Raw genomic sequence first — 114,474 nt, 5'->3', positions numbered from 1 at the left:
AACATCGCCTTCGGCATGGGGCAGCTCGGCCTGCGCCCGGTCCTGGTCGGCGCGGTCGGCGCGGACTTCGCCGACTACCGCTCCTGGCTGGAGCGCCACGGCGTCGACTGCGACTCGGTGCACGTCAGCGAGGTGGCGCACACCGCCCGGTTCGTCTGCACCACCGACACCGACATGTGCCAGATCGCCTCGTTCTACGCCGGGGCGATGAGCGAGGCGCGCAACATCGAGCTGGCGCCGGTGGCCCGCCGCCTGGACGGGCTGGACCTGGTCCTGGTCGGCGCGAACGACCCGGAGGCGATGCTGCGGCACTCCGCCGAGTGCCGGGAGCGCGGCTACCGGTTCGCCGCCGACCCGTCCCAGCAGCTCGCCCGCATGGACGGCGAGGACGTCGTCGGGCTGATCGAGGGCGCCGAGTACCTGATGACCAACGACTACGAGAAGTCGCTGCTGCAGAGCAAGGCCGGGCTGACCGACGCGCAGCTGCTCGACCGGGTCAAGGTGCGGGTCACGACGCTGGGCAAGGACGGGGTGGAGATCGCCGGGCGGGACTTCGACCGGATCCACGTGCCGATCGCGCGGGAGACCCAGGCGGTCGACCCGACCGGCGTCGGCGACGGCTTCCGGGCCGGCTTCTTCACCGCCCTCTCCTGGGGCCTCGGGCTGGAGCGGGCCGCCCAGGTCGGCTCCCTGCTCGCCACGCTGGTGCTGGAGACCGTCGGCACCCAGGAGTACGAGGTCCGCCGCGACCTGTTCGTCAAGCGTCTGGCCGAGTCGTACGGCGACGTCGCCGCCGAGGACGTCCGCCCGCACCTCGTACCGTGAGGTGACACCGGCGCAGGTCGCGTCCGTCGGGCCGCCGGGAGTGGGCAGGAACGCCCCCGGTGGCCCGCCGGCATCGGCGGCGTGGTGCGGGTCGGGCCCCCGCGCCACCCGCGGTCAGTGGCGGCGGCGGACGTCGAAGGCGGGGCCGTCCGGGCCGGTGATCGTGCCGAGGAACTCGTGGCCGCGCATCCGGCACCAGGCCGGGATGTCCACCGCCGCGGCCGGGTCGTCGGCGAGCACCCGCACCACCGTGCCGACGGGCAGCTCGGGCAGCCGCCGGGCCGCCGCGATCACCGGCAGCGGGCAGCGCTGACCGCGGCAGTCGAGGATCTCCGCCGGCGCCGTCACAGCCCCACCACTCCGGCCTCGGCGCGCAGCCCCGCCACGACGCCGGGCAGTTCGGTGAGGAACCTCTCGACGTCGGCCTCCGTCGACTCCCGGTGCAGCGAGACCCGTACGTTGCCGTGCGAGAGCACCCCCATCGCCTCCAGCACGTGCGACGGCCGCAGCGTCGACGACGTGCACGAGGAACCCGAGGAGACGGCGAACCCGCGCCGGTCGAGCGCGTGCAGCAGGGCCTCGCCGTCGACGTAGAGGCATGAGAAGGTCACCAGGTGCGGCAGGCGGTGGTCGGGATCACCCACCACCTCCACGTCGGGCACCTCGGCCGCCACCCGGTCCCGGATCCGGGCCACCAGCGGCGCCAGCCGGGCCGCCTCGGCCGCCGCGTCGGCCGCCGCCGCGCGCAGGCTCGCCGCCGCCGCCACCACCGCCGGCAGGTTGAGCGTGCCCGGCGTACGCCCGGCCTCCCGCTCGTCGGCCGGCCAGGGTGACTCCCAGCGGGTGCCCTTGCGCACGACCAGCAGCCCCACCCCGGGCGGCCCGCCCCACTTGTGCGCGCTGGCGGTCAGCACCGACCAGCCCGCCGGCACCGGGGCCCGGCCCACCACCTGGGCGGCGTCCACGTACAGCGGCACCCCCGCCTCGGCGCACTCCCGCGCGGCCCCGGCCACCGGCTGGAGCGTGCCGACCTCGTGGCTGGCGGCGATCAACGCGGCCAGCGCCACCCCCGGCGCCCGGACCGCCGCCGCCCAGCGGTCCAGGTCGAGCCGGCCGAGCCGGTCCACCGGCACGGACGTGGCAGTGCCGCCCGCCGCGACGTGCTTCTCGGCGGCGTGCAGCACCGCCGAGTGCTCGATCGCGGAGTGCACCAGGCCGGCGCCCACCCGACGCCGGCCGGTCAGGCCCCCCAGCACGGCGGAGTGCGCGGCCGTCGTACCGCTGGGGGTGAAGGACAGCTCGTCGGCGCGGACGCCGAGCGTCTGCGCGCAGGCCTCGCGGGCGGCGTCGAGGAGTTGACGGGCGCGGCGGGCCTGCGTGTAGAGCCGGCCGGGGTCGGCCCAGCCGTCGTCGAGGGCGGCCAGCAGCGCCTGCCGGGCGACCGGATGCAGCGGCGCGGCGGTGGCCGCGTCCAGGTAGACCGGGGATGCGCTCACGCACGCCAACGTATCGCGCCGGTATGCCCAAGATCCCCCCGATGGGGGCCGACAACGACCCCAACACGGTCCAGCCCGTCATGGTCGAGTAATCTGCGACCGTCGGTGACGCCTTTGCCGCTGGTGCTGTCGCTCCGCAGGCGGAGGGCAGGGACAAGACACCGCGGCGCGCTAGGGAGGCAGGACCAGGTGGTCGCAAGGAGTTCGGAGGTACGGCCGTCGGCCGTACGGCACAGCGCTTCCTCAGGAGCCGGTGGGCGCCGGGGACGTGGTGCCGGTCGGATCGCCGGGCTCGGTCTCGGCGGAGCGGCGCTGCTGGTCCTGCTCACGGGCTGCGACGTCGGCGCGGCGTTCGGCGGCTTCGGCTGGCCGCAGGGCGGCATCACGCCCGAGTCGCACCGGATGTACGACCTGTGGATCGCCTCGTGCATCGCGGCGCTCGCGGTCGGCGTCTTCGTGTGGGGCCTGATCTTCTGGTGCGTCGTGCGCTACCGCAAGCGGGGCAACGAGCTGCCGGTGCAGACCCGTTACAACATGCCGATGGAGTTCCTCTACACCATCGCGCCGATCCTGATCGTCTCCGTGCTGTTCTACTACACGGCGGTCGTGCAGACCGACGTCGTGCGGACGACCAAGAACCCCGACGTCACGGTCGAGGTGGTCGCGTTCAAGTGGAACTGGCAGTTCAACTACCGCGACGGTCAGGGCCAGGACGCCAACACGGTCGCCTCCGTGCTCGGCACCAGCGAGGTCATCCCGATCCTGGTGCTGCCGACCGACCGGTCCATCCGGTTCGAGGAGACCAGCCGCGACGTCATCCACTCGTTCTGGGTGCCGGAGCTGCTGTTCAAGCGCGACGTCATGCCGGGCAAGATCCGCAACGTCTTCGAGGTCTCGAAGCTGGAGTCCGAGGGCGCCTACGTCGGCCGCTGCGCGGAGCTCTGCGGCAGCTACCACGCCTTCATGAACTTCGAGCTGCGGGTCGTCTCCCCGGAGAAGTACGAGCAGTTCCTGGCGGCCAAGCGGGACGGCAGGTCCACGCAGGAGGCGCTGACGGCCATCGGCGAGGACCCGTACGCGAAGACCACGAAGCCGTTCGAGACCCGGCGCACCGAGGCCAACTTCAACCCGGACGACGCGCCGGCCGGCGCGGGAAGCTGAGGGATCGGGCATGAAGACCGAGTGGCGCATCTTCCTGGTCATCGCCGGGTTCCTGCTCTTCGCCACCTTCCTCTACGGCGGGTGGACCGCCGCCGACTCCGGCGGCCAGGTCGAGTGGGTCGGCACGGTCGCCCTGCTGCTGAGCTTCCTGCTCTGCACGATGTGCGGCGGCTTCTTCTGGTTCGTCTCCCGCCGGATCGACCTCCGGCCGGAGGACCGGCCGGACGGCGAGATCGCCGACGGCGCGGGCGAGATCGGCTTCTTCAGCCCGGGCAGCTACTGGCCGTTCGGCCTGGCGATCGCCGTCGGGATGGCCGGCTTCGGCCTCGCGTTCTGGCAGTTCTGGCTGCTCGGCCTCGGCATGGTCGCGGTCACGTTCTCCGTCTGCGGCCTGCTGTTCGAGTACTACAGCGGCACCCGGCGCACCGCCGAGCACTGATCGCTCGGTCACCCGCGAACGTTTCGAAGGCCCGCCTCCCCGGGGAGGCGGGCCTTCGGCGTGGAACGGGTGGCGCGGGACGTGTGCGGCGGCGCTGAGCGTCACCGTGCGGGGATCGACGCCCGCTCAGCGGTGCCGGTTTCAGGCGGCGCGGCGGCGGCTCGCCGGGCGGTGCCGGCCGCCCGGACGCGCCAGGCGGAACGTGAAGGTGGTGACGAGCACGGCCGCGCCGCAGCCCGTGCAGACCAGTTCGGGGCAGTCGGCGCCGTGGCCGTCGGCGCACGGCGGCGCCTCGAACGGCTCGACGCCCTCACAGGTGTCGCAGTAGAGCTCGCGCTCCGACACGGGCGTCTCCTCTCGCTCCGGTCCCGCGGGCGTGCGTCGTACGCGCCCGACGGGGATCACCGCGCTCGACGGCGCAGGACGGATGTGGGAACTACTCAGCTGTAGTTTCCCACGGGGGTCCGACAACCTTCGGCGAGGCCCGGGGCTCAGAGGGAGCGCGCGACCTCGATCCAGCGGTCGAGGACGCGGGCGGCGGCCCCGGAGTCGACGGACTCGGCGGCCCGGTCGAGCCCGGTCCGCAGGGCCACGGTGAGGTCGCCGTCGAGCGGGCCCTGCGTGGCCAGCGCCGCCGCCGCGTTGACCAGGACCGCGTCGCGCACCGGGCCGGTCTCGCCGGCCAGCAGCCGACGGACCACGTCCGCGTTGAAGGCGGCGTCACCGCCGCGCAGGTCGGCCAGCGTGGCCCGGGGTACGCCGAGGTCGGCGGCGTCCAGCAGCGACTCCCTGACGACGCCGCCCTGGGCCGCCCAGACGCGGGTCGGCGCGGCGGTGGTGAACTCGTCCAGCCCGTCCTCGCCGCGCATCACCAGCACGGAGTCGCCCCGGGCGGCGAAGACGCCAGCCATCACCGGGGCCATCCGGGCGTCGAAGCAGCCGACCGCTCCGGCGCGGGGCCGCGCCGGGTTGGTCAGCGGGCCGAGGAAGTTGAACACCGTGGGCACGCCCAGCTCCCGGCGTACCGGGCCGGTGTGCCGCATCCCGGGGTGGAACCGGGCCGCGAAGCAGAAGCCCATGCCGGCCTCGGCGACGCACCGGGCCACCCCCTCGGGGCCGAGGTCGAGCGGCACGCCGAGGAACTCCAGCACGTCGGCGGTGCCGCAGGAGGAGGAGGCCGCCCGGTTGCCGTGCTTGACCACCCGGACGCCGGCGCCGGCCACCACCAGCGAGGCCATGGTCGAGATGTTGACGGTGTGCGCGAGGTCACCGCCGGTGCCGACCACGTCGAGGGCGGTGGCGCGCAGCTCGTCGGGCAGCTCGACCGGGACCGCCCGGCCGAGCATCGCCTCCACCAGACCGGCCAGCTCGGCCGAGGTCTCACCCTTGGCGCGCAGCGCGACGACGAAGCCCGCCATCTGCGCCGGGGCGGCCGAGCCGGCCATGATCTCGCCCATCGCCCAGGCGGTGTCGGCGGTGGCGAGTTCCTCGCCGCGCAGCAGCGCGTTGAGCAGGTGCGGCCAGGTCCGATCGCCCAAGGCGGGCCTCCCGAGCGTGCGAGATGCGGGTGGGATGGAACCGGCACCGGTCGGCCCGGCGCGGTGGTGGGCCGGAGCGGGGGACGTCAGGCGGGTGCGTGCGTCCGCAGCAGCTCGGCCACCGTGGTGCCGGTGGTCACCGGGTCGAGCGGGTGCACCAGGGTGGCGTCGACCTCGGCGTACGCCGCGAGCCACCGGTCGGCGGCGCGGGCGATCACCACGCAGGTCGGGGGGGCGTCGGCCCGGTCGTCCTTGATCTGCCGGGCGATGCCGATGCCGCCGCCCGGGCTCGCCTCGCCGTCGAGCACCAGCAGGTCGATCTCGTAGTCGTCGACGAGCCGGACGCACCCGGCGTAGTCGGACGCCTCGACGAACTCGACCCGCAGGCCGGGCGCGGGGCGCGGCCCGACGGCGAGCCGCATCCGGTCGCGGACCTCCGGGTCGTCGCTGTAGAGCAGGACGGTGCAAAGACGATCGCTCATGCCGGCACTCCGCTTCGCTCCGTGCCGTCGTGCGGCACCATCACACTGAGCTTGATGATTCGTTCGCTGCGCGCTCGTCGGTCGGACTGGCTCCCACCTCGTCGCCGCCCGCTGATCGTACCGGTCCGTGTGAGGTGTGCGACGTCCGCCCGGCGGCGGCCCCGGGGCGTACCGGCTGCCCGGCTCAGGCCGTGGACTCCGCGGCGCGCTGACGGGCCTCCTGGCGGTCCAGGTCGCGGTCGACGCGGCGGGCCTCCCGCTCGGCGTGCCGCATCCACTGCACGACCAGCACGGCCAGCATGGTCACGCTGACGAACTCGCCGCCGGCCCAGAGGATGCCGCCGGCGACCACCTGGTCCTGCCACGGGTCCGACCAGGTGAGCCCGAGCGACGGGTACCAGTCGCCCCCGAAGAGCGTGCTGCTCTGCATGATGGTGAGGCCGAGCACGGTGTGGAACGGCACGGAGAGCAGCATCAGCAGCGCCCGCGCCGGGTACGGCCAGCGGCCCCGCAGCGGATCGAGGCCGAGCAGCGGCCAGAAGAACACGCAGCCGGTCATGATGAAGTGCGCGTGCACGACCTCGTGCGCCCACACGTGCTCGAGGGTGTAGCGGTACAGGTCGGTGAAGTAGAGCGCGAACGGGTTCACCACGAAGATGGCGAACGCCACCAGAGGGAAGCTGTAGATCCGGGCGATCCGGCTGTGCACGACCGCCAGCAGGCGCTTGCGCGGTCGCGGCGGCAGGGTGCGCAGGGCCAGCGTCACCGGCGCGCCCAGCGCGAGGAAGATCGGCGAGATCATGGAGAGCACCATGTGCTGGACCATGTGCACCGACAGCAGTGCCGTGTCGTACGCGTGCAGGCCGCTGACGGTGACCGCCGCGATGCCGCCGAGGCCGGGGCCGAGGAAGAAGACCGTCCGGGCGACCGGCCACCGGTCGCCCCGGACCCGCAGCCGGTGCACCCCGTAGAGGTAGACGCCGGCGGCCAGCACCAGGCCGACGGCGAGCCAGCTGTCCAGCTTCGTCTCGGTGAACACCGAGGTCACGGTGAACGGAGGCGGGGTGGCCGCGCTCGCCGCCGGCGCGGCGACGGCGGCTGCGGCGGAGATCGGATCGGCGTGCAGCACGCTTTTCAGCCTAGGTCAGGCGAACCGGACTGCCCCGATCGGGCTGTGGATGCCACGGGTTTGGCCCCCCGCTGATCGGCGGCCCCGGTCAAGGGCAATAATGACCGCGTGACTGCGGCCCCAGCCATTGACAAGAGCCGGATCCACTCCCTGACCCGACCCAACATGGTCAGCGTCGGGACGATCGTGTGGCTCTCCAGCGAACTCATGTTCTTCGCGGCGCTGTTCGCGATGTACTTCTCCATCCGCGCGGCGGCGCCGGAGCAGTGGGCGGAACACACCACGCACCTCAACATCCCCTACGCGACCACCTTCACGGTGATCCTGGTGTTGTCGTCGGTGACCTGCCAGCTCGGTGTCTTCGCCGCGGAGAAGGGTGACGTGCACGCGCTGCGGCGCTGGTTCACGATCACCTTCGTGATGGGCCTGATCTTCGTCCTCGGCCAGCTCAACGAGTACCGCGAGCTGGTGCACGCGGGCATCAAGATCAACGAAGACGGTTACGGGTCGATGTTCTACCTGACCACCGGCTTCCACGGGCTGCACGTGGCCGGCGGTCTGGTCGCCTTCGTCATCTTCATGATCCGCACCACCATGGGCCGGTTCACACCGGCGCAGGCCACGTCGGCGATCGTCGTGTCCTACTACTGGCACTTCGTCGACGTCGTGTGGATCGGGCTCTACGCCATGATCTACTGGCTTCAGTGATCTTGGCGCGTCACGAACCGCGCCGCTGCTCCGTCCCCTGAGACAAGGTCCAACCGGTTAAGGACACAGGTCATGACTTCTGACAACGACCGCCGACGCGGTCTGCTCGCGCGGCTGCGCGAGCGGCCCGCGGCGCGCAGCAGGGGCCGCCGCCGGCTGGGTGCCGCGGTCCGGCTGTTCGCCGCGCTGATGCTGGCCGGCGGCGCCTACACCGTCTTCGCCCCCGGCGTGCAGGCGCAGGACACCCCGCTCACCGGTGCCGCCGCGGAGGGCAAGGCGCTGTTCGACGTGAGCTGTGTGACCTGTCACGGTCGCAACGCGCAGGGCGTCGAGGGGCGCGGGCCGAGCCTGATCGGCGTCGGCGCGGCCTCGGTCGAGTTCCAGGTCGGCTCCGGCCGCATGCCGATGGCCCGGCAGGAGGCCCAGGCCCAGCGCAAGCCTGAGCTCTTCACCGACGAGGAGACCCGCCAGCTCGCCCAGTACGTCCAGGAACTCGGCGGCGGCCCGGTGGTGCCCGACGGTGACGACCTGCACGCCGACGGGAACGTCGCCGCCGGCGGCGAGCTGTTCCGGATCAACTGCGCGCAGTGCCACGCCTTCGGCGGCGGCGGCGGCGCACTGTCCTCCGGCAAGTACGCGCCGAGCCTGCGCCCGGCCACCGACCGGCAGATCTACGCCGCCATGCTGAGCGGCCCGCAGAACATGCCGGTCTTCGGCGACAACCAGATCTCCCCGGACCAGAAGGCGGACCTCATCGCCTACATCCAGGAGACCCTGAAGCACGACCAGGACCCGGGCGGCTTCAACCTCGGTCGGTACGGGCCGTCCACCGAGGGCCTGGCGATCTTCCTGGTGGGCATCGTCGCGCTCGTCTTCGCGAGCCTGTGGATTGCGGGCAAGTCGTGACCGGGCGGCTCATCCGATTCAGTGCCGTGGTGCCGCAGCGCGGCACCGCCCGTAGCGAGGTGACGGCATGACCACGCACACCGAGCACCAGGCCCAGCAGGGCCGGGAGCCGCTCGACGTGAACACCCCCGGGCTCAGCCAGTTCGACATCGTCCGCGAGGGCGCGCGCCGGGACGACATCGAGATCGTCCACTACGAGCCGCAGGTGGCGCCGGGCAGCAAGGCCGAGCGCCGGCTGACCCGCACGGTCGCGTCGTTCTTCCTGCTGACCGGCCTGGCGGCGACCGCGTTCCTGGTGATCTACATCTGGTGGCCGTGGGAGTACTCCCCGGGCAGCGGCGGCGACAAGTGGTACACGCCCCTGCTCGGCGTCACCCTCGGCGTGGCCCTGCTCGGCATCGGCTTCGGCATCCTGACCTGGGGCAAGAAGCTGCTGCCGAAGGAGGTCTCGATCCAGGACCGGCACGAGGGTGCCGTCGCCTCCGACGACCGGATCATCACCGGTCAGACCATGCTCTACATGGCCGACGAACTGGGCGTGAAGCGCCGGCCGCTGCTCGGCATCTCGCTGCTGGCCGGTCTCGCGCCGGTCGGCGCGGTCGCCGCGGCGCCCCTGGTCGGCGGCCTGATCTCCCAGCCGCACAAGAACAACCAGATGTTCACGACCGGGTTCGCCCCGGCCGAGGGCGGTCAGAAGATCCGGCTGGTCCGCGAGGACGGCCGGCCGGTCCGCCCGGCGGACATCAGCACGGGCGGCCAGATCACCGTCTTCCCCGGCATCGACCACGGCGTGAGCAACCTGCACGCGGACTCGCCGACCCTGCTGATCCACCTGCGGGACTCCGACGCGCAGGAGTCGCGCCGGGCCAACGAGCGGGTCGGGCACGGCGACTACATGTGGGGCAACTACGCCGCCTACTCGAAGATCTGCACGCACGCCGGCTGCCCGGCGAGCCTGTACGAGCAGCAGACCAACCGCCTGCTCTGCCCGTGCCACCAGTCGCAGTTCCTGATCACCGACAACGCCCGGCCCATCTTCGGCCCGGCCAGCCGACGGCTGCCGCAGCTGCCGATCGAGGTGGACTCCGAGGGCTACTTCGTGGCCAAGTCCGACTACACCGAGACCGTCGGGCCCGACTTCTGGGAGCGGCCGTGAAGCGGCGCAAGTTTGACAAGGCAGCAGTGCCGGGGAACGTCGCCCGGGGAGTGGACGACCGCTTCCAGGTGGCCACCCCGCTGCGCCGGCTGCTGAACAAGGTCTTCCCGGACCACTGGTCGTTCCTGCTCGGCGAGATCGCGCTGTTCTCGTTCGTCGTCCTGCTGCTGACCGGTGTCTTCCTGACCTTCTTCTACGAGCCGGCGATGACCGAGGTCGTCTACAACGGCAGCTACGCCCCGCTGCGGGGCACGCCGATGTCGGCCGCGTACGCCTCCAGCCTGGACATCTCGTTCGACGTCCGCGGTGGCCTGATCATGCGGCAGATGCACCACTGGTCGGCGCTGCTGTTCATGGCCGCCATCGTGGTGCACATGCTCCGGGTCTTCTTCACCGGCGCGTTCCGCAAGCCGCGCGAGACCAACTGGATCATCGGCTCGCTGCTGTTCTGGGTCGGCTTCCTCGCCGGCTTCACCGGCTACTCGCTGCCGGACGACGGCCTCTCCGGCACCGGCCTGCGGATCGCCTCGGCGATCATGCTCTCCATCCCGGTGATCGGCTCCTGGGTCACCTCGTCTGTCTTCGGCGGGGAGTTCCCGGGCACGATCATCATCAGCCGGTTCTACATCGCCCACGTGCTGCTCGTCCCGGGCCTGCTGCTCGCGCTGATCGGCGCCCACCTGGGCCTGGTCTTCAAGCAGAAGCACACCCAGTGGCCCGGTCCCGGCCGGACCAACGGCAACGTGGTCGGCGAGCGGATGTTCCCCCGCTACGCGATCAAGCAGGGCGGCTTCTTCATGGTCGTCTTCGGCGTGATCGCGCTGATGGGCGGCCTGTTCCAGATCAACCCGATCTGGCTGTTCGGCCCGTACGAGGCGTGGGTGGTCTCGGCCGCCAGCCAGCCCGACTGGTACGTCATGTTCCTCGACGGCTCGACCCGCCTGATGCCCGCCTGGGAGATCAACATCCCGATCGGCGACGGGTACGTGATCCCGCCGCTGTTCTGGCCGACGGTCGTGCTGCCGGGCATCCTGGTCGGCCTGTCGACGCTCTACCCGTTCCTGGAGGCCCGGCGCCTCAAGGACACCAGGAGCCACAACCTGCTCCAGCGTCCCCGGGACGTGCCGGCCCGGACCGGCCTGGGCGCCATGGCGCTGGCGTTCTTCGTGGTGCTGACCCTCTCCGGCGCCAACGACGTCATCGCCGACAAGTTCCAGATCAGCCTGAACGCGATGACCTGGGCCGGCCGCATCGGCCTGCTGGTGCTGCCGCCGCTGGCGTACTACGTCACCTACCGGATCTGCCTGGGCCTCCAGCAGCACGACCGGGAGGTGCTCGCCCACGGTGTCGAGACCGGCATCATCCGGCGCCTGCCGGACGGCCGGTTCGAAGAGGTGCACCAGCCGCTCGCGGCTGCCGACGGGCACGGCGACGGTCACGGCGCGCTGCCGTACGCCGGCTGGGTCGTGCCGAAGAAGATGAACCGGCTCGGCGCCCTCGGCCCGGCCATCCGGGGCTTCTTCTACCCGATCGAGAAGCCGGCCGAGGCGCCGGTCTCGCCGGGGCACCCGCCGGTCGAGCCCCGACCGGAGCGGGAGGAGATCGGCAGCGGCGAGAGCCGCCGCTGACCCCGCGACACCTCGACGTGGCGCCCACCGGAGTCCTCCGGCGGGCGCCACGTCCGTTTCCGTCCCCCGACGGTCCGACACGGGCGTGTCGGTCGGTCGCCTCCCCGACGGGGGATCGCAGGAATAACCCCGGTCAGCCGGGTATCCGTGCGATCCAACGTCTCAAGGGGGGGGAAGCATGTTGGGTATCAAACGCCTCGGCCTGCTGGCCGCGCTGGTGCTGGTGGGGATCGCGCCGGCCGCGGCGGCACAGGCCGCAGTGCAGCCGTCGCAGCAGGACACCCAGTACCTGCAGGCCGTGCACCAGGTGAACCTGTTCGAGATCACCGCAGGTGACCTGGCCCAGCAGAAGGGCCAGAGCCAGGGGGTCAAGGACCTGGGCCAGCGGTTCAAGACCGACCACACCCAGGTCGACCAGTCGGTGCAGGAGGTGGCCAACCAGCTCGGCGTCGAACTGCCGGCTGAGCCCACCGCCGACCAGCAGGCCGTCATCGACCAGCTGAACAACGCCAGCGGCGAGGAGTTCGACCGGCTCTGGGTGACCAGCGAGCTGGCCGGCCACGTCCAGGCCATCCAGGCCACCCAGACGGAGATCTCGCAGGGCTCCGAGCAGTCGGTGGTCCAGCTGGCCCAGACCGCCCTGCCGATCCTGCAGGCGCACTACGACGCCCTGGTGCAGCTGGCCGAACAGCTGGGCATCCCGGTGCCGCAGACCAGCGCCAGCGGCACCCCGAGCCCGGGCGGCACGACGCCGGCTCCGGGTGGCACCACCGAGTCGCCGGCTCCGGGTGGCACCACCACCGAGTCGCCGGCTCCGGGCGGCACCGAGCAGGTGCCGGCTCCCACGCAGAGCTGACGCCCGCGCACCACGGCGGCCGGTCCATCCTCCCGGGTGGGCCGGCCGTCCGGCGTACGCGCCGGGCCGCGTCGCCCGCCCGGCGTCCGGATCAGTCGGCGTTCGCCAGGCCGATCGCGAAGGCCTCCTCCAGATCGTGCTGGGAGTACGCCCGGAAGGCGATGTGCGACTCGGTGTTGAGCACCCCGGGCACCTTGGAGATGCTGCCGGCGATCACCTGGGCGATCTGCTCGAACTCCCGGACCCGGACCATCGCGATCAGGTCGACGTGGCCCGCCACCGAGTAGACCTCGCTGACGCCGGGCAGGTTGGCCAGGTTCTCGGCCACCTCGGGGATCGAGTCGGTGGCGCAGTCGATCAGCACGATCGCGGTGATCACGGGACATTTCTCCGTTCGTCGGCGTCGTCGCCCATGCTAGAGGCTTCCCCGGCCCGGCGACGGCGGTGTGCTGGGGACGGTGAGGGCGGTGCCGGCGCGTACGGCGTCGCGCAGGTGCTCGCCGGGGCCGACGGTGGCGCCGGGCCAGACGACCGCCCGTTCCACGTCGCCGTGCACGACGGCGCCCGCGCCGACCACCGCCGAGCGGCAGCGGCCCGTCACCGTGGCCGTCGGGTCCACCAGGTTGCCGCCGCCGGCCGCGTGCAGGTTGGCCGCCAGGTAGTCGGCCGGGGTACCGGTGTCGTAGAAGGTGCCGGGGTACGGCACGACGGTCAGCGCGCCGGCCGCCTCCGCCGGCCGCCAGAGCGCCCGGACGAGGTCGCCGAACCCGACCGGCAGCTCCCGCACCAGCCGCCACGGCAGCAACGAGAAGCCGGTGAAGACGTGGCCGTCGAAGGTGCCCGGCGCCGCCGGGTCAGGGGCGGGCTGGCCGAGCAGGCGTACGGAGTCGCCGTCCCAGTCGTGCAGCAGCGCGGCGATGTCGGGGCCCGGGGGGCGGGCCGGGTCGGCGAGGTAGGCGTCGGCGTTGCCGACCAGCACCCCGCGCCCGGCGATCCAGTCCCGCAGGTTCGCCACGCCGCCGGCGGTGCCGAGCGGGTCGCCCGGCTCGACCGAGAGGTGGGCGCGGTCCCCGACATGCTCGACGACCTGGTCGCCGAGGTAGCAGGCGTTGACGGCGACCCGGCCGGGCCCGACCAGGCCGAGCCCGGCCAGCCGGTGCAGCGCCCGGTCGAGCAGCGGCACGTTGCCGACCGGGCAGAGGGCCTTGGGCAGCCGCTCGGTCAGCGGCCGCAGCCGGGTGCCCTCGCCAGCGGCGAGCACCACCGCGCAGACCTCGGCCGGGGCTGCGGTCACGGCTTCTTGTCGGGCACCGGGGGCGGGAACTGCCCGGCCAGCGGCCCGATGTCGTAGTACGCGAGCAGCCGGGCCGTCGGCCAGGTCAGCTTGGGCAGGTCGTCCAGCGGGTGCCAGGCGGCCTCGTAGACCTCGGCCCCGTCGACCTTCAACTCGGTGCGCGACGCCGGCACCTCGGCGGTGAACACGACGTCCACCCAGCCCTTGGCGTGCACCACGGCGTTCGGCACGGCGGGGCTCAGTTGCCGGGGCGACAGCCGGATGCCGGACTCCTCGTGCAGCTCCCGGGCGGCGCCCACCACCGGCGCCTCGCCCTTCTGCAACAGGCCGGCCGGCAGGCCCCAGCCCCGGCCGGGCGGCTGACGCAGCAGCAGCAGCCGGCCCGCGCCCTCCGCCTCGCTGTCCCGGACGAGGGTGACCGCGCCGACGATGTACTTCGGCACGGCCAGCCGGACCAGGCGGCGGCGTACCGGCAGTGGCAGCCGGTAGAAGACCTGGTAGGCGACGGCTCGACCGGTGGCGCGCGAGCGGGGGATCATGCGTCCAGGCTAGTGGCCGCGAGGAGCGTTCGGACCACCCGGGCCCGGGGCGGTCACTGCCGGTGGTCCACCAGGTCGATGAGCTGGCGTACGACCGTGTCCGGTTCGATCACCCGGTCGAAGACCGCGACCAGCAGCGTCTCCAGGTCGGGGTAGCCCAACTCCTCCGACAGCCGCAGCAGCGGCAGGTCGCTGGCGAGGCCCCGGTCGTGCTTGCGCAGGGCCAGCCCGATGGTGGCCCGGCCGAGGCGGACCTTGTCGGTGATGGAGATGCCGGGCTCGGTGTGCTCGGCGAACCACCGGCTGATCTGCATCTGCGCCTGCGGCGACTTGACGAAGCCGAGCCACTCCCGGCGGGGGCCACGCGGGGCGACGTCGGCGTCGAAGCCGTTCGCCGCGTCGGTCTCGGTGAAGATCTCCACCACGTCGCCCTCGTCCAGTTCGGAGGAGAGCGGGGCCAGCCGGCCGTTGATCCGCGCCGCGAGGCAGTGGTCGCCCCGCTCGGTGGCCAACTCGTACGCGAGGTCCACCGGGGTCGCCCCGGCGGGCAGCACGACCTGTCGCCCGTCGGCGAAGACCTGGATCTGCGCCTCGGCGAGGTCGCAGCGCAGCGATTCGAGGAACTGGGCCGGGTCGGCCGCGTCCTGCTCCCAGTCGAGCACCCGGCGCAGCCAGTCGAGCTGCTCGGCCCGGGCCGTGCCGCCGCCGGAGCGCGGGAAACGGAAGTCGGCGGCGACCCCGTACTCCGCCGAGCGGTGCATCTCCACGGTGCGGATCAGCACCTCCACAGTGCGGTTCCTGGGCCCGCAGACGGTGGTGTGCAGCGAGCGGTAGAGGTTGTTCTTGGGGGAGGCGATGAAGTCCTTGAACCGGCCGGGGACCGGCCGCCACACCCCGTGGACCGCGCCGAGCGCCGCGTAGCAGTCGGTCGCCGGGCCGTCCACCACGATCACGATGCGGGGCAGGTCGAAGGGGGCGCTGTGGCCGCCGGCCACGGTGTCCTTCCAGATCGAGTAGAGGTGCCGGGAGCGGGGGGTCACCGCCGCGTCCACCCGGCTGCGGCGCAGGGCCGACTTCGCCCGGGTGACCACCTCGTCGAGGTACGCGTCCCAGCCGGGTCGGTCGTGCACGTGCCGGGCGATCCGGGCGTGCTCGTCGGGCTCCAGGTGCAGCAGCACCACGTCGTCGAGCTCGCGCTTGAGCGTCTGGATGCCGAGCCGGTCGCAGAGCGGGACCAGCACCTCCTGCGTCTTGCGGGCGATCCGCTCCCGGGACGCCGCGGACCGGACGCCCAGGGTGCGCATGTTGTGCAGCCGGTCGGCCAACTTGATGATCAGGACCCGGACGTCCTTGCCGGCCGCGATGATCATCTTGCGGATCGTCTCGGCCTCGGCGGCCTTGCCGTAGAAGGCCTTGTCGAACTTGGTCACCCCGTCGACCAGGTGGGCCACCTCCGGCCCGAAGTCCTCGGCGAGCGCCTGGAGGGTGTAGCGGGTGTCCTCCACGGTGTCGTGCAGCAGCGCGGCGACCAGGGTGATGGCGTCCATGCCGATCTCGGCGCAGATCTGGGCCACCGCCAGCGGGTGCGTGATGTAGGGCTCACCGCTCTTGCGGAACTGCCCGCGGTGCATGTTCTCCGCGATGGTGTAGGCCCGGCGCAGCACGGAGGGCTCGGTGCCGGGATGGATCGTCCGGTGGGTCCGGACGAGGTGGCTGACCGGGTCGGTGTCGGCGGTGGGCCAGCTCAGCAGCGACCGGAGCCGGCGGGCCAGTGGCAGCTCGCCCGCCTGGGTCGGAAGGGCGCCCCCCAGGGCGGCGCCGTGTCCGGCGTCGACGTCCACGTGGGACACCTCCTCACCCCGGCTCCACGGCCGCCAGAACCCGGCAACCGGGAGCAGGCCCACGAAACGGGCAGGACTGCACTTCTCTAACAGCCTAAGGGAGTGGAGGTAGTCCGATCGGTCACTTGGTCATGGGCGTTCGGTCGAGCTTTGGTGGGAAGCGGCGTTCTCGGCCTTGCGCAGCAGGTCACGGAAGCGGGCCGCACCGGCCACGGGGGACGCCCAGCCGGACGACATCTCCACCAGCCTGGTCTCCGGTCGCTCCAACCAGGACAGGATGCGTTCGGTCTCCTCGGCCGAGGCGCGCGGGACCGGGCCGTGGCCGGGCGGGACGGTCTCGGCGGTCGCCCGGATCGCGGCGATCGTCGGTCGGGGGTGGACGCCGGGGGGTGAGACCCCCGCCCCCGCCAGCCGGCCGTGCCGCACCAGCGCCAGCTCCCAGCCGCCGCGGGCCGCCGGACGCGCGGCGGCCAGCTCGGCGATCCCGGTCAACGCCGTCAGCCGTTGCATCCGCACGGTCGCCCGCAGCACCGCCGCCAGCCGGGACCGGGCCACCGCCGCCTCCTCGTAGCGCTGGGCGTCCGAGAGCGTGTCGATCCGGGCGAGCAGGGCGTCGACCACCCGCTGCGGGTCGCTGGCGGTGGCGGTGCGGAACGGCGCCACCGCGCGGGCGTCGTACTCCTCGGGGGAGATCCGGTGCTCGCAGGGCGCCGGGCAGCGACCCAGCTCGGCCAGCGCGCAGGCCGGCGTGACCGTACGCAGCGAGAGCCGGTGGGTGCACTGGCGCAGCGGCACGGCGTCGTGGAAGCCGGCGGCGGCCAGCTCCGCCGCCCGACGGGAGCTGAACGGACCGAGGTAGGCGGCGTCGCCCGGGGAGATGGCCCGGACCACCGACAGCCGGGGGTACGGCCCGTCGGTCAGCTTCAGCCAGAGCACCCGCTCCGGGAACTTCGACCGCCGGTTGTACGGCGGGGCGTGCGCCCCGATCAGCCGCAGCTCGCGGACCTCCGCCTCCAGCGAGTGGGCGCACTCCACCGCCTCCACCCGCTCCGCGGCGGCGAGCATCTCGGAGATCCGGGCCCGCTTCTCCGCCGCCGTGAAGTAGCTGCGCACCCGGGTGGCGATGTCGCCGGAGGTGCCGACGTAGAGCGGCCGGTCGTCGGCGGCCCGGAAGATGTAGACCCCCGGCGCCTTGGGCAGGCCCTCGGCCAGGTGCCGCTTGCGCCGCTGGGTGGGGGTGACCGCCCGGGCGAACTCGATGGCGTCGCCGACGGTGTCGACCCGGTGCCCGCCCAGGCGGGCGATCAGCCCGTGCAGCACGTCGACTGTGGCCTTGGCGTCGTCGAGCGCCCGGTGGGTCGGCTGGGTGGCGGTGCGGAAGTAGGCCGCGAGGGTGCCGAGCTTGCGGTTGGGCACCTCGTCGCGGGTGAGCACCCGGCGGGCCAGCGCGGCGGTGTCGAGCACCCGCGGGTTGGGCCAGCGGTAGCCGTGCTTCGCGCACGCGGCCTTGAGGAAGCCCACGTCGTAGGGGGCGTTGTGGGCGACCAGCACGGCGTCGGTGATGAACTCCAGCAAGCTCGGCAGCACCTGCTCGATCGGCGGGGCCGGCACCAGCATGGCCTGGGTGATGCCGGTGAGCACGGTGATGAACGGGGGGATGGGCACGCCGGGGTTGACCAGGGTGGCCAGCACGCCCAGCTCCTCGCCGCCGCGCACCTTGACCGCGCCGATCTCGGTGATCCCGCCGCCGTCCGGCGCGCCGCCGGTGGTCTCCAGGTCGACCACCACGAACGTCGTCGCGTACAGCGGCAGCGCCGGGTCGACCCCGCCCGCGCCGGGGTCGAAACCGGCCAGCGGCTCCTGGACGTACTCGGTCTGTGCCATCGGCGGCACGCTAACGGTCCGGTCCGACACTCCCGTCCCAACGGCATCAGACGTCACCACCGGTCTAGGATGAGAGATCGGCTCACTCACCGGGCGGTGGGCCCGGTCGCGGTGGGAGACTTGCCACATGCCCCTCACCGAGCCGCACGACGACCACCTCCGGCAGGAGGATCCGGTCGACGCTGCGCGCGACCCCGGTGAGGGCGTCCCCGCCGGGACCACCCCGCCCTCCGAGGCGTCTGCTTCGGCATTCGAGGCTGAGGCGTCCGATTTTGCAGCGCCCGAGTCTGCGGCGTCCGAGTCTGCGGCGCTTGCGCCTGAGGCGTCTGCTTCGACCGAGCCTGAGACTTCTGAGCCTGAGGCTGACGAGCTTGAGGCGGCGGCGCCCGAGCCGGAGCCCGTGCTGCCGGAGGCGGTCAGGCAGCGCATCGTGGCGCTCACCGCGACGGTGCTGCCCGGCCTGCCCGCCGACGAGGTGCCGGTCCCGCTGCGCCGGGTCGCCAAGTTCGCCCCCAACCGCCGGGCCCGGCTCGGCGCCCCGGCCATCGCCGCCCAGCTCACCGCGGACCCGCTGTTCCGCCAACGGATCACCGCCCGGGTCCTCGCCGACACCGGCGACCTGGGCGCCGCCGTGCTGGAGGGCACCGCGCCGGCCGCCGCCGACCCGGTCGAGGTGGCCGCGTTGGCCTACCTGGCCCGCCCCCGGGGCTGGCGAAAGCTGATCGAGGCCAGCGGCGCGGCGGTCCGCGCCGAGGCCGACAGCGCGGTGGTCGCCGAGCTGGTCCGCGAGGCCGAGCAGCGGGCCACCCGTGCCGAGCACGACCGGGCGGTGGCCCGGGTCGAGGCGGAGAAGCTCCGCGACGAGCTGGCCCGGGTCCGCGAGGAGCTCGGCCAGCTGCGCGAGGAGAGCCGGCAGCTGACCCGGTCGCTGCGCGAGACGCAGGCCCGCGAGCGCAAGGCCACCGAGCTGCTCGCCACCGAGCGGGGGCGGGCCGCCCGCGCGACGGCGGACGCCGACGCCGAGCTGCGCCGGGTGCGGGCCCGGCTGGCCGAGGCGGAGGCGGCGGCGGGGGTCGCCCGGGCCAGCGCCAAGGAGGCCCGCTCGGTCGACGACGCCCGGCTCTGGCTGCTGCTGGAGACCATCGGGCAGGCCGCCGTCGGGCTGCGCCGCGAGCTGGCACTCGATCCGGTCGACAAGCTGCCCGCGGACTTCGTCGCCGACGCCTTCGCCGACCAGACCGCCGCCCCGGCGGCCGGCGCCGCGACGCGCGCCCGGGACACCGACGACCCCGCCCGCCTCGACCAGCTGCTCGCCCTGCCCCGGGCGCACCTCGTCGTCGACGGCTACAACGTGACCAAGCGCGGCTTCGGCGAGATGTCCCTGGAACAGCAGCGCAAGCGGCTGATCACCGGCCTGGGCGGGATCGCCGCGCAGACCGGCGACGAGGTCACGGTGGTCTTCGACGGCGCCGAACGGATGCACGGGCTGCCGCCGGCGCCGCGCGGCGTACGGGTGCTCTTCTCCCGCAAGGGGGAGACCGCCGACGAGCTGATCCGGCGCCTGGTCCGCGCCGAGCCGCCGGGACGGCCGGTGGTCGTGGTCTCCTCCGACCGGGAGGTCGCCGACGGCGTACGCCGGCACGGGGCGTACCCGCTCGGCGCCGACTCGCTGCTGCGCCGCCTGGCCCGTTCCTGATCGGGGTGCTTGATCGCTTTCGGGCCGTCCGCGACCGGTTGTCCCTTTTCTGTCGTACCCCCTGCCTACCGTCGTGGTGACCGACGGTGCTCGGGTGGCGACGGTGACGCCGCGCCCGGTCACCGCAGCGCATCAGGAGGCGAGATGCTCATCGACTGCGCGGGGTGCGGTATCCGGGGGACCGGCTGCGGCGACTGCCTGGTGACCGCCCTGCTCGACGATTCGTCCCCGACCGCCGGGCTGGACGGCGCGGAGGCCCGGGCGATCGAGGTGTTCGCCCGGGCCGGGTTCGAGGTGGAGGTCCTGCCCGCACCCGGGCCGGCCGGGCGGCGCACCCGACGCCGCCGCGTCGCGTGACGGGCCACGGCCGGCGCCCCGACGACGCCCGTTCCCCGGGCCGGTGGCTCGGGGAACGGGCGTCGGAGGACGACGGTCAGCGGGACGGGTCCCGGTTGAACAGCTTCTTCGACCAGAGATAGCCGACCAGCGCGATGGCGGCGCACCAGGCCGCCGCGAGCGCGGCGTTCGTCCCCACCGGCCCGCCGGTCAACAGGCCGCGCAGGGTCTCGATGATGGGGGTGAAGGGCTGATACTCGGCGAACTGCCGCAGCCCGTCGGGCATCGAGTCGGTGGGCACGAACCCGCTGCCGATGAAGGGCAGGTAGGTCAGCGGCATGGGGAGGTTGCTCGCCGTCTCGACGCTCTTGGAGACCAGCCCCAGCGCGACCGAGAGCCAGACGAAGGCGAAGGCGGTCATGACCAGCACGCCGGCGGCCGCCAGCCAGGCCAGCGGGCCCGTGGTGGGCCGGAATCCGATCAGCAGGGCGACCCCGGTGACCATGGCCAGGCCGAGCATGCTCTGTGCCAGGCTGGCCAGCACGTGGCCGGTCAGCACCGACGCCCGGGCGATCGCCATGGTCCGGAAGCGGGCGATGATGCCCTCGGTCATGTCCATCGCGACCGACACCGCCGTCCCGGTGGCCGCCAGGCCGGCGGTCATCAGCAGGATCCCCGGGGTCACGTAGTTGACGTAGTCGCCCCGGTCGCCCGCACCGCCGCCCAGCCCGGCGCCGAGGGTGCCGCCGAAGACGTAGACGAACAACAGCAGCAGCATGACGGGCATGCCGACGAGCAGCACCGTCATCGACGGGTAGCGCACCCAGCGGCGCAGGTTGCGGCGCAGCATCGTGCCGGAGTCGCGGACGGCGTACGTCATGGTGCTCATCGCGGGGTTCCCACCTTCTCGGGCTGGCCGGTGAGGGCCAGGAAGACGTCGTCGAGATCGGGCGTGTGCACGGACAGCGACTCCACGGCGATCGACTCGCTGTCCAGCAGGTCGAGCAGCTTCCGTAGCGACCGGACACCGCCGTCGCCGGGCACGTGCAGGGTGAGCTCGGCGGCGTCGCGGGACTGCCCGGGCAGCACCCGGACGGCCGTGTCGAACGCGGCCCGATCGGCGAAACGCAGGCTGACGTGCCCGCCGGGGACGAGTCGCTTGAGTTCCGCCGGGCTGCCCTCGGCCACCAGGCGGCCGTGGTCGAGCACGGCGATGCGGTCGGCGAGCTGGTCCGCCTCCTCCAGGTACTGGGTGGTGAGGAGGATGGTGACGCCGTCCGCCACCAGGTCCCGGACGATCTGCCACATGGCCTGCCGGCTGCGCGGGTCGAGCCCCGTGGTGGGCTCGTCGAGGAAGACGACGCGGGGGCGGCCGACCAGACCCATGGCCAGGTCGAGTCGCCGGCGCATCCCGCCGGAGTAGCTGCCGGCGGGCTTGCCGGCCGCCTCGACCAGGTCGAACATCCTGAGCAGGCCCCGCGCGCGCTGCCGTCCCTCGGCCCGGGGCAGGTGGTGCAGGTCGGCCATGAGCCGCAGGTTCTCCTCGCCGGTGAGCAGTCCGTCGACGGCGGAGAACTGGCCGGTCACGCCGATCGCGGCGCGTACCGCGTCGGGCTTCCGGGCGACGTCGTGGCCGGCCACCCACGCCTCGCCGGAGTCGGCGCCGATCAGGGTGGACAGGATCTGCACGGTGGTGGTCTTGCCGGCGCCGTTGGGGCCGAGCAGGGCGAAGATCGTCCCTGCGGCGACGGTGAGGTCGATCCCGTCGAGCACCACGTGATCGCCGAAGGACTTCCGGAGGCCGGTGACCGTGATGGCCGCCGGGGCCGAGCTGGGTGGCATGTCTTCTCCTTCACGCCGGCCGTCGGGCCGGTCGGGGCGGGCCGGCCGTCGGGGCCGGCCGGGCGGGCGGAGCGGTGGTTCAGCAGCGGCGGATCACGATGTCGCCGAAGGAGGTCCGGGCGGTCACCCGCACGGCGCCCTCGGGCTCGCCGGGCGGTTCGTACGCCTCGAGGTGGTTGTCCACGCGGCCGAACTGGGTGTGCAGGTCGAGCAGGGCGGCGGTGCCGGAGCGGACGCCGATGTCGAGCCCGCCGGTGGCGGTGCGGACAGACACCGTGCCCGCCGAGACCTCGCCGATGCGGATGTCGCCGTTGGCGGCCGTGGCGGTGACCGGACCGTGCGCGCGGTCCACGGTGGTCTCGCCGTTGGCGGTCTTTACCCGCACCTCGCCGGTGACCGTGCCGAGCCAGCTGTCGCCGTTGGAGTTCTTGACAACGGCGTCGCCGTCGACCCGCTGCACCTGGATCCGCCCTGATCCGGTGCTGATCCGGGCCGCACCAGCCACCTGCCCGACGCGGACGCCGCCGGCCGAGGTGTCGAGGTCGACGTCGGCGGTCTGCTCCAGCTGGATGTCGCCGGTCGCGATCCGGACCCGGCAGCTGCCGAGCCGGCCGCTGCCGCGGAACGCCGCCACGGAGGCGTCACCGTGCAGGTGCGAGCCGGTGGGCAACCCGATCGTCACGTCGACCGAGCCGGGCTTGCCGAACAACCCGAACCCGCGCTGCCGGGGCGACCTGACGACGAGCCGGCCGTCGGCGTACTCCACCCGGGTCTGTTCGGCGGCCCGTACGTCGGCTTCGCTGGCGGCGTTGCTCGGGCGGACCTCGACGTGGGTGTCGGTGCGGTCGGTAGCGGTGAGCTGGACGTCACCGACGACGAGGTCGACGGTGGCCGAGATGGGGGTCGGGGTGTCGAACGTGGGCACGGGCGTGGTCCCTTCTGGCGGGTGGACGTCCCGGAGCGGGACGGATGGTCGGCGGCGTGCGGCGGACCGGCGGGCGGTTCAGCGGGCCCAGCCGGTGTAGCGCTCCCCGCTGAACGGGGCGCGTCGCTGCGGCTGCCGGCCCGCTCCGCTGGACGCCACGGCGGCCGTGGCCGCCCGGACCAGCCAGGCGTTGACCGAGAGGCCGTCGCGGGCGGCCGCCTCCTCGATGCGGCTCTTCAGGTGTTCGGAGAGGCGGAAGCTGATCCGCGAGGTGGCGCCCTCCTCGGCGTCCGCCGCCGAAGGGACGGCCGGCTCGGGGGCCGCGGTCTCGCCCGGCAACTCCGGGCCGGCCGGTGGTGGCGTCACGACGAAGCTCGGCTCCCGCCCACGCAGGCGCAGCTCGACCGACCCCGGGGCCAGGTCGCGGGTGATCTCGGCCGCCGCCGCGGTCAGCGCGTCCAGGAGCGCCAGCCGGAGCGCCGAGTCGAGCGGCCCCGCCAGTCGCTCGGCGAGTGCGCGGGCCTCGTCGCCGCCGAGTTCGGCGACGCCGGCCAGTTCCTGCCGGAGGTTGTCGACATACGACGTCAAATCCATGACGTCACTATGGCATCAAGATGACGCCATGGCAAGTCATAATGACTTCGGATGGCGTCATGGTGGCAACCGGTGACGCCAGTGGGGGCGTTTCGGCCGCTGGGACCGGGCGTGCCGGGCCGCGCGGGCGGCGGCGCGGCGGGCAATAGGATGGGCGGTCACGGCGGAGGGAGCGGCGGCATGACGCAGGTACGGATGCGCACTGCTCGCGACGACGCGGCGCCAGGACGGCTGCGGTGACCCCGCGCGGCTGGGCGCTGCTCACCCTCGCCGGGCTGACCCTCGCCCTCCTCGTCGCGGCGGCGCTGCTGATCCCGTGGCACCGGCCGCCGGCCCCCCGGGCCGACCAGCTCGCCGCGCTGGGCGACCTCCCCGCCGAGCAGGTGGCCCGCAGCCGGGAGTTCCGCTCGGCGCTGCGCCCCGCCGGCTGGGCCGCCATCGCGATCGGCCTGCTGGTGGCCCTGCTGCTCGGCCTGACCCCGCTGGGCAGCCGGCTCGTCGAGCTGGCCGGGCGCCCGTTCGGCGACCACTGGGCCGCCCAGGCCGTCCTCGGCGGGCTGGCCGTGGTGCTCGTCGCCGACCTGGTGACCCTCCCGTTCGCCGCCTGGCGGCAGGGCGTGCTCACCCGCTACGGACTGAGCACCAACGGCTGGGGCGGCTGGACCGTCGACCTGCTCAAGTCGTACGCGGTCAGCGCCGTCATCGGGGCGGTGGCGCTGCTCGGCTTCTACACCGTCGTCCGGCTGTCGCCGCGCTGGTGGTGGGCGTTCGGCGCGGCCGGCGCGGCGACCCTGGTGGTGCTGCTCTCCTTCGTGCTGCCGGTGCTGGTGGAGCCGGTCTTCAACAGGTTCACCCCGATGGAACAGGGCCCGCTGCGCACCGAGCTGACGCAGCTGGCGGCCCGGGACGGGGTCCCGGTGCGCGACGTGCTGGTCGCCGACGCCTCGCGCCGCACCCGGGCCGTCAACGCGTACGTCTCCGGGCTCGGGCCGACCCGGCGGGTGGTGGTCTACGACACGCTGCTGCGCGAGGCGACGCCAGCCGAGGTGACCGCCGTGGTGGCCCACGAACTGGGGCACGCCAAGGACCGGGACGTCGCGGTCGGCACGCTGACCGGGGCGCTGGGCGCCGCTGCCGCGGTGGTCGCGCTCTACCTGCTCGGCTCCGCCGGCCCGCTGCTGCGGCTGGCGGGCGTCGACTCGGTCGCCCAGCCGCGCGCGTTCCCCCTGCTGGTCGCCCTGGTGACGGTGGCCGGGCTGGTCTCCGCACCGGCGCAGGCGCTGATGTCGCGGCGGGTGGAGGCGCGCGCCGACGCGCACGCGCTCGCGTTGACCGGCGACCCGGCCGCCTTCGAGGCGATGCAGCGGCGGCTCGCCGGCATCAACCTCGCCGACCCCGATCCGCCACGCTGGGAATACCTCTACTCCGCCACGCACCCGTCCACGGTCGAGCGGATGGCCGCCGCCCGCGCCCACGCCAGGGAGGCCGGCCGATGAGCCGTACGCTGCTGATCACCAACGACTTCCCGCCGCGCCCCGGCGGGATCCAGTCCTTCGTGCACAACCTCGCGGTGCGCCAGCCCGCCGGGTCGGTGGTCGTCTACGCCTCGACGTGGCGGGGCGCGGAGAAGTTCGACGCCGACCAGCCGTTCGAGGTGGTCCGGGACCGCACCCGGGTGCTGCTGCCCACGCCGCTCGTGGCCCGCCGGGCGGCCCGCCTGGCGCGCGCGTACGACTGCGACACGGTGTGGTTCGGCGCGGCGGCCCCCCTCGGGCTGCTCGCCGCGGGCCTGCGCCGCCGGACGGGCATCCGTCGGGCGGTGGCGCTGACCCACGGGCACGAGGTCGGCTGGGCCGCGCTGCCGGCCGCCCGGGCCGCGTTGCGGCGGATCGGGCGCGGCGTCGACGTGACGACCTACCTGGGCGAGTACACCCGGGTGCGGCTGGAGCGGGCGCTGCACGGGGTGACCGAGCTGCACCGGCTCGCCCCCGGGGTGGACGTGGACGCCTACCACCCGTCGGTCGACGGCGAACCGGTCCGGCTCCGGCTCGGGCTGGCCGACCGCCCGGTGGTGGTCTGCGTGTCCCGGCTGGTGCCGCGCAAGGGGCAGGACATGCTGATCCGGGCGATGCCCGAGATCCGCCGCCGGGTGCCCGACGCCGCGCTGCTCGTGGTCGGGGGCGGGCCCTACCGGGCCACGCTGGAGAAGCTGGCCCGCCAGACGGGCGTCGACCGGGACGTGGTCTTCACCGGCTCGGTGCCGTCGGCCGAGCTGCCGGCCCACTACGCCGCCGGCGACGTCTACGCCATGCCCTGCCGCACCCGCAACCGGGGCCTGGACGTCGAGGGGCTCGGGATCGTCTACCTGGAGGCCTCCGCGACCGGCCTGCCGGTGGTCGCCGGCGACTCCGGTGGCGCGCCGGACGCGGTCCGCGAGGGCGAGACCGGTTTCGTGGTCCGTGGCCGCGACGTCGCCCAGCTCGCCGACCGGGTGGCCACGCTGCTCGCCGACCGGGACCTGGCCCGCCAGTTCGGCGCGGCCGGTCGCGCGTGGGTGGAGCGGGAGTGGCGCTGGGAGGCGCAGGCGCAGCGGATGGCCGCCCTGCTCGCCGGCTGACGGCGCCGCGGTCTCAGCGGCAGCGTCCCACCTGGCCCGCGCGGCGGACGGGTGACCGTCAGCGCAGGCGGGCCAGGACGCGCTCGGCGGAGCCCGGGCGGCCGAAGTGCCAGCCCTGGCCGGCGTCGCAGTCGATCGCCCGCAGCCGCTCCGCCTGCCCGGCCGTCTCCACGCCCTCGGCGGTGACGGTCAGGTCCAGCGCGTGCGCCAGCGAGACGAGCGAGGCGAGGATCCGCTCGTCGGCCCGGGCCTCCGGCGCCCGCAGCCCGGCCACGAACTCCCCGGCCACCTTCAGCTCGGTCACCGGCAGGTCCCGCAGGTACGCCAGGTTGCAGTAGCCGGTGCCGAAGTCGTCGATGGCGATCCGGACGCCGAGGTCGGCGAGCACCCGCAGGGCCCGGACCGGCTCCTCGGCGGTGCTCATCATGGTGCTCTCGGTGATCTCCAACTGGAGCCGATCCGGCGACAGCCCGGTGTGCCGCAGCAGCGCGCGCACCTCCTGGACCAGGCCGGCGCGGCGCACCTGCCGCACCGCCAGGTTGACGCTGACGAAGGGGGCCGGCCCGGTGCCGACGGCCCAGCTCTCGGCCTGCCGGCACGCCTCGGCCAGCACCCACCCGCCGAGCGGGACGATCAGCCCGGTCTCCTCGGCCAGCCCGATGAAGCTGTCGGGCCGCAGGACGCCCAGCTCGGGGTGCCGCCAGCGCACCAGGGCCTCCATCCCGAGGACCCGGCCGTCGCGCAGCGAGGTCAGCGGCTGGAAGTCGAGGTAGAACTCGCCCCGCTCCAGCGCCGCGGGGATGGCCGCGGAGAGCGCGTACCGGGCCAGGTCCTGACGGTCCCGGTCGGCGTCGTAGAGCGCCCAGCGGGCGCCACCGGCGGCCTTCGCCCAGTGCAGCGTGCTGTCGGCCGCCCGCATCAGGTCACCGGGGGAGGTGCCGGCGACCTCCCGCTCGACGATGCCGATGCTCGCCGAAACGCTCAGCTCGTGCCCGTCCACCAGCACCGGCTCGCGTACCGCCGCGAGGGCGGCCTCGGCGACGGCGACGGCGTCGTCGGTGCCGGTGGTGCCCTCGACCAGGACGACGAACTCGTCCCCGCCGAGCCGCGCGACCAGATGCCCGTCGAGGGCCAGGCGGAGCCGGTCCGCCACGGCCACCAGCAGCCCGTCGCCGACCTGGTGCCCGTGCGAGTCGTTGACCACCTTGAAGCGGTCGAGGTCGAGGAAGCAGACGCCGAGGCGCGCCGAGCCCCCGGCGGGCGAGTCGATGGCCGCGCTGAGGCGCTCCGTCAACAGCGTGCGGTTGGGCAGGTCGGTCAGCGGGTCGTGGGTGGCCTGGTGGCGGAAGCGCGCCTCGCTGCTGCGCAACGCCCGCTCGGCCTCCGCCCGGGCGGTCATCGCGGCCCGGCGGATCGTCTCCTGCTCGTCCAGCGTCCGGTCCCGCATGGCGCGGGCGTAACCGGTGGTCACGGCGGCCAGCAGCCGGGCCAGCCGGTCCTCGACCTCCTCCTCGACCAGGCCGAGGTCGCGGGCCAGCCGGAGCTGGACGACCTCGACCGTACGACCCAGCGCCTCGGCCGAGGCGATGTGGGCGGCCACCAGTTCGGTGCCCACCCGGTGGCCGACCCGCAGGTCGATCGGCTCGGCCAGCAGCGCCGCCGCGAGTTCCTCGGTGAGGCGTTGCAGCAGCGCCTCCAGCTGGGCCTGGGTCATCGGCAGGTAACTGGTGCCGGAGACGGCCTTGGCCCACGCCCGGGCGAAGGTCCCCGGGCGGGACGGGTGCCGCACGGTGGTGCCGGTCGGGGCGACGGTGGTCGCCCCGGGCGGCTCAGCCACCGAGTCGCCCGACGCCGCCGATGAAGGCCGCCCGCTCGGCGTCCTCGGCGCTGTCGGGGGAATCCGGGCGCCACTGCGGCACCCAGACCACGCCGGGGTCGACCAGCTCGAAGCCGTCGAAGAGGGCGGTGAGTTCGCCGCGGCTGCGGATCCACAGCGGATTGTCGGTCCGCCGGTAGACCCGTTCGGCGTCGGCCCGCTCGTCGTCGCCACGGCCGTCGGCGCTGGCCTGCGAGAGCACCAGGTAGCTGCCCGGCGCCAGCGCCTCGCGCAGCGTCCGCAGCAGCTCGGCCGGCCGGTCGTCGTCGGGCACGAAGTGCAGCACCGCCACGATCATCACGGCGATCGGCTGGTCGAAGTCGAGCAGCCGGCGGACGTCGGGGTGGGCGACGATGCGCTCGGGACGGCGCAGGTCCTCCTGCACCACCACGGCACGGTCGTTGCCCTCCAGGATCTCCCGGCTGTGGGCCACCGCCACCGGGTCCACGTCGACGTAGACCACCCGGGCGTCGGGGGCGTCGCGCTGGGCGATCTCGTGCACGTTGCCGACGGTCGGGATGCCCGAGCCGACGTCCAGGAACTGCCGGACGCCGGCGTCGAGGAGGAACTGCACCGCCCGGCGGAGGAACGCCCGGTTCGCCTGCGCCATCAGCGGCGCCTCCGGCACCGCCGCCACCATCGCCTGGGCCGCCACCCGGTCGACCGCGAAGTTGTGCGAGCCGCCGAGGTAGTAGTCGTACATGCGGGCCACGCTGGGGCGTTCGATGTCGATCTCGTCGGGTGCCCAGTCCGGCCGCTGCATGCGTTCACCCCTCCTGTCGGTGTGCGGGACACCGTTGCCCGCGCCGGTATTCTGCCGGCTCACCGCCCGGGAGACCATAGCGCGCCGCGAACCCTTCGGCGCCGCCGCGCGATGCGACGACGACGGGTCCGCGCCGCCCTTCGGCGGTCGCGGACCCGTCGGTGGTACGTCGTCGGGCTCCCGGCGGGAGCGGTCAGAACTTCGGGGCGTCCGGCGCCTCGAGCAGACCGAGCCGCAGCGCGGTCATCAGCGCCTGGGCCCGGTTCGCCGCGCCCAGCTTCTCGTAGAGCTTCGAGATGTGGGTCTTGGCGGTGGACTCGCTGACGAAGAGCTGCTTGGCGATGCCCGCCACGCTCATCCCGTCGGCGAGCAGCCGCAGCACCTGCCCCTCGCGCGGGGAGAGCTGCGGCCCGGACGGGGCCAGCCGGCGCTTCATCGCCTCGGCCAGGTCGGCGGCCGTGAAGGCGCTGGGGGAGGAGGCGGCGTGCCGGGCGGCGGCGACCACCTCGTCCGCCGGCGCGGTCTTGGGCACGAAGGCGCTGGCACCGGCCTCCAGGGCACCGAAGAGCTGGTCGTCGCCGGCGTACATGGTGAGCACGACGATGCCCATCGAGGCGCTCGACTTGCGCAGCGCCCGGGTGGCCTCCAGGCCGCTGCCGTCGGGCAGCCGCAGGTCCATGATCACCACGTCCGGCTGCAGCGCACCCGCCTGGCGCACCCCTTCCGCCGCCGTGGCGGCCTCCCCGACGACCTCGAACTGCCGGTCGCGCTCGAACGCGTGCCGCAGGCCCTTGCGGATCAGGTCGTGATCGTCGACAAGGAGGACCTTGGTACGGGTGGCCGGTGTCGGACTTGTGGTCATCCTCGGGTTACTCCCCTTCTACTGCCGCTGCGCTACCGCGCACGTTATCGCGCCGGGGCGAGGAGCCGAGCACCACCGCCACGGTCGTGCCGCTCGGTTGCCGCGGCCTGATCTCCAACCGGCCCCGGATACGTTCCGCCCTCTCGGCCATGATCGCAAGACCGTAGTGGCCGTCGGACCGCTGGTCAGCGATCCCCTGACCGTCATCCGACACTTCGATCTGCGCGTACGGGGGGTCGACCTCACAGGTGACCCAGAGATTCGAGGCCCCCGCGTGCTTGCGCGCGTTGGTGACCGCCTCCTGGGCGATGCGCAGCAACTCGGCCTCGGTGGCGGCGGGCAGCCGCGCGGTGGACTCGTCCAGGGACAGGTGCACCCGCAGCCCGCCGGAGGCGCCGACCGTGCGGGCGTACTCGGCGATCGCGGCGGCCAGCCCGCCGTGCCGGTCCACCTCGCTGCGCAGCTCGAAGAGGCTCAGCCGCAGCTCGGTGATCACCCGGGTCACCTCGCCGCGCAGCGTGCGCAGCGCCTCGGCGGTCTCCTGCGGGTCCTCGTCGACGTACGCCAGGGCGTTGTCGATGCCGTAGCCGACCATCACCAGTTCCTGCGCCACCCCGTCGTGGATCTCGCGGGCCAGCCGCTGCCGCTCCTCGTTGGTCGCCAGCGAACGGACCTCGTCGAAGAGCAGCGCGGCCTCCAGCCGCAGGGCGGCCGGGCGGGTCAGCCCGGTCACCCGGGACACCACGCCGGGCGGGTACGCCTGCGCCGCGTCCGCCTCCAGCACCACCAGCCCGACGGTGCGCACCCCGGCCACCAGCGGCACGATCAGGGCGGACACGTCGCCGCCGCGGTGCGACCGGGCCTGCGAGCGGGCGGCGGTGTGCGGCTGCTGGCTGGCCCACGCGTCGGCGATGGCCGAGTCCGCATCCAGCGTCGTCTCCCAGTCGACCCGCTCCACGCCCACCTGGGCGAGCACCACCAGCCGGCCGCCGCCGCTGGCCGACAGCACGGCCGCCCGGTCCGCCCGGGCCACGGTGCGCAGCTCCTCCAGCAGGTGCTCGGAGATGCCGCCCGGGTCCAGGGTGGCCCCGGGCAGCTGCCGGGCCACGGTACGCAGCTGGGTGAGCAACCGGGTCGCCTCGGCGTACGGCTGCGGCTTGCCCTCGTTGCGGACCTGCATGACCCGGTGCAGGCCGCTGGCGGCGGCGAGGCCGAGCCCGGCCAGGATCAGCCACTGGGCGCAGATCACCAGGTAGCCGAGTTCGCCGATCTGCCGCTGGCCGTCGGTCTCGGTGAGGGCACCCGCCACCAGCAGGGTGGCCGCCGCGACGGCCAGCAGGGCGACGCCCTCGCGGAACCGGCGGCGCAGCGCGGTGACGGTCACCGGGACCGCCAGGTAGGGCAGCACCGCCGAGGCGCCCAGCCCGCCGACGTCCCCGCCGACGGTGGCCACGGCGGCGACCTGGCTCGCGGCCAGCCCCAGCACCAGCACCTCGGCCACCCGGCTGAGCGGGCCGACGGGCCGGTGTTCGGGCGCCAGCAGGGCGGGCAGGCCGGCGACCGCCAGCAGCGCGATCCACCAGAGCTGGCCGGGGTCGTGCGTGGCGTACAGGGTCAGGACGGCGACGAGCGCCAGCATGACCACGCGCGCGGCGGCGGCGAGGGGATGCGGCTGGGGCCGGGGGGGCGTCGAGGCGGGCACGTGACGGATCGTAGTCAGGCCCGGTAGATGTCGGCGATCTCCGCCGCGTACGACTTGTGCACCACCTGCCGCTTGACCTTCAGCGACGGGGTCAGCTCGCCCGTCGCCTCGGTGAAGTCGCGGGGCAGGATCCGGAACACCTTGATCGCCTCGGCCTTGGAGACCGCCTGGTTCGCGGCGTCGACCGCGCCCTGGATCTCGGCGCGCAGGCCGTCGTGGTCGCGCAGCTTCTCGACGGGGGTGTCCTCGGGCAGGCCGGCCGAGGCGAGCCAGCGCGGCAGCGCCTCCTCGTCGATCGTGACCAGCGCGGCGATGAACGGCGCCCGGTCGCCGACCACCACGCACTGGCTGATCAGGGGGTGGGCCCGGACCTGGTCCTCCAGCACGGCCGGGGCGACGTTCTTGCCGCCGGCCGTCACGATGATCTCCTTCTTCCGACCGGTGATGCTCAGGAAGCCGTCGTCGTCTAGCTGGCCCAGGTCGCCGGTGCGGAACCAGCCGTCCGCGCTGAGCGCCTCGGCGGTGGCCGCCTCGTTGCGCCAGTAGCCCTTGAAGATCAGATCGCCGGCGATCAGGATCTCGCCGTCGTCGTCGATCCGGATGGTGACCCCCGGCAGCGGCCGGCCGACCGAACCGATCCGGGTGGCGTCGGGCAGGTTCGCGGCGGCGGCGGGGGAGGTCTCGGTCAGGCCGTAGCCCTCGCACACGTTCACGCCGATGCCGCGGAAGAAGTGGCCGAGCCGCGCGCCGAGCGGGGCGCCGCCGGAGATGGCGTCGCGGCACCGGCCGCCGAGCGCCGCCCGCAGCTTGCGGTAGACCAGCTTGTCGAAGAGCGCGTGCTGCACGCGCAGCGCCAGGCCGGGGCCGCCGGGCGTCTCCAGCGCCTCGCTGTACGCGATGGCGACCTGCTCCGCGCGGGCGAAGATCCTGCCCTTGCCGTCGGCCTCGGCCTTCTGCTTGGCGCCGTTGTAGACCTTCTCGAACACCCGGGGCACCGAGAGCACGAAGGTGGGGCGGAACTCCTGCAACTCGCCGACCAGGTTCCTGGTGTCCGCACAGTGCCGCATCGTGGCCCGCGCCTGCACCACGCCGATCTGGATGAGCCGGGCGAAGGCGTGCGCCAGCGGGAGGAAGAGCAGGGTCGAGGCGCCCGGCCGGAAGAGGTTGGGCAGCACCGGCACGGCGTTGGCGATGTCGGCGTACATGTTCCGGTGGGTCAGCACGCAGCCCTTGGGGCGGCCGGTGGTGCCGCTGGTGTAGATGATGGTGGCGAGGTCGTCGGCGCGGACGGCGGCCCGCCGCCGGTCGATCTCCGTCGGGTCGACCGCCTCGCCGGCCCGGACCAGTTCGGCCACGGCGTCGAGGTCGATCTGCCAGACGTGACGCAGCTCGGGCAGCCGGTCCTGGACGCCGGCGACCAGGGTGGCGTGCGCGCTGCTCTCCACCACGCAGGCCACCGCGCCGGAGTCGGACAGGATCCAGGCGGTCTGGTCGGGGCTGGAGGTCTCGTAGATCGGCACGGTGACCGCGCCGGCCGCCCAGATGGCGTAGTCCAGCAGGGTCCACTCGTAGCGGGTGCGGCTCATCAGGCCGACCCGGTCGCCGGGCTGGACGCCGGCGGCGACCAGGCCCCGGGCCGCCGCGACGACCTCGTCGCGGAACTGCCGGCAGGTGACGTCGGCCCAGGCGCCCCCCGCGCCGGTGGGGCGGACGAACTGGACCGCGTCCGGGGCGACCTCGGCGTTGTCCCAGACCGGGTCGGTGAGGTTGGCCGCGTCGCCGACGGTGACGATCGGCGGGACGGAGAACTCGCGCACCTGCACTCCCTCGTGCTCACACTGGCCGGGCGGGCCGCCACCACGGGTCGGCTCCGTCGAAACCTACCCGCCCCGGCGGCCGGGGCGAAAAGGCAGGTCGCCCAGGCTGCCCGCCGGTCGCCGCCGGACGCCTCGATCCGGCGTGCCGGGGGCGGCGCGGCGTGGGCGCCGCCGGTGCCGGGTAGCCTCCCTGCATGGCGGACACCTCCACCCAGTCGATCGTCGTCGGCGCGTCACCGGAGCGGGTGGCGGCGGTCATCTGCGACTTCCCGAGCTACCCGGAGTGGACCGAGGCGATGCGGCGGGTCGAGGTGATCGAGGAGTACGAGGACGGCTACGCCAGCCAGGTCCGGTTCACCATCGACGCCGGCGTGATGGCCGACGAGTACGTGCTGGCCTACGAGTACGCCGAGGACCTCTCCCGGATCGAGTGGCACCTGGTGGCGCCCTCGAAGATGCAGAAGTTCCAGCGCGGCTCGTACGACCTGGACGGCAACCCGGACGGCAGCACGACGGTGACCTACACCCTGGAGGTCGAGCTCTCCGTCGGGATGCTCGGCATGTTCCGCCGCAAGGCCGAAAAAATGATCATGGATACCGCGTTGAAGCAGCTCAAGCGCCGGGTAGAAGCATCCGGTGCGGCGCAGTGACGCGTCCGGCGGCAGGGTAGGGGAGCCGACCATGGGTGCAACGGATCCGGGTTCGGCCCGGGAAGAGGCCGAACGTCTGGTCGCCACGGCGCTGGCCGCCGCCCGGCTGGCCGCGGCCGGCGCGAAGGGCGGCCAGTGGGGTCCGCTCGGTGGGATCGTGTCGAGTGTCCTCGGTCACAGCGGCGGCCCGGGTGCGTCGGCGGGGCCGCCCGCGGGTGGTTTCGCCACCGGCGCGGCCGAGTGCTGCGTCTGCCCGGTCTGCCGGGGCATCGCCGCCCTGCGCGATCCGAGTCCCGAGTTCGCCGAGCGCCTCGCCACCGGCGCGGGCGACCTGGCCGCCGGTGTGGCCAGCCTGCTGCGCGCGTTCACCCCGCCCGAGCCCTCCGCCGACGCCCCCGCCGGGCCGGCGGCCACCCCGGGTCCGGCAGGCGGGGACGACCACGTGTGGCGCGAGGCCACCCGTAGCGGGCATGATTCTCAGCCGGCACCGGAACGGGACGTCTGGTCCGCCGCCACGCGGGCGGAGGACGAGGCCGCCCCGGCCGCCGTACCGCCCGTCGACGTCGCCGGGCAGGCCGCCCCGGGGACCGTCCGGACGTCCACCGACGGGCCCGTGGTCCCCACGTCCCGGGCACCGGGGGACGAGGGCGGGCAACCCCCGGGCGACGGGGCCTGACCAACGCACATCCCGACCACGCGCCGGTCGTCCGCCGGCGCCGGTGCGGGCAGCACAGCAGAGGGGAGTGGCGGCGGTGACGCTGACCATCGGAGTCGACGTCGGTGGCACGAAGGTGGCCGGTGGTGTCGTGGACGCCACCGGCACGGTCCTCGTGCAGGCCCGACGGGACACCCCCGCCGACGACGTCGCCAAGACCCGCGACGTCATCATCGAACTGGTCCGCGAGCTGGCCTCCGGGCACGCGATCGAGGCGGTCGGCATCGGCGCGGCCGGCTGGATCGACGCCAGCCGCTCGACCGTGCTGTTCGCCCCGAACCTGGCGTGGCGGGACGAGCCGCTGCGCGACTACGTCAGCGCCGCCACCGGCCTGCCGGTGATCGTGGAGAACGACGGCAACGTGGCGGCCTGGGCGGAGTTCCGCTACGGCGCGGCCCGCGAGGCCGACGACTCGATGGTCATGTTCACCATCGGCACCGGCGTCGGCGGCGGCATCGTGCTCAGCGGGGAACTGCTGCGGGGCGCCAACGGCATCGCCGCCGAGCTGGGCCACATGCTGACGGTGCCGGACGGCCACCAGTGCGGCTGCGGCCGGCTCGGCTGCATCGAGCAGTACGCCAGCGGCAGCGCCCTGGTGCGGTTCGCCCGCGCCGCCGCCCGGCAGGAGCCGCACCGCGCCACCGGCCTGCTGGAACTGGCCGGCGGCGAGGCCGAGGCGGTCACCGGGCCCATGGTCACCGCCGCCGCGCAGGCCGGCGACCCGGTCTCCACCGAGGCGTTCGCGCAGGTCGGCCGGTGGCTCGGCACCAGCCTCGCCGACATGGCGCAGATCCTCGACCCGCAGGTGCTCGTCGTCGGCGGCGGGGTGATCGAGGCCGGGGACCTGCTGCTCGGTCCGACCCGCAGGTCGTTCGCCAACGCGCTCGCCCAGCGCAGCCGCCTCCCCGTCGCCGAGATCCGCCCGGCCGAGCTGGGCAACACCGCCGGCGTCATCGGCGCCGCCGACCTGGCCCGCCGGATCTGAGGCGGTGACCGTGACGCAGAGTCCGGGCGTGCCGCTGCGCGTCGTGTCGTACAACATCCACAGCCAGCGCGACGACACGGCCGCGCTGGCGGCGGTCGTCCGCGACGTCAGGCCGGACGTGGTGATCGTGCAGGAGGGGCCGCGCCGGTTCCGGTGGCGGCAGAAGTCGGCGGCGCTGGCGGAGTCCTTCGGCCTGGTGGTGGCCGCCGGCGGGCTGCCCGCGCTCGGCAACCTGCTGCTGACCAGCCTGCGGGTGCGGGTGGTGGCCGACCGCTGCCAGCGCTTCCCGCTCACCCCCGGCCGGCACCTGCGTGGCGCCGCGTACGCCGAGTGCGTGGTCGCCGGCGCGGCCCGGTTCACCCTGGCCGGGTCGCACCTGTCCACGGACCCGGCCGAGCGGCCCGCGCAGGCCGCGCTGTTCAAGCGCGAGCTGGACGCCGCGACCACCCCGGTGGTCGCCGCGGCCGACCTGAACGAGGGGCCGGACGGGCCGGCCTGGGCCACCGTGGCGCGCGGGCTGACCGACGCCGCCGTGGCGATGGACCGGGCCGACCGGCTCACCTACTCCTGCGCGGATCCCCGGCGGCGCATCGACGCCCTCTTCGTCGATCCGCGGATCACGGTGGTCGACTACGACGTGGTGGACACCCCGCAGACCCGCCGCGCCAGCGACCACTTCCCGGTCCTGGTCGACCTGCTGCTGCCGACCGCCGACTGACCGCCCGTCGCGGCCGGGGCTGGACAACCCGCTCCGTAGTGGAGAGGATGCTGCGCGACCCGGCACTCGTGCCGCACAAAAGGAGATCCCGGTGTCCACCTCCACCGACCACGGCCGGCCCGACCCGGAGGCGAGCACTCTCGCCCTGACCCGCGACGGCCGGCCGGTCTCCGACCGGGGCGACACCGTCTGCGTCGTCGGCGCGGGGGCCAGCGGTCTGACGGCGATCAAGAACCTGAAGGAACACGGCTTCGGCGTCGACTGCTACGAGCGGGAGACCGGCGTCGGCGGCGCCTGGAACTGGCGGCACGACCGCAGCCCGGTGTACGCGAGCACGCACCTGATCTCGTCGCGCCCGTTCACCCAGTTCCCCGACTTCCCGATGCCGGACGACTGGCCGGACTACCCGCACCACAGCCGGCTGCTGTCGTACTTCGAGCGGTACGCCGACCACTTCGACCTGCGCGGGCACATCTGGTTCGGCACCGAGGTCGTCCGGGTGGAGCCCGTGGCCGGTGACCGCTGGGACGTGACCACCCGCAGCACCGGCGGCTACGGCCCGGAACGCACCTCCCGCTACGCGGCCGTGGTGATCGCCAACGGCCACAACTGGTCGCCGAAGCTGCCCCGCTACGAGGGGCTGGAGGAGTTCCGCGGCGAGGTCATGCACGCCTCGTCCTACAAGGACCCGGCGCAACTGCGCGGCAAGCGGGTACTGGTGGTGGGCGCCGGAAACACCGGCTGCGACATCGCCGTCGAGGCCGCCCAGCAGGCGTCGCGCTGCTGGCACTCGACCCGCCGGGGCTACTGGTACGCCCCGAAGTACGTCCTCGGCCGCCCCGCCGACCAGGTCAACGACGCGCTGCTGGCGCTGCGCGTGCCGCTGCGGCTGCGGCAGTGGCTCTATCACTGGACGCTGCGGCTGACCGTCGGCGACCTGACCCGGTTCGGCCTGCCGAAGCCCGACCACCGGGTCTACGAGACGCACCCGATCGCCAACAGCCAGCTCGTCTACTACGTGGGCCACGGCGGGATCGCGCCGGTGCCGGACGTCGTCCGCTTCCACCCGTACGCCGTCGAGCTCTCCGACGGCCGGGAGATCGACCCGGACCTGGTCGTCTTCGCGACCGGGTACCTGCCGCGCTTCGAGTTCCTCGACCCGAAGGTGCTCGGCGACGACGCGGGGGAGGGCCGCCCGAAGCTCTGGCTGAACGCCTTCGTCCCCGGCCGCCCCACGCTGGCCGTGGCCGGGCTGGTGCAGCCGGACTCGGGCATCTTCCCCCTGTCGCACTGGCAGTCGGTGCTCTTCGCCCGGCTGCTGCGGCTGCGCGTGACCCGCCCCGACCGGGCGGCGGCCTTCGCCGCGCGGGTGTCGGCGAAGGCGGGGGAGCGCTACGCCGGGCCGGTCAAGGACAGCAGCCGGCACTGGTTCGAGGTGGGCCACGCCGACTACCTGCGCGCGGTCCAACGCGCGCTGCACGACCTGGAGGAACAGTGAGTCAGGTGCGGATCATGCGCGGGCGGGAGTGGGCCCGCCCGGTCCGCCCGGTCCGGCGTGAGGTGCTCGGCGCGACCCCCGAGGTGGAACAGGGACGTCCGCCGCTGCTCTTCGTACCGGGCTTCGGGCACGGCGCCTGGGCGTTCGCCGAGCACTGGCTCGGCCACGCCGCGTCCCGGGGCTTCCCGGCGTACGCGCTGAGCCTGCGCGGGCACGGCGACAGCGGGCCGGCGCCGGAGGCGACGCTGCGGGCGTACGCCCACGACGTGACCCAGGTGGCGGCGGGCCTGCCGCGCCAGGCGGTGCTGGTGGGGCACGGCGCCGGGGCGCTCGTGGTGGCCCACGCGCTGGCCCGCTACCCGGCCCGGGCGGCGGTGCTGGTCGCGCCGGTGTTCGGCGGCTGGGCGACGTTCGGGGCGGCGCTGCGCCGCAACCCGGTCGGCACGCTGCCGGCGGTGTTCGGCGGGCCGCTGCGGCTGCACCGCCGGCAGCTGTTCAGCCGGGAGCTGCCCGAGGCGGAGGCCCGGGGCTACGCGGGCCGGCTGGGGCGGGCCGGCCGGCGCGCCCAGTGGCAGCTGCTGACCGGGCGGGCCGCCGAGCCGGCGGTGGGGGACCCGCCGGTGCTGGTGCTGGGCAGCCCCGACGACCGGGTCGTGCCGTCGGCGGCGCTGACCCGGGCGGCCCGGCGGTACGGCTCCGCCCCGCTGCTCTTCCCCGGCATGGGGCACGACATGATGCTCGACGCCCGGTGGCGGGAGCCGGTCGACGCGATCCTGGACTGGCTGGAGAAGGACCCCGCGCCGCCCGGCCGACGCTGACGCCGGGCCGGGCCGGCGGCCTCAGCCGGCGGCGCCCAGCCGGGTCAGCAGCGAGCCGCTGTCGTCGAGGGCGGAGAGGTAGGAGCGGGCCCACGCGCGGATGTCGTGCCGGTGCAGGTGCGCCCGCATGGCCCGCATCCGCGCGCCGAGGTCGTCCGGGCCCGCCCGCAGCGCCGCGAGCAGCCCCTGCTTGAGCCCCTCCAGATCGTGCGGGTTGACCAGGTACGCCTGCGGCAGCTCGGCGGCGGCGCCGGCGAACTCGCTGAGCAGCAGCGCGCCCGTGTCGTCGACCCGGGCGGCCACGTACTCCTTGGCGACGAGGTTCATCCCGTCGCGCAGCGGGGTCACCGCCATCACGTCGGCGACGCGGTAGAGCGCGGCCAGTTCGGCGCGGTCGAACGGCTGGGTCAGGTAGTGGATCGCCGGCTCGCCGACCCGGCCGAACTCGCCGTTGATCCGCCCGACCTCGCGTTCCACCCGTTCGCGGAGGATCTGGTACTGCCCGACCCGCTCCCGGCTGGGCACCGCCACCTGCACGAGCACGGTGTCGCGTACCTTGACGTGCCCGTGGGCGATCAGCTCGCTGTACGCCTTGAGCCGCTGCTCGATGCCCTTGGTGTAGTCCATCCGGTCGACGCTGAGGATCACCTGCTCGGGACTGCCGAGGTCATGGCGCAGCCGGGCGGCCCGGTCGGCCACGTCGGGCCGGGCGGCCAGCGCGGCCATCTCGGCGGTGTCGATGGAGACCGGGAAGGCGCCGATCCGGACCACCCGGTCGTCGACGGTGATCCGCCGGTCGGTGGCGGGGACGTCCAGCACCTTCGCGACCAGCTGGGCGAAGTTGTGCGCGGCCTGGGAGCGCTGGAAGCCGATCAGGTCGGCGCCGAGCATCCCGCGCAGCAGCTCGGCCCGGCGGGGGAGCTGCATGAACAGCTCAGGCGGCGGGAACGGCACGTGCAGGAAGAAGCCGATCCGCAGGTCCGGCCGCAGCTCCCGGAGCAGGCCGGGCACCAGTTGCAGGTGGTAGTCCTGCACCCAGACGACCGCGCCGGGCTCGGCCACGTCGGCCGTGGCCTCGGCGAACCGCTGGTTGACCCGCTGGTACGCCTCCCACCAGCTGCGGTGGTACTCCGGTTGCTCGACCGAGTCGTGGTAGAGCGGCCAGAGGGTGGCGTTGGCGAAGCCCTCGTAGTGGTCGCGCAGGTCGTCGGCGGTCAGCGGGACGGTGTGCATGCGGACGCCGTCCACGTCGGGCAGCGCGGGCGCCGGGCCGGTGCCGCCGGCCCACCCCACCCACGTCGCCGGGGTGTGTCGCAGGAGGGGATGGAGGGCGCTGACCAGGCCGCCGGGACTGCGGCGCCATTCGCAGGCACCGTCGGGCGCCACACTGTCGTCGATGGGCAGGCGGTTGGCCACCACCACGAGGGAACTCTGTCGCATCTCGGGCATTCCGATCAGCAGGGAGTGACCGCCGCAGCGGAGGAACAACCGGGCAGTCAGCGAGGGATGTGACGGACAGCGGTATTCCTACTGACAGTAAGTTACACCAGTGTTGCGCGCCGGGCTCGGGGCGTCCGTCGTCCCGGGATGCGGGCAGGGGTGCGGGCGGGCGGGTCGCCGGTCAGACGACCGCGCCGTCGTCCGGGTCGCGCTCGTCGTCGTCGCCACCGGGGCGCAGCCGCCAGATCAGCGAGACGAAGCCGGCGAGGATGCCGGTGAACCCGAACAGGTTGACCACCGACGGGTCGGCCACCGGGAAGAGCGACGGGAACAGGAAGAGCACGAAGCCGACCACGATGGCCAGCACCCCGACCACCGTGTACTTCGAGAAGCGCGGCAGGGGCGGGGGCGGCGGCGGGGTGTAGCGCTCGTCCTCCGACTCGTCGTCGGGCAGGTCCGCGCCGAAGGTGTCCAGCCCGTCGAGCAGCGACGGCTCGTCCTGCCGGCCCCGCGACAGGGAGACGCCCGAGATGTCGGCCGCGTACGGCAACCGTCGCACGTCGGTGGCGGTCGGCCCGGCCGGCTCGTCGGGCGTGCCGAGGGTCACCGGGCCGGCGGCGGTCCCGGGCGGGTCGTCCACGTCCTCGGCGGCGGGCCACGGGTTGTCGCCGCCGCGGGGGGCGGTGGTGTGGAAGCCGGCGACGATACGGGCCCACTCGGCCTCGATGTCCGGCTCGTCGTCGCGGGGCTTCTCGGGGGCAGCCTCGTCCGCGAGTTGGGTCAGGTAGTCCCGCGCGGTCCTCAGGTGCGAGCGGTCGACGTAGAGCCGGTCGACGGGGCGGGCGGGCACGGTGGTGGTGCGGGTGACCGGGTTCAGGTCGGCCGAGGGCTGGAGGTAGGCGGCGATCCCACCGGCGGCCAGGACGTCGAGCAGGTGCTCACCGACGCGCGGATCCACGTCGCCGGCGATGGCGTACTCGCTCGCGTCGAGCCCGTTGTCCCGCCGTCCCCGGCGGGCCCCACCCGCTGACACCGGACATCCTCCTCATCACGCGCCCGCGGCGCGGCCGCCTGAGCCCCGTCGGCGCCGACCCGCACGCCGTGCCTTGAATCGTGACACGTCAGGACCCGGTTCCGGGAGTGCCTTGTGGCGCGGCGTACGAAGTCAGAGGCCCTGTCGCAGGTCGCGACCGGGGATTTATGTCCGTTCTTGCTGAATGTTTTTCAACGGAGCCCGCCTGCGGTGCCGCCCGCCGGGCCGCCAATGCCGGCGAGCGCGCCGACCGCCGGTCAGCCCGGGCCGGGCGGTGCTCCCGGCCGCACCAGACCGCTCTCGTACGCCGCCACGACGAGCTGCGACCGGTCCCGGGCGTGCAGCTTGGCCAGCAGCCGGCTCACGTACGTGCGCGCCGTCGCCGGGCTGATGTGCAGGACCGCGCCGATCTCGTCGTTCGACCGGCCGGCGGCCACCTCGGCCAGGACCTCCCGCTCCCGGGCGGTCAGCGCCGCCAGCCGGGCCGGGTCCGGCTCCCGCCCCCCGGCGCGTACCGCCGTCATGACCCGCCGCGTCACCGCGGGGGAGAGCAGGGCCTCCCCGGCCCGGACGATGCGCACCGCCCCCCGCAGCTCGTCGGGGCCGGTGTCCTTGAGCAGGAAGCCGGACGCGCCGGCCCGGATCGCCTCGAAGACGTACTCGTCGGTGTCGAACGTGGTGAGCACGACGACCCGTACGCCGGTCAGCCGCTCGTCGGCGACGATCCGGCGGGTGGCCTCGAGGCCGTCCGTGCCCGGCATCCGGACGTCCATCAGCAGGACGTCCGGCCGCTCGGTGACCGCCAGCCGGTACGCCGCGTCGCCGTCGCCAGCCTCGCCGACGACCTCGATGTCCGGCGCCCGGTTCAGCAGCGCACGCAGCCCCGCGCGGACCAGGTGCTGGTCGTCGACGAGTCCCACCCGGATCACGTGGTCCCTCCCAGGGGTAGTTCGGCGCGTACCTCGAAGCCGCCGCCGGGTCGGTTGCCGGCGGTGACGGTGCCCCCGAGCAGGGCGGTGCGCTCCCGCATGCCGCCGAGCCCGTACCCGCGCGGGGTGTCCTCGTGCCGCCCACGGCCGTCGTCGCGGACGGCGACGGCGAGGGTGCCGGGGCCGCGGACGACGTCGATCTCGACGGTGCGCGCGCCGGCGTGGCGCAGGGTGTTGGTCAGCGCCTCCTGGATCAGCCGGTGGGCGGTCGAGTCGACCGCGGCGGGCAGCCCGGTCAGCTCGCCCTGCCGGTGGACGGCGATCCGCAGCCCGGTGGCCCGCGCGCCGGCGGCCAGGGCGTCCAGCCCGGCCAGCCCGGCCACCGGTTGCCGGGGCTCGGCCACGGCCGGGTCGCGCAGGAGACCGAGGGTGGTGCGCAGTTCCCGGGCGACCTGGGTGGTGGCCGAGCGGACGTGCCCCAGGGCGGCACGGGCTGCCGCCGGGTCGTCGTCGAGGGCCTCGTCGGCCACGCCGGCGTGCAGCGAGATGACGGAGATGTGGTGGGCGATGACGTCGTGCAGGTCCCGGGCGATCCGGAGCCGTTCCTCCTCGACGCGGCGCGCGGCCTCCCGGGCGTGGTCGCGTTCCAGCTGCCGCAGCCGCCACCGTTGCTCCCGGCGTCGCAGCCGCCGGGACCGGACCCCGTCGCCGAGGGCGACCGCGGCGGCCATGATGGCGACGCTGGAGGCCAGCTCGAAGCCGATGAGGTACGCGACGCTCGCGCCGTCCGCCGTGCGGAACGCGGTGGAGACGACGAGCAGGCCGAGCCCCACGAGCACCGCCCAGCGCAGTTGCCCGGCCTCGGCCGCCGAGTAGAGCGCCGCGGCGAGGGGGAGGGCCAGCCCGACCGGCGGGTAGCCGGCCACGTAGTAGGCGACCAGGCCGGCGGCGCTGACCACCAGCACGGTGGTCGGCGCGCGGCGGCGCAGGAGCACGAGCGCGCCGAGCCCGACGGCGAACAGGTAGGCGGGGACGTCGCGGCCCCGGTCGCCGCCCAGGTTCGCGGTGATCGCCGCCGCCACGACGGCCGCGACGGCGACGCCGATGAGCAGGTCCAGCACGGCGGCCCGGGGCAGCCGGACCAGCCTGCCCGCTCCCCGCCGCGCCCCGGCCACCCGCACACCACGAGCGTAGGTGCCGCCGGCCTTCTCGCGGGGCCGACGGGTGTCCCGACCGACCGTCGCCGCCCGCCGTATCCGCGACGGGCGGCGGTACGTCGACAGGCGACACCGCCCGCACGCCGTCCGGCTGCGGCCGTCCGGGGTGGACGCTGCGCGCCACGCGGGCCGGATCACGTTGTGGCGGCCGGCATCGGGTTCGTAGGCTCATGCCCACGACGACCCGTGGCGACGCGGCGGCCTCGCGACCACCTGTGGAAAGGACGCCGGTGCTGTACTGGCTGATGAAGTACGTGCTCCTCGGCCCGCTGCTGAGGCTGGTCTTCCGCCCGCAGGTCGAGGGGCTGCACCACGTGCCCGACACCGGGCCGGTGATCCTCGCCAGCAACCACCTGTCGTTCTCCGACTCGATCTTCACGCCGCTGGTCGTGAAGCGGCGGGTGACGTTCATCGCCAAGGCCGAGTACTTCACCGGCAAGGGCGTCAAGGGCTGGCTGACGAAGATGTTCTTCGTCGGCTCCGGCACCATCCCGGTCGACCGCTCGGGCGGCCGGGCGGCCAGGGCGGCCCTGGACACCCAGCTGCGGGTGCTGCGCGTCGGTGGCATCGCCGGCATCTATCCCGAGGGCACCCGCTCGCCGGACGGCCGGCTCTACCGGGGCAAGACCGGCGTGGCCCGGCTGGCCCTGGAGAGCGGCGCCCCGGTCATCCCGACGGCGATGCTCAACGCCGACGAGATCCAGCCGCCCGGCAAGCTGATCCCCAAGATCGCCCGGGTGCGGATCCGGTTCGGCCCGCCGCTGGACTTCTCGCGCTACGCGGGGATGGCCGGTGACCGGTACGTCGAGCGCGCGGTGACCGACGAGATCATGTACGAGCTGATGGAGCTCTCCGGCCGCGAGTACGTCGACATGTACGCCCAGAAGGCCAAGAGCCCGCCCGCCGGTCCGGTCTCCCGCGAGCCGGTCCCCGTCTGACGGGCCGCCCGCCCGCGTCGCCCGGTCAGCAGGCCAGGGCGGTGTCGGCGGCGGTCGTCGACGGGCGGGCCAGGTTCAGCAGGAGGGGGGCGTCGTTGCGCAGCGCGAAGGCGCGCAGCTCGGCCAGCTCCGGTCGGCCCGCCGTCGACTCGCCGGCCCGCTCCAGCTCCACCGTCGCGAAGGTCAACGCCAGCATCCGGTCCGTCACGTCCGGGATGCCGGCGTAGATCTCGGCGCCGGCCAGGTGCAGCTCCGCAGCCCGCCGGTGGTCGCCGTCCGCGGCGGCCAGCGCACCGGCCACCGTCCGGCGCGCCGCCTCGGACCAGGGTGTGCGGTGCCCCACCCGGTCCAGCATCGCGCGTACCCGGGCCGCCGCTTCCCGCCCGGCGAGGCTGGCCGCGTACCCGGCCGCCGGGATCCACTCGCCGCTGGCGATGGCGGGCACCGCCGACCAGGAGTCGGCCAGCTCGTCGATCAGCGCCGTCGCCTCCTGCCGGCGTCCCTGCAGGGCCCGGCAGAGCGCGCCCATCCCCAGCATCGTCCAGTGCGGCCGGTGGAATCCGCTGCGCCGGGCGGCGTCGAGCGCAGCCGCCACGTCGTCGCTGAACGTGGCGGCGGCGTCGTCGTCCGAGTGGGAGCGCGCCGGCGGCACCCGCTCGCCGCGCAGCACCAGCAGGCAGGAGCGCAGGCCGCGGACCTGCATGTCCCAGCTGCCGGTCGGGGTGTCCACGAAGGCCTCGGCGGCGGCCAGCAGCCGGTCGAAGTCGCCCTCGAACCAGGCGCGCATCGCCTCGGCCGAGTAACTCGTGGTCAGCGTCTGCCCGCTGGCCTTGCGGGCCGGCGACGACGAGAGCAGGGCGTCGGAGCGCAGCCAGTCGCCCTCCTCGCAGACGGCGTACGCGAGGTTCTGCATGGCCCGGGGCAGGGCGATCAGCTGGTTGGCGCGGCTGAGCTCGACGATCGCGTGCAGGTCGTCCAGGCCGGACCGGTCACCCGCCTGGTAGCGGGCGATGGCCGAGGTGATCCGGGCGTTGGTGCGGGTCTCGGTCAGTCTCAGCCGCTCGCCGATCGCCGCCGCCCGGTCGGCTGCGGCGACCGCCGGATCACGCTCGTAGTTCAGCATGTGCAGCCGGCCCAGCTCGGCGTAGGCGTCCGCCTTCTGCGGGCTGTCCGGCAGCGGGTCGAAGAGCTCGACGGCCCGGTGCAGGCAGGCGAGCGCGGCGGCCCGGTCGGCGCGCAGCCACGCGGCCTGACCGAGCAGCGTCCAGGCGCGTGCCGCGCAGGCGTCGTCGTCGTGCGCCAGCAGCCGGTCGGCGAGCGCCTGCACCTGCTCGGGCCCGCCGCCGGAGAGGAAGACGTTGCCGTCGCGGTAGAAGGAGATCTCGGTGCTGAGCAGCTCCAGCTGGAGCCGGTCGAGCGGGTCGGAGTCGTCGGCCAGCCCGAGCGCCCGGCCCGCGTGGCTCGCCGCGACGTCGAGACTGTGCAGCGCGTACGCCCGGCGGGCCGCCCGGTGCAGCGCGGCCCGGGCGGGGCCGGCGAACCGGGCCATCTCCATGCCCAGCGACCGGGCGATCTCGTGGGCCGCCCACCGGTGGTGGGCCAGCACCTCCGCCAGGTCGGTGTCCCGGCTCTGCGAGAGCATGTCCAGCCACTGCGCCGTCCGCTCGTGCCGCGCCACCCGCTCGGTACGGGGCAGCCGCTGGTAGCAGACGTCGCGCACCAGCACGTGCCGGAACCGGTACTCGGGCTGCCCGGCCATCGTGGAGGCGGCCTGCTCGTGCACGAAGTCCCGCTGCTCCAGCCGGCGCAGCGCGCGCTCCACCGACTCGACGGGCTGCCCGAGCGCGGCGGCCACGGCCCCCGGCCAGAACTGCACGCCGACCACGGCGGCGGCCAGCAGCACCGTGCGCTCCTTGGCGTCCAGCAGGTCGATGCGGTTGGCGATGACGGCGTGCACGCTCTCCGGCATCGGCAGGTCGAGGTGCTTCTCCAGCGACCAGCCCCGCACGGACTGGCGCAGCGCGCCCTGCTCGATCAGCATCCGGACGTACTCGTGGGCGTAGAGCGGGTTGCCGCCGGCCACCTCGATCAGCGGGGTGAGCATGTCGGCGGAGAACGCCGCCCGGCCGAACATGTGGGCGTAGAGCGCGGCGATGCCCGTGTCCCGCAGCGGGGGCAGGGTGATGGTCACCGAGCCGGTGATCGTCCCCGCCCAGCTCGGGTCCCGGTCGACGAGTTCCGGCCGGGCGGTGCAGAGCAGCAGCAGCGGCACGTCCCGGGCGGCGGTGCCGAGCAGCTCCACGAAGCGCAGCATCGCGTCGTCGGCCCAGTGCAGGTCCTCGAAGACCAGCACGGTCGGCCGGCGCGCGGCCAGGGCGAGCAGGAAACGCCGCCACGCCGACCCGGTCTCCTCGGCCGGCAGCGCGGTCCCCGGCAGCCCGACGAGGGGCCGCAGGGCGTCGACGAGGCGCTGCCGCTCGCCCGGGCCGACCAGCTCGCCGACGGCCGAGGCGAGCCGCTGCGCCGCGCTCGACGCCGGGTCGGTGTCCAGGATGCCGGCCTCGGACTTGACGATGTCGGCAAGCGCCGCGAACGTCACGTTCTCGCCGAACGGCGGGCACCGCCCGATCCGCCAGGTCAGCGGCTCGTCGACCAGCCGGTCCACGTGCCGGTACAGCTCCCGGACCAGCCGGCTCTTGCCCAGCCCGGCCCGGCCGAAGACGGTCACCACCTGCGGGCGGCGGTCGCGCAGCGACCGGTGCAGGGCGTTGACCAGCATCCCCAGCTCGTGTTCCCGGTCGATCAGCGGCGTGACGTCGGGCTGCCGGTCCGTCGGCTGCCGGCGGACCGGGGACAGGGCCAGCCACACCTCGGTCGTCGTCGACCGCCCGCGCAGGGTGACCGGCGGCTGCTCCGAGTAGCGGATCGCGTCCCGGGTGAGGGCGTGCGTCACGCCGCAGACCAGCACCCCGCCCGGGGGCGCGACCGACTGCATCCGGGAGGCCGTGTTGACCACGTCGCCGGCCACGATCGCCTGGCCGCCGTCGCGGGCGGCGGCCACGTCGACAAGCGCCTCGCCGGTGGCCACCCCGACCCGGAAGCGCAGCGCGTCGGCGCCGGTGGGAGTGAAGCGGGTCAGCACCCGTTGCAGCTCCAGGCCGGCCCGCACGCAGCGCAGCGCGTCGGTCTCGGTCGCCACGGGCGCGCCGAACAGGGCCATCACCGCGTCGCCGATGTACTTCTCGACCACCCCGCCGTACTGCCCCACGACGCGGCGGGCGGCCGAGAAGAACCCGGTCTGCATGCCGCGGACCAGCTCCGGGTCGGCCCGCTCGACGTACGGGGTGAAGTCGATCAGGTCGACGAAGAGCACGCTGACGCGGCGGCGGTCCTCCTGCGGTGCCGGCTGCCGCTCGCTGCCCGGCCGGGCAGCGCCGCAGGAGGTGCAGAACGCCACGTCCTGGGCGAGCGGGCGCAGGCAGTGCGGACAGACCGCGCCCAGCTCGTTGCCGCAGCCGCCGCAGAAGCGGTCGCCCGCGGCAGCCGTGCGTCCACAGCGGTCACACTGCGTGGCGATGACGCCCTCCACTCGCGATCCCGCCGGCGCCGTGATCGGCGCCGTTCCGGTGTCAGTATCGCCGTCCGCCCAGCTGTCGGGTACCGGGCTGTTGGCTTGTGGACAGTCCACCGGGCGGCCCTACGGTTACAGTCAGGCGGCTGAATGTCGACCATTGACCACAGGGGGATTCCCGATGGTGTACGTGATGTTGCAGAGCGACTGGACCGACGGCAACGGGGTCAGCCACCTCGCGGGCGACTCCGTCGACGTGGACGCCGCCACGCTGGCCGCGCTCCAGGCGCAGGGGATCGTCAGCGAGCAGTCCGGTGGCGGCAAGGACGGCACGGAGTGGGTCGGGCCGGGCAGCACCAACTGGGTCGGGCCGGGCAGCAACACTCCCTGACACCCCGCACGAAAGGGCCGGAGCGGCTGCTCCGGCCCTTTTCCGCGTACGCCTCAGCGCTCGCTCATGCCGGCGCGGCGGCGCAGCGCCGCGACGTCGGTGACCACGATGCGCCGGCCCTCGGTGCGCAGCCAACCCCGGTTGGCGAACGACCCGATCGCCTGGTTGACGCTCTGCCGCGAGCCGCCGGCCATCTCCGCGAGCTGGCTCTGGTTGAGCTCGATGGTGATCATCGGGGCCTGGCTCTCGCCGGCCAGCCGCACCAGGGTCTTGGCCACCCGGCCGGGCAGGTCCAGGAAGACGTGGTCGGCGTTCTGCTCGGTCAGCCGTCGGATCAGCCCGCCGAGCGAGCGCATCACCGCGTCGAGGATGCGCGGGTTGGAGTGCACCAGCTCCATGAACGCGCCCCGGGACAGCGCGAGCGCGGCGCAGTCCTCGATCGCCTCGGCCGAGGCGGACCGGGTGGAGGCGTCGAGCAGGGAGACCTCGCCCAGCACGTCCGGCGGACGGATGACCGACAGCACGGCGCGTTCGCCGGTCGGCGCGGTGCGGAAGACCGCGACCGCGCCCCGACGCAGGACGATGAGGGACTCGCCGGGGTCGTTCTCGACGAAGAGCAGTTGGCCCTTGCGGTATGTGCGGGGGACCGCCGCGGCGATCACCCGCTGCCGGACCTCCGGCTCCAGCCCGGCGAACATCTCCACACCCGTGAGCGCGTCACCAGGCTCCGGCAGGCGCATCTCCACGGTCCAACCCCTCCCCGGTCAAGGACCACAACTCGCTCACCGGGTGAACCTGAAGGCCTCGACGAGGTGAACTGACACCGGTTCGGCGTCCGGTAGCGGTACACATCAGATCATGACGGTCCGGTCGCTTGCTGTACACCCCTCAAATCACTTCCGTGACACTCCCGAGCTGCGACGACCGGCGTGGTGGGGGGCGTTCCGGCCGCCCCGGTCGTCGGGACGCCGAGGGCGTGGGCGAGGATGACGGGCGATGGTCTACCGCTATTTCTACGACTGCGAGTTCATCGAGGACGGCCGGCTCGTCGACCTCGTGTCGATCGGCGTCGTCGACGAGTACGGCCGCGAGTTCTACGCCGTCTCGACCGAGTTCGACGACTCGCGGGCCGTGCCCTGGGTGCGCCGCAACGTGCTCGACAAGCTGCCCTCCCCGGCGAACCGCGCCTGGCGTTCCCGCGAGCGCATCCGCGACGAGCTGTACGACTTCCTCGTCGAGCCGGTCCGCGACCGCCCGGGCGAGCAGTTGGAGCTGTGGGCCTGGTACGCCGCGTACGACCACGTCGCCCTGGCCCAGCTGTGGGGCGCCATGCCGGCGCTGCCCCGGGAGATCCCCCGGTTCACCAAGGACCTGCGCCAACTCTGGGACGACCGGGGCCGTCCGCCGCTGCCGGACGCCGACGCGGCGCGGCACGACGCGCTGGTCGATGCCCGGCACAACCTGGCCCGGTGGCGGGCGATGACCGGTTCGTAGGTTTGGTCGGTTCTGTCCCGGGCACCGGTGCGACGTCGAGCCGATGTGAGGGAGAGTCCCAATGAGCAACGAACCGACCAACGCCGCCGAGGCCCGGCGCCGGGTGACCGAGCTGGTCCGCGAGGCCCGCATCTGCATGTTGACCACGATCGCCGTGGACGGCCGGATGGTGAGCCGCCCGATGGGGTTGCAGGAGGCGGATTTCGACGGCGACCTGTGGTTCTTCGCGTACGCCGACTCCGCCAAGGTCCGGCAGATCCGCGTGAACCCCGAGGTCAACGTCTCCTTTTCCGACTCCCGGCGCAACTCCTGGGTGTCGGTCGCGGGCACGGCCCGGGAGGAGTACGACCGGGCGAAGGCCGAGGAGCTGTGGAACCCGGTGCTCAAGGCATGGTTCCCGGACGGGCTGGAGACCCCCGGACTCACCCTGCTCAAGGTGCACGCCGGATCCGCGGAGTACTGGGACTCTCCGTCGAGCACGGTGGTGAACCTGTTCGGCTACGCGAAGGCGGCGGTGACCGGCAAGCCGCCGGAGGTGGGGGAGAACCACGAGGTCAGCTACTGACCGGTAGGCCGCCCGCCGGTGGGACCGGCCCGGGGCGCGGTGTCGGCGTACGCCCGCGGCGACTACAGTGCGCACTGACGGCCCGCCCCGGGCCGGCAACGGCGCCGATGGTCTTGATTCGACACATATCCTGGGGCAAATCGGGCTTCACCTGATGCTCCCAGGAGGATGAGCGATCATGCGTATCGGCGTGCTCACCGGCGGCGGCGACTGCCCAGGTCTCAACGCGGTCATCCGGGCGGTGGTCCGCAAGGGCGTCGCCAGCTACGGCCACGAGTTCGTGGGTTTCCGGGACGGCTGGAAGGGCCCGTTGGAGGGACTGTCCCGCCCCCTGGGCATCGCGGAGGTCCGCGGCATCCTGCCGCGCGGCGGCACCATCCTCGGTTCGTCCCGGACGAACCCCTTCAAGATCGAGAACGGCGTCGAGCGGATCAAGGAGAACCTCGCCGCACAGGGCGTGGACGCGCTCATCGCGATCGGCGGCGAGGACACCCTCGGCGTGGCGACCAAGCTGCACGAGCTCGGGGTCCACGTCATCGGCGTGCCGAAGACGATCGACAACGACCTCGGCGCCACCGACTACACCTTCGGCTTCGACACCGCCGTCAACATCGCGATGGAGGCGATCGACCGGCTGCACACCACCGCCGAGAGCCACCACCGCACCCTGGTGGTCGAGGTGATGGGCCGGCACGCCGGCTGGATCGCCCTGCACGCCGGCCTGGCCGGTGGCGCCAACGTGATCCTGCTGCCGGAGCGGCAGTTCGACGTCGAGCAGGTCGCCGGCTACGTCGAGAAGCGCTTCCAGCACCAGTACGCCCCGATCGTCGTGGTCGCCGAGGGCGCCCAGCCGCTCGACGGCCAGATGGTCCTGCACAACCAGGAGCTCGACGCGTTCGGCCACGTCCGCCTCGGCGGCATCGGCCAGTGGCTCGCCGAGCAGCTGGAGGCCAAGACCGGCAAGGAGGCCCGCACCGTCGTGCTCGGGCACATCCAGCGCGGCGGCACCCCGAGCGCCTTCGACCGGGTGCTCGCCACCCGGCTCGGCCTGCAGGCGATCGACGCGGTCCACGAGGGCGACTGGGGCAAGATGGTCGCCATGCAGAGCACGGACATCGTCCGCGTTCCGCTGGCCGAGGCCACCCGCGAGCTGAAGACCGTGCCGCTGGAGCGGTACGCCGAGGCCGAGGTCTTCTTCGGCAGCTGATCCATCCCCGGCGTCGCGGCGGGCCGTCCGGCCCGTCGCGACGCCGGTCCACTTCGAGGGGGTACGACGGCGATGGCGGGTTCGGTGCACACGGTCGCGGTCATCGGGGCCGGCAAGATCGGCGAGCTGATGCTCTCCGGGCTGCTGCGGTCGGGCTGGCCGGTCGACCGGCTGCTCGCCACCGCCCGCCGGCCCGCCCGCGCCGAGGAGCTGACCGCCCGCTACGGCGTTCGGGTGGTCGACAACCTGACCGCCGTGGCCGAGGCGGAGGTGCTCGCCGTCTCCGTCAAGCCGCAGGACGCGGCGGCGCTGCTGGACGAGATCGGGCCGAAGGTGCCCGCCGACAAGCTGGTCATCTCCCTCTGCGCCGGCCTGCCGACCGGCTTCTTCAACCGCCGGCTGCCCGAGGGCACGCCCGTGGTGCGGGTGATGACCAACACCCCGGCCCTGGTCGACCAGGCGATGACGGCGATCTCCGCCGGCGCCCACGCCACCGGCACGCACCTGGCGTTGGCCGAGGAGATGTTCAAGCCGCTGGGTTCGACGGTCCGGGTGCCCGAGTCCCAGCAGGACGCGGTGACCGCGCTCTCCGGCTCCGGGCCGGCGTACTTCTACCTGCTGGTCGAGGCGATGATCGACGCCGGCATCCTGCTCGGCCTGCCCCGGCAGGTCGCGCACGAGCTGATCGTGCAGACCGCCATCGGCTCGGCCGTGATGCTGCGCGACTCCGGCGAGCACCCGGTGAAGCTGCGCGAGGCGGTCACCTCGCCGGCCGGCACCACCATCTCCGCCGTGCGCGAGCTGGAGAAGCACGGCGTACGCGCGGCGCTGCTCGCCGCGCTGGAGGCGGCCCGCGACCGCGCCCGCGAACTGGCCGCCCAGGCGGACTGACTCCTTCGCTTCCGGCTCGACGCTCGCACTTCGTCCATTGTCCGGGAGTTTCGTTCCGGTCTCCAGGATGGCTGTGGACCTTGGATCTTGGTGGGAAATGGCCCCTGCCGGGGCCATTTCCCACCAAGATCTCGAGTGCGGTCCGCCGGCCCGGCGCTCCTAGTAGAGCAGGTGGGGCTTGCGGCGGCGGTTGAAGTCCGCCAGCTCGTCGGCCCAGGCGCCGACCACGTCGTCCACGTCGGCGCCCGCGTCGATCATCGTGCGCAGCCGCGGCGACCCGGTGAGCTTGTCGATCCAGTACGGACGCACGGTGTCCCACGAGTCGCGCCGCCACGCGAACGCCTCGTACTTGTGCGCCTCCACCAGCATCGCGACCGCCGTGCGGATCGGGTCGTACTTCGCGCGGTCGACGACCTTGACCTCGACGCCGGCGCAGAGCTTGTTGAGCAGCGCGGGCTTCTGCCCGGCGGACGTCGGCGTGAAGTACGCCTCGCGGAACTCGACGCCGGGCAGCTCGCGGGCGTTGAGCCGGTCGGACCAGTGGTAGTCGAAGTCGTCGGCCAGCCCGCCGATCAGCTCGAACGGCTTGCAGGTGCCCCGGCCCTCGGTGAGCGAGGCGACGCCCTCGAACAGGCCGGTGCCGGGGTAGACCAGCGCGGTGTCCGTGGTGGGCATGTTCGGGCTGGGCAGCACCCAGGGCAGGTCGGTGTCGGCGGCCAGCTTGTCGCGCTTCCAGTGCCGGCACTTCACGACGTGCAGGTCGACCTGGCGGCCGGCCTCGGCGGGGAGGAACTCGGCGTTGAAGAACCGGGCCAGCTCGCCGACGGTCATGCCGTGCTGCTGGACGATCTCCTTCAGGCCCACCCCGGAGGTGAAACCGGCGGTCATCATCGGCCCGTAGGCCCGGCCGCCGACCGGGTTCGGCCGGTCCAGCACCACGTACCGCTTGCCGACGCGGGCCGCGGCCATCATCGAGGTGTACATCGTCCAGATGTACGTGTAGAAGCGGGCGCCGACGTCCTGGATGTCGAAGACGACGGTGTCGACGCCGGCCTGGGTGAACATGGTCTCCCACTTGGCCAGCGAGGCGCCGTACGCGTCGTAGACGGTGATCCCGGTGCGGGCGTCGATGCCGGTGCCCTCGCTGCCGCCGGCCTGCGCCGAGCCGCGGAAGCCGTGCTCGGGGCCGAAGGCGGCGGCCAGCCGCACCGTGCCGGAGGCGTGCATCAGGTCGACCAGGTGCCGGTAGGCCGAGTCCACGCCGGTGGGGTTCGAGATCACCCCGACCCGCTGGCCGGCGAGTTCGGCGAAGTCGGACCGGACGAGCACGTCGAGCCCGGTCTCCACGTGGCGGATGCCGGGCGCGGCGTGACCGGCCGCACCGGGTGCCGTCGCCGCGACCGCGCCCGCGGTCACCGCACCCGCTCCGGCCAGGAACTTCCTTCGCTCCATGTCGACCCTCCCGTCGGTTTGGTCGAAACTTAGCTACACGTTGATGCCCCGTCAAGGAAGGTTAGCTACAAAGCGGGAGTGGACGGGTCCGGCCGACGGCGCTGTCGGACCTGCCAACCCGGCGGCGCGTGGTGCGGGGCCACCGGTCGGGCGGTGCTCCATACTGGCCCGGTGTTCACCCTCGCCCAGGCCCGCCACCTGATCGCCACCCTGCGCCCGCGCGTCGACGAGCTGATCCGGCTGCGGGCCGACCTGGCCGAGCTGCGCGTCGACCTGGCCGACCGGGGCGCCAGCCCGCTCGGCGGGTTGGCCGAGGTCAAGGGGCTGGAGGCGCGGCTGCACGCCCTCGTCGAGGAGTTGCACTCCCACGACATCCAGGTGAAGGGGATCGCGCCGGTCCTGCTGGACTTCCCCGGCGAGCGCGACGGCCGGCCGGTGCTCTGGTGCTGGCTGGAGGGGGACACCGACGTGCGCTGGTACCACCGGGTGGAGTGCGGCTTCGCCGGCCGCCGCCCGCTCTGACCCCGGCCCGGCGGGGGGACCGGTCGGCCCGTCGGCCGCGCCGGTGGTGCATCGGCCCGCAGTTCGGCGGCCTCCTCGACCCCTCCGGCGTGCGTCAGGCCAGGGACGCGAGCATGGCCGGGGAGACGTTCCCGCCGCTGAGGACCAGCACGGTACGGGTGCCCGGTCCGGCGTCGACCAGGCCCGCCCGCAGCGCGGCGAGGGTGACGGCGGCGGACGGTTCGACCAGGAGCTTCGTCGCGTCCAGCAGCTCCCACCAGGCGGCCCGGATGTCCTCCTCGGACACCTCGACCACCTCGTCCACGAGCGCGCGGACGTGCGCCAGGGTGTGCCGCCCCGCGAACGGCGCCGCCAGCCCGTCGGCGATCGACGTCGGCCGTACCGCCAGGGCGTCGCCGCCGGTGCGCAGCGCGTGGCCGACCGCGTTGGCGGTGGCCGGCTCGACCCCGACGACGCGGGCGGTGGGGACGGCCGCCCGGACGGCCGACGCCACCCCGCTGATCAGCCCGCCGCCGCCCATCGGCACGAGGACCAGCTCCGGCGGCGGGCCGTCGGCCAGGATCTCCCTGCCGACGGTGGCCTGGCCGGCGATGACGTCCGGCTCGTCGAACGGGTGCAGGAGGTGGTAGCCGCGTTCCGCCGCGAGTGCCTGGCAGGTGCCCAGCAGGTCGTCGGTGAGGACGACCGCGCCGCCGTACCGCCGGACCGCCTCGATCTTGGTCGGCACCGCCTGCGGTGGCATGCAGACGACGGTCGGCAGGCCGAAGGTACGGCCGGCGAAGGCCACGGCCATCGCGTGGTTGCCGGCGGAGAAGGCGGTCAGCCCGGCGGGTGCCCCCTGCCGTTCGACGCGGGCGAGCAGCGCGTTCAGCGCGCCCCGCACCTTGAAGCTGCCGGTGTGCTGGAGGTTCTCGGCCTTCACCGCGAGGTCGAGCCGGAGCGGGTCGCCGAGGCGGGGGCAGGGCAGCAGCGGCGTGCGGGCGACCCGCCCCGCGATGCGCTTCTCGGCCGTGACGATGTCGTCCACGGTGGTGAGCTGCACCGTCGCAGCCTAGCCCGGCCCGCCCGGTCGCACCGCCCGGCCTGGTCGCACCGCCCACCCGCCCGGCCGCGCCGCCCGCCCGGCCGCACCGACCGGCCGCGCCGTCCGTGGTGCGACCGGCCGTGGTGCCTGCGGCAGGACCGTCGCGCCGCGGTGGGCGGACGGTGCGGCGGTGCCGGCCGGAGGGGCGAACGCTCAGCGGGTGGCCTCGGTCAGGGCGGCCCGCACCCTGGCGGCGTCGGCCGGCGCCTCGCGCTCCCAGTCCGCCGGGTCGGCCGAGTAGATGGTCCCGTAGGCGGGGGTGTCCGGCTGGTAGCGCCAGCTCTCGGCGAGGATGCCGGCGTCCACGGCGTCGTAGCCGATCCGGTCGAGGAAGGCGGTGGCCTCCGCCTTCGCGCCCGCGTCGTCGCCGGCGATGGGCAGCGCGCTGCGGTCGTCGGCGCCGGTCGGCCGGGCCAGCGCCTGCAGGTGCTTGAAGAAGATGTTGTTGAACACCTTGACCACCCGCGACTGCGGCAGGTGCCGCTGGAGCAGTTCGCTGCTGGTCGTGGAGCCCGAGTCGAGCTCGGGGAACCGGCCGTCCCGCTCCGGGTAGTAGTTGTTGGTGTCCAGCACGAGCTTGCCGGCCAGCGGCTCGACCGGCACGTCCCGGTACGCCTTCAGCGGGATGGTGACGACCACCAGGTCGCCGGCCTCCGCGGCCTCGCTGGCCGTGGCCGCCCGGGCGCGCGGGCCCAGCTCCTCGACGAGATCCTTCAAGGTCTCCGGGCCGCGCGAGTTGCTCAGCACCACGTCGTAGCCGGCGGCCACCGCCAGCCGCGCCACCGTGCCGCCGATGTGTCCACTGCCGATCAGTCCCACAGTTGTCATGTCGGTCCCCAACCTCGTTCGCGGCGACGGTATTCCCCACCGGTGTGGTCGACAATTCCGTCTCGTGTCTGGTGTTCGGCGGGCCGGCCGGCGGGGGCGGCCCGCGCGGCGTCGGACCGGGCGCGTCCCCGCCGCGCGCAGTGGCGGTGACGGCCTGCGCCGCCCGCCCAACGTACTGCCGGCCAGGGGGCCGGGGACCGGCTTCGGGACAACGCCCGTCGGGCGGCCCGCAACGCCGTCACGGCGGGAACGATGTCGGCCCCGGCGGCTAGCCTGCCTCCACTTGCGAACACGGAACGGGGAGTGCGATGGGCACGTGGGCGGCGGGACCGTTCGACAACGACGCGGCGGCGGACTGGTGCGCCGACCTCGACGAGGCGACGCCGGAGCGGCGGCCCCGGCTGGTCGAGCTGGCGCTGCGCGAGGCGGTGCGGGAGGGCGACTTCCTGGACTCGTGGCCCGGCGCCAAGGCGGTCGCGGCGTCGGCGGTGGTCGCCGCGCACCTTCCCGGCGGCCCGCCGGTCGACTCGGCGTACGCGCCGGACTTCCTCACCGCCGGCGGGCGTCTGACGCTCACCGCGGAGCTGCCGGCGCTGGCCCTGCGGGCGCTGGACCGGGTGCTCGCCGACGGGTCCGAGCTGGCCGAGCTCTGGGAGGAGGCCGGGGAGCTCGACGAGTTCGCCGCCGCGCTCGCCCCGATCCGGGCCGCGCTGGCCGATCCGACCGGGGCCGCCGTCGTCGGGGGTTGAGGCGCGAGGATCACAGCCTGCGGGGCTCGGGCGGGGTGCGCCCGCTCCGGCCGCCCGGATCGCCGTCGCGCCGGACCGCCACCACCACCCGCTCGACGCGTTCGCCGGTCGTCGGGTCGGTCCAGACGAGCACCACCGGCCCGGCCGCCGCGAAGAGCTCCCGGGCGAAGGGCGGCAGGTCCTCGGGCGACATCCGGATGTAGGACGTCGCGCCCTCGAACCGACCGCGCAGGTGCTCCAGCGTGAAGCGGTGCCGCCCCGGGCCGTCGAGGTGCGCGGGAGCCGGCGGGAGGTGCCGCAGGCGGCCGTGGTCGCGCAGCACGTCGTCGGGCACGGCGGCGTCGAGCACCACCCGACCGGCGTCGAGCGGACGCTGGATGCTGACGTGGTGCTCGGGCGGGACCTGGCCCGGGGTGAGTGCCGGCTGCACCGCGAAGAACATCCCGCCCCCTCCACTCGGACCAGGTGTCGCCGATCGTAGTCCGTTCGGCACACAGCGGCACGGCCGAGGCGGGTGTCGTCAGGGCGCTGGGGGCAGCACCTTCTCGATCGCGGCGCGCAGGTCGGCCGAGCCGGGCTCGACGGTGGGCGCGAACCGGGCCGCCACCGTGCCGTCCGGGGCGACGAGGAACTTCTCGAAGTTCCACCGCACGTCGCCGGCGTGGCCCTCCGCGTCGGCCGTGCCGACCAGCGCCGCGTAGAGCGGGTGGCGGCCGGGGCCGTTCACGTCGACCTTCTCGGTGAGCGGGAAGGTCACCCCGTAGTTGACCTGGCAGAAGTCGCTGATCTCGGCCGGGCTGCCCGGCTCCTGGCCGGCGAACTGGTTGCAGGGCACGCCGAGCACCACGAGGCCGCGGTTGGCGTACTCGTCGTGCAGCGCCTGGAGGCCCGCGTACTGCGGGGTGAGGCCGCAGCGCGAGGCGACGTTGACCACCAGCAGGGCGCGTCCGCGGTGCCGCGCGAGGTCGGCCGGACCTCCGGCCAGGGCGTCGATCCGGGTGTCGAAGACGGTCATGGGTCGAGGCTACGCGGCGTCGCCGGGCCGTCGCCCGGGGGAGCGGCCGGGGGGCTGGTCGCGCTCCCAAGGTAAATCGATACATCGACATCTTGACGAATGGATGACGGCGTGAGTAGCGTCTCACCATCAATCTGGAAAGTTTCCTAACTGTTTAGGGAGACGCCGCATGAAGAGATCGCTCCGCCGGGCCCTCTGGGTCGGCGCCGTGATGGCGGTCACCGCCGCCACGGTCCCGATGGCCAGTGCGTTCGGCGCCGGCAGCGTGACCGCCGGCTTCGCCAAGGCGCAGGACTGGGGGACCGGTCACGAGACGCGGGTGACCGTCACCAACGGGACGAGCGCCCCGGTGAGCACTTGGCGCATCGAGTTCGACCTGCCGTCGGGCACCAGCATCAGCAGTTCCTGGGACGCCGACGTCACGCGCACCGGCGACCACTACGTCGCCGTCAAGAAGAGCTGGGCCGGCCCGATCGCGGCGGGTGCCTCGTTCAGCTGGGGCTACAACGGCACCGGCGCGTACAAGGCGCCGCTGAACTGCACGATCAACGGCGCGCCGTGTGGCGGCGGCACCCCGCCCCCCACCACCGCGCCGCCGACCACCACCCCGCCGACCACGGCGCCGCCCACCACCCCGCCCCCGACCACGCCTCCGCCGACCACCACCCCGCCGGGCCCGGGCGGCAAGAAGGTCGTCGGCTACTTCGCGCAGTGGGGCGTCTACGCCCGCAACTACCACGTGAAGAACATCCACACGAGTGGCTCGGCCGCCAAGCTGACCCACATCCTGTACGCCTTCGGCAACACCACCGGCGGCCGCTGCACCATCGGTGACAGCTACGCCGACTACGAGAAGGCCTACACTGCGGCGGACAGCGTCGACGGCGTCGCCGACACCTGGGACCAGCCGCTGCGCGGCAGCTTCAACCAGCTGCGCAAGCTCAAGAAGATGTACCCGAACCTGAAGGTGATCTGGTCCTTCGGCGGTTGGACCTGGTCGGGCGGCTTCACCCAGGCCGCGCAGAACCCGGCCGCGTTCGCCGAGAGCTGCCACAACCTGGTCGAGGACCCGCGCTGGGCGGACGTCTTCGACGGCATCGACGTCGACTGGGAGTACCCGAACGCCTGCGGGCTCACCTGCGACAGCAGCGGCCCGAACGCCTTCAAGAACGTGGTCAGCGCGCTGCGGTCGAAGTTCGGCTCGTCCGCGCTGGTCACCGCCGCGATCACGGCGGACGGCAGCAACGGCGGCAAGATCGACGCCACCGACTACGCCGGCGCCGCGACGCACCTCAACTGGATCATGCCGATGACGTACGACTACTTCGGCGCCTTCAACGCGCAGGGCCCCACCGCCCCGCACTCCCCGCTCACCTCGTACGCCGGCATCCCGCAGCAGGGCTTCTGGTCGGACGCGGCGATCCAGAAGCTCAAGAGCAAGGGCATCCCGTCGGACAAGCTGCTGCTCGGCATCGGCTTCTACGGCCGGGGCTGGACCGGGGTGACCCAGGCCGCCCCGGGTGGCACCGCCACCGGCCCCGCCCCGGGCACCTACGAGCAGGGCATCGAGGACTACAAGGTCCTCAAGAACACCTGCCCGGCCACGGGCACGGTCGCCGGCACGGCGTACGCCAAGTGCGGCAGCAACTGGTACAGCTACGACACCCCCTCCACGATCAACGGCAAGATGACGTACGCGAAGAACCAGGGCCTCGGTGGCGCCTTCTTCTGGGAGCTCTCCGGTGACACCGGCAACGGCGAGCTGATCGGCGCCATCAAGGGCGGTCTCGGCTAGCCGAGCGCCGACGCACCACCCAAACGGCGGGGAGGGACCGCGCACCGGTCCCTCCCCGCCCGCTGTGCCCGGGTCGACGCGGGGGGAGCGTCCCGCGTCGACCCGGTGGCGTCCGGGCACGGGCGCGACGCGTGCCGGTGGCCGGGCGGTTCGGGCGCGGCGGCGTCGGGGCACGTGCGTCGATGTGACAGACTCGCCGCTCAACGGGCTCGATGTCCACGGCGACGGAGGTGGCGATGCGCGCGACGCGCGGGAGGCTCGCGGCGGGCGCCGTGCTGCTCGGGACCCTTCCCCTCGTCCTGCTCGGCTGCGGTATCGGCGAGGAGGAGGATCCGGCGACCAAGCCCGGGCGGGCCCCGGCCGAGGAGGCCACCACGAAGTCGCGGGAGCGGGTGCAGGCCTACCTCGACGCGATGACCGCCAAGGACGTCGCGGCCGGGCGCAGCCAGCTCTGCGCCGCCCTCCAGGAGAGCTTCGACGCCGCCGCGACCGGCCCCAACGGCGACTTCGCCGACCACTTCACGGTGCCGCAGGCCGAGATCACCGACATCCGCTCCGGTCCCCGGGGCCAGGAGGTGAGCACGTCGATCTCGGTCGCCGCCGGCTCCCGCACGCTCACCCGGCCGCTGCTGTTCACGGTCACCCGCGACGGCGCCGACTGGTGCATCGCCGCCGAGGCGCCTGGTGGCAACACCCCGGCCCCCGCCGCCACCCCCTGACCGGCCTCCCGGGTGAGCCCGCTCTCACCTGCCGGAACCATCCCCCTCGCCGGTCGGTCGCCGGGCCGCTCGCCGTACGCTTTCTCTCATGCGCCATGAGTGGCATCAGCTGAGCCATCCCGCGGTGGGCAGCCCTGGGCTGCAGACCAGCCGTCCGACCGTCGACTCCGCCGAGGACGCGGCCCTCGGCCTCGACCGCTGGCGGGAGCTGCCGCGCACACAGATTCCGCCGTGGCCGGATCCGGCGGAGGTCGCCGAGGTCTGCAAGGTGCTCGACACGGTGCCCTCGGTGGTGGCGCCCTACGAGGTCGACCAGCTCCGCCAGCGACTGGCGCTGGTGTGCGAGGGCAAGGCGTTCCTGCTCCAGGGCGGCGACTGCGCGGAGACCTTCGCCGACAACACCGAGAGCCACCTGCTGGCCAACGCCCGCACCCTGCTCCAGATGGCGATCGTGCTCACCTACGGCGCCTCGCTGCCGGTGGTCAAGGTGGCCCGGGTCGCCGGGCAGTACACCAAGCCCCGGTCGCTGCCGACCGACGCGCGCGGGCTGCCCGCCTACCGCGGCGACATGATCAACTCGCTGGAGGCGACGCCGGAGGCCCGGGCCGCCGACCCGCAGCGCATGATCCGGGCGTACGCGAACTCGGCCGCCGCGATGAACATGCTCCGCGCGTACCTGGCCGGCGGGCTGGCCGACCTGCACGCCGTGCACGACTGGAACAAGGGCTTCGTCAAGAACTCCCCGGCCGGCGAGCGCTACGAGGCGATCGCCCGCGAGATCGACCGGGCGCTGGCCTTCATCCGGGCCTGCGGGATGACCGACGACGAGGCGCTGCGCACCGTCACCCTCTACTGCTCGCACGAGGCCCTCGCCCTGGAGTACGACCGGGCGCTGACCCGGGTCTCCGACCGCCGGGCGTACGGGCTGTCCGGGCACTTCCTGTGGATCGGCGAGCGCACCCGGCAGATCGACGGGGCGCACATCGACTTCATCTCCCGCATCGCCAACCCGATCGGCGTGAAGCTCGGCCCGACGACGACCCCGGACGAGGCGATCGAGCTCTGCGAGAAGCTCAACCCGGAGAACGTCCCCGGCCGGCTCACCCTGATCAGCCGGATGGGCAACCACCGGGTCCGCGACGCCCTGCCGCCGATCGTGGCGAAGGTGACCGCCGCCGGCGCCAAGGTGGTCTGGCAGTGCGACCCGATGCACGGCAACACGCACGAGTCGTCCAACGGCTACAAGACCCGGCACTTCGACCGCATCGTCGACGAGGTGCTCGGCTACTTCGAGGTGCACCGGGGCCTGGAGACCCACCCGGGCGGGCTGCACGTGGAGCTGACCGGTGAGGACGTCACCGAGTGCCTCGGCGGCGCCCAGGGCATCGAGGACCTCGACCTGCCCGGCCGCTACGAGACCGCCTGCGACCCGCGACTGAACACCCAGCAGTCGCTGGAGCTGGCGTTCCTCGTGGCGGAGATGCTCCGTGGCTGACGCGAGGAGTGAGCTGGCATGACAGTGGCTGACGTTTTCGTCGATCTTCGTTCGGACACCGTGACCCGGCCCACGCCGGGGATGCGGGAGGCGATGGCCACCGCCGACGTCGGCGACGACGTCTACGGCGAGGACTCGACCGTCAACGCGCTGGAGGCCGAGGTCGCCGCGCTGTTCGGGCACGAGGCGGCGCTGTTCGCCCCGAGCGGGTCGATGGCCAACCAGATCGCCCTGCAACTGGTGGTGCCGCCGGGCGACGAGCTGCTCTGCGACGCCGACGCGCACGTGGTGACGTACGAGATCGGGGCCGCTGCGGCGCACGGCGGCATCTCCTCGCGGACCTGGTCACCGGTGGGCGCGGACATCGACCCGGACGTCGTCGCCGCGATGGTCCGTCCCGAGGGCTACCACGCGGTCCCCACCCGGGCGATCGCCGTCGAGCAGACCCACAACCGGGGCGGCGGCGGGGTGATCCCGCTGGCCACCCTGCGCGAGCTGCGCCGGATCGCCGACGACGCGGGCGTGGCCCTGCACTGCGACGGGGCCCGGATCTGGCACGCGCACGTCGCCGACGGTGTGCCGCTGGCCGGGTACGGCGCCCTCTTCGACACCCTGTCGGTCTGCCTCTCCAAGGGACTTGGCGCGCCGGTCGGCTCGCTGGTCGTCGGCAGCGCCGACAAGATCGCGCGGGCCCGGGTGATCCGCAAGCGGATGGGTGGCGGGATGCGGCAGGCCGGCATCCTGGCCGCCGCCGGTCGGTACGCGCTGGCCCACCACGTCGACCGGCTCGCCGCCGACCACGCGAAGGCGGCCCGGCTGGCCGAGGCGATCGCCCCGTTCGGGGTGCTGGCCACGACCGTCCGGACCAACCTGGTGCCACTGGACCTGACCAAGGCACCGCTGGACGCACACGCCCTGGCCGCCGCCGCCCGCGCCGAGGGCGTCCTGGTCTCGGTGCTCGGCCCCCGCACCGCCCGCCTGGTCACCCACCTGGACGTCGACGACGCCGGCATCGACCGCGCCGTCGAGGTCCTCACCCGCGTCCTGCGGGGCTGACCGCCCTGCCGGACCCGCGTCAGGGGTGCAGGCGCCTGAGGGTGGCGATGTCGGCGGCGTGGCCGACGTGCTTCTCCGTCGGCGTCTCCACCACGACCGGGACGCCGGCGGTGGCCGGATGCGCCATCAGTTCGGCGAACGCCGGCTCGCCGATGGTGCCCTTGCCGATGTTCTCGTGCCGGTCCCGGGTGGAACCGCAGAGGTCCTTCGAGTCGTTCGCGTGCACCAGCCGTAGCCGGTCGGCCCCGACCGTCGCCACGAGCGTGTCCAGCGTCGCGGTCATGCCGCCCTCGGCGGCCAGGTCGTGCCCCGCCGCCCACGCGTGGCACGTGTCGAAGCAGACCCCGAGCCAGGGGTGCCGTTCCACGGCGTCGAGGTAGGGCCCGAGCTGCTCCACGCGGGAGGCGAGCGAGCGACCGCCGCCCGCGCTCGGCTCGACCAGCAGCCGCGGGCCGTCCGCTGCCGCCGCCTCGTCGAGCAGCGGCAGCAGCGTCTCGCGTACCTGCCGCATGGCGGCCTCGGCGTACCCCTCGTCGACCGCGCTGCCGGCGTGGAAGACCACGCCCTCGGCGCCGATCGCCCGGCCCCGGCGCAGCGCGTGGGCGAGCGTCTCCGCCGAACGCTCGACCGTGTTGGCGGTGGGGGAGCCGAGGTTGACCAGCAGGGACGCGTGGATGAAGACGGGCACGCCCCGCTCGCCGCAGCCGTCGCGGAACAACGCGTCCTGGGCCGGGTCGCCGGGCGGCAGCGCCCAGCCCCGCGAGTTGGACACGTAGACCTGCACGACCCGCGAGCCGGCCGCGTCGGCGTACGGCAGGGCGGCTCTCGCCAGGCCACCGGAGGTGGGCGTGTGCGAGCCGACCAGCCGCTGCGGTGCCGGCATCGCTACATGCATCCGAGGGTGACCGGGGTGGCCGGCGGTACCTGCGTGTTCTCCGGCGGGTTCTGGAACCGGGTGATGCCGTTCGGGTTGAACTGGATCGCCACCGGGAAGCCCTGGCTCTCCAGGAGCTGCTTGGCCTGCTGGCAGGGCAGGTCGATGACCCGGGGCACGGCGACCAGCGGTGGGCCCTTGCTGAGTTCCAGCTTGACCTTCGCTCCCCGCTCCACCCCGGTGCCGTCGGCCGGGCTCTGCCCGAGGATCTCGTCCTTGGGCTTGTCGGAGTCCTTGTAGGTGGGCTCCACCAGCTCCAGGCCCAGCTGGGCGAGGATCGTCCTGGCCTCACCCAGGCTCTTGCCGACCAGGTTGGGCACGGAGATCGGGGCCTTGCCCTTGCTGAGGACGACCGTGACCTTGTCGCCCGGCTTCACCTCGGCGCCGACCTTCGGGTTGGTCTCCAGCACGACGCCCGCGGGCAGGTTGTCGTCGTAGCGGGCGGCGCCCTTCGCCACCACCAGCTTCGCGTCGAGCAGGTCCGCCTCGGCGAGCTCGAACTCCTTGCCCACCACGTCGGGCACCGGGAAACGCTCCGGCCCCAGCGAGAGGGTCAGCGTGATCGTGCCGCCCTTGACGATCCGGGTGGCCGAGGCCGGGTCCTGCGCCAGGACGGCGTCCTTCGGGACCTTCTCGTCGTAGCGCGGTTCGGCGTAGCTGAGGACGACCCCGACGCGGGCGGCCTGCGCCTCCGCCTCGGCCTTGGTCATCGCCACCAGCTGCGGGGCCTCCGTGTAGCGTCCGGCCGCCAGCCACCAGCCACCGCCGGCGACCAGCAGGACCAGCACCACCGCGGCGGCGATGACCGCCCTGCGGCCGCGCGGGTCGCCCATCACCCGGGTGCGCAGCGCGGACAGCCGCGACCACAGGCTCTCGCCCTCGTCGGGCTCGGCCCGGCGACGGCCTGCCCGGGGGGCGGCGCCCTCGGGCAGCCGGGCCCAGGCGGGCCGCTCGGCCGGCTGGACCGCCGCGACCATCATGGTCGGCCCGGCCATCGGCTCGTCGGACACCCGGCGCAACACGGCGGTACGCGTGTTCGCGTCGCCCAGGTCGTCCCGGACCGCCTGCACCTCGGCCAGCAACGCGCCGGCGTCGGTCGGCCGGGCGCCCGGATCACGCCGGGTGGCCCGGGCGACCAGTTCGTCGAGCGCCTTGGGCAGGCCGGGCACCAGGGTCGACGGCGTCGGGACGTCGTTGTCGACGTGCTGCCAGGCGACGTCGACCGGCCGGTCCCCGTCGTAGGGCACCCGACCGGTGAGCATCTCGAACAGCACGATGCCGGCGGAGTAGACATCGGTGCGGGGGTCGGCGTGCCCGTCGGTGACCAGCTCCGGGGCCACGTACGCGACCGTGGCCATCAACTGGTTGCCGTTCTCGTCGTCGGCGCTCGCCTCGACCGCCTGGGCCAGCCCGAAGTCGGCGACCTTGACGACGCTGTCGACCAGGTTGGCCGCGCCGCCGGTGGGGGCCTCGGCGACCAGCACGTTCTCCGGCTTCACATCGCGGTGCACCAGCCCCGCCCGGTGCGCGGCGGCGATCGCGGCGAGCATCTGCTCGGCGATGGCCAGCGCCTCGTCGGGGTTGAGTCGGCGCCGCTCGGCGAGCACGTCGCGCAGGGTACGACCGCGGACGTACTCCATCACGAGGTAGGGCAGGCCCGAGTGTCTGCCCTGGTCGTAGACGGCGACGACGTTGGGGTGGGTCAGCCGGGCGATGGTCTTCGCCTCGTCGGTGAACCGCTCCACGAAGCCCGCCGTCCGCGCCCCTGGTTCCGGGGCCTGGGACGGATGAATGATCTTGAGTGCGACGGTGCGCTCGAGGCGTTCGTCGGTGGCGGTGTACACGGTCGCCATGCCGCCACGGGCCACGCGACCGCGGATGCGGTAGCGCCCGTCGATCAGCGAGCCCAGCAACGTGTCGGCGACCTGTGTGTCCATCGGCAGGGAGTCTATGTGTCCAGGAGGTGAAGGTTGAACAGGATGCTACAGATGGGGTGCGACCAGGACTGCCCCGCCGCGCTCGCTTCCCCCGCCGGCCCTGCTCAGCCGGCTCGTGGGGGTGCCGTTGACCCCGACCGGGCGGGACATGGCAGGGTGGTCCGGTGACCGACTCAGTACCCGCCGACCGGGCCGTGCCCGGCCCCGAATCCGCCGGCCCCGCCGACGCCGCCGACTGGCTGACCCTGCCGGACGTGGCCGAGCGCCTCGACGTGTCGATCAGCAAGGTCCACCAGATGATCCGGGACCGGGAGCTGATCGCGGTACGCCGCGACGGCGTCCGCCGGGTACCGGCCGACCTGGTGGCCAACCAGACGGTGCTGAAGCACCTGCCCGGCGTGCTCAACCTGCTGGCCGACGGGGGCTACGACGACGAGGGCGCGCTGCGCTGGCTCTACGAGCCGGACGACACCCTGCCGGGCGGCACCCCCGCGAAGGCGCTCGCCGGCGACCAGGCCCGCGAGGTGAAGCGCCGGGCCCAGGCCCTGGGCTTCTGACCCCGCCCCCGCCCCTCGCCCCCGCGCGGGGTGGGCCGGGTCAGCGGGTCAGTCGGCGCGGCGGGTGGCGGCGATGGCCAGGTCGACCAGGGCCTGCCGGGCCTCGGTGTCCAGGTCGACGGCGGCCAGCGCCGCCAGCGCGGTGTCGGTCAGCACACCGATCCGCTGCTCCGTACGCGCCAGCGCCCCGCTGCCGTCGATCAGCTCGCGCAGCCGGGTGACCCCGGCCTCGTCCAGCCCGGGATCGCCGAGCCCGCCGAGCAGCAGTTCGCGGCCCGCCTCGTCGGTCGTCTCCAGGGCCGCCGCCACCAGGTAGGTCCGCTTGCCCTCACGTAGGTCGTCGCCGGCCGGCTTGCCGGTCTGGGCCGGATCGCCGAAGACCCCCAGCACGTCGTCGCGGAGCTGGAACGCCTCGCCCAGCGGCAGCCCGTACGCGGAGTACGCCGCCCGGACCTCCGCCGGCGCGTCGGCCAGCGCGGCGCCGAGCAGCAGGGGCCGTTCGACCGTGTACTTCGCCGACTTGTAGCGGGCGACCTTGCCGGCCCGCTCCACCGAGGTGTCCCCGGTGACCTGGGTCAGCACGTCGAGGTACTGGCCGACGGTGACCTCGGTGCGCATGGCGTCGAAGACCGGCCGGGCCCGGGCCACCGTGCGCGGGTCCAGCCCGGCGGAGTGCAGCAGGGCGTCGGACCACACCAGGGACAGGTCGCCCAGCAGGATCGCCGCCGAGTCGCCGAAGCCGTCCGCGTCGCCGCCCCAGCCGGACGCCCGGTGCCGGGCCGCGAACCGCCGGTGCACCGCCGGCTCGCCGCGCCGGGTGTCGGAGCGGTCCATCAGGTCGTCGTGGATGAGCGCGCTGGCCTGCACGAACTCCAACGCCGCCAGGGCGGTGACCACCTGGTCGGTGTCCACCCCGCCGGCTCCCCGGAACCCCCAGTAGGCGAACGCCGGGCGCAGTCGCTTGCCGCCGCCGAGGACGAACGCCTCGATCGCCTCGGCGAGCGGAGCAAGGGCGTCGTCGACCCCGGCCATCCAGGCGCGCTGGCTCGCCAGGAACTCGGTCAGGGCCTTGTCGATCCGTTGGCGCAGCCCGGCGCGGTCGACGGGGGAAACAGGAGCAGCGTGGGTCACGCCACGACGCTAGCCGGTCGGGGTGGACCCCGTCGCGGCACCGGGGGGCCGACGCGCCGCACGCCACGTGCGAGCCCGCCGGCCGACCGGCCCAGGTGGCGGCCCCGGACGGGGCAGGTACGGAGCCGCCGCGGCGGCGAGCGCCCGGTGGCGCCGGACGGCCGGCTCGTCGCCGTGCCCGGCCAGCCGCCGGCGTACCTCGGCCAGTTGGCCCACCGCACGGGGCGACCCGGCGCGGACCGCGTCGAGCAGCGCCTCGCCGGCCACCGCGCAGGCCCGCTCCACCTCGCCGAGTTGCAGGTAGCCCCGGGCCAGCCAGCCGCCGTAGATCGCGGAGGTGCGGGGGCCGCGCCGCCGGACGGCGTGCAGGGGCGCCTCGGCCGGGAGCGGCCGGCCCAGAGCGACCAGCGCGCGGCCGGTCATCGCCGCCAACTCCGGCCCGTCGAGCCAGTAGAGCCACGGCGGCTCCCGGTCCGGCTCCGGCGCGTCGGTCATCCGGCGGGCCGCGTCGAGCGCCTGCCGGGCCGCCCCCGCCCGGCCACCGAGCGCCGCGGCCAGGGCCACCCGGTGCAGCAGCAGGGCACGCAGGCCGGGGCTGGCCGAGCGCCGTGCCCCGGCGTACGCGGTGCGGGCCAGCACCAGCGCGCCCTCCGGGTCGCCGACGCCGGTGAGCAGGTGGCTGGCCGAGCCGAGCACGTGCCCGGCGAGCGACGGGTCGCCGGCCGTCGCGGCGGCGCGCAGTGCCAGCCGGTACGCGTCCAGGGCGCCGGCGGCGTCCCCCGCGTCCGCGGCGAGCCAGCCGGCGAGCTGGGCGGACTCGGCCAGCTCGGGCAGCAGCCGGGGGCGTGCGGAGGGGGCGCACCCGGACAGCGCCCGCACCGCCCGTCTGAGCCGGTACGCCCCGAGCCCGGCCAGGTCGGCCCCGCCGACGAGGTCGTCGAGCCGGCGCAGCTCCGCCAGCCGTACCGGCCCCGTGCCGTCGCCCCCGACGGCGGGCCGGGTGGGAGTGCCGGGCAGCAGCACGGCGCGCGGGTCGGCGAGCCAGCGCTGGGCCAGGGCGAGCAGCGCCGCCCGGGGCCGGGACCCGCCGAAGGCCGGCGGCGGACCGAGGCTGCGGGTGCGGGCCGCGGCGGTGGCCAGCAGGTCGGCCGGCACCGCGAGGACCACGGCGAGCCAGCCCAGCCAGAACTCGCCGGGGACGCGCAGCTGCCGCTCCCACCGGGAGACCTCGTGCCGGCTGAGGGTCGGCGCACCGGACGCGGCGCAGAGCTCGGCCGCGACGCGTAGCTGGCTCCAGCCCCGGGCCAGCCGGAGCTGGGCGAGCAGCGGCCCGAGCAGTTGCGGGCCGGGCGGCGGGGGCGGCGTCATCGGTCCTCCGGGACGGTGTCGGCGTGACGGTAGCGCGTACCCCCGAACGGGACCGTGCGCCACCGGTGGATGCTGACCCCCGCGCGTGCCCCCGGCGGGTCGGCCTTCCGGCCGGGCCCACCCCGCGCAACCCCATGACTACTCCGGGGGTACGACGCTTTCCGGCCCCGGCGGGGCCGGCGGCCGTGCGGTCCTTGTCCACCAGTGTGGGAAGGTCTCGGCCCGGAGGGCCCGGCCCGCTAGAGTCGGGGCGTGGCGCTCGGTCTTCCATCGGTCCTCCCCAATCCGCAGCCGGCGATCGGGGAGCTCATCCGTGACCGCCAGCCGACCTTCTCCTTCGAGTTCTTCCCGCCCAAGACCCCGCAGGGCGAGCGGCTGCTGTGGCAGGCGATCCGCGAGCTGGAGTCGCTGCGCCCGTCGTTCGTCTCGATCACCTACGGCGCGGGCGGGTCGACCCGCGACACCACCGTCGCGGTCACCGAGCGGATCGCCACCGAGACCACCCTGCTGCCGATGGCCCACCTGACCGCGGTCAACCACTCCGTGGCCGAGCTGCGCCACGTCATCGGCCGGCTCGCCGGGGTCGGGGTGCGCAACGTGCTCGCCGTGCGGGGCGACCCGCCGGGCGACCCGGGCGGCGACTGGGTGCGCCACCCCGAGGGCGTGCTCTACGCCGAGGACCTGGTCCGCCTGGTGCGCGACGCCGGCGACTTCAGCGTCGGGGTGGCGGCCTTCCCCTTCAAGCACCCGCGGTCACCCGACGTCGACAGCGACACCGAGCACTTCGTGCGCAAGTGCCGGGCCGGCGCCGACTTCGCGATCACCCAGATGTTCTTCGACGCCGACGACTACCTGCGGCTGCGCGACCGGGTCGCCGCCACCGGCTGCGACACCCCGATCCTGGCCGGCGTGATGCCGGTGACCCAGATCGGCACCATCGAGCGCTCCACGCAGCTCTCGGGGGCGCCCTTCCCGCCGGCCCTGGCCGAGCGGTTCGCGAAGGTCGCCGACGACCCGGAGGCGGTGCGCCGGCTCGGCGTCGAGCAGGCCAGCGAGATGTGCCGGCGGCTGCTCGACGAGGGCGTGCCGGGGATCCACTTCATCACCCTCAACCGTTCCACCGCCACCCGCGAGGTGTGGCAGAACCTCCAGGTCGACGCGCGGGTGTGACCCCGGTGCCGCGACACCTGAGCGGCGGTGCGACGGTTGTTCCGTGGTGGGCACACAGCTGAACTGGGACGAGTACGCCACGGCCTGGGCACGGCTGCACGGGGGCTTCGACCCCCGGGCGGCGGCCCCCGTCGTCCGCGCCTGGCTGCGGTTCGCCTACCACGTCGGGTTCGTGTTGGGCCGGCTGCGGGTCGGCCCGACCCCGGTCACCGTGGTCGGCGTGCTGCTCTGCGCCTGCGTGCCGCTGTTCGCCGTACGGCCGCAGGACGGCCCCTTCCTCGCGGCGCTGTTCGTGCTGCTCGCCGCGGTGGCGGACAGCGTCGACGGCGCGGTGGCGGTGGCCACGAACCGGACCACCCGGCTCGGCTACGTCTACGACTCGCTGGCCGACCGGCTCGGCGAGGTCGCCTGGCTGGCCGCGTTCTGGCTGGTCGGCGCGCCGGGGGCGCTCGTGGTGACCGCCGGCGCGCTCTCCTGGCTGCACGAGTACGTCCGCGCCCGGGCGGTCTCCGCCGGCATGCGGGAACTCGGCGCGGTGACCGTGGGGGAGCGCCCCACCCGGGTCTCGGTGGCCCTGGTGGGGCTGCTGCTGGCCGGGCTGACCGGGCTTGTCGAGCCGGACCTGGCGGCCGGCACGATCACCATGGCGACCGCCGTCTGGGTGCTGTTGGCCGGGTTCGGCCTCGGCCAGCTGCTCTCCGCCGTCCGCCGCGCCCTGATCGACGCCGGCTGACCGCGCGCCGGCCCGTCCGGACTGGCCCCTGACCGGGGGTGCCGTGGCGTGAGTAAGGGGCCGTTAACAAGGTGCCCTTCCTCACACCCGAAGGAGCTACCAGGCGGGGCCGATGTCGTCGGCGACGATCTGGGCGGAGAGGGTCACCATCGGCAGGCCACCGCCGGGGTGGCTGGAGCCGCCGACCAACCACAGCCCGTGCGCCGGGCCCCGGTTGGCCGGGCGCAGCAGGCCACCGGCGGTGCCGTAGATCGATCCGCCGGGCGCGCCGGTCGCGTCGTCCAGGTCGGCCGGGGTGCGGACCTCCCGGAACACCAGCCGGTCCCGCACGTCGACGCCGCGCTCGGCCAGCACGTCGAGGACCCGGTCGGCGTACGCCTCGGCGAGGCCGGGCCGGCGCCAGTCGACGGCACCGGTGGCGGTGCCGTGCCGGGGTGCGTTGACCAGCACGAACCACGCCTCGTGGCCGGCCGGCCGGACCACCGGATCGTCGGCCACCGTCACGAAGACGGTGGGATCCGTCGCCGGTCGGGCCCGTACGCCGCGCCCCGGGTGGCCGAAGACCGCGTCGAACTCGGCGTCGTAGTCGCCGGGGAAGAACACGTTGTGGTGGGCCAGCCCGGAGTCCCCGGTCAGGCCGAGCAGCAGCACGAAACCGGCCAGGCTGCGGTCGGTCAGCCCGGCCAGCCGGCGCGGGCTGGGCAGCAGGTCCCGGTAGAGGGTGAGCGCGTCGACGTTGGCCACCACCACGTCGGCGGGGACCGGGGCGGTGACGCCGCGCAGGCGTACGCCGTGCACCCGCCCGCCCGCGGCGTCGATCCGGGTGACCGTGGCGCCGGTCCGCACGACCACGCCGAGGTCCAGGCAGCGGGTCAGCAGCGCGTCGGCGAGCGTGCCCAGCCCGCCGCGCAGGTACCAGCCGCCGAAGGTCAGCTCGGCGTAGGGCACGGCGACCAGCGCGGCCGGCGCCCGGCGCGGGTCGGCGCCGGTGTAGGTGGCGTACCGGTCCAGCAGCATCCGCAGCCGGGGGTCGGACAGGTGCCGTCGGCCCAGCCCGCGCAGCGTCCGGCCCGGCCCGATGGCGGCCAGGTCGCCCAGCCGCCAGGCCAGCGCGGCCAGGTCCAGCGGGGAGTCGATCGGGCGGCGCAGGATGTCCCGGTGCGAGGCCTGCCACACCCGTGCGGCCCGGCGCCACAGCCGCTGCCAGTCCGCGGCGGCCCGGTCGCCGAAGGCCGCGCCGATCCGGGCGGCGAACTCGGCGGGGTCCGCGCACGAGTCGAGGGCCGGGCCGCCGCCGGGGAAGACGTGCCGCACGATCGGGTCCACCGGCGCCAGGTCCAGGTACTCGTCGAGCTTCGCGCCGGTCGCCTCGAACAGGTCGTGGAAGACGTCGGGCAGGGTGAGCAGGCTCGGCCCGGTGTCGAAGTGGAACGCGCCCGCCGGCGTGTCGCGGACGTACCGGCCGAGCTTGCCACCGACGGTGCCCGCGCGTTCGAGCACGGTGACCTGGTGCCCGGTGGCGGCCAGCCGGGCGGCGGTGGCCAGCCCTCCCACCCCGGCGCCGACGACCACGATCCGCGCCATGCCGCGCCTCCCTAGGTGACGGGGCGGCCGCGCCAGGACAGGCGACGCCGCTTCCGCAGATGGTACGACCGTAGGGTCAGCCAACCGAGGACCACGACCGACACGGGGTGTGCCAGCGCGTCGGGCCACCACCGGCCCCCGGTCGCCCGGGCGCTGACCGCCCGCCCGGTGACCCCGAGCAGGTAGGCGGCGAGCGCGGCGGCGGCCACCGTCGGCGCGCCGGCGGCCAGGGCGACGACCGCCAGCAGCGGGGGAGCGGTGTAGAGCAGGAGCAGCATGGCCACCACGGCGGCCGCCGCGCCCGGGTTGCCGAAGGTCGCCCAGAGCGACTTCGAGTAGCCGTCGCGCAGCTGCGGCCAGTCCTCGTACATCCGGCAGGCGGCCAGCCGCGAGCCGTCGGCGAGGGCGATCCGGCCGCCGGCCCGCTTGACCGCGCGGGCCAGCTCGACGTCCTCCAGGATCTGCCCGGCCACCACGGCGTGCCCGCCGGCGGCCTCGTAGCCGGCCCGGTCCACCACCAGGAACTGCCCGCCGGCGGCGGCCAGCGACGGCCGCCGCGAGCGCTCCATCGCCCGCAGCGGCAGGAAGGTGAGCCACAGCCACTGCAACAGCGGCTGGACCAGCCGGTCGGCCACCGTCGCCACCAGGATCCGGGGGTACGGCGACAGCAGCGTCACCCGCGCGGCGCGCAGCTCGGTGACGGCCGCCGCGACCGCGTCCGGGGCGAGCACCACGTCGGCGTCGACGAAGACCAGCGCGGTCGCCGCGGGGTCGGCCCGGGTGGCCAGCTGCCAGCAGGCGTGCGGCTTGCCCAGCCAGCCCGGCGGTGGGGCGACCCCGTCGAGCAGGGTGACCCGGGGGTCGACGCCCGCCACCGCGCGGACCACGTCCGCGGTGCCGTCGGTCGACCCGTCGTCGAGCACCACCACGCGCAGCCGCGGCACGCCCCGCTGGGCGAGCAGCGCGCGCAGGCACGGGGCGACCCGCGCGGCCTCGTCGCGCAGCGGCAGCAGCACCGCCACCGGCTCGGTGACCGGCGCCGGCCGCTCGGCCGGGCGGCGCAGCCAGCGGCCGGCGTTGAGCAGGGTGTGCGCGGTCAGCGCGGCCACGCCGAGCAGCAGCGCGAGGACGGCGGTCATGCCGTCGCGTCGACGCCGGGGCGCTGCGGCTGGCGGGGCCGGTGCCGGTCGTCGCGGCGGGAGCGGACCAGCGCGACCGCCAGCGGCACGGCGGCCACCGACATGCCGACCGCGCCCCAGAGCGCCGAGGCGGGCAGGTCGAGGAAGACCGCGTGGGCCAGCACGCTGGAGAAGTACGTCCACAGCCAGAGCGCGAACATCGGGCCGTCCCGCCCGTCGGTGGTGGCCACGGCGGGCCCGGCCAGCGGGCGCAGCGCGCTCATCATCAGCACGGCGAAGAGCAGCCAGCCCAGGTAGTTGCTCACCGGGATGCCGGGCAGGCCGGGCAGCGCGGGGGTGGCGTCCCGCCAGACCCAGTAGCCCTCGGCCACCATCTGTGGGTCGAGGAAGAGGTCCCAGGCGGCCAGCCCGACGGCGGCCAGCGCGATCCGCCGGACGGGGAACCGCCCGCCCCGGCGCCCCGGCCCGTCTCCGGCGCTCGGCCCGTCTCCGGCGCTCGGCCTGGCACCGGCGCTCGGCCTGGCACCGGCGTCGCCGCCGGTCAGCCGGGTGGCGGCCAGCCAGGCCGGCCAGGCCATCCAGGTCCAGGCCAACGGGATGATCAGCGGCACCCCGGCCAGCTTCGGCCCCAGCTCGCCGGAGTAGTCGTAGCTGCCGAACGGGAAGCCGGTGGCCACGCCGAGCGCCTCGATGGCGAACCCGCCGACCGTGGCCACCGCGACCAGCGCCGCCGCCGTACGCGGCCCCCGGCTGAGCAGCGCGTGGCCGACCGAGAGCAGGTAGCCGAGCACGACGGTGGCGACGGTCAGCCGGGCCCGGGTCTCCCCGGTGGTCAGCGGGTAGCAGATCTGCGCCAGCACCAGCACGGCCAGCAGCGCCCAGGACAGCCGTCGGGTCATGGCACGGGCCGGCCGGGCGGGGCGGGTGTCGGGGGCTCCAGCGGCAGGTCCCGGCCGAGCACGCCGAACGGGCGCTCGTCGCCGGGGAAGTGGAAGTCGCGCAGGACGTCGGCGAAGCCGAACCGGCGGTACAGCCGCCAGGCCCGAGACCGCTGCTCGTCGGCCTCGGGGGTGGAGAGCAGCGTGGTCGTCCCCTCCGCCAGGCTGAGCAGGGCCCGCAGCTGCCGCGCGCCCAGGCCGTGCCCCTGCGCGGGCGGGCGGACGTGCAGCTCCACCACCTCGAAGCAGTGGGTCAGCCAGCGCTGCCGGGTCGGGGCGTCCAGTGCCCGCCAGACCTGGTCGTGCCACCACTGCCCGGAGCCGCCCAGGTAGCCGTAGCCGAAGCCGGCCAGGTGGCCCTCGCTGGTCAGGCTGGCCACGGCGCGGAAGCCGGGCCGGCGTACGTGGGTGGCGATGTAGCCGCGTCGGGACTCCAGCAGCTCAGGGCGGTAGCCCATCGCCTCGCCGTAGACGGCCACCACGTCGTCCAGCCGTCGGACGAGATCGTCCGGCGTCCACCGCACCAACCTCATGCCCGTACACCCTCCGCCGCTCCCGGGTCGCCGTCCGCGACCCATCCCAGCACCGCCCGGTCACCCACCACGTCGCGCACCTCGAACCGCGCGAAGAGTTCCTCCGCGTACCACCCCTCGGTGGGGGTCCGCATGATCGCCGCCCGGTGCTCCGGGTGACGGTACGCGAACGCCACGAGGTCCGCCGGGTCGCGCCACACGCTCACCGTGCCCTGCCAGCCCAGCGGGGCCTCGCCGACGCCGAAGCGGGCCAGCAGGCCGGGCGCGGCGTGCAGCGCGGCGGCCACCGGTGGGATCGCCCGCCAGAAGGTGGCCGCCCGACGGGGCCGCAGCCGGGCCCGGGTCAGCGCCAGCACCGGGCCGGTGACCCGGCCGCCGGGCGGCTCCCCGAACGGCCGGCGCCCCGACCACTCGCCCCGGCTGCTCAGTGGGCGCAGGTCGACCCGGACGGACGCGCGGGCGATCCGTGCCCAGGCGCGACCCACCGGCGAGCCGTCGAAGCCGGCCGCGGCGGCGGGGGAGTCCCACACGGTCAGCGCCGCCCACCGGGTGAGGTCGGCGTCGCCCGGCCCGAAGCCGGTGCCGGTCCCGGTGCCGAGCAGCTTGCCGAACCGCACGCCGGGCACGGCCCGCAGCCGGCGGGGGTCGAACGCCATCCGGGTCAACGCCCGGGGCAGCGCGGCGCGGGAGGTGCGCCACACGTGCAGGGTGACCAGCTCCGGGACGTCGGCCCCCACGCTCCGCTCGCTCACGCCACCGCCTCGCTCCGCTCCACGGCGGCGCGAGGCGCCACGCTGCTGAGCCCCATGGTTCGCTCGCTCCGCTCGCTCACGCCACCGCCTCGCTCCGCTCCACGGCGGCGCGAGGCGCCACGCTGCTGAGCCCCATGGTTCGCTCGCTCCGCTCGCTCACGCCACCGCCTCGCTCCGCTCCACGGCGGCGCGAGGCGCCACGCTGCTGAGCCCCATGGTTCGCTCGCTCCGCTCGCTCACGCCACCCCGGTCGGGACGCCGCCGGTGACCCGCAGCAGCTCCGGGTACGTGGTGGGGAAGACCGCCTGCGGCACGCCACCGGCCGCCCAGATCTCGTCGTACGACTCCAGGGCGGTGTCCACCAGGGTGCGCAACGGGCGCGGGTGGCCGACCGGGGCGACCCCGCCGATCACCTGCCCGGTGTGCGCACGGACGAACTCCGGGGTGGCCCGGCGCAGCCGGCCGACCCCGATGGACGCGGCCAGGCCGGCGGTGTCCACCCGGTGCGCGCCGGAGGTGAGCACCAGCAGCGGCGCGCCGTCCGCCTCGAAGACGAGCGAGTTGGCGATCTGGCCGACCGCGACGCCGAGCGACTCGGCGGCGGCAGCGGCGGTGTGGACCGCGTCGGGCAGCAGGCGGACGAGGCTCGGCGCGCCGGACCCGTCCCGGGCGCCCGCGGCGTCGAGCACGTCCTGCACCGCCCGCACGTTCGGGTGTGGCTGCATGTCGACCATTCTTCCCGGTACGCCGGTCGGCGGCTCAGCCGGCCGCGCCGGGCTCCGGCCGGGCGGGGCGGGGCGCCGTCCGGCCGGCTCCGGGCGGGACGGTGGCGGCGTCCGGGGCGGGCGGCACGGTGCCCTGGGTGGGCGGCCCTGTGTCCGGGGCGGGCGGCACGGTGTCCGGGGTGGGCGGCCCTGTGTCCGGGGCGGGCGGCGCGGTGGCCCGGGCCGGGGCGACCCGGGCCGTCTCGGCCAGCGCGACGCCCACCAGCACCAGGAGCCCGCCGGTGAGCTGGGCGGTGTTGAGCGCCTCACCGGGGCCGATCACGACCCAGGCGACCGCCGAGGCGAGCACCGGCTCGGCCATGCCGACGATTCCGACGCTGGTCGCGGGGAGGTGCCGCATCGCCCCGGCCACCAGCAGGTACGGCGCGATCGAGCCGAGCACCACCGTGTACGCGCAGAGCAGCGCCACGGGCACGCCCCCCTCGGTGTCGGCGGCCAGCGGCTCCCAGCCGCCGGTGCCCACGGTGACCGCGCGGGTGAGCAGGCCCGCCACGGCGGAGGCGCCGAACGCCCAGGTGCACAGCGACAACGTGTCCCGGCGCGCCGTTCCGTGCGCGCCGAGCACGTAGTAGGCGGCGAGGAAGACCGCGGCCCCGAGACCGGCGAGCACGCCGAGGCCGTCCAGCTTCAGCTCGCCCCACACCTCGGCCACGCAGCCGAGGCCGACCAGGCTCAACGCCAGACCGGCCCAGAGCCGCGGGCGCACCCGGTGGCGCTGACCGAACCGGGCCCAGAGGGCGACCAGCAGCGGGGCGGTGTACTCGAACAGCAGCCCGATCCCGACCGGCAGCCGGGAGATGGCGACGAAGTAGAGCATCGGTACGGCGAAGAACCCGGCCAGCCCGTACCCGATCAGCAGCGGCAGCTGGCCGGGGGTGGCCCGCAGCCGGCGGGCCCCCGGACGCAGCAGCACGCTCAGCACCAGCAGCCCGGTGACGGCGCCGACGGCGCGCAGCAGGGTGAGCTGCGGGGCGTCCAGGCCGGCGCGGAGCACCAGCTTGGAGACGGTGCCGTTGACGGCGAAGAGACCGGCCGAGGCGAGCACCATGGCGACCCCGAGGACGGGGCGGGGGGTGGTCACGGGCGGAGGCTACCGCTGCGGTCCTCTCCGCCGCCGACCGCGGTGGCGTACGCCCGGAGCCGGCACCTGCGTACGTCGTCCGAGGTCCGCGCGTCACACGTTGCATTTTCGTCGGAGGGAGGGTGTACTGTCAGCAGCAGTTAGAACGAGTGTTCGATTGCCTCGAACGCCCGTTCCAACCATCCGGGGCGGTGTTTCGCGGCGCGGCTCCGGGCGGTGCGGCTCCGCGGGCCGCACCTGGGTCCCGGGCAGTCGCGAGTCCGGGCCCGTCAGGCAGGAGCGTCGCCCGCCGCCCACGACCCCCGGGCGGCGGGCGACGAACCCGCCGGTAACGCCGGCCGGGTGTGGTGTGGGGAAGCGTCCACACCCGGCCGGCCACCCCACCGGTGCGTCTTCCTCCGCACCACTCGACCCGGCGTCCCGCCGGCGGCCCAGGGCCGTCTCCGGGGCGTCGCCTCGGCCACGTGGAGGAGACAGTCCCATGCCGACCAACCCGGCTCAGGCACCGACGGTGCCGGCGCACGTGCTGCCGCACCGCACCCCCGCCCAGCTTCTCGCGGTGGCCCGGCGCGGGCTGGCCGAGGCCGCCCAGACCCGTCCCGACGGCCTCCGCTACGCCGCTGCCCACCTGGCCGCGCTCCGCGCGGCCGCGGCCGTGCTCGCCGCCCGGGCGCGTCCCGCCCCCACCCGACGCCACCGGGTGACCAGCGTCTGGATCCTGCTCTCCGGTGTCGCCCCCGAGCTCGACGAGTGGGCCCGGTTCTTCGCCCTCGGCGCCGGCAAGCGGGCCGCCGCCGAGGCCGGCATCCCACGGGTCGTGACCGCCCGGGAGGCCGACGACCTGCTGCGCTCCGCCGAGCAGTTCGTCACGGTCGTGGAGGCCGCGCTCGGCGTTGCCCACCAACCGGCACTCGACGGCCTCGCGGCCTGACCCGGGCACCCGGCCAGCCGGCGACGACCGGGGGCCCGGCGCGGCACGCGCACGTCTGATCCGACAGCACGACGGGGGGTAGGTCCGATGGCGGGCCGGATGGTGGTCGGTTCCGCCGCACTGGCCGGTCTGGTGCGCCCGGCGAGCGCGCCGGACCCGGCGACCGGTCGCCGGCTGTTGCCGGTGGCCCCCGAGCTGACCGGGCTGCTGCCCAACCGGGGATTGCGACGGGGCAGCACGATCGCGGTCGCCACCGGCCAGCCCCGGCGCAGCGGCGGCACCTCGCTGGTCCTGGCGTTGCTCGCCGAGGCGTCCCGGGCCGGCTCGTGGTGCGCCGTGGTCGGGGTCCCGACGTTCGGGGTGGGCGCCGCCGCCGAGCTGGGCATCGCCCTGGACCGGCTCGCCCTGGTGCCCCACCCGGGCCCGGAGTGGGCCACCGTCATCGCCGCGCTGATCGACGGGGTGGACGTCGTGGTCGCCGCCGTGCCGGCGACAGTCTCCGCCTCGGTCGCCAACCGGCTGGCCGCCCGGGCCCGGCAGCGCGGCAGCGTCCTCGTCCCGTACGGGCGGTGGGACGGCGCGGACGTGACGCTCCAGGTGGTCCGGGGCGCCTGGGAAGGGCTCGGGCAGGGACGGGGCCGGCTGCGTCGCCGCGAGGTCACCGTCTCCGCGCGGGGCCGCGGGGCCGCCGCCCGTCCCAAGGAGATCAAGGTCTGGCTGCCCGGGGACGGGCTCACCCGGGTCATTCCCCGCTCCGCTCCCGCCGCCGCCGTCTCCGCCACCGGCCGGTCGACCGCCGGCCGGCTCCACCAGGTCGGCCCGGCCGCCGCCTCCGCGCCCACCGCCCCGTCCCGTCGCGCCGCGCTCACCCTGGTCGGTCCGACGTGACCGCGGTGCTCACCCTGGTCGGTCCGCCGTGACCGCCGTGCCCGCGCGGACCCTGCTGCTCTGGTGCCCGGACTGGCCGGTGCTCGCCGCGGAGATCGTCGACGGGGTGCCGGCCACCGACCCGGTCGCCGTGCTGCACGCCAACCGGGTGGTCGCCTGCTCCGAGCGGGCCCGCGCCGAAGGGGTGCGCCGAGGGCTGCGCAAACGGGAGGCCCAGGGTCGATGCCCCCAGCTCACCGCCGTCGAGTACGACCCCGGACGGGACGCCCGGGCGTTCGAACCGGTGGTCGCCGCCGTCGAGGAACTGGTCGCCGGCGTCGAGGTGGTACGCCCCGGCGCGTGCGCGGTGGTGGCCCGGGGGCCGAGCCGCTACCTCGGGGGTGAGGAGGCGGCCGCCGAGCGGATCGTCGAGCACGTCGCCCAGGCCTGCGCGGTGGAGAGCCAGGTCGGCATCGCCGACGGGGTCTTCGCCGCCGGGCTGGCCGCCCGCGACGGACGGGTCGTTCCGCCCGGCGGGACACCGGGGTTCCTCGCCGACCTGCCGGTCGAGGCGCTCGGCCGCCCGGCCCTGGCCGACCTGCTGCGCCGGCTCGGCGTACGCACCCTGGGCGCCTTCGCCGCGCTGCCCGCCGGCGACGTGCTGGCCCGGTTCGGCTTCGACGGTGCGTTGGCGCACCGGCTGGCGGCCGGGCGGGACCACCGTCCGCTCGCGGTCCGGCAGCCCCCGGTCGACCTCGCGGTCACCGCCGACCACGACGAGCCGCTCGACCGGGTCGACGCGGCCGCCTTCGCCGCCCGGGCACTGGCCGAACGGCTGCACGACCGGCTCGCCGCGCACGGGCTGGCCTGCACCCGTCTCGGCATCGAGGCGGTCACCGCGCACGGCCAGGAACTGCACCGGGTCTGGCGGCACGACGGGCTGCTCACCGCCGCGGCCATCGCCGACCGGGTGCGCTGGCAGCTCGACGGCTGGCTGTCCGGCAGCACCGGCCGGGCCGGCACCCGCCCGACCCGCCCGACGGCGGGCATCATCCGGCTGCGGCTGGTCCCGGACGGGGTGGTCGCGCAGGCCGGCCTGCAACCTGGCCTGTGGGGGGAGACCGGCGAGGAGCGGGAGCGGGCGCACCGGGCGTTGAGCCGGGTGCAGGGCATCCTCGGCCCCGAGGCGGTGGTCACCGCGGTGCTCGGCGGCGGGCGCTCGCCGGCCGACCAGGTGCGCCTGGTGCCGTGGGGCGACGAACGCCTTCCGGCCCGACCCGTCCCGCCGCCGTGGCCGGGCCGCCTGCCGCCACCAGCGCCGGCCGTGGTGCTGCCCGACCCGCTCGCCGCGGTCGTGCACGACGCCGCCGGTGAACCGGTCGAGGTCAGCGCGCGGCTCCAGGTAAGCGCCGAGCCGGCCCGGCTGACCGTGGGCGCCGCCCGGCCGGTCGAGATCGTCGGCTGGGCCGGCCCCTGGCCGGTCGACGAGCGCTGGTGGGCGCCGGCCGAGGCCCGCCGCCGGGCCCGGTTCCAGGTCTGCCTGGCCGACGGTACGGCCCTGCTGCTCGCCGTCGAGGCCGGGCGGTGGCTGGTGGAGGCGATCTATGACTGAGCGCCCGCCCGAGGTCCTCGACCGGCCCCCGCCCCGCCCCCGCCGCCCCGCTCGGCCCGACGCCCTGCCGACGGGTCGGCTCGACGCCCTGCCGACGGGTCGGCTCGGCCGGGATGAAGCCTTGCCTGCGGCCCGGTCTGCGCGGGGTGGAGCCCTGCCCGCGGCTCGGCTCGGCCGGGGTGGAGTCTTGCCGGCGGCTCGGTCCGGGCGGGTTGAACCCCTGCCGGCGGCTCGGTCCGGCCGGTCCGATGCCCTGCCGGCGGGTCGGTTCGGCCGGCGTGAGGCTTCGCCAGTTGCCCCGCCGACGCTGTCGAGTTGCCCCGTTGACGGGACCGCCGGACGCAGGCTCTCGGATCTTGGTGAGTTTCGGCCCCTCCAGGGGCTCAAACTCACCAAGATCTCTCCGGCTGCCCGCCCGGAGGGGCTCTGATGAGCTTCCACAACCCGAAGCTGCCCTGGTCGGAGTTGGAGCGTGTGCTCTCCGGTCGGGAAGCCGGCACCGGCCGATCGGGCACGGGTCGGCCGGGTGCGGGCGCGGGGGCCTCGGGCGAGGAGCGGTCTGGTGTGGGCGCGGGTCGGCCGGGTGCGGGCGGGCCGGGCACGGGTCGGCCGGGTGCGGGCGCGGGGGCCTCGGGCGAGGAGCGGTCTGGTGTGGGCGCGGGTCGGCCGGGTGCGGGCGGGCCGGGCACGGGTCGGCCGGGTGCGGGCGCGGGGGCCTCGGGCGAGGAGCGATCCGGTGTGGGCGCGGCTCGACCGGGTGGGGGCGGGACAGACGTGGGCCGGCCGGGCGTGGGCGCGGAGGCGTCGGGCGAGGAGCGGTCTGGTGTGGGCGCGGGTCGACCGGGTGTGGACGCGGAGGCGACAGGCGAGGATCGGTCGAGTGCGGGTGCGTCGAGTGCGGGCCGGCCGGAGGCGGGCCGGACGGGTGCGGGCCGAGCGGGGGCGGGGCGGCCGGGAGCGGAACGAGCGGGGGCGAAGCGGCCGGGAGCGGAACGAGGGGGTGCGGGTCGGCCGGGGGAGGGGCGGGCCGGGGAGGGCAGCCGGGTGCGCGACGAGCGGCACCTGCACGTGGTCGACCCGTTGGCCGTGGACGCCGACGGCGGCGACTCTCCCGCCTGGAGCCGCAGGCGGGAGCACTACCAGCCGCCCGAGGTGGCCCGCCCCGACGACGCGGTGCCGTACGCCGAGTTGCACGCGCACACCAACTTCAGCTTCCTCGACGGTGCCAGCCACCCGGAGGAACTGGCCGAGGAGGCGGCCCGGCTGGGCCTCACCGCGCTTGCCGTCACCGACCACGACGGCTTCTACGGGGTGGTGCGCTTCGCCGAGGCGGCCCGCGCGCTGCACCTGCCGACGATCTTCGGCGCCGAGCTCTCCCTGGAGCTGCCCGGCCCGCAGAACGGCGAGCCCGACCCGCTCGGGCGGCACCTGCTGCTGCTCGCCCACGGCCACGAGGGGTACGCCCGGCTCGCCTCGACCATCGCCCGCGCCCAGCTGCGCGGCGGGGAGAAGGGCCGCCCGGTCTACGGTGAGCTGGAGGAGATCGCCGAGCAGTTGCGCGACCACGTGCTGGTGCTCACCGGCTGCCGCAAGGGGCACGTGCCGTCGGCGCTGCTCACCGAGGGGGTGGACGCGGCGGCCCGCGAGCTGGACCGGCTGACCGCCCTGTTCGGCGCGGAGACGGTGGCGGTGGAGCTGACCGACCACGGGCACCCGGTCGACACCGACCGCAACGACGCGCTCGCCGAGCTGGCGGCGGCGGCCGGGCTGCCCACGGTGGCCACCAACAACGTGCACTACGCCACCCCGGGCCGGCGGCGACTGGCCACCACCGTCGCGGCCGTCCGGGCCCGGCGCAGCCTGGACGAGATCGACGGCTGGCTACCCGCGGCCGGCACCGCCCACCTGAGGAGCGGCGCCGAGATGGCGGCCCGGTTCGCCGCGTACCCGGGGGCGGTGGCGCGGGCCGCCGAGTTCGGGGCCGAGCTGGCCTTCGACCTCCAGCTCGTCGCGCCGCGGCTGCCGGCGTACCCGGTGCCGCCCGGGCACACCGAGATGAGCTGGCTGCGCCACCTGACCCACGCCGGCGCCCGCGAGCGCTACGGCCCGCCCGAGGCGCACCCGAGGGCGTACGCGCAGCTCGACCACGAGCTGAACATGATCGAGGAGCTGGGCTTCCCCGGCTACTTCCTGGTGGTCTACGACATCGTCACGTTCTGCCGCGAGCAGGACATCTACTGCCAGGGGCGGGGCTCGGCGGCCAACTCGGCGGTCTGCTACGCGCTGCGGATCACCAACGTGGACGCCGTCCGGCACCGGCTGCTCTTCGAGCGCTTCCTCGCCCCGGAGCGCGACGGCCCGCCGGACATCGACGTGGACATCGAGTCCGACCGCCGGGAGGAGGTGATCCAGCACGTCTACGCCCGCTACGGCCGGGAGCACGCCGCCCAGGTCGCCAACGTCATCTCCTACCGGCCCCGCTCGGCGGTGCGGGACGTGGCCAAGGCGTTCGGGTTCTCGCCCGGGCAGCAGGACGCCTGGAGCAAGCAGATCGACCGCTGGGGCTCCGTGGCCCCGGTCGACGTGGCGGACATCCCCGAGCAGGTGGTCGCGTACGCCAACGAGTTGCAGACGTTCCCCCGGCACCTGGGCATCCACTCCGGCGGCATGGTGATCTGCGACCGGCCGGTGATCGAGGTGTGTCCGGTGGAGTGGGGGCGGATGCCGGGCCGCAGCGTGCTCCAGTGGGACAAGGACGACTGCGCCGCCGTCGGCCTGGTCAAGTTCGACCTGCTCGGGCTCGGCATGCTCTCCGCGCTGCACTACGGCTACGACATGATCGGGATGAGCCTGGACCTCGGGGACATGACGCTGGACGATCCCGAGGTCTACGACATGCTCTGCCGGGCCGACTCGGTCGGGGTGTTCCAGGTGGAGAGCCGCGCCCAGATGGCCACCCTGCCCCGGCTGAAGCCCCGCGAGTTCTACGACCTGGTGGTCGAGGTGGCGCTGATCCGGCCGGGCCCGATCCAGGGCGGCTCGGTGCATCCGTACATCCGGCGCAAGAACGGCCAGGAGCCGGTGACCTACCCGCACCCGCTGATGCGCAACGCGCTGGAGAAGACCCTCGGCGTGCCGCTGTTCCAGGAACAGCTCATGCAGCTCGCCATCGACCTGGCGGGCTTCGACGCCGCCGGGGCCGACCAGCTGCGCCGGGCGATGGGCGCCAAGCGTTCCGCGGAGCGGATGGCCCGCATCGCCGACCGGCTCTACGCGGGCATGGCGGAGCGGGGCATCACCGGCGAGCTGGCGGACGACGTCTTCCACAAGCTCTCCGCGTTCGCCAGCTACGGCTTCCCGGAGAGCCACGCGATGAGCTTCGCCTACCTGGTCTATGCCAGCTCCTGGCTCAAGCGCTACCACCCGGGGCCGTTCCTGGCCGCGCTGCTCAACGCCCAGCCGATGGGCTTCTACTCGCCGCAGACGCTTGTCGACGACGCCCGCCGGCACGGGGTGGAGGTGCGCCGGCCGGACATCAACGCCAGCGGCGCGCTGGCGGTGCTGGAGTCCACCCCGCAGACCCGGTGGGGCAGCGCGCCGGGGGAGCCGCCGCACGCCTGGGGGCTGAACGGGCCCGCCGTCCGGCTCGGACTCTCCGGCGTGCGTACCCTCGGCGACGGGGTGGCCGAGCGGATCGAGGCGGAGCGGGCGGCGCGCGGGCCGTACCGCGACATGCCGGATCTGGCCCGGCGCGTGGGTCTCACCGCCGCGCAGCTGGAGGCGCTGGCCACCGCGGACGCCTTCGCCTGTTTCGGGCTGTCCCGGCGGCAGGCCCTCTGGGCCGCGGGCGCGGCGGCCCAGGACCGGCCGGGCCGGCTGCCGGGCACGGTGACCGGCGCGACCGCGCCCACCCTGCCCGGGATGGAGGCGGTGGAGCGGCTGGTCGCCGACGTCTGGGCGACCGGGTTGTCGCCGGAGAGCCACCCGGCGAGCTTCATCCGCCCCCGGCTCGACGCGCTCGGCGCGGTGCCGATCGCCCGGCTCGGCGGGGTGGAGCCGGGGCGGCGCATCCGGGTCGGCGGGATCGTCACCCACCGGCAGCGGCCCGCGACCGCCGGCGGGGTCACCTTCCTCAACCTGGAGGACGAGACGGGGATGCTCAACGTCACCTGCTCCCCGGGCCTGTGGCAGCGCTACCGGCGGGTGGCCCGCACGAGCGCCGCGCTGGTGGTGCGGGGACGGTTGCAGCGGCACGAGGGAGTGATCAACCTCACCGCCGACCGGCTGGACGCCATCGAGCCCCCGGTCAGTCCGCCCTCGCGCGACTTCCGCTGACGGCAGTGATCCACATTACGGTTTTCCGGGCCGGATGGAGGGACACTCCAGCTCGCGCGGGCAGAGTGGCCCGCGCGAGCACGAGGGGGACGAACGATCATGGGAAACAACGACCGTAGCGGTGGGGTGGCGAACTCCCGGCGGACCCGGCTCGGCGCCGGTTGGACCCCGAGCCACCACACGGAGCCGCGCGAGTACGAGATCGTCGAGGGCCCGGTGGCCAACGCCCTGCGGTCGCGGGCCGAGGACGACGCCACGGCCGGCGAGTCCTGACCTCCCACCCGGAGCCGGCCGGGTCGCCACAGGTGCGGCTCGGTGCGGCTGGACCGGGTGACTAGGCTCGACCGGGTGGAGCAGACCCCAGGCCGGCTCGCCGGGCCGCCGCTGACCCCCCGTACCGCCGTGATCTGGTCGGTGCTGCGCGCCGAGCTGGAGCGCCGCGCCGGCACCGCGCTGACCGTGCTCGACGTCGGCGGCGGCACGGGCGGCTTCGCCGTGCCGCTGGCCCAGGCCGGGCACCGGGTCACCGTGGTCGACGCCAGTCCCGACGCGCTCGCCGCGCTGACCCGCCGGGCCGCGGAGGCCGGCGTGGCCGAGCGGGTCCGCGCCGTGCAGGGCGACGGCGACGCGCTCGCCGGCCTGGTCGAGCCGGGCAGCGCCGACCTGGTGCTCTGCCACGCCGTGCTGGAGGTCGTCGACGATCCGGCGGCGGTGGTGGCGGCGTTGGCCGCCGCGCTGCGGCCGGGCGGCGCCGCGAGCGTGCTCGTCGCCAGCCGGGCCGCCGCCGTGCTCGGCCGGGCCATGAACGGGCACCTGGACGTCGCCGCCGCGCTGGCCGCCGATCCGGCCGGCACCGCCGGCGCCCGGGACACCCTGCGCCGGCGCTACGACGCCGACGGCGCCGCCGCGCTGCTCACCGCCGCCGGGCTCGTGGTCGAGCAGATCCACGGCGTACGCGTGCTCGCCGACCTGCTCCCCGCCGCCGTCGCCGACGGCCAGCCCGCCGCCCTGGTCGAGTTGGAGCGGGCGCTCGCCGCGCGGGCGCCCTGGCGGGACCTCGCCGCCCAGCTGCACCTGTTCGCCCGCCGCCCGTGACCGATCCGCCCCGCCCGCCGCACCCGCCCGGGCCCACGCTGGAGATCGTCGGGCCGCGCTACGGCGACGCCAGCCTCGCCGACGTCCTGCCGTCCGCACTCGCCGTGCTCGACGTGCCCGGCGCCACCGATCCGCTCGGACTGCGGGCCGCGCTGCCCGGGGTACGCCGGATCGCGGTGCTGCTCGTCGACGGCCTCGGCTGGCACCAGATCCCGACCGCCGCCCCGTACGCGCCGACCCTGGTGGGGCTCGCCGCCACCGTCGGGCGGCAGCTGACCTCCGGCTTCCCGTCGACCACGCCGACCAGCCTGGTGACGCTGGGCACCGGCGCCGCCCCCGGCGCGCACGGCGTGCTCGGGTTCACGGTGCGGGTGCCGGGGACCGATCAGGTGCTCAACCACGTCGAGTGGGCGGCCGACCCGGCGCCGCTGCGCTGGCAGCCGGTGCGTACGCAGCTGGAACGGGCCCGCGCCGCCGGGGTCGCGGTGACGGTGGTGAGCCGGCCCGAGTTCGGCGGCAGCGGGCTGACGCTGGCCGCCAACCGGGGCGGCGACTACCGCGGCGCGGCCGGCGTCGACGCGCTCGCCGAACGGATGCTCGCCGCCCTGGCCGCCGGGCCGGGGCCCACCCTGGTCTCCGGCTACCACCCCGACCTGGACCGGCACGGCCACCTCAGCGGTGTCGACTCGGCGCCCTGGCGGATCGCCGCCGCCGAGGTGGACCGGCTGCTGGCCCGGCTCGTCGACGGGCTGCCGCCCGACGCCGCGCTGCTGGTCACCGCCGACCACGGCCAGCTCGACGTGCCGGCCGAAGACCGCTTCGACCTGGACACCGACCCCCGGCTGCGCGCCGGGCTGGAGGTGGTCGCCGGGGAACCCCGGGTCCGCTACCTGCACGTCGCCCCCGGCGCCGTGGACGACGTGGTGGCCGCCTGGTCGGCGGTGCTCGGCGACGCGGCCCGGGTGCGTACCCGCGACGAGGTGGTGGCTGCCGGCTGGTTCGGTCCGGTGGCGGAGGAACACCTGGCGCGCATCGGCGACGTGGTGGTGATCTGCAACGGCACGTACGCGGTGACCGCCTCCCGCTCCGAGCCGCCGGCGGTCTCCCGGCTGGTGGCGTACCACGGGGCGGACACGGCGGCCGAGATGGCGATCCCGCTGCTGGTCGTCCGCGGCTGACCGGACCGGCGCGGGTGGGACGCCCGCGCCGGCCGTTCCGCGCCCGGGAGCGGGCTCAGCCGTTCGCGGGGAGCGTCGCCGCGCTCACCGTGCGCTCCCGGTGAGCCCCTCGATCGCCCGCACGAGGTCGTCGGCGGTGGGGGCCGACCGGGAGTCGAGCATCCACTGGAGCAGCACGCCGTTGATGAGGGCCAGGGCGAGCGAGCCGAAGCGTCGCGCCTGGTCCGCCGAGACCTCCGCGGGCGCGACGTCCAGCACCAGTGCGGCGAGTTCCCGCCGGCTGGCGGCGTAGCTGGCCACGAGCTGGTCCCGCACCTCGGGCGCGAACTCCGCCTGGGCGTACGCCTGCACGCTCGCCACCAGGACGGCCCGTTGCTCGGGCGCCAGCGCGAGAATGCCGTCGAGGAACCGGCGGAGGCGGTCCAGCGGCGCGCCTCCGGGCTCGGCCACGACGGCCGCGGCGATCGCGTCGCCCCAGGCGTCGAAGGTCTCCAGGAGGGCCGCGTTGAGCAGGGCGTCCTTGCTGCCGAAGTGGTAGCCGATGGAGCCGAGGTGGGCACCGGTCGCCGCCACGATGTCCCGGGCCGTGGTGTGGGCGTAGCCCTTCTCCACCAGGCACCGCTTCGCCCCCGCCAGGAGGTCCTCCCGCTGTCCCACGCCGGCAGTGTAGTCGCTGCCCTTGGACGCGCGTCTTGTACAAGCGTCTTGCACGGATGTATTGCACAAGCGTCTTGTACGAGCGTACATTTCGCGGGTGACCACTCCTGCACCCTCCCGTGCCGGCAGTCGGGAATGGCTCGGCCTCGTCGCGCTCGTCATTCCCGCCCTGCTCACCTCCATGGACCTCTCCGTGCTGTTCATGGCCGCGCCCTGGATCAGCGCCGACCTCGCACCCAGCGCCGGCCAGTACCTGTGGATCATGGACATCTACGGCTTTGTGATGGCCGGTCTCCTGGTGACCATGGGCAGCCTCGGCGACCGCGTCGGACGCCGCCGGCTCCTGCTCGTCGGGGCCGCCGCGTTCGGCGCGGCGTCGCTGTTGGCCGCGTTCGCCACCAGCCCCGAACTCCTCGTCGCCGCCCGGGCCCTGCTCGGCATCGGCGGGGCCACCCTCGCGCCGTCGACGCTCTCCCTCATCCGGGGCATGTTCGCCGACGACGACCAGCGGCGTACCGCGATCGGGATCTGGACGGCCGCGTTCACCGGCGGCATCGCGATCGGCCCCATCATCGGCGGCTTCCTGCTGGAGCGGTTCTGGTGGGGCTCGGTGTTCGTCATCAACGTCCCCGTCATGCTCCTGCTGCTCGTCGTCGGCCCGTTCCTGCTGCGCGAGTCCAAGGATCCGAACCCGGGCCGGTTCGACCCGCTCAGTTCCGTGCTCTCCCTGGCCGCCGTGCTGCCGGTCATCTACGCCGTCAAGCGCTCCGCCGAGGACGGCCCGAACGCGGTGTCGCTGGTGGCCCTCGCCGTCGGCCTGGCCGTCGGCGCGCTCTTCGTCCGCCGGCAGCGCCGCAGCGAGCGGCCGATGATCGACGTGCGGCTCTTCACCAGGAGTTCCTTCTCCGCCTCCATCGGGGCGAACACGGCGATCACGTTCGCGAGCGCGGGCATGGGTCTGCTCGCGGTCACGTACCTGCAGACCGTGCTCGGCCTCACCCCGTTCGACGCCGCGCTCTGGATGCTCCCGACCATCGCGGGGAGCATCGTCGGTGTCGCGCTCGCCTCCGCTCTCGCGCCGCGCACCCGGCCGGCCGTCCTCGTCGCCGCCGGGCTCGTGATCGCCGCCGGCGGGTTCCTGCTGGTCAGCACGATGCGGGCCGACGCGCCGGTCTGGTGGCTGATCGCCAGTTACGGCCTGCTCACCGTCGGGGTCGGGATGACCAGCACGCTGGCCACCTCGCTCGTGCTCACCACGGCCCCGCCCGAGCGGGCGGGGGCCGCCTCGGCGATCGCCGAGACGAGCACCGAGTTCGGCGGCGCGCTCGGCATCGCCGTGCTGGGCAGCATCTCCGCCGCCACCTACCGCGCGGAGATGGAGACCGGGGTGCCGCCCGGGCTCGACGGCGAACTCGCCCACGCCGCGACCGACACCGTCGGCGGTGCCCTCACCGTGGCCGCGCAGCTCCCGGCCGAGGTGGCCGACGTGCTGCTGGCCCGGGCCTTCGAGGCCGTCACCGAGGGCTTCACGGCCACCGCCCTCATCGGCGCGGCGATCCTCCTCCTCGGCGCGGTCGCCTGCGCCGTCGCCCTGCGGCGGGTGCCGGCGGGGACCACGCCCACCGACCCGCACTGACCGGGCGAACCGCCCCGGGACCACCCCGGCCGGCCCCGCCCGGGCCTGCCGGGGTGGCATGTCACAGGCCCGGGCTAGCCTGCGGGGATGGGCCGCAGCCAGTCGTTGCCCCGGGGCGGCGATCCCCGGTTCGGGCCGGACGCCGACGATTCCGGCTGCCCGATCCTGCACGTCGACATGGACGCCTTCTTCGCCTCGGTCGAGGTCCGCCGCCGGCCGGAGCTGCGCGGTCGGCCCGTCGTGGTCGGCGGGACCGGCCCGCGCGGGGTGGTGAGCTCCGCCAGCTACGAGGCCCGGCGCTACGGCGTACGCAGCGCCATGCCCACCGCCCGGGCCCGGGCGCTCTGCCCGCACGCGGTCTACCTGCCGCCGGACTTCACGCAGTACTCGGCGGCCTCCGCCGCGGTGATGCAGATCTTCCGGGACGTCACCCCGCTGGTCGAGCCGCTCTCCCTGGACGAGGCGTTCCTCGACGTGGCCGGCGCCCGGCGGCTCTTCGGCCCGCCGGCCGCCATCGCCCGGCGCATCCGCGAGCGGGTCGCGGGGGAGCAGGGGCTGAGCTGTTCCGTCGGCGTCGGGCCGAGCAAGTTCGTGGCCAAGCTCGGCTCGACGCGCGCCAAGCCCGACGGCCTGCTCGTCGTCCCGGCCACCCGTGTGCTCGACTTCCTGCACCCGCTGCCGGTGTCGGCGCTGTGGGGGGTGGGGGAGCGCTCCACCGAGACGCTGCGGCGGCTGGGCCTGGCCACGATCGGCGATCTCGCCGAGGCCCCGGTCGGCATGCTGCGCAAGGCGCTCGGCGAGGCGTCCGCCGCCCACCTGCACGAGCTGGCCTGGGGGCGCGACCCGCGCCGGGTCACCCCCGAGCAGGCGGAGAAGTCGATCGGCGCCGAGGTGACCTTCGACGTGGACGTCACCGACCCGCTGGAGATCCGCCGGGCGCTGCTCGCCCTCGCCGAGAAGGTCGGCATCCGGCTGCGCCGGGCCGGGCAGGTCGGGCGCACCGTGTCGCTCAAGGTGCGGCTGACCGATTTCCGCACCGTCAGCCGCTCCCGCACGGCGGGTGTGCCGACCGACGTCGCCAGGGAGATCTTCGACACCGTCTGGGCGCTCTACACCGCGCTCGACCCGGGTGAGCCCGTCCGTCTGGTCGGCGTACGGGTGGAGGGGCTCGCCGCCGCGCGGGAGACCCCGCGGCAGCTCACCCTCGGCGCGCCCGAGCGGGGCTGGCGGGAGGCGGAGGCCGCAGCCGACGCCGCCGCTGCCCGTTTCGGGCGGTCCGTCATAGGTCCGGCCAGTCTGCTCGGGCCCCGCGAGGGGCGACGAAATGAAAATCCACCCCGGCCGTAGGTCGTCCCGCTTTCCGACGCGCGAGGGCCCTCGTAGACTTGCGGGTAAGCAGCCGGTTGGCTGCCACGGTCTGTCGGCCCGACCGGGCCGACCAACGTGACCGGGGAGGAGTGCCGTGCCGCTCTCGGAGCACGAGCAGCGGCTGTTCGAGCAGATCGAGCGGTCGCTTGCCGAGGACCCCAAATTCGCCTCGGCCGTGCGCGCCAGCGATCCGCGCTTCCACGCGCGGCGTCGCCTGCTCGTCGCTGCCGGCGTGATCATCGCTGGGCTGGCCCTGTTGGTCTATGGCGCGGTGATCAAGCTTCCGCCGCTGGCAGTGGCGGGTTTCGTCGTCATGCTGGCCTCGGCCGCGTTCGCGGTGCAGTCGCACCGTCGGGGGCAGTCACCGGACCTGCACGTCGTGGGCGGGACGACGAGTCGTCGTCGCCCCCGCGGCCGGTCGGGTCGTCGGTCCTCGATCCTGGACCGGATGGAGGACCGGTGGCGGCAGCGCCCGGAGGGGCACCGCTGAGCCCGGCCCGCCCCTGAGGCGGGCCGCGCGACAAACAGTCGGCCGCCGGGACGCCCGGCGGCCACCGACGACTCCGCACGCCCCGGGGGCGTGCACCCTCCTCATCTCCCGATGTCCGGCATCCGGCCGGCCCCGTCGGCCCTGAGCCCGGTCGGCCCTGACGGCCGTCGGCTGGCGGCCCGACGACCGGGGGTATCGCACCGTGACGGCCCGGCACCCGGCATAGCGGACCTGGAGAATCTGGAACGCTCGCCGACCGAGGCCCGTGCCGCGACGGCAGCCCCGCGAACGCGACGGGCCGGCGGGGGCGGGTGCCCCTACCGGCCCGTTCGTCCGTCGGTCAGCGGGCCATGCGGCCGGCCAGCAGGCGACGCGGGTTCCAGCGCAGCAACCGGTGCCGGGCCCGCCCGCCCGCCGCCACCAGCCGGGACGACGCCTCGGCCGTGCCCGTGCGCCAGCGCAGCAGCACCGACGGCGGCAGCACCGCCGCCACCAGGCGGGTACGCCGGTCGGTCTGTGCGGCGAGCGCGGCGCGTACGGTGCGCAGGGCCGGCAGGAGCTGCTCGCCGGTCAGCGGATCGCGGGCGTAGCGGGCGCGTTCCTCGGCGCGGCCGAGCAGGCGTACCGCCGTGGTCGCCACCGCGTCGGCGGTGAGCGCCTCCCGGGACAGCCGGTCGGCGGTCGCCCGGGGGGTCTCCGTCCGGTCCACCCGGACCCGGTAGTCCACGAGCGTGTCCAGCAGTTCGTCCCAGGCGGCGTGCGCGTCCGCCCGCGCCCGCTCCGCGTCCGCCACCACCACCATGCGTCGCCCGTCGGCGGGCGCGTCGCCGGCGGCCCCGGGTCGCACCGCCGCCGCTGCCGGTTTCGCCGGGCCGCTGCGCCTGCGGCGCAGGGCCGTGCGGCGCAGCGCCGGCAGGGCGAGCAGAGCGAGCAGGGCCAGCACCGCCGCGGCGGCGTACCAGGGCCAGACCGGGGCCTGGTCGGTGGGGGCGGTGCCGTCGAGGGCCAGGCCGGAGTCGATGTCCTCCTCGGGGCCCTCCGGCCCCGCCGGGCCGGCCGACGGGTCGACGTCGCCGGGGGCACTCGTCGGGCCTGCGGTCGGCGTCTCCGCCTCCGGGGCGTCGATGTCCGGCGCCCACGCCGACCGGGTCGAGCCCTGCACGCCGTACGCCGGGGTGGGGTCGAAGGGCACCCAACCGACCTCGTTGAAGTAGACCTCCGTCCAGGCGTGCAGGTTCCGGTTGGTCAGCGTGTACGTGCCGTCGCCGGAGTTGCTGCCGTTGGCGAAGCCGAACGCCACCCGGGCCGGTACGCCGGCGGCCCGGACCAGCCACGTCATCGCGGCGGCGTACTGCTGGCAGAAGCCGACCTTGTTGTCCAGGAAGTCGACGATCTCCCGCCCGCTGGTGCCGCCCTTGGTGCTCAGCGAGTAGGTGAAGCCGTTGTCCGCGGAGAAGTGGTCGTAGATCGCGCGGACCTTGTCGTACTCGGTGTCCTTGCCCCGTACCAGGGTGGAGACCAGCTCTTCGACCTCGGGCACCGGCGGCGGCGCGGGATGCAGGCGCCGCACGGCGTGGTCGGCCGGCAGCGGCGACGACCGGCGCAGGGCCGCCGGCGTGTAGGTCGAGCGCACGTACTCGAACGAGTAGCGCTTGTCGCGCGAGTTGTCCCGGTGGGAGAAGACCACCTGGAGGCTGGGGTCGTACGCCCAGTTGCCGTTGAGGCCCTCGGAGCGCACCGGTTCGGTGTAGACCGGCAGCAGCGGCATGTTGAGGGTCTTCGTCACCTCGACCGTGGCCTGGTACGTCCGCTGCTCGACGCCCCGCGCGGACGGCGCCGGCAGGTCGTCGACGGGCCGGCCCGTGGGGGTGCCCTCGCGGAAGCCGCTCGGCGTGAGCTTGTCGGCCACGCCGAAGCGCAGGTAGAAGGGGCGGGGCTCGTTCGTGGTGACCTTGACCAGGTCGGCGACCTCGGACTGGTTGAGCTGCCCGCTCAACGCCGCGAACAGGTCGATCCGGCCGGTGCCGCCCTGACCGGCGCGCCCGTTGCCGTTGCCGTTGCCCGAACCACCCAGCGTGTCCAGCAGCCCGCCCGTCATCCCCGGCACGGCCAGCGGCAGCACCACGGCCAGTGCCACACCCACCACCGCCAGCCGCCGGCCGGCGGCGGCCAGCGGCGAGGCCTCCCAGACGTCGACGTCCCGCCCGTCGCCGGTGAACCGCCGGCCGAACCGGCGGACCCGGTCGACGTTGTCGGTCACCAGCAGCCAGAGGAACCCGGCGGCGCCGACGACGAACGGCACCGCCGGGACGCTGTCCACGTAGACCGCGACGGGCACCGAGTAGATCGCCAGCATCGGCAGGCCGGCCAGCGCCGGCCGGCGCAGCCCGACGGTGAGCACGTCGACCACCACGGCCACCCCGCCGATCCCGAGCACCGTGACGAACAGCAGCGGGTCGGTGTCGGGGACCTTGACGCCGTACGAGCGCATGTCCTCCAGCGAGCCGTCGAGCAACTCGCCGAAGTGCGTGAAGGTCGACGGGGTGGGCACGATGCCCAGCAGTTCGGTGCCGCCGGGGAAGAGCCAGGTCAGGGCCAGCGTCAGGCCGGCCAGCATGCCCAGCGCCTGGCCCCAGAGCGGAACCCGCGCCAGCCGGGCTAGCGCGGCCACGGCGGCGACCACGGCCACCGCGATCGTCGCCTGGATCAGCCACGTCCAGCGTTCGAAGATGGCCGACAGCGGCGCGGCGGCGAGCAGCGTCGCCGCGGCGGCCACGAAGCCCAGGTTCCGGTGGGCGATCATGAGGGGACCCTTCCGTTCATCGCATGCCGCCGGCCACCGTCTCGGCCATGGCCGCCCGCAGCGCGAAGCCCTGCGAGCCGCGGGCCGCCTGCGGCCACAGCGCGGGCAACTGCGTGCCGTGGTCGACGCCGATGACCCGCCAGCCGCTCTGCAACATGGCCAGCGCGGCGGCGCCGTGGGCGTGGTCGGCCTCGGCCCGGGCCTTGGCGGGCAGGTTGAGCCAGGTGGAGCTGTCGAGCAGGAAACCGACGCAGGTGGCGCCGTTGCCCCGCAGCCCGGCCAGCAGCTCGGCCTCGGCCGTGCTCACCGAGCCGAAGAGGCCGATGATCAGGCCGCCGTCCGACCGTTGCCGGACCCGCTGCACCAGCGTGGTCAACTCGCCGAACTTGTCGAGCCGGACCTCGGCGAGGTGGTCGAGGAGCACCCCGTCGCCGGCCGCCTCGGACGCGTCCACGTCCGCGCCGGAACCGGTGACCAGGCGCAGCTTGTAGCCGGCCTGCCGCAGGTGCACCGCGATGCTGGCCGCCGCGGAGACCGCCCACTCGAAGGAGGCCGTCGGCCCGTCGCCGCGGTGGCCGTACGCGCGGGTGTCCAGCACGACGGTGGCCCGGCTCTCCCAGGGCTGCTCCTCCCGGCGCACCATCAGCTCGCCCGTGCGCGCGGTGGACTTCCAGTGCACCCGGCGCAGGTCGTCGCCCATCCGGTACTCCCGGGTGGCGGCGTCGTCCTCGCCGTGCACCGCGACCGAGCGGGCCCGGCTGTCGCCGCTGCCGGCGTACTCGCCGGGCAGGCGCACCGAGGGCAGCGGCGTGACCTGCGGGATGACGGTCAGATGATCGGTGCTCGGGAAGGCGCGGCTCAGCTCGCACAACCCGAACGGGTCGGTCATCCGGACCACCAGCGGGCCCACCTCGTAGCGGCCACGCACGTCGGCGCGCACCGTGTAGGCCACCGAGCTGGCCTGGTGGGCGCCGAGCCGCTCCAGCACCACCCGGGGCCGGCTGCCCAGCGCGTACGGCAGCCGGTCCTCCAGCAGCAGGGTGCCGGTGGGCAGGCGGGACATGTTCTGCAACCGCAGCACCACCCGGGAGCTGGCCCCGACGGGCACCCGGTGCGGGTCCAGCGACCGGTTGCAGGCCAGCTTGTAGCGGCTGCGCCCGACGTAGGCCGCGGCGAGCAGCGGCAGGACGGCCAGCAGCACGGCCACCCGGAGCAGGTCCTTCTCGCCGAGGATGCCGGCCGAGACCGCCGCCGCGACCGCGGCCGCCACGAACGAACGGCCGCGGGTGGTCAGGCCGCGCAGCCCGTCGCGCACGTCACCGCCTCCGCGGCTCGTACGTGGCTCGGCCGTTGCCCTCGCCCGTGGGGCGGGTGTCGTACGGGGAGCGCCCGCGGTCGTGTGGCAGCGGCAGCCGGTGCACCAGCTCGGAGACGATCGCGTCGGTCGTACGCCGGGCGAGCTGGGCGTCGGCGGTGGGGATGATCCGGTGCGCGAGCACCGGCACGGCCAGCACCTGGAGGTCGTCGGGCAGGACGTAGTCGCGCCCCTCCAGGGCGGCCACCGCGCGGGCGGTGCGCAGGAGCTGGAGGGTCGCCCGCGGGGAGGCGCCCAGCCGCAGGTCGGCGGCCTCGCGGGTGGCGGTGACCAGGTCGATCGCGTACTGCTTCACGGCGTCGGCGACGTGCACCTGCCGGACGTGGCCGATCAGCTGCCGCACGGTGTTGGCGTCGGCGACCGGACGCAGCTCGTCCAGCGGGTCCGTCGCGCCGTGCCCGTCGAGCATCGCCAGCTCGGCGCTCGGGTCCGGGTAGCCCATCGCGATGCGGGCGGTGAACCGGTCGCGCTGCGCCTCGGGGAGGGGATAGGTGCCCTCCATCTCGATCGGGTTCTGGGTCGCGACGACCATGAACGGCGTCTGGAGGTGGTAGGTGACGCCGTCGACGGTGACCTGGCGCTCCTCCATGCACTCCAGCAGCGCCGACTGCGTCTTCGGCGAGGCGCGGTTGATCTCGTCGCCGACGACCAGGTTGGCGAAGACCGCACCGGGGCGGAACTCGAAGTCGTGCGTCTCCTGGTTGTAGACGCTGACCCCCGTGACGTCGCTGGGCAGCAGGTCGGGGGTGAACTGGATGCGGCGCACGGAGCAGTCGATCGACCGGGCCATGGCCTTGGCGAGCTTGGTCTTGCCGACCCCGGGCACGTCCTCGATGAGCAGGTGGCCCTCGGCGAGCAGGACGGCCAGGGCGAGCCGCACGGTGGCGGTCTTGCCCTCGATGACCTGCTCGATGTTGGACACGATGGCTTCGCTGGCGGCGCGGAACTCGTCGTGCGGCAACACGCCGCCCACCTCGTCCCAGGTCTGTTGTGTCACGGGCCTCCTCCTCGTCGCCGGACGGCAGCTCTGTATAGAGCACCTGGACCCGCCGTAGGGTTCGCGACGCCGAGCCTCGTCTGCCGCAGAAATCTCACTGGTCTCTCAGGCTAACCATGTTTGTCGCCGTCGCCGACCCCCGCAGGTAGACGGTCGGTTACGCACCGAACATTCGCCGGGTCGGGGGACGGACCGTCGCTCTCGGTGCCGGTGATCATCACGAAGGGCTGCCCCGGCGCGTACGTCCGCGGTCGCCGTCCCGACCTGTGGCGGCGGGCGACGTGCGGGACGGGACGGCGGGGTACACTCCCGGGCATGGCCGGATTCTTCCTGCTTCTTACCGGGCCGTGCTGATGCGCTGACGCGCGACAGCACGGCGGCCCCTCCTGCGCGAGGGGCTTTTTTGTGCCCTCCGCCGGACGCCCCGGCGATCGGCACCCGGCACCGGCGGCGGCCCTCGGGCGGCGCGGCGCCGGCGGCGGACAGACCCGAGCCAGACCGACATGACCGCGCCGAGCGAGGTCAGCACCCAGCCCGGCCGTGGCGTGGCCGGCGGCGACGAGCGAAGCGAGGAGACGCCATGAGTGAGGCAGCACCGGCCGACATTCCCCCGTTCCGGTACACCGCGGCCCTGGCCGAGGAGATCGAACAGCGCTGGCAGGACGCCTGGGCTCGGGAGGGGACGTTCCACGCCCCGAACCCGACCGGCCCGCTGGCCGACCCCGGTCACCCGCGCACCGGTGCGGAGAAGCTGTACGTCCTGGACATGTTCCCGTACCCGTCGGGCGCGGGCCTGCACGTCGGCCACCCCCTGGGCTACATCGGCACCGACTGCTTCGCCCGCTACCAGCGGATGGCGGGGCGCAACGTGCTGCACGCCATGGGCTTCGACGCGTTCGGCCTGCCCGCCGAGCAGTACGCGGTGCAGACCGGCACCCACCCGCGGACCACGACCGTGGCCAACATCGAGCGCTACAAGGCGCAGCTGCGCCGGCTGGGCCTGGCCCACGACGAGCGCCGCTCGGTGGCCACCATCGACACCGACTTCTACCGCTGGACGCAGTGGATCTTCCTGCAGGTCTTCAACTCCTGGTACGACACCGGGGCGAAGCGGGCCCGCCCGATCGCCGAGCTGATCGCCGAGTTCGAGGGCGGCAACCGGCCCACGCCCGACGGGCGGCCGTGGGCGGAGCTGTCCGTCGCCGAGCGCCGGGCGATCGTCGACGAGCACCGGCTGGCGTACGTCTCGCAGGCGCCGGTCAACTGGTGCCCGGGGCTGGGCACCGTGCTGGCCAACGAGGAGGTCACCGCCGACGGCCGCTCCGAGCGCGGCAACTTCCCGGTCTTCAAGCGCAACCTGAAGCAGTGGATGATGCGGATCACCGCGTACGGCGACCGGCTGCTGGACGACCTGGACACGCTGGACTGGCCCGAGCCGATCAAGCTGATGCAGCGCAACTGGATCGGCCGCTCCACGGGCGCGCACATCGACTTCCCGACCGCCGTCGCGCCGATCCGGGTGTTCACGACCCGGCCCGACACCGTCTTCGGCGCCACCTACATGGTGCTGGCCCCCGAGCACGAGCTGGTCGACGCGCTGGCGCCGGCGGCCTGGCCCGAGGGGACGAAGGACGCGTGGACCGGCGGGCACGCCAACCCGCGCGCGGCCGTGGAGGCGTACCGCAAGGCGGCGGCGGCCAAGACCGACGTCGAGCGGCAGGCCGACACGAAGGAGAAGTCCGGCGTCTTCGTCGGGGCGTACGCCACCAACCCGGTCACCGGCGGGCAGGTCCCGGTCTTCGTCGCCGACTACGTGCTGGCCGGCTACGGCACCGGTGCGATCATGGCGGTGCCCGGCCAGGACGAGCGGGACTGGGCGTTCGCCGAGGTCTTCGACCTGCCGATCGTGCGTACCGTGCAGCCGTCGGAGGGCTTCGACGGCAAGGCGTACACCGGGGACGGCCCGGCGGTCAACAGCGCCGCGCCCGAGCGCGGCCTGGACCTGAACGGCCTGGGGGTGGCCGAGGCGAAGGCCCGGATCATCGAGTGGCTGGAGGCCAACGGGCACGGCACGGGCGCGGTGACCTACCGGCTGCGCGACTGGCTGTTCTCCCGGCAGCGTTACTGGGGCGAGCCGTTCCCGATCGTCTACGACGAGACCGGCGCGGCCATCGCCCTGCCGGAGGAGATGCTGCCGGTCGAGCTGCCCGAGGTGGACGACTTCTCGCCGCGCACGTTCGACCCCGAGGACGCCGCCAGCAACCCGGAGACCCCGCTGTCGCGCCGGCGCGACTGGGTCGAGGTGGAGCTGGACCTGGGCGACGGCCCGAAGCGCTACACCCGCGAGACCAACGTGATGCCGCAGTGGGCCGGCTCGTGCTGGTACGAGCTGCGCTACCTGGACCCGACGAACTCCGAGCGCTTCGTCGACGCGGAGAACGAGGCGTACTGGATGGGGCCGCGCGGCGAGGGCGACTGCGGGGGCACCGACCTGTACGTCGGCGGCGCCGAGCACGCCGTGCTGCACCTGCTGTACGCGCGGTTCTGGCACAAGGTGCTGTACGACCTGGGGCACGTCTCGTCGTTCGAGCCGTTCCGCAAGCTGTTCAACCAGGGCTACATCCAGGCGTACGCGTACACCGACGCGCGGGGCGCCTACGTGCCGGCCGAGGACGTGACCGAGCGCGACGGCGGCTTCTACCTGGGCGACACGGCGGTCAACCGCGAGTACGGCAAGATGGGCAAGTCCCTGAAGAACGTGGTCACGCCGGACGAGATGTGCGCCGCGTACGGGGCGGACACGTTCCGCGTCTACGAGATGTCGATGGGCCCGCTGGAGGTGTCCCGGCCGTGGGAGACCCGGGCGGTCGTCGGGTCGTACCGGTTCCTGCAGCGGGTCTGGCGGGCGGTCGTCGACGAGCAGACCGGCGCGCTGCGGGTCACCGACGCGCCCGCCGACGAGGCCACCCGGCGGCTGCTGCACAAGGTGGTCGACGGGGTCCGCGGCGACATGGAGGCGATCCGGTTCAACACCGCGATCGCCAAGCTGATCGAGCTGACCAACGGGCTGACCCGGCTGGCGGAGACCCCGCGCGAGGTGGCCGAGCCGCTGGTGCTGATGCTGGCGCCGTTCGCCCCGCACGTCGCCGAGGAGCTGTGGCGCCGGCTGGGACACGACACCTCCCTGACGTACGCGGACTTCCCGACCGCCGACCCCGCGCTGCTGGTGGCCGAGACGGTGACGTACCCGGTGCAGATCAACGGCAAGGTGCGGGGCCGCGTCGAGGTCCCCGCCGACGCGTCCGAGGAGACCGTCCGCGCGGCGGCCCTGGAGGCGGTCGCACCCTCGCTGGCCGGCAAGACCCCCCGCAAGGTCATCGTCATCAAGGGCCGCATGGTCTCCGTGGTGGCCTGACCCGGGCGCTGTGCCGAAGGCGTCGATCATGCAGTTGTGGTGGGGGACAAGGTCCCCGGGCCGGGATGAGCCGGGCACCACGACTGCATGATCGACGCGCCGGGTGGGGCGGGGGCGGGTGGGGTGGGTCAGGGGTCGCGACGGTGGGTCAGGGTGATCGCCGCCAGGGTGGCAGCCGCGGACCAGGCGGCCAGGGTCAGCCAGGAGCCGGTGACGGTGGCCGGGTACGGGTCCAGGTTGACGACGTCGGGATGCACCTCGATCAGGCGCAGCCAGGCGGTCAGCGGCAGGGCGTTGTACGCCTCGGCGATCCACCGGTGCTCGTCGCTGTCCACCGCCATCGGCACCAGCACGAGCACCGCCGTCGCGGCGGCCACCGCACCGGCGGCGTGCCGGGTGAGCGCGCCCAGACCCAGCCCGAGCAGCGCGCACACGGGCACGAGCGCGGCGCTCGCCACGACCGCGCGCAGCACCCCCGGCTCGCCGATCGACCAGCCGGCGTCCCGGTCGGCGAGGATCGCCTGGGACACCCAGAACGACGTCGTCGCGGTGACCGTGCCGAAGACGAGCATGACCCCGGCCAGTACGGCGGCCTTCGCCGCGACCAGCGCGCGGCGGGCGGGAACGGCGGCGAACGTGGCCCGGATCAGCCCGCTCTGGTGCTCGCCGACGATCGTCAGGGCGCCGATGGTGGCCGAGGCGAGGATCAGCACCAGGTAGCCGACCTCGGGGAAGGCGTCGCGCACCGGCCCGTACAGGTGGAACATGTCCCGGCGCCCCTGCGGGTATCCCGGCCAGTTCCGGTGGTCGGCGAGGCTGGCGTTGACGCTGACCCCGACCACGAAGAGGAAGACCAGCGGCAGCGTCCAGCGGGTCGAGCGCAGCGACCAGAGTTTGATCCACTCGGCGGCCAGCAGGTCGCTGAACCGGGCCGGCGCCCCGGTCACGGTCGGTCGGCGGGTCGGCTGGGTCACGGCGGTCATCGGGTCCCCTCCCCGGCGAGATACTCGACACTGTCGGCGGTGAGTGCCATGAAGGCCTCCTCCAGCGAGGCGGTACGGGCGGTCAGTTCGTGCAGCCCGACGCCGTGGGCGAGCGCGAGGTCGCCGATCCGCGCGGCCGTCAGGCCGGTCACGACGAGCGCCCCGGCGTCGTCCGGGCGGACGTGCGCGCCCTCGGCCGTGAGCACGGCGGACAGGGTCGCCGGGTCGGGCGTACGGACGGTCACGTCGGCCCGGGTGCTCCCGGCGGCGAACTCGGCGAGGCCCTGCTCGGCGATCAGCCGGCCCCGGCCGATCACCACGAGCCGGTCGACGCAGTTCTGCATCTCGCTCATCAGGTGGCTGGAGACGAAGACCGTGCGCCCCTCGGCCGCCAGCCGCCGGAACAGGTCCCGTACCCAGCGCACCCCCTCCGGGTCGAGGCCGTTGAAGGGCTCGTCGAAGAGCAGGACGGGCGGGTCCCCGAGCAGCGCGGCGGCGATCCCGAGCCGCTGCCGCATGCCGAGCGAGAAGCCGCCGATGCGCCGCCGGGCGACGGCCGACAGCCCCACCTCCCGCAGCACCTCGTCGACCCGGGCGCGGGCGATGCCGTTGCTGCGGGCCAGGGCCGACAGGTGCGCGACGGCGCTGCGCCCGCCGTGCACGTCCCCGGCGTCGAGCAACGCGCCGGCGTGGCGCAGCCCGCGCGGTCGGTCGGCGAAGCGGACCCCGTCCACCGTGACGGTGCCGCTGGTCGGCGCGGTGAGCCCGATGATCATCCGCAGCGTGGTGGACTTGCCGGCCCCGTTGGGGCCCAGGAACCCCGTCACGTGGCCGGGGCGCACGGTCAGGGTGAGGTCGTCGACGGCCGTCGTGCGGCCGTACCGTCTCGTCAGGGATTGAAGTTCGATCACTCCACCCACGCTGCCGGGCGGCGGGCGGCGGGGCGTCGCCCCGGCGGCCACACCCGGCGGCCGGACACCCACCCCGGGGCGTACGCCCGTGGGCCGATGCCCGGGCGGCGGCCGGCTGGCTACCGTGGGCGGATGGACGCCACCGTGCCGCTGCCACGCCGCGCCGCGTCGCTGGCGCGGGCGGTCCTGCCCTGGGTCGGCGTCGCGCTGCTGCCCGTCACCGTGCTGCTCGCCCCGGCCGTCGCGTCGAGCCGGGGCGGCGTGGGGTTCGGCGACTGGTGGATCTCCGAGCGCTACCTGGTGCCGCTGCTGGCCGTGGTCCCGCCCGCCGGCCTGCTGCGCCGCCGCCCGGTGCTCGCCCTGGCCCTGATGGTCGTCGCGGCGTGCGTGGTCACCGCCGCCGTCAACGTTCCGGAGGGCGGCTACCTGACCGACATCTGGTACGCGCAGTTCCTGGCCATCGACCTGGTGGTGGGGCTGATCGCGGCGAGGAGGTCGCGCCGGGTCTCGGTGCCGGTGGCCGTCGCGGTGCTCGTCGTACAGATCACCGCTGGCTTCGTGAACCCCGCCAGCGACCCCATCAACCGGGCCACGCTCGCCGTGCTGGCGGTCGTCACCGCGTGGACGGTCGGCAACTCCGTGCGGGCCCGGCGCGGCTACGCGGAGGCGCTCCGCTCGCACGCCGCCGCCGAGGCGGTCACCGCCGAGCGGCTGCGCATCGCCCGCGAGCTGCACGACATGGTCGCCCACAGCATCGGGGTGATCGCCATCCAGGCCGGCGTGGGCGCCCGGGTCATCGACACCCAACCGGCCCAGGCCCGCGCCGCGCTCGCCACCATCGAGGCGACCAGCCGCGACACCCTGGCCGGCCTGCGGCGTACGCTCGGCGCGCTGCGCCGCCCGCAGTCGGAGTCGGCGTCGCTGGACCCGACGCCGGGGCTGGACGACCTCGACCGACTGGTCGCGGCTGCCGCCGACGCGGGGGTGCGGGTGGACCTGCGGCGCGTCGGCGAGCGGAGGCCCGTCCCGGCCGAGGTCGACCTCGCCGCGTTCCGGATCGTGCAGGAGGCGCTCACCAACGTGGTACGGCACGCGGGCACCGACCAATGCCGGGTCACCGTCACGCACGGCCCCGACGAGATCGCCGTGGAGATCGTCGACGAGGGCCGGGGCGCCCGGGTCGGCGGTGAGGGGCACGGAATCCTCGGCATGCGCGAACGGGTCGCTCTGCTGGAGGGCCGGTTCCACGCCGGGCCCCGCCCCGAGGGCGGCTTCCGGGTGACGGCGTGGCTACCGGCACCCCCCGCGGCGACGGCGGCCCCGGCAGCGCCGGCAGCACACGTGGCGACGGAGTCGGTCGGAGCGCGGGCCGGGGAGGCGGACCGGTGAGCGTCCGGGTGCTGCTCGTCGACGACCAGCCACTGGTCCGCGCCGGCCTGCGGGTGCTCATCGCCGACGCCCCCGACATCGACGTCGTCGGCGAGGCGGGTACGGGGACCGAGGCGGTGCGGCTGACCCGCGAGGTCGTGCCGGACGTGGTGCTGATGGACCTGCGGATGCCCGGCATGGACGGCATCCAGGCCACCCGCGCGATCACCGCGCACGGCGGCGCCACCCGCGTCCTCGTGCTCACCACCTTCGACGACGACGAGCACGTGCACGCCGCGCTGCGCGCCGGCGCGAGCGGGTTCCTGGTCAAGGACATGGCGCTGGACGACATCCTCGGCGCGGTCCGGGTGGTCGCCGCCGGGGACGCGCTGATCGCCCCCGGGGTCACCCGCCGGCTCATCGCCGAGTTCGCCCGCCGGCCGACCCCCGCCGCCCCGACCCGGGCCCTCGACGGCGTCACGGAGCGGGAGCGCGAGGTGCTGACGCTCGTCGGCCGGGGCCTGTCCAACGGCGAGATCGCCGCCGAGCTGGTGATCAGCGCGGCCACCGCCAAGGCGCACGTGGCCCGGCTGTTCAGCAAGCTGGGCGCCCGCGACCGGGTGCACCTCGTCATCGCCGCCTACGAGGCCGGGCTGGTCTCCCCGAGCGGCTGAGGCGATTCACCGGGTAACCCGTCCCACGCCCTGCCGCACCGCCCCGCGATGTGTCCGCTCCGATCTTGGCAAGGAACGGCCCCTGGAGGGGCCCTTTCGTACCAAGATCTCCCAGGCAGAGCGTGGCGGACATAGCGCAGTGGACACGGCGCGGGCAGGGCAGGGCGTCCGGGGTCAGCTCGGCCCGAGCCGGCGCTGCCGCTCGGCGCGCCACCAGCGGTGGATCAGCACGACGCTGGCGATCAGGCCGAGCGCGGCCGGCGCGACGCCGAACCAGTTGACGTCGCCCGGGGAGGTGACCGTCGCACCCACCGCCGCGTAGCCGAACGCGGTGGGCGCGGAGGCGATCACGCTGCCGGCGAGGAACGGCAGCACCCGGGCGCCGGTGGTGCCGTAGCCGTAGCTGACCAGCCCGAAGCCGGCGATCGGCAGCAGCCGTACGGTGACCACGCCGAGGACGCTCTGGCGGGCGAACCAGCCGTCCAGCCGGGCCAGCCGGCCGCGTACCCGCTCGGCGACGAAGTCCCGCCCGAGCAGGCGGCCGACCGTGAAGCCCAGCGCCGCCGCGAGCAGGGCGGCGCCCAGTGCGTACGCGGCGCCCTCCAGCGCACCGAAGATCGCGCCCGAGGCGAGCGTGATGAAGGTCCGGGGGACCAGCGCGACCAGCAGCAGCGCCCCGCCGAGGACCGCCGCCACGGGAGCGAGGCCGCCCAGCCGGTCGGCCAGCCCGGGCAGTTCCCGCGCCTCGGGCAGGTCGACGACGAGCAGCACCGCCCCGAAGCTGGCGAGCAGGAGCAGCAGCAGGGCGAACCGGACGGCCGACGGCTGCCGCAGCAGCCGCCGGACGGCCAGGATCATGCCCGGGCGGCGGCGGCCACCGCGGTGCGGCGCTCGGCGCGCAGCCGGTCCGACCAGGTGTCGTCGAGCGGCGGGAGCTGGTGCGCGCCGGTGGCCCAGCGCAGCAGCAGGTCCGCCAGGGCGGGATTGCGGGCGAGAGCCGGGCCGTGCGAATACGTGCCGAGCAGCTTGCCCCGCCACGCCCCCTCGGTGGCGCCGTCGTTGCCGACCCCGGCGGTGACCCGGGCCAGCGGGGAGACCCCCGGGCCGAGGTGGGTGCGCCCGCCGTGGTTCTCGAACCCGGTCAGCGCCGGCACGCCCAGCCGCGGGTCGATCTCGCCGGCCAGCTCGCCGACGGCGCGGGTCGGCCCCCGGTCGGAGGAGAGGTCGAGCAGCTCCAACCCCGCGCAGAGGGTGCCCTTGGCGAAGAAGGAGGTGCCGAGGAGCTGGTAGCCGGCGCAGACCCCGAACACGACCGAGCCCTGGGCGACCGCCCGGTGCAGGCCGCCGTCGGCGAGCAGCCGCTGCGCGCCGAGCGCCTGCGGGCCGTCCTCGCCGCCGCCGATGAGGTAGATGTCGGCGGTGGAGGGGAGGCGCTGGTCGGAACGGACCTCCAGCACCTCGACCGGGAAGCCGCGCTGCCGCGCCCGGCGGGCGAGGATCAGGGCGTTGCCCCGGTCGCCGTAGGTGGAGAGCAGGTCGGGGTAGATCCAGACGATGCGCAGGCTCTCAGTTGACACGGTCCAACTCCGCTCGGATGTCCTGGAACGCGGTGTAGTTCGCGATGACCTCCAGGCGCCCCGGGGGCACCGACCGGACGGCGTCGTCGAACGTCCGCACATGCTGGAAGGGCACGTCGTTGACCTCGAGCCGGACCGCGAGGTCGTACGCGCGGTCGCCGGTGATCAGCACCTGCCGGCCCCGTAGCGGGGCGAAGTCGACGTCGAAGAGCCACGAGGTGTCCAGCCCGTCGGGGTCCCGGGCGTTGATGGAGAGCAGCGTCGGGGCGACGTCGGCCATGTCGAAGGCCTCCAGCCAGCTGGCCGGGTTCTTCGCCAGCAGCAGCCGGATGTTGCGACCGTCCCGGTCGACCTGCGCGTAGCGGCCCGCGACGGAGGTGACGCTGCCGAGCTGGAGCACCGCGTCCACGGGCCGGACGCCGAACTCGGCGGCGACGGCCAGCGCGGTCGCGGCGTTGCCGACGTTGACCTTGCCGGGGAGCTGGAGCTTGACCTTGTGCCAGGCGCCGGTCGGGTCGAGCACGCCGTCGTCCTCCACCGTCCACTGCGGCTGGGGCCGGCGCAGCGGGCAGCCGCTGCACCACCACTGGTCGCCGGAGCGCTGGATGGTGGAGCCGCACTCCGGGCAGACCCAGGAGTCGTCGTGCCAGCGTTGCCCGGCACTGAACCAGGTGACCTGCGGCGGGGCGATGCGGTGGTCGTGGTTGGGCGGCGGGGTCGCAGCCCAGACCACCATCGGGTCGTCGGCGTTGGCGACGACGCGGACGTCGGTGTGCCGGACCAACGCGGCGCGCCAGAGCTGCGCCATCATGGCGACCTCCTTGGCCCGGTCGAGCTGGTCGCGGGAGAGGTTGAGCAGCGCCACCACGTGCGGCTCGGTGGCCTCCAGCACCTGGGCGAGATAGTGCTCGTCCACCTCCAGCACCGCGTAGGGCGTGCTGCCGGCCTTGGCGAGCGCCGAGGTGTGCCCCGTCGGCATGTTGGCGCCGAAGGAGTTCGTGGCGACGCGGCCGAGCACCCCGACCGCCGCCGCGGTGAGCCGGGTGGTGGTGGTCTTGCCGTTGGTGCCGGAGATCAGGGCGATGGCGCGCCCGGCCGACAGGTGGGCCAGCAGGTCCGGGTCGATCTTGAGGCCGATCCAGCCGCCGATCACCGAGCCGTCACCGCGCCCCGCGGCCCGCGACAGCGCCGCGGCGGTCCGCGACACCGAGCTTGCCACCTTTGCCCGCAGGGGCATCTTCGCGTCCGTCACCCGAGCGAGGTTACCGGACCGGCGACCCCGCCAGATCGCCGCCGACGGCGAACCGTTCGGCCGGGGTCGTCCGGCGGGGTGGTCGGGACGCGCTCAGCCGGACGGAGTCGATCTATGTCGGAAAGCGGACCGGCCCGGCGGGCCCCGCGGCCCTCCACTCCGCTCCACCCTCGTTGACGTGCGGTTTTGCGCGCCGAAAGGCCGCGCCACGCGGGCGATTCTGGTTGCGGGTGGAGGGAAGTGGAGTAGAGTGGGGCGCAGTGGTGAGGCCGGGAGGGCCCACCGGCCCGGGGGGTCAGCGGCGCCGCGAACGCCGCTCAAGGGCGAGGGGGTTGGGCCGATGTTCCTCGGCACCCACACCCCGCGCCTGGACGACAAAGGCCGGTTGATCCTCCCGGCGAAGTTCCGGGACGAGCTGGCGGGGGGTGTCGTGATTACCAAAGGGCAGGATCGCTGCCTCTACGCCTTCCCGATGCCCGAGTTCCAGCGGATCGCGGAGCAGTTGCGCGCGCAACCGATGACGAACAAGGCGGCCCGAGCCTACAGCCGGGTCTTCTTCGCCAGCGCGCACGACGAGGTGCCCGACAAGCAGGGCCGGGTGACGATCCCGGCCCACCTGCGGGACTACGCCGCCCTCGACCGGGATCTGGTCGTGATCGGCGCGAGCACCCGGGTGGAGATCTGGGACAAGGCTGCCTGGGAGACCTACCTCGCGGAGAGCGAAGACGACTTCGCCGACATCGAGGAGGGGGTGCTGCCCGGCGGTCTGTAGGGCGTGACGGCGCCCGACGTACTGCGAGATCTCCACCCGCTTTCGAGTTCCTGGCACCCCTTCCCCGGTGCCAGGCGCACGATCCGATCGGAGGGCCGCGGCCTCCGACGGCGGGAGCGGATGGGGATCTGGCGGTACGACGGCACGGCGTCGTCCGACGACAGACGCGTGAAGGACGAAGGTTTCACACCAGTGGGGGTCGACATGGGGGAGCTACGCGGCACGCACGTGCCGGTGCTGCTCGAGCGGTGTCTCGAGTTGCTGGCCCCCGCGCTGGGCCGGGGCGGGCGGACGGTCCACGTCGACGCGACGCTGGGCCTGGCCGGGCACGCCGAGGCGGTGCTCGAGGCGCATCCGGAGACGGTGCTGATCGGGCTGGACCGGGACACCGAGGCGCTCGCTCACGCACGCGTCCGGCTGGCCCGCTTCGCCGACCGCGTCCACCTGGAGCACGCCGTCTACGACGAGCTACCGGAGGTGCTCGATCGGCTGGGCTACCCGGCGATCGACGGCATCCTGTTCGACCTGGGCGTCTCCTCCCTGCAACTCGACGCACCCGACCGCGGGTTCGCCTACGCGCAGGACGCTCCGCTGGACATGCGGATGGACCAGACCCGGGGGGTGACCGCCGAGGAGGTGGTCAACACGTACGCCCATCCGGACCTGGCCCGCGTGCTGCGGGTCTACGGCGAGGAGAAGTTCGCGGGCCGGATCGCCTCGGCGATCATCCGCGAGCGGGAGCGGGCCCGGATCACCTCGTCGGCGCGGCTGGCCGAACTGGTCAGGGAGTCCATTCCGGCACCCGCCAGACGAACCGGGGGACACCCGGCCAAGAGAACGTTTCAGGCTTTACGGATCGAGGTAAACAAGGAACTGGCAGCGCTGGAGACGGCGCTGCCAGCCGCGCTCGACAAGCTCAACGTGGGCGGCCGCATGGTGGTCCTGTCCTACCACTCGCTGGAGGACCGGCTCACCAAGGCGGCGCTCAGCGACCGGGTCCGCAGCAAGGGCCCGGTCGACCTCCCGGTCGAACTGCCCGGGTCCGGTCCGACGTTCCGGCTGCTCAGCCGGGGCGCCGAACTTCCCGGGGAGGTGGAGGTCGCCGCGAACCCGCGGGCCGCGTCAGTGCGGCTGCGGGCCGCGGAGCGACTCGACCCGGACGCGGCACAGCAGGGCGGCACCGACCGCGAACGGTACCGCCGGCGGGTCAAGGCGATGCACCAACCAGGGGCGGGGTCTCCCGGATCCGACACGGATCCGACGGACCCCGGGGGACGGGACAGGGACGGACGAAGAGGGGGAGGGACATGACTATTGACAAGCGCGACCGTCGGGACATCGCCGGCGGCGGGCAGCGCGCACCGCGGTCGGGGGGCCGGACCGCGGCGGAGCGGGCCACGCGCATCGGGACCGGCGCGCCGCGGGCGAACCGGCAGGGGGAGACTCGCGCCCGGGGGGCGCGCGAGTTCCCGACCCAGGGCAGCGCCGCGCTGCGGCCGGCCGAGCGGGACAACGCCGGCACGGCCCGTCCGCCCCGGCTGCGGGTGGCGCCGCCGCCGCCGGTGAAGGTGCCGCGGGCGCCCTTCGCCGCCCTGGTGCTGGTGCTGGTGGTCGGCGGGGTGCTCGGCATCCTGGCGGTCAACACGAAGATCAACGAGAACGCCTTCCGGCTGGAGAAGCTCCAGGAGCAGCAGGCCAAGCTCGACGTGGAGCAGCAGCAGCTCAACAAGGAGATCGCCGACGCGGAGGCCCCGGGCAACCTGGAGGCCCGGGCCCGCCAGCTCGGTCTGGTGGAGGCGGGCGAGCCGGCCTACATCCGGCTGCCCGACGGCAAGGTCATCGGCGTGCCGCAGCCCGCCGGGGGCAAGCCCTCGATCACCAGCCAGCAGGGCGCGGGAGGCTGACGACCGTGCCGCCGAGATCGGAGGAACCGCGCCGGGACGCCACAGGCTCCCGGCGCGGTTCGTCGCGTAACGGGGGCCGGGGCGGCGAGCCGCGCTCCGGCGAGCCGGGGGTCGGTGGCATCTCCGACGCCCGGGCGTACACCCCGCGCGGGCGCACCGTGCGCGAGCAGCGCGCCGGCGGTCGCGCCGAGCGGGAGGCCGACGCCGGCCCCGCCGAGCAGCGCCGGACGCCACGCAGCACGCGCTCCGGCGACCCGTTCCGCCCCGCCCTCCAGGTCCTCGACGGCGGGCGCGCCGGCGCCGGCCGGGCCGGCCGGCGGGAGGCGGCGGGCCGCTCCGGCGTCGTCCGCACCGTCACGCCGCGCACCCCGCGCCACGACGACGAGCCGGCGGCGCCGCGCCGCCGCGCCGCCCCGCGCCCCGCCCGCCGGCCGGACCGTCCCGCCGCCCGGCGGCCGTCGCGCAAACCGCCGAAGCCGCCCCGGCTGGCCGATCCCCGGCGCCGGCTGCGGCTCGGCACCGTGCTCACCCTGACGCTCTTCGCCGTCATCGGCATCCGGCTGGTGGCCCTCCAGGCCGTGGAGACTCCGGCGTACGCCGGCGGTGGTCTCGCCGACCGGCTGCGCACCGTCACGCTGCCGGCGGCGCGCGGCGCCATCTACGACCGGTCCGGCGCCCCGCTGGCGCACAGCGTCGAGGCGCGCTACGTCTACGCCGACCCCACCCAGGTCAAGGACCAGCAGGCCACGGCCAGGGCGCTGTCCCCGCTGCTCGGCATGCCGGCCTCCGAGCTGGCCGAGAAGATGAAGCCCCGTAAGCGGGTCAACGGTGTCGACTCGCAGTTCGAATACCTTGCCCGGGGGGTGGACATCGACCGGGCCCGGCAGATCACGGCGCTGGAGCTGCCCGGCATCTACACCCACCGCGACGAGCGGCGCGAGGTGCCCGGCGGCGACCTGGCGGCCAACCTGCTCGGCTTCACCAGCCAGGACATGGTCGGGCTGGAAGGGCTGGAGGCCCGCTACGACGACGTGCTGCGCGGCAAGGACGGCAAGCGGGTCTACGAGGTCGGCCTCGGCGACCTGGCCGCCCCGATCCCCGGCGGCTACAGCGAGACGACGAAGGCCAAGCCGGGCAGCTCGCTCCAGCTCACCATCGACCGCGACCTGCAGTTCATGGTGCAGCGGATGCTGAGCCGGCACATGGCGCAGAGCAAGGGCAGCACCGGCGCCGCCGTGGTGATCGAGATCCCCTCCGGCGAGGTGCTGGCCCAGGCCAGCCACCCCACCTACAACGCGGCGAAGCCCGTGCCGAGCGACCCGGCCGACCGCGAGGACGCGGCCACCAGCTTCGTGGTCGACCCCGGCTCGGTGCACAAGGCGATCACCTTCGGCGCCGCGCTCCAGGAACGCGTGATCACCCCCGACACCACGCTGCCCATCGCCAACAGCATCACGAAGGGCGACACCCCGTTCTTCGACACGCACCGGGCCGGCGGAAAGCGGATGAGCCTGCCCGGCATGATGGCGTACTCGTCCAACGTCGGCACCATCCAGATCGCCGACAAGCTCGGCCCGGAGCGGCTCATCGACTACCAGAAGCGCTTCGGCCTCGGGGAGCCGACGCGGGTGGGCATGCCCGGCGAGGCCAGCGGGCGGCTGCTGCCGCTCGACGAGTGGAGCGGGTCGTCGTACGGGTCGGTGCCGATCGGGCACAGCGTCGACGCCACGCCGCTGCAGATGGCCGCCGTCTACGCGACGATCGCCAACAACGGCACGTACGTGCAGCCGCGCCTGGTCAAGGAGGTGGTCGGGCCGGACGGGAAGCGCACGCCGACCGACCCTCCGGTCACCCGGTCGGTGCTCAGCCCGGAGAACGCCGCCGCGCTGCGGACCATCCTGGAGGCGGTCACCACTGTCGAGGACGCCACCGGCAGGGCCGCGGCGATCCCCGAGTGGCGGGTCGCCGGCAAGACCGGCACCGGCTGGCGGCTGGTCGACGGGCGTAAGCAGCTCGGCGAGGTGGCCTCGTTCATCGGGATGGCCCCGGCCGAGAAGCCGCGCTACGTGATCGCGGTCTTCGCGCACACCCCCTCGGGCGGGGGCGGGGACATCGCGGCCCCCGCGTTCCGGGACATGATGCAGTTCACGCTGCGTCACTACGGGGTGCCGCCGAGTGGGGAGAAGGCCCCGAAGTTCACGGTCTATCCGCGTTGAGCGGCCACGCCGCGACATCATCGGTGAGTGCGGACGAACCACCGGGGCGGCAGTGCGGCCGGAACCGGACGACCGGGTAGGGTCTGACGCCGTGCCCGGCAATCCTCGTCCCCGTACCGTGATCGGTGTCCGGCTCGGCGACCTCGCCGCCCGGCTCGCCGTCGAGCCCCCGGAGGGCGCCGCCGAGCTGGTGGTGACCGGGGTGACCCACGCCAGCCAGGAGGTCCGCCCCGGCGACCTGTACGCGGCCCTGCCGGGCGCCCGCCGGCACGGGGCGGAGTTCGCCGCCGGTGCGGCGGCCGCCGGCGCGGTGGCCGTGCTGACCGACCCGGCGGGCGCCGACGCGGCGGCCGAGGCGGGCCTGCCGGCGCTGGTGGTGTCCGACCCGCGCGCCGCACTGGGCACCCTCGCCGCGGCCGTCTACGGCGACCCGACCGAGGGACTGACGGTGATCGGGGTGACCGGGACGGCCGGCAAGACCTCGACGGCCTACCTGGTCGAGTCCGGCCTGCGCGCCGCCGGCCACACCACCGGCCTGATCGGCACCGTCGAGACCCGCCTCGGCGACCTGGCGATCGACAGCGTGCGCACCACGCCCGAGGCCACCGACCTGCACGCCATGCTGGCCGCCGCCCGCGAGCGCGGCGTCACCGCCGTGGTCATGGAGGTCTCCAGCCACGCCCTGGCGATGGGCCGGGTCGGCGGGGTCCGGTTCACCGTCGGCGGCTACACCAACTTCGGCTCCGACCACCTGGACTTCCACGCCGACACGGCGGACTACTTCGCCGCGAAGGCGCAGCTGTTCGACGGGCGCTGCGCGGTGGAGGTGCTCAACCACGACGACCCGGCGCTGAAGTCGCTGTACCGCCCGACGACGGTCACCTACTCGGCGGCCGGCGACCCGGGCGCCACCTGGTGGGCCGACGAGGTCGGCGGCGAGGGCTACGCGCAGCGGTTCACCGCGCACGGCCCCGACGGGCTGACCCTGGCGGCCGGCGTGGCGCTGCCGGGCCGGCACAACGTGGCCAACGCCCTGCTGGCCATCGCCGTGCTGGTCGCCGCCGGGGTGGACCCGCAGACCGCCGCCGCCGGGGTCGCCGCGTGCGGCGGGGTCCCCGGCCGGCTGGAGCTGGTGAACGCCCCCGGACCGGTCCGGGGCGTGGTCGACTACGCGCACAAGGCGGACGCGATCGTCGCCGCGCTGGCGGCGCTGCGGGAGCTCAGCGCGGGCCGACTGATCTGCGTGATCGGTGCCGGCGGGGACCGGGACCGGGGCAAGCGGCCGGTGATGGGCGCCGCCGCGGCGGAGGGAGCCGACGTGGTGCTGGTGACCGACGACAACCCGCGCACCGAGGACCCGGCGGTGATCCGGGCCGAGGTGCTCGCCGGCGCCCGGCGCGCCGGCACGACGGCCCGCGTCGAGGAGGTGGCCGACCGCCGGACGGCGATCGACGCGGCGGTCCGGCTGGCCGAGCCGGGCGACGTGGTCGCGGTGCTCGGCAAGGGCCACGAGCGCGGGCAGGAGATCGGTGGCGAGGTGCACCCGTTCGACGACCGCACCGAGCTGGCCGACGCGCTGCGCGCCCGCTTCGCCGACCCGGCGGGTCAGCGGTGATCCCGCTCAGCCTGGCCGAGGTCGCCTCGGCGGTCGACGGGCGACTGGCCGGCGCCGACCCGCAGGCCCGGGTCACCGGCCCGGTCGAGTTCGACTCGCGCAAGGTGCGCCCGGGTGCGCTCTTCGTCGCCTTCCCGGGCGAGAAGGTGGACGGGCACGACTACGCCGCCGGCGCGGTGGCGGCCGGCGCGGTGGCCGTACTGGGCACCCGGGAGGTGCCCGGCGTGCCGATGGTGCTTGTCGACGACGCGCTGGCGGCGATGGGCCGGCTGGCCCGTGCGGTGGTCGACCGGCTGCCCGGGCTCACCGTCGTCGGGTTGACCGGCTCGTCGGGCAAGACCACCACCAAGGACCTGATCGCGCAGCTCACCGCGCGGCTCGGCCCGACGGTCGCCCCGCCCGGGTCGTTCAACAACGAGCTGGGGCATCCGTACACGGCGTTGCAGGCCGGGCCTGAGACCCGCTACCTGGTGATGGAGAAGGGCGCCCGGGGGGTGGGGCACGTGCGCTACCTCTGCGACGTGGTGCCGCCCCGGATCTCCGTGGTGCTCAACGTCGGGGTGGCGCACATCGGCGAGTTCGGCTCGGTGGAGACGATCGCGCTGGCCAAGGGCGAGCTGGTCGAGGCGCTGCCCGCCGACGGCCTGGCCGTGCTGAACGCCGACGACCCGCTGGTCGACGCGATGGCCTCGCGTACGGTCGCCCGGGTGGTCCGCTACGGCGAGGCGGCGCACGCCGACGTGCGGGCCGAGGACGTGACGCTGGACGACCGGGGGCGGCCCGCGTACACCCTCGTCACCCCGGAGGGGACCGCGCCGGTGCGGCTCGGGCTGACCGGCCGGCACCAGGTGTCCAACTCGCTCGCCGCCGCCGCGGTGGCCCGCGAGCTGGGCATGCCGCTGGCCGAGCTGGCCATCGCGCTGGGCGCCATGGGGCTGGTCTCCACCCGTCGGATGGACGTCTTCGAACGCGCCGACGGGGTGACCGTGATCGACGACTCGTACAACGCCAACCCCGCCTCGATGGCGGTCGCGCTGCGCGCGCTGACCGGCATCGGGCGGGAGCGGCGCACCGTCGCGGTGCTGGGCTACATGGCCGAGCTGGGTCCCTTCGA

General features: G+C 74.6%; 101 protein-coding genes and 2 pseudogenes (2 of these 103 only partly in view). 52 read left to right on the top strand and 51 right to left on the bottom strand.

Going from position 1 to position 114,474, the window contains the following annotated elements; translation table 11 throughout:
* On the top strand, positions 1-825 hold the 3' portion of the coding sequence (locus ACN27A_RS11405; protein ID WP_421452313.1) for a carbohydrate kinase family protein. It extends 153 nt beyond the left edge of the window; only the last 825 of its 978 coding nucleotides appear in the window; its start codon lies beyond the left edge, outside the window; the stop codon is at positions 823-825.
* Between the two features lie 114 nt (positions 826-939).
* Here ACN27A_RS11405 and ACN27A_RS11400 read toward each other — a convergent pair whose 3' ends face one another.
* Together ACN27A_RS11400 and ACN27A_RS11395 are read right to left on the bottom strand one after the other, a co-directional pair.
* Positions 940-1,173: a sulfurtransferase TusA family protein gene (locus ACN27A_RS11400; protein ID WP_132236127.1), complete on the bottom strand. Its 234-nt coding sequence runs from the start codon at positions 1,171-1,173 to the stop codon at positions 940-942.
* Positions 1,170-2,321, bottom strand: a complete 1,152-nt coding sequence (locus ACN27A_RS11395) for a cysteine desulfurase family protein (protein WP_421452309.1) — start codon at positions 2,319-2,321, stop codon at positions 1,170-1,172. Before ACN27A_RS11395 ends, ACN27A_RS11400 begins: the two co-directional genes overlap by 4 nt.
* 189 nt (positions 2,322-2,510) lie before the next feature.
* Between ACN27A_RS11395 and coxB the strand changes: the two genes are divergently transcribed.
* Together coxB and ACN27A_RS11385 are read left to right on the top strand one after the other, a co-directional pair.
* Positions 2,511-3,482, top strand: a complete 972-nt coding sequence (coxB, locus tag ACN27A_RS11390) for a cytochrome c oxidase subunit II (protein WP_421452306.1) — start codon at positions 2,511-2,513, stop codon at positions 3,480-3,482.
* A gap of 10 nt (positions 3,483-3,492) precedes the next feature.
* Positions 3,493-3,921: a cytochrome c oxidase subunit 4 gene (locus ACN27A_RS11385; RefSeq protein ID WP_132236133.1), complete on the top strand. Its 429-nt coding sequence runs from the start codon at positions 3,493-3,495 to the stop codon at positions 3,919-3,921.
* A 141-nt stretch (positions 3,922-4,062) separates the two neighbouring features.
* Here ACN27A_RS11385 and ACN27A_RS11380 read toward each other — a convergent pair whose 3' ends face one another.
* From ACN27A_RS11380 to ACN27A_RS11365, 4 genes are all read right to left on the bottom strand, one after another.
* Entirely contained in the window at positions 4,063-4,266 is a 204-nt protein-coding gene (locus tag ACN27A_RS11380) for a hypothetical protein (protein WP_421452304.1), read from the bottom strand.
* A 146-nt stretch (positions 4,267-4,412) separates the two neighbouring features.
* The gene (gene trpD / locus ACN27A_RS11375; protein ID WP_421452301.1) at positions 4,413-5,459 is read right to left on the bottom strand and encodes an anthranilate phosphoribosyltransferase; all 1,047 of its coding nucleotides are present in this window, start codon (positions 5,457-5,459) and stop codon (positions 4,413-4,415) included.
* An 86-nt stretch (positions 5,460-5,545) separates the two neighbouring features.
* A complete protein-coding gene (locus ACN27A_RS11370; RefSeq protein WP_421452299.1) occupies positions 5,546-5,941 on the bottom strand; it encodes a hypothetical protein in 396 nt (131 codons plus the stop codon).
* 184 nt (positions 5,942-6,125) lie between these two features.
* Complete coding sequence (locus ACN27A_RS11365; protein ID WP_421452296.1) at positions 6,126-7,070, bottom strand: cytochrome c oxidase assembly protein; 945 nt, start codon at positions 7,068-7,070, stop codon at positions 6,126-6,128.
* Between the two features lie 108 nt (positions 7,071-7,178).
* Here ACN27A_RS11365 and ACN27A_RS11360 point away from each other — a divergent pair, with 108 nt between their 5' ends.
* The 5 genes from ACN27A_RS11360 (at position 7,179) to ACN27A_RS11340 (ending at position 12,324) form a co-directional block, all read left to right on the top strand.
* A complete protein-coding gene (locus tag ACN27A_RS11360) occupies positions 7,179-7,778 on the top strand; it encodes a cytochrome c oxidase subunit 3 (RefSeq protein WP_132236143.1) in 600 nt (199 codons plus the stop codon).
* Between the two features lie 72 nt (positions 7,779-7,850).
* Positions 7,851-8,684: a cytochrome c gene (locus ACN27A_RS11355; protein ID WP_421452294.1), complete on the top strand. Its 834-nt coding sequence runs from the start codon at positions 7,851-7,853 to the stop codon at positions 8,682-8,684.
* 67 nt (positions 8,685-8,751) lie between these two features.
* Complete coding sequence (locus tag ACN27A_RS11350) at positions 8,752-9,840, top strand: ubiquinol-cytochrome c reductase iron-sulfur subunit (RefSeq protein ID WP_311411546.1); 1,089 nt, start codon at positions 8,752-8,754, stop codon at positions 9,838-9,840.
* On the top strand, positions 9,837-11,468 hold the full coding sequence (locus tag ACN27A_RS11345) for a cytochrome b (RefSeq protein ID WP_421452291.1): 1,632 nt from the start codon (positions 9,837-9,839) through the stop codon (positions 11,466-11,468). Before ACN27A_RS11350 ends, ACN27A_RS11345 begins: the two co-directional genes overlap by 4 nt.
* Before the next feature lie 178 nt (positions 11,469-11,646).
* Positions 11,647-12,324, top strand: a complete 678-nt coding sequence (locus ACN27A_RS11340) for a DUF4142 domain-containing protein (RefSeq protein ID WP_421452288.1) — start codon at positions 11,647-11,649, stop codon at positions 12,322-12,324.
* 91 nt (positions 12,325-12,415) lie between these two features.
* Here ACN27A_RS11340 and ACN27A_RS11335 read toward each other — a convergent pair whose 3' ends face one another.
* The 5 genes from ACN27A_RS11335 to ACN27A_RS11315 form a co-directional block, all read right to left on the bottom strand.
* Positions 12,416-12,703, bottom strand: a complete 288-nt coding sequence (locus tag ACN27A_RS11335; protein WP_088999172.1) for an Lrp/AsnC family transcriptional regulator — start codon at positions 12,701-12,703, stop codon at positions 12,416-12,418.
* Between the two features lie 36 nt (positions 12,704-12,739).
* Entirely contained in the window at positions 12,740-13,618 is an 879-nt protein-coding gene (locus ACN27A_RS11330) for a nucleotidyltransferase family protein (protein WP_421452285.1), read from the bottom strand.
* Positions 13,615-14,157, bottom strand: a complete 543-nt coding sequence (locus ACN27A_RS11325; protein ID WP_421452283.1) for an NUDIX domain-containing protein — start codon at positions 14,155-14,157, stop codon at positions 13,615-13,617. Before ACN27A_RS11325 ends, ACN27A_RS11330 begins: the two co-directional genes overlap by 4 nt.
* Positions 14,158-14,210: 53 nt before the next feature.
* The gene (locus ACN27A_RS11320) at positions 14,211-15,998 is read right to left on the bottom strand and encodes a RelA/SpoT family protein (protein WP_421452281.1); all 1,788 of its coding nucleotides are present in this window, start codon (positions 15,996-15,998) and stop codon (positions 14,211-14,213) included.
* A 129-nt stretch (positions 15,999-16,127) separates the two neighbouring features.
* Complete coding sequence (locus ACN27A_RS11315) at positions 16,128-17,882, bottom strand: DEDD exonuclease domain-containing protein (RefSeq protein ID WP_421452278.1); 1,755 nt, start codon at positions 17,880-17,882, stop codon at positions 16,128-16,130.
* A 304-nt stretch (positions 17,883-18,186) separates the two neighbouring features.
* Between ACN27A_RS11315 and ACN27A_RS11310 the strand changes: the two are divergent.
* Positions 18,187-19,578: pseudogene (locus ACN27A_RS11310) on the top strand (NYN domain-containing protein); the annotation flags it as partial.
* Positions 19,579-19,722: 144 nt separating this feature from the next.
* On the top strand, positions 19,723-19,935 hold the full coding sequence (locus tag ACN27A_RS11305) for a hypothetical protein (RefSeq protein WP_421452276.1): 213 nt from the start codon (positions 19,723-19,725) through the stop codon (positions 19,933-19,935).
* A 76-nt stretch (positions 19,936-20,011) separates the two neighbouring features.
* On the opposite strand, the gene ACN27A_RS11300 is transcribed toward ACN27A_RS11305, so the two are convergent.
* The 4 genes from ACN27A_RS11300 to ACN27A_RS11285 form a co-directional block, all read right to left on the bottom strand.
* Complete coding sequence (locus ACN27A_RS11300) at positions 20,012-20,803, bottom strand: ABC transporter permease (RefSeq protein WP_421452274.1); 792 nt, start codon at positions 20,801-20,803, stop codon at positions 20,012-20,014.
* Positions 20,800-21,756 carry an ATP-binding cassette domain-containing protein gene (locus tag ACN27A_RS11295; RefSeq protein ID WP_421452271.1) on the bottom strand — a complete coding sequence of 319 codons (957 nt, stop codon included), beginning with the start codon at positions 21,754-21,756 and terminating at the stop codon, positions 20,800-20,802. Before ACN27A_RS11295 ends, ACN27A_RS11300 begins: the two co-directional genes overlap by 4 nt.
* A 79-nt stretch (positions 21,757-21,835) precedes the next feature.
* Positions 21,836-22,681 (bottom strand): DUF4097 family beta strand repeat-containing protein, encoded by an 846-nt coding sequence (locus tag ACN27A_RS11290; RefSeq protein ID WP_421452268.1) that lies wholly within the window; start codon positions 22,679-22,681, stop codon positions 21,836-21,838.
* A 78-nt stretch (positions 22,682-22,759) separates the two neighbouring features.
* Complete coding sequence (locus ACN27A_RS11285; RefSeq protein WP_421452265.1) at positions 22,760-23,275, bottom strand: hypothetical protein; 516 nt, start codon at positions 23,273-23,275, stop codon at positions 22,760-22,762.
* Between the two features lie 236 nt (positions 23,276-23,511).
* Between ACN27A_RS11285 and ACN27A_RS11280 the strand changes: the two genes are divergently transcribed.
* Complete coding sequence (locus tag ACN27A_RS11280; RefSeq protein ID WP_421452263.1) at positions 23,512-24,771, top strand: M48 family metallopeptidase; 1,260 nt, start codon at positions 23,512-23,514, stop codon at positions 24,769-24,771.
* Positions 24,768-25,892 (top strand): glycosyltransferase family 4 protein, encoded by a 1,125-nt coding sequence (locus ACN27A_RS11275; RefSeq protein WP_132236171.1) that lies wholly within the window; start codon positions 24,768-24,770, stop codon positions 25,890-25,892. Before ACN27A_RS11280 ends, ACN27A_RS11275 begins: the two co-directional genes overlap by 4 nt.
* A gap of 58 nt (positions 25,893-25,950) precedes the next feature.
* On the opposite strand, the gene ACN27A_RS11270 is transcribed toward ACN27A_RS11275, so the two are convergent.
* The 5 genes from ACN27A_RS11270 to ACN27A_RS11250 all read right to left on the bottom strand — a co-directional run bounded on the left by ACN27A_RS11270 (position 25,951) and on the right by ACN27A_RS11250 (position 32,912).
* Complete coding sequence (locus ACN27A_RS11270; RefSeq protein ID WP_421458439.1) at positions 25,951-27,606, bottom strand: putative bifunctional diguanylate cyclase/phosphodiesterase; 1,656 nt, start codon at positions 27,604-27,606, stop codon at positions 25,951-25,953.
* Between the two features lie 115 nt (positions 27,607-27,721).
* Positions 27,722-28,531: an SAM-dependent methyltransferase gene (locus ACN27A_RS11265; RefSeq protein ID WP_421452261.1), complete on the bottom strand. Its 810-nt coding sequence runs from the start codon at positions 28,529-28,531 to the stop codon at positions 27,722-27,724.
* Positions 28,532-28,724: 193 nt separating this feature from the next.
* Positions 28,725-29,393, bottom strand: coding sequence for a response regulator transcription factor (locus tag ACN27A_RS11260; protein ID WP_007072219.1), 669 nt, complete (start codon positions 29,391-29,393; stop codon positions 28,725-28,727).
* 7 nt (positions 29,394-29,400) lie between these two features.
* Positions 29,401-31,095: a GAF domain-containing sensor histidine kinase gene (locus ACN27A_RS11255; protein ID WP_393164914.1), complete on the bottom strand. Its 1,695-nt coding sequence runs from the start codon at positions 31,093-31,095 to the stop codon at positions 29,401-29,403.
* A 14-nt stretch (positions 31,096-31,109) separates the two neighbouring features.
* Complete coding sequence (locus ACN27A_RS11250; RefSeq protein ID WP_421452257.1) at positions 31,110-32,912, bottom strand: AMP-dependent synthetase/ligase; 1,803 nt, start codon at positions 32,910-32,912, stop codon at positions 31,110-31,112.
* 194 nt (positions 32,913-33,106) lie between these two features.
* Between ACN27A_RS11250 and ACN27A_RS11245 the strand changes: the two genes are divergently transcribed.
* The 6 genes from ACN27A_RS11245 (at position 33,107) to ACN27A_RS11220 (ending at position 38,296) form a co-directional block, all read left to right on the top strand.
* Positions 33,107-33,562, top strand: a complete 456-nt coding sequence (locus ACN27A_RS11245; protein WP_421452255.1) for an SRPBCC family protein — start codon at positions 33,107-33,109, stop codon at positions 33,560-33,562.
* Between the two features lie 31 nt (positions 33,563-33,593).
* Positions 33,594-34,238 (top strand): hypothetical protein, encoded by a 645-nt coding sequence (locus tag ACN27A_RS11240; protein ID WP_421452253.1) that lies wholly within the window; start codon positions 33,594-33,596, stop codon positions 34,236-34,238.
* A gap of 76 nt (positions 34,239-34,314) precedes the next feature.
* Positions 34,315-35,262: an ROK family glucokinase gene (locus ACN27A_RS11235; protein WP_311411564.1), complete on the top strand. Its 948-nt coding sequence runs from the start codon at positions 34,315-34,317 to the stop codon at positions 35,260-35,262.
* A 10-nt stretch (positions 35,263-35,272) separates the two neighbouring features.
* Entirely contained in the window at positions 35,273-35,980 is a 708-nt protein-coding gene (locus ACN27A_RS11230; protein ID WP_421452250.1) for an endonuclease/exonuclease/phosphatase family protein, read from the top strand.
* Between the two features lie 91 nt (positions 35,981-36,071).
* Positions 36,072-37,478, top strand: coding sequence for a flavin-containing monooxygenase (locus tag ACN27A_RS11225; RefSeq protein ID WP_421452247.1), 1,407 nt, complete (start codon positions 36,072-36,074; stop codon positions 37,476-37,478).
* 14 nt (positions 37,479-37,492) lie between these two features.
* On the top strand, positions 37,493-38,296 hold the full coding sequence (locus ACN27A_RS11220; RefSeq protein ID WP_421458438.1) for an alpha/beta hydrolase: 804 nt from the start codon (positions 37,493-37,495) through the stop codon (positions 38,294-38,296).
* A 21-nt stretch (positions 38,297-38,317) separates the two neighbouring features.
* On the opposite strand, the gene ACN27A_RS11215 is transcribed toward ACN27A_RS11220, so the two are convergent.
* The 4 genes from ACN27A_RS11215 to ACN27A_RS11200 all read right to left on the bottom strand — a co-directional run bounded on the left by ACN27A_RS11215 (position 38,318) and on the right by ACN27A_RS11200 (position 42,879).
* Positions 38,318-39,736: an alpha,alpha-trehalose-phosphate synthase (UDP-forming) gene (locus ACN27A_RS11215; protein WP_421452244.1), complete on the bottom strand. Its 1,419-nt coding sequence runs from the start codon at positions 39,734-39,736 to the stop codon at positions 38,318-38,320.
* A 181-nt stretch (positions 39,737-39,917) separates the two neighbouring features.
* Positions 39,918-40,769, bottom strand: coding sequence for a DUF308 domain-containing protein (locus ACN27A_RS11210; RefSeq protein WP_421452241.1), 852 nt, complete (start codon positions 40,767-40,769; stop codon positions 39,918-39,920).
* Positions 40,770-41,026: 257 nt separating this feature from the next.
* Positions 41,027-41,698: a response regulator transcription factor gene (locus ACN27A_RS11205; RefSeq protein ID WP_421452238.1), complete on the bottom strand. Its 672-nt coding sequence runs from the start codon at positions 41,696-41,698 to the stop codon at positions 41,027-41,029.
* Positions 41,695-42,879, bottom strand: a complete 1,185-nt coding sequence (locus tag ACN27A_RS11200; protein ID WP_421452235.1) for a sensor histidine kinase — start codon at positions 42,877-42,879, stop codon at positions 41,695-41,697. Before ACN27A_RS11200 ends, ACN27A_RS11205 begins: the two co-directional genes overlap by 4 nt.
* Before the next feature lie 266 nt (positions 42,880-43,145).
* Here ACN27A_RS11200 and ACN27A_RS11195 point away from each other — a divergent pair, with 266 nt between their 5' ends.
* On the top strand, positions 43,146-43,853 hold the full coding sequence (locus tag ACN27A_RS11195; protein ID WP_421452232.1) for a lysophospholipid acyltransferase family protein: 708 nt from the start codon (positions 43,146-43,148) through the stop codon (positions 43,851-43,853).
* Between the two features lie 25 nt (positions 43,854-43,878).
* Here ACN27A_RS11195 and ACN27A_RS11190 read toward each other — a convergent pair whose 3' ends face one another.
* On the bottom strand, positions 43,879-47,442 hold the full coding sequence (locus tag ACN27A_RS11190) for an ATP-binding protein (RefSeq protein ID WP_421452229.1): 3,564 nt from the start codon (positions 47,440-47,442) through the stop codon (positions 43,879-43,881).
* A 163-nt stretch (positions 47,443-47,605) separates the two neighbouring features.
* On the opposite strand from ACN27A_RS11190, the gene ACN27A_RS11185 reads away from it, so the two are divergent.
* Entirely contained in the window at positions 47,606-47,815 is a 210-nt protein-coding gene (locus ACN27A_RS11185) for a hypothetical protein (protein ID WP_088999193.1), read from the top strand.
* Between the two features lie 53 nt (positions 47,816-47,868).
* Here the strand turns inward: ACN27A_RS11185 and ACN27A_RS11180 are convergent, their stop codons facing one another.
* The gene (locus ACN27A_RS11180) at positions 47,869-48,561 is read right to left on the bottom strand and encodes a Crp/Fnr family transcriptional regulator (RefSeq protein ID WP_121400498.1); all 693 of its coding nucleotides are present in this window, start codon (positions 48,559-48,561) and stop codon (positions 47,869-47,871) included.
* 250 nt (positions 48,562-48,811) lie between these two features.
* Between ACN27A_RS11180 and ACN27A_RS11175 the strand changes: the two genes are divergently transcribed.
* From ACN27A_RS11175 to proC, 4 genes are all read left to right on the top strand, one after another.
* Positions 48,812-49,309, top strand: a complete 498-nt coding sequence (locus tag ACN27A_RS11175) for a polyadenylate-specific 3'-exoribonuclease AS (protein ID WP_089003323.1) — start codon at positions 48,812-48,814, stop codon at positions 49,307-49,309.
* Between the two features lie 61 nt (positions 49,310-49,370).
* Complete coding sequence (locus ACN27A_RS11170; RefSeq protein ID WP_421452224.1) at positions 49,371-49,874, top strand: pyridoxamine 5'-phosphate oxidase family protein; 504 nt, start codon at positions 49,371-49,373, stop codon at positions 49,872-49,874.
* A gap of 178 nt (positions 49,875-50,052) precedes the next feature.
* Complete coding sequence (locus ACN27A_RS11165; protein ID WP_132236203.1) at positions 50,053-51,081, top strand: 6-phosphofructokinase; 1,029 nt, start codon at positions 50,053-50,055, stop codon at positions 51,079-51,081.
* 72 nt (positions 51,082-51,153) lie between these two features.
* The gene (gene proC, locus ACN27A_RS11160) at positions 51,154-51,972 is read left to right on the top strand and encodes a pyrroline-5-carboxylate reductase (protein ID WP_421452221.1); all 819 of its coding nucleotides are present in this window, start codon (positions 51,154-51,156) and stop codon (positions 51,970-51,972) included.
* A 159-nt stretch (positions 51,973-52,131) separates the two neighbouring features.
* Here the strand turns inward: proC and ACN27A_RS11155 are convergent, their stop codons facing one another.
* Positions 52,132-53,424: an exo-beta-N-acetylmuramidase NamZ family protein gene (locus ACN27A_RS11155; protein WP_421452218.1), complete on the bottom strand. Its 1,293-nt coding sequence runs from the start codon at positions 53,422-53,424 to the stop codon at positions 52,132-52,134.
* Positions 53,425-53,595: 171 nt separating this feature from the next.
* Between ACN27A_RS11155 and ACN27A_RS11150 the strand changes: the two genes are divergently transcribed.
* Entirely contained in the window at positions 53,596-53,946 is a 351-nt protein-coding gene (locus ACN27A_RS11150) for a DUF2203 domain-containing protein (RefSeq protein ID WP_311411580.1), read from the top strand.
* Between the two features lie 94 nt (positions 53,947-54,040).
* On the opposite strand, the gene ACN27A_RS11145 is transcribed toward ACN27A_RS11150, so the two are convergent.
* Positions 54,041-54,988: a threonine ammonia-lyase gene (locus ACN27A_RS11145; RefSeq protein WP_421452216.1), complete on the bottom strand. Its 948-nt coding sequence runs from the start codon at positions 54,986-54,988 to the stop codon at positions 54,041-54,043.
* 195 nt (positions 54,989-55,183) lie between these two features.
* A complete protein-coding gene (locus ACN27A_RS11140) occupies positions 55,184-56,029 on the bottom strand; it encodes an NADPH-dependent F420 reductase (protein WP_421452213.1) in 846 nt (281 codons plus the stop codon).
* 137 nt (positions 56,030-56,166) lie between these two features.
* Between ACN27A_RS11140 and ACN27A_RS11135 the strand changes: the two genes are divergently transcribed.
* Positions 56,167-56,607 (top strand): DUF4259 domain-containing protein, encoded by a 441-nt coding sequence (locus tag ACN27A_RS11135; RefSeq protein ID WP_421452211.1) that lies wholly within the window; start codon positions 56,167-56,169, stop codon positions 56,605-56,607.
* A gap of 10 nt (positions 56,608-56,617) precedes the next feature.
* Here ACN27A_RS11135 and ACN27A_RS11130 read toward each other — a convergent pair whose 3' ends face one another.
* On the bottom strand, positions 56,618-57,049 hold the full coding sequence (locus tag ACN27A_RS11130) for a hypothetical protein (protein WP_421452208.1): 432 nt from the start codon (positions 57,047-57,049) through the stop codon (positions 56,618-56,620).
* Between the two features lie 78 nt (positions 57,050-57,127).
* Positions 57,128-57,622, bottom strand: a complete 495-nt coding sequence (locus tag ACN27A_RS11125; RefSeq protein WP_421452205.1) for a glutathione peroxidase — start codon at positions 57,620-57,622, stop codon at positions 57,128-57,130.
* Between the two features lie 169 nt (positions 57,623-57,791).
* On the opposite strand from ACN27A_RS11125, the gene ACN27A_RS11120 reads away from it, so the two are divergent.
* From ACN27A_RS11120 to ACN27A_RS11105, 4 genes are all read left to right on the top strand, one after another.
* Positions 57,792-59,417: a glycosyl hydrolase family 18 protein gene (locus ACN27A_RS11120; RefSeq protein ID WP_421452204.1), complete on the top strand. Its 1,626-nt coding sequence runs from the start codon at positions 57,792-57,794 to the stop codon at positions 59,415-59,417.
* 236 nt (positions 59,418-59,653) lie between these two features.
* Positions 59,654-60,136 carry a hypothetical protein gene (locus ACN27A_RS11115; RefSeq protein ID WP_327029149.1) on the top strand — a complete coding sequence of 161 codons (483 nt, stop codon included), beginning with the start codon at positions 59,654-59,656 and terminating at the stop codon, positions 60,134-60,136.
* An 88-nt stretch (positions 60,137-60,224) separates the two neighbouring features.
* Positions 60,225-61,631, top strand: a complete 1,407-nt coding sequence (locus tag ACN27A_RS11110) for a class II 3-deoxy-7-phosphoheptulonate synthase (protein ID WP_311411588.1) — start codon at positions 60,225-60,227, stop codon at positions 61,629-61,631.
* An 18-nt stretch (positions 61,632-61,649) separates the two neighbouring features.
* Positions 61,650-62,687, top strand: coding sequence for a threonine aldolase family protein (locus ACN27A_RS11105; protein ID WP_421452200.1), 1,038 nt, complete (start codon positions 61,650-61,652; stop codon positions 62,685-62,687).
* A gap of 19 nt (positions 62,688-62,706) precedes the next feature.
* On the opposite strand, the gene ACN27A_RS11100 is transcribed toward ACN27A_RS11105, so the two are convergent.
* Positions 62,707-63,570, bottom strand: coding sequence for a deoxyribonuclease IV (locus ACN27A_RS11100; protein ID WP_132236227.1), 864 nt, complete (start codon positions 63,568-63,570; stop codon positions 62,707-62,709).
* A gap of 2 nt (positions 63,571-63,572) precedes the next feature.
* Positions 63,573-65,558, bottom strand: coding sequence for a Stk1 family PASTA domain-containing Ser/Thr kinase (gene pknB, locus ACN27A_RS11095; RefSeq protein ID WP_421452197.1), 1,986 nt, complete (start codon positions 65,556-65,558; stop codon positions 63,573-63,575).
* 164 nt (positions 65,559-65,722) lie between these two features.
* Here pknB and ACN27A_RS11090 point away from each other — a divergent pair, with 164 nt between their 5' ends.
* Positions 65,723-66,115: an Rv2175c family DNA-binding protein gene (locus tag ACN27A_RS11090; protein ID WP_421452194.1), complete on the top strand. Its 393-nt coding sequence runs from the start codon at positions 65,723-65,725 to the stop codon at positions 66,113-66,115.
* 48 nt (positions 66,116-66,163) lie between these two features.
* Here the strand turns inward: ACN27A_RS11090 and ACN27A_RS11085 are convergent, their stop codons facing one another.
* Positions 66,164-67,246: a polyprenyl synthetase family protein gene (locus ACN27A_RS11085; RefSeq protein WP_132236233.1), complete on the bottom strand. Its 1,083-nt coding sequence runs from the start codon at positions 67,244-67,246 to the stop codon at positions 66,164-66,166.
* Between the two features lie 9 nt (positions 67,247-67,255).
* Positions 67,256-68,614 (bottom strand): transcriptional regulator, encoded by a 1,359-nt coding sequence (locus ACN27A_RS11080; RefSeq protein ID WP_421452191.1) that lies wholly within the window; start codon positions 68,612-68,614, stop codon positions 67,256-67,258.
* A 252-nt stretch (positions 68,615-68,866) separates the two neighbouring features.
* On the opposite strand from ACN27A_RS11080, the gene metF reads away from it, so the two are divergent.
* Positions 68,867-69,784, top strand: a complete 918-nt coding sequence (metF, locus tag ACN27A_RS11075) for a methylenetetrahydrofolate reductase [NAD(P)H] (RefSeq protein WP_421452188.1) — start codon at positions 68,867-68,869, stop codon at positions 69,782-69,784.
* A gap of 43 nt (positions 69,785-69,827) precedes the next feature.
* Complete coding sequence (locus ACN27A_RS11070; RefSeq protein ID WP_421452185.1) at positions 69,828-70,517, top strand: CDP-alcohol phosphatidyltransferase family protein; 690 nt, start codon at positions 69,828-69,830, stop codon at positions 70,515-70,517.
* 96 nt (positions 70,518-70,613) lie between these two features.
* On the opposite strand, the gene ACN27A_RS11065 is transcribed toward ACN27A_RS11070, so the two are convergent.
* From ACN27A_RS11065 to ACN27A_RS11035, 7 genes are all read right to left on the bottom strand, one after another.
* Positions 70,614-72,101 (bottom strand): phytoene desaturase family protein, encoded by a 1,488-nt coding sequence (locus tag ACN27A_RS11065; RefSeq protein ID WP_421452183.1) that lies wholly within the window; start codon positions 72,099-72,101, stop codon positions 70,614-70,616.
* An 11-nt stretch (positions 72,102-72,112) separates the two neighbouring features.
* Entirely contained in the window at positions 72,113-73,240 is a 1,128-nt protein-coding gene (locus ACN27A_RS11060) for a glycosyltransferase (protein WP_421452180.1), read from the bottom strand.
* Entirely contained in the window at positions 73,237-74,139 is a 903-nt protein-coding gene (locus ACN27A_RS11055) for a carotenoid biosynthesis protein (protein WP_421452173.1), read from the bottom strand. Before ACN27A_RS11055 ends, ACN27A_RS11060 begins: the two co-directional genes overlap by 4 nt.
* Positions 74,136-74,711 (bottom strand): GNAT family N-acetyltransferase, encoded by a 576-nt coding sequence (locus tag ACN27A_RS11050; protein WP_421452171.1) that lies wholly within the window; start codon positions 74,709-74,711, stop codon positions 74,136-74,138. The genes ACN27A_RS11055 and ACN27A_RS11050 overlap by 4 nt, the downstream gene beginning before the upstream one ends.
* Positions 74,708-75,463: a monooxygenase gene (locus ACN27A_RS11045; protein WP_421452168.1), complete on the bottom strand. Its 756-nt coding sequence runs from the start codon at positions 75,461-75,463 to the stop codon at positions 74,708-74,710. Before ACN27A_RS11045 ends, ACN27A_RS11050 begins: the two co-directional genes overlap by 4 nt.
* Before the next feature lie 236 nt (positions 75,464-75,699).
* Positions 75,700-76,188 (bottom strand): YbaK/EbsC family protein, encoded by a 489-nt coding sequence (locus ACN27A_RS11040; protein ID WP_311411600.1) that lies wholly within the window; start codon positions 76,186-76,188, stop codon positions 75,700-75,702.
* A gap of 34 nt (positions 76,189-76,222) precedes the next feature.
* A complete protein-coding gene (locus ACN27A_RS11035) occupies positions 76,223-77,329 on the bottom strand; it encodes an EamA family transporter (RefSeq protein WP_421452165.1) in 1,107 nt (368 codons plus the stop codon).
* Between the two features lie 481 nt (positions 77,330-77,810).
* On the opposite strand from ACN27A_RS11035, the gene ACN27A_RS11030 reads away from it, so the two are divergent.
* From ACN27A_RS11030 to ACN27A_RS11000, 7 genes are all read left to right on the top strand, one after another.
* A complete protein-coding gene (locus tag ACN27A_RS11030; protein WP_132236251.1) occupies positions 77,811-78,260 on the top strand; it encodes an SAV_6107 family HEPN domain-containing protein in 450 nt (149 codons plus the stop codon).
* Positions 78,261-78,347: 87 nt separating this feature from the next.
* Positions 78,348-79,148: a hypothetical protein gene (locus tag ACN27A_RS11025; protein WP_421452162.1), complete on the top strand. Its 801-nt coding sequence runs from the start codon at positions 78,348-78,350 to the stop codon at positions 79,146-79,148.
* 28 nt (positions 79,149-79,176) lie between these two features.
* Complete coding sequence (locus ACN27A_RS11020; protein ID WP_421452160.1) at positions 79,177-80,739, top strand: DNA polymerase Y family protein; 1,563 nt, start codon at positions 79,177-79,179, stop codon at positions 80,737-80,739.
* A gap of 1,044 nt (positions 80,740-81,783) precedes the next feature.
* On the top strand, positions 81,784-85,074 hold the full coding sequence (locus tag ACN27A_RS11015; protein ID WP_421452157.1) for an error-prone DNA polymerase: 3,291 nt from the start codon (positions 81,784-81,786) through the stop codon (positions 85,072-85,074).
* A gap of 99 nt (positions 85,075-85,173) precedes the next feature.
* Positions 85,174-85,347, top strand: coding sequence for a hypothetical protein (locus ACN27A_RS11010; RefSeq protein WP_421452155.1), 174 nt, complete (start codon positions 85,174-85,176; stop codon positions 85,345-85,347).
* 57 nt (positions 85,348-85,404) lie between these two features.
* Positions 85,405-86,169: a methyltransferase domain-containing protein gene (locus tag ACN27A_RS11005; RefSeq protein ID WP_421458437.1), complete on the top strand. Its 765-nt coding sequence runs from the start codon at positions 85,405-85,407 to the stop codon at positions 86,167-86,169.
* The gene (locus tag ACN27A_RS11000; RefSeq protein ID WP_421452152.1) at positions 86,166-87,347 is read left to right on the top strand and encodes an alkaline phosphatase family protein; all 1,182 of its coding nucleotides are present in this window, start codon (positions 86,166-86,168) and stop codon (positions 87,345-87,347) included. The genes ACN27A_RS11005 and ACN27A_RS11000 overlap by 4 nt, the downstream gene beginning before the upstream one ends.
* Positions 87,348-87,431: 84 nt before the next feature.
* On the opposite strand, the gene ACN27A_RS10995 is transcribed toward ACN27A_RS11000, so the two are convergent.
* Positions 87,432-88,004: a TetR/AcrR family transcriptional regulator gene (locus tag ACN27A_RS10995; RefSeq protein ID WP_421452150.1), complete on the bottom strand. Its 573-nt coding sequence runs from the start codon at positions 88,002-88,004 to the stop codon at positions 87,432-87,434.
* 97 nt (positions 88,005-88,101) lie between these two features.
* Here ACN27A_RS10995 and ACN27A_RS10990 point away from each other — a divergent pair, with 97 nt between their 5' ends.
* From ACN27A_RS10990 to ACN27A_RS10980, 3 genes are all read left to right on the top strand, one after another.
* Positions 88,102-89,640, top strand: a complete 1,539-nt coding sequence (locus ACN27A_RS10990; RefSeq protein WP_421452147.1) for an MFS transporter — start codon at positions 88,102-88,104, stop codon at positions 89,638-89,640.
* Positions 89,641-89,727: 87 nt separating this feature from the next.
* On the top strand, positions 89,728-90,987 hold the full coding sequence (locus tag ACN27A_RS10985) for a DNA polymerase IV (RefSeq protein ID WP_421452144.1): 1,260 nt from the start codon (positions 89,728-89,730) through the stop codon (positions 90,985-90,987).
* A gap of 115 nt (positions 90,988-91,102) precedes the next feature.
* Positions 91,103-91,498, top strand: a complete 396-nt coding sequence (locus tag ACN27A_RS10980; protein ID WP_421452142.1) for a DUF3040 domain-containing protein — start codon at positions 91,103-91,105, stop codon at positions 91,496-91,498.
* A 340-nt stretch (positions 91,499-91,838) separates the two neighbouring features.
* Here ACN27A_RS10980 and ACN27A_RS10975 read toward each other — a convergent pair whose 3' ends face one another.
* The 3 genes from ACN27A_RS10975 to ACN27A_RS10965 are packed head-to-tail and all read right to left on the bottom strand — an operon-like array spanning position 91,839 to position 96,673.
* Positions 91,839-94,301, bottom strand: a complete 2,463-nt coding sequence (locus tag ACN27A_RS10975) for a transglutaminase TgpA family protein (RefSeq protein ID WP_421452139.1) — start codon at positions 94,299-94,301, stop codon at positions 91,839-91,841.
* A 16-nt stretch (positions 94,302-94,317) separates the two neighbouring features.
* Positions 94,318-95,616 carry a DUF58 domain-containing protein gene (locus ACN27A_RS10970; protein WP_393164853.1) on the bottom strand — a complete coding sequence of 433 codons (1,299 nt, stop codon included), beginning with the start codon at positions 95,614-95,616 and terminating at the stop codon, positions 94,318-94,320.
* Position 95,617: 1 nt separating this feature from the next.
* On the bottom strand, positions 95,618-96,673 hold the full coding sequence (locus tag ACN27A_RS10965; RefSeq protein ID WP_357580149.1) for an AAA family ATPase: 1,056 nt from the start codon (positions 96,671-96,673) through the stop codon (positions 95,618-95,620).
* Between the two features lie 580 nt (positions 96,674-97,253).
* Here ACN27A_RS10965 and leuS point away from each other — a divergent pair.
* The gene (gene leuS / locus ACN27A_RS10960; protein ID WP_421452132.1) at positions 97,254-100,088 is read left to right on the top strand and encodes a leucine--tRNA ligase; all 2,835 of its coding nucleotides are present in this window, start codon (positions 97,254-97,256) and stop codon (positions 100,086-100,088) included.
* 128 nt (positions 100,089-100,216) lie between these two features.
* Here the strand turns inward: leuS and ACN27A_RS10955 are convergent, their stop codons facing one another.
* Together ACN27A_RS10955 and ACN27A_RS10950 are read right to left on the bottom strand one after the other, a co-directional pair.
* Positions 100,217-101,071 carry a hypothetical protein gene (locus ACN27A_RS10955; protein WP_421452129.1) on the bottom strand — a complete coding sequence of 285 codons (855 nt, stop codon included), beginning with the start codon at positions 101,069-101,071 and terminating at the stop codon, positions 100,217-100,219.
* On the bottom strand, positions 101,068-101,982 hold the full coding sequence (locus ACN27A_RS10950) for an ABC transporter ATP-binding protein (RefSeq protein ID WP_421452126.1): 915 nt from the start codon (positions 101,980-101,982) through the stop codon (positions 101,068-101,070). Before ACN27A_RS10950 ends, ACN27A_RS10955 begins: the two co-directional genes overlap by 4 nt.
* A 132-nt stretch (positions 101,983-102,114) precedes the next feature.
* On the opposite strand from ACN27A_RS10950, the gene ACN27A_RS10945 reads away from it, so the two are divergent.
* Both ACN27A_RS10945 and ACN27A_RS10940 read left to right on the top strand, forming a co-directional pair.
* Positions 102,115-103,371 (top strand): sensor histidine kinase, encoded by a 1,257-nt coding sequence (locus ACN27A_RS10945; protein WP_421452124.1) that lies wholly within the window; start codon positions 102,115-102,117, stop codon positions 103,369-103,371.
* Positions 103,368-104,024 carry a response regulator gene (locus tag ACN27A_RS10940; RefSeq protein ID WP_421452121.1) on the top strand — a complete coding sequence of 219 codons (657 nt, stop codon included), beginning with the start codon at positions 103,368-103,370 and terminating at the stop codon, positions 104,022-104,024. Before ACN27A_RS10945 ends, ACN27A_RS10940 begins: the two co-directional genes overlap by 4 nt.
* A gap of 174 nt (positions 104,025-104,198) precedes the next feature.
* Here the strand turns inward: ACN27A_RS10940 and ACN27A_RS10935 are convergent, their stop codons facing one another.
* From ACN27A_RS10935 to ACN27A_RS10925, 3 genes are read right to left on the bottom strand one after another with little or no spacing between them, the layout of a single operon-like run.
* Entirely contained in the window at positions 104,199-104,882 is a 684-nt protein-coding gene (locus tag ACN27A_RS10935; RefSeq protein ID WP_357580155.1) for a TVP38/TMEM64 family protein, read from the bottom strand.
* A complete protein-coding gene (locus ACN27A_RS10930; protein WP_132236287.1) occupies positions 104,879-105,601 on the bottom strand; it encodes a type 1 glutamine amidotransferase in 723 nt (240 codons plus the stop codon). The genes ACN27A_RS10935 and ACN27A_RS10930 overlap by 4 nt, the downstream gene beginning before the upstream one ends.
* Positions 105,591-106,838 carry a MurT ligase domain-containing protein gene (locus tag ACN27A_RS10925; protein ID WP_421458436.1) on the bottom strand — a complete coding sequence of 416 codons (1,248 nt, stop codon included), beginning with the start codon at positions 106,836-106,838 and terminating at the stop codon, positions 105,591-105,593. Before ACN27A_RS10925 ends, ACN27A_RS10930 begins: the two co-directional genes overlap by 11 nt.
* 355 nt (positions 106,839-107,193) lie before the next feature.
* On the opposite strand from ACN27A_RS10925, the gene mraZ reads away from it, so the two are divergent.
* From mraZ to ACN27A_RS10895, 6 genes and pseudogenes are all read left to right on the top strand, one after another.
* The gene (gene mraZ / locus ACN27A_RS10920) at positions 107,194-107,625 is read left to right on the top strand and encodes a division/cell wall cluster transcriptional repressor MraZ (RefSeq protein ID WP_132236289.1); all 432 of its coding nucleotides are present in this window, start codon (positions 107,194-107,196) and stop codon (positions 107,623-107,625) included.
* 204 nt (positions 107,626-107,829) lie between these two features.
* Positions 107,830-108,943 (top strand): annotated as a pseudogene (rsmH, locus tag ACN27A_RS10915) (16S rRNA (cytosine(1402)-N(4))-methyltransferase RsmH).
* Positions 108,933-109,529 (top strand): septum formation initiator family protein, encoded by a 597-nt coding sequence (locus tag ACN27A_RS10910; protein WP_421452117.1) that lies wholly within the window; start codon positions 108,933-108,935, stop codon positions 109,527-109,529. Before rsmH ends, ACN27A_RS10910 begins: the two are co-directional and overlap by 11 nt.
* 5 nt (positions 109,530-109,534) lie before the next feature.
* Complete coding sequence (locus tag ACN27A_RS10905; RefSeq protein ID WP_421452114.1) at positions 109,535-111,745, top strand: peptidoglycan D,D-transpeptidase FtsI family protein; 2,211 nt, start codon at positions 109,535-109,537, stop codon at positions 111,743-111,745.
* A gap of 52 nt (positions 111,746-111,797) precedes the next feature.
* The gene (locus tag ACN27A_RS10900) at positions 111,798-113,360 is read left to right on the top strand and encodes a UDP-N-acetylmuramoyl-L-alanyl-D-glutamate--2,6-diaminopimelate ligase (protein WP_421452111.1); all 1,563 of its coding nucleotides are present in this window, start codon (positions 111,798-111,800) and stop codon (positions 113,358-113,360) included.
* Positions 113,357-114,474, top strand: the 5' portion of a protein-coding gene (locus ACN27A_RS10895; RefSeq protein WP_421452109.1) for a UDP-N-acetylmuramoyl-tripeptide--D-alanyl-D-alanine ligase. Its footprint extends 307 nt past the window's final position; only the first 1,118 of its 1,425 coding nucleotides appear in the window; it begins with the start codon at positions 113,357-113,359; its stop codon lies beyond the right edge, outside the window. Before ACN27A_RS10900 ends, ACN27A_RS10895 begins: the two co-directional genes overlap by 4 nt.

The organism is Micromonospora sp. WMMD737 (assembly GCF_049179055.1).
Classification (GTDB): domain Bacteria; phylum Actinomycetota; class Actinomycetes; order Mycobacteriales; family Micromonosporaceae; genus Micromonospora; species Micromonospora reichwaldensis.
The sequence above is the reverse complement of the archived record's forward strand: the minus strand, read 5'-3'. Positions and strand labels throughout refer to the sequence as shown.

Coding starts and splice junctions, on each gene's coding strand:
- ACN27A_RS11385 (WP_132236133.1), top strand. CDS start 3,493: ATGAAGACCGAGTGGCGCATCTTCCTGGTCATCGCCGGGTTCCTGCTC.
- ACN27A_RS11370 (WP_421452299.1), bottom strand. CDS start 5,941: ATGAGCGATCGTCTTTGCACCGTCCTGCTCTACAGCGACGACCCGGAG.
- ACN27A_RS11355 (WP_421452294.1), top strand. CDS start 7,851: ATGACTTCTGACAACGACCGCCGACGCGGTCTGCTCGCGCGGCTGCGC.
- ACN27A_RS11350 (WP_311411546.1), top strand. CDS start 8,752: ATGACCACGCACACCGAGCACCAGGCCCAGCAGGGCCGGGAGCCGCTC.
- ACN27A_RS11340 (WP_421452288.1), top strand. CDS start 11,647: ATGTTGGGTATCAAACGCCTCGGCCTGCTGGCCGCGCTGGTGCTGGTG.
- ACN27A_RS11325 (WP_421452283.1), bottom strand. CDS start 14,157: ATGATCCCCCGCTCGCGCGCCACCGGTCGAGCCGTCGCCTACCAGGTC.
- ACN27A_RS11315 (WP_421452278.1), bottom strand. CDS start 17,882: ATGGCACAGACCGAGTACGTCCAGGAGCCGCTGGCCGGTTTCGACCCC.
- ACN27A_RS11305 (WP_421452276.1), top strand. CDS start 19,723: ATGCTCATCGACTGCGCGGGGTGCGGTATCCGGGGGACCGGCTGCGGC.
- ACN27A_RS11300 (WP_421452274.1), bottom strand. CDS start 20,803: ATGAGCACCATGACGTACGCCGTCCGCGACTCCGGCACGATGCTGCGC.
- ACN27A_RS11295 (WP_421452271.1), bottom strand. CDS start 21,756: ATGCCACCCAGCTCGGCCCCGGCGGCCATCACGGTCACCGGCCTCCGG.
- ACN27A_RS11285 (WP_421452265.1), bottom strand. CDS start 23,275: ATGGATTTGACGTCGTATGTCGACAACCTCCGGCAGGAACTGGCCGGC.
- ACN27A_RS11275 (WP_132236171.1), top strand. CDS start 24,768: ATGAGCCGTACGCTGCTGATCACCAACGACTTCCCGCCGCGCCCCGGC.
- ACN27A_RS11270 (WP_421458439.1), bottom strand. CDS start 27,606: ATGACCCAGGCCCAGCTGGAGGCGCTGCTGCAACGCCTCACCGAGGAA.
- ACN27A_RS11265 (WP_421452261.1), bottom strand. CDS start 28,531: ATGCAGCGGCCGGACTGGGCACCCGACGAGATCGACATCGAACGCCCC.
- ACN27A_RS11260 (WP_007072219.1), bottom strand. CDS start 29,393: ATGACCACAAGTCCGACACCGGCCACCCGTACCAAGGTCCTCCTTGTC.
- ACN27A_RS11245 (WP_421452255.1), top strand. CDS start 33,107: ATGGCGGACACCTCCACCCAGTCGATCGTCGTCGGCGCGTCACCGGAG.
- ACN27A_RS11240 (WP_421452253.1), top strand. CDS start 33,594: ATGGGTGCAACGGATCCGGGTTCGGCCCGGGAAGAGGCCGAACGTCTG.
- ACN27A_RS11220 (WP_421458438.1), top strand. CDS start 37,493: ATGCGCGGGCGGGAGTGGGCCCGCCCGGTCCGCCCGGTCCGGCGTGAG.
- ACN27A_RS11215 (WP_421452244.1), bottom strand. CDS start 39,736: ATGCGACAGAGTTCCCTCGTGGTGGTGGCCAACCGCCTGCCCATCGAC.
- ACN27A_RS11185 (WP_088999193.1), top strand. CDS start 47,606: ATGGTGTACGTGATGTTGCAGAGCGACTGGACCGACGGCAACGGGGTC.
- ACN27A_RS11175 (WP_089003323.1), top strand. CDS start 48,812: ATGGTCTACCGCTATTTCTACGACTGCGAGTTCATCGAGGACGGCCGG.
- ACN27A_RS11170 (WP_421452224.1), top strand. CDS start 49,371: ATGAGCAACGAACCGACCAACGCCGCCGAGGCCCGGCGCCGGGTGACC.
- ACN27A_RS11165 (WP_132236203.1), top strand. CDS start 50,053: ATGCGTATCGGCGTGCTCACCGGCGGCGGCGACTGCCCAGGTCTCAAC.
- proC (WP_421452221.1), top strand. CDS start 51,154: ATGGCGGGTTCGGTGCACACGGTCGCGGTCATCGGGGCCGGCAAGATC.
- ACN27A_RS11155 (WP_421452218.1), bottom strand. CDS start 53,424: ATGGAGCGAAGGAAGTTCCTGGCCGGAGCGGGTGCGGTGACCGCGGGC.
- ACN27A_RS11135 (WP_421452211.1), top strand. CDS start 56,167: ATGGGCACGTGGGCGGCGGGACCGTTCGACAACGACGCGGCGGCGGAC.
- ACN27A_RS11130 (WP_421452208.1), bottom strand. CDS start 57,049: ATGTTCTTCGCGGTGCAGCCGGCACTCACCCCGGGCCAGGTCCCGCCC.
- ACN27A_RS11125 (WP_421452205.1), bottom strand. CDS start 57,622: ATGACCGTCTTCGACACCCGGATCGACGCCCTGGCCGGAGGTCCGGCC.
- ACN27A_RS11120 (WP_421452204.1), top strand. CDS start 57,792: ATGAAGAGATCGCTCCGCCGGGCCCTCTGGGTCGGCGCCGTGATGGCG.
- ACN27A_RS11115 (WP_327029149.1), top strand. CDS start 59,654: ATGCGCGCGACGCGCGGGAGGCTCGCGGCGGGCGCCGTGCTGCTCGGG.
- ACN27A_RS11110 (WP_311411588.1), top strand. CDS start 60,225: ATGCGCCATGAGTGGCATCAGCTGAGCCATCCCGCGGTGGGCAGCCCT.
- ACN27A_RS11105 (WP_421452200.1), top strand. CDS start 61,650: ATGACAGTGGCTGACGTTTTCGTCGATCTTCGTTCGGACACCGTGACC.
- ACN27A_RS11100 (WP_132236227.1), bottom strand. CDS start 63,570: ATGCCGGCACCGCAGCGGCTGGTCGGCTCGCACACGCCCACCTCCGGT.
- pknB (WP_421452197.1), bottom strand. CDS start 65,558: ATGGACACACAGGTCGCCGACACGTTGCTGGGCTCGCTGATCGACGGG.
- ACN27A_RS11080 (WP_421452191.1), bottom strand. CDS start 68,614: ATGACGCCGCCCCCGCCGCCCGGCCCGCAACTGCTCGGGCCGCTGCTC.
- ACN27A_RS11065 (WP_421452183.1), bottom strand. CDS start 72,101: ATGGCGCGGATCGTGGTCGTCGGCGCCGGGGTGGGAGGGCTGGCCACC.
- ACN27A_RS11060 (WP_421452180.1), bottom strand. CDS start 73,240: ATGACCGCCGTCCTCGCGCTGCTGCTCGGCGTGGCCGCGCTGACCGCG.
- ACN27A_RS11055 (WP_421452173.1), bottom strand. CDS start 74,139: ATGACCCGACGGCTGTCCTGGGCGCTGCTGGCCGTGCTGGTGCTGGCG.
- ACN27A_RS11050 (WP_421452171.1), bottom strand. CDS start 74,711: ATGAGGTTGGTGCGGTGGACGCCGGACGATCTCGTCCGACGGCTGGAC.
- ACN27A_RS11040 (WP_311411600.1), bottom strand. CDS start 76,188: ATGCAGCCACACCCGAACGTGCGGGCGGTGCAGGACGTGCTCGACGCC.
- ACN27A_RS11030 (WP_132236251.1), top strand. CDS start 77,811: ATGCCGACCAACCCGGCTCAGGCACCGACGGTGCCGGCGCACGTGCTG.
- ACN27A_RS11025 (WP_421452162.1), top strand. CDS start 78,348: ATGGCGGGCCGGATGGTGGTCGGTTCCGCCGCACTGGCCGGTCTGGTG.
- ACN27A_RS11010 (WP_421452155.1), top strand. CDS start 85,174: ATGGGAAACAACGACCGTAGCGGTGGGGTGGCGAACTCCCGGCGGACC.
- ACN27A_RS10985 (WP_421452144.1), top strand. CDS start 89,728: ATGGGCCGCAGCCAGTCGTTGCCCCGGGGCGGCGATCCCCGGTTCGGG.
- ACN27A_RS10975 (WP_421452139.1), bottom strand. CDS start 94,301: ATGATCGCCCACCGGAACCTGGGCTTCGTGGCCGCCGCGGCGACGCTG.
- leuS (WP_421452132.1), top strand. CDS start 97,254: ATGAGTGAGGCAGCACCGGCCGACATTCCCCCGTTCCGGTACACCGCG.
- ACN27A_RS10955 (WP_421452129.1), bottom strand. CDS start 101,071: ATGACCGCCGTGACCCAGCCGACCCGCCGACCGACCGTGACCGGGGCG.
- ACN27A_RS10945 (WP_421452124.1), top strand. CDS start 102,115: ATGGACGCCACCGTGCCGCTGCCACGCCGCGCCGCGTCGCTGGCGCGG.
- ACN27A_RS10935 (WP_357580155.1), bottom strand. CDS start 104,882: ATGATCCTGGCCGTCCGGCGGCTGCTGCGGCAGCCGTCGGCCGTCCGG.
- ACN27A_RS10925 (WP_421458436.1), bottom strand. CDS start 106,838: ATGCCCCTGCGGGCAAAGGTGGCAAGCTCGGTGTCGCGGACCGCCGCG.
- mraZ (WP_132236289.1), top strand. CDS start 107,194: ATGTTCCTCGGCACCCACACCCCGCGCCTGGACGACAAAGGCCGGTTG.
- ACN27A_RS10910 (WP_421452117.1), top strand. CDS start 108,933: ATGACTATTGACAAGCGCGACCGTCGGGACATCGCCGGCGGCGGGCAG.